The 110,268-nt window shown below is 70.4% G+C and carries 111 protein-coding genes and 1 pseudogene (2 of these 112 only partly in view); 66 read left to right on the plus strand and 46 right to left on the minus strand.

The genetic code is table 11. From position 1 onward, the window contains the following. Positions 1–70, plus strand: partial view of an MFS transporter gene (locus ACZ3H8_RS20795; protein WP_467403868.1) — the 3' portion only. Its footprint begins 1,205 nt before the window's first position; only the last 70 of its 1,275 coding nucleotides appear in the window; its start codon lies off the left edge, out of view; the stop codon is at positions 68–70. A gap of 159 nt (positions 71–229) precedes the next feature. Beyond that, a pseudogene (locus tag ACZ3H8_RS20800) lies at positions 230–367 on the plus strand (IS5/IS1182 family transposase); the annotation flags it as partial. 166 nt (positions 368–533) lie between these two features. On the opposite strand, the gene ACZ3H8_RS20805 reads toward ACZ3H8_RS20800, so the two are convergent. The 4 genes from ACZ3H8_RS20805 to ACZ3H8_RS20820 form a co-directional block, all read right to left on the minus strand. Then, positions 534–782 carry a hypothetical protein gene (locus ACZ3H8_RS20805; protein WP_467403871.1) on the minus strand — a complete coding sequence of 83 codons (249 nt, stop codon included), beginning with the start codon at positions 780–782 and terminating at the stop codon, positions 534–536. 152 nt (positions 783–934) lie between these two features. After that, on the minus strand, positions 935–1,723 hold the full coding sequence (locus ACZ3H8_RS20810; RefSeq protein WP_467404092.1) for an SDR family NAD(P)-dependent oxidoreductase: 789 nt from the start codon (positions 1,721–1,723) through the stop codon (positions 935–937). A 5-nt stretch (positions 1,724–1,728) separates the two neighbouring features. Further along, a complete protein-coding gene (locus ACZ3H8_RS20815) occupies positions 1,729–2,742 on the minus strand; it encodes an NADP-dependent oxidoreductase (RefSeq protein WP_467403874.1) in 1,014 nt (337 codons plus the stop codon). Positions 2,743–2,906: 164 nt separating this feature from the next. Then, complete coding sequence (locus ACZ3H8_RS20820) at positions 2,907–3,509, minus strand: TetR/AcrR family transcriptional regulator (protein ID WP_398993004.1); 603 nt, start codon at positions 3,507–3,509, stop codon at positions 2,907–2,909. Positions 3,510–3,593: 84 nt separating this feature from the next. Between ACZ3H8_RS20820 and ACZ3H8_RS20825 the strand changes: the two genes are divergently transcribed. Continuing rightward, positions 3,594–4,286, plus strand: coding sequence for an NAD(P)-dependent oxidoreductase (locus ACZ3H8_RS20825; RefSeq protein WP_467403876.1), 693 nt, complete (start codon positions 3,594–3,596; stop codon positions 4,284–4,286). Between the two features lie 54 nt (positions 4,287–4,340). Beyond that, the gene (locus ACZ3H8_RS20830) at positions 4,341–4,802 is read left to right on the plus strand and encodes a pyridoxamine 5'-phosphate oxidase family protein (RefSeq protein WP_467403879.1); all 462 of its coding nucleotides are present in this window, start codon (positions 4,341–4,343) and stop codon (positions 4,800–4,802) included. Between the two features lie 409 nt (positions 4,803–5,211). On the opposite strand, the gene ACZ3H8_RS20835 is transcribed toward ACZ3H8_RS20830, so the two are convergent. Then, positions 5,212–6,081 (minus strand): SDR family oxidoreductase, encoded by an 870-nt coding sequence (locus tag ACZ3H8_RS20835; RefSeq protein ID WP_467403882.1) that lies wholly within the window; start codon positions 6,079–6,081, stop codon positions 5,212–5,214. An 83-nt stretch (positions 6,082–6,164) separates the two neighbouring features. Between ACZ3H8_RS20835 and ACZ3H8_RS20840 the strand changes: the two genes are divergently transcribed. From ACZ3H8_RS20840 to ACZ3H8_RS20865, 6 genes are all read left to right on the plus strand, one after another. Further along, entirely contained in the window at positions 6,165–6,626 is a 462-nt protein-coding gene (locus ACZ3H8_RS20840) for a MarR family winged helix-turn-helix transcriptional regulator (RefSeq protein WP_398992889.1), read from the plus strand. Positions 6,627–6,786: 160 nt separating this feature from the next. Further along, positions 6,787–7,131 (plus strand): VOC family protein, encoded by a 345-nt coding sequence (locus ACZ3H8_RS20845; RefSeq protein ID WP_467403884.1) that lies wholly within the window; start codon positions 6,787–6,789, stop codon positions 7,129–7,131. Between the two features lie 105 nt (positions 7,132–7,236). Then, positions 7,237–7,695: a pyridoxamine 5'-phosphate oxidase family protein gene (locus ACZ3H8_RS20850; protein WP_467403885.1), complete on the plus strand. Its 459-nt coding sequence runs from the start codon at positions 7,237–7,239 to the stop codon at positions 7,693–7,695. A 272-nt stretch (positions 7,696–7,967) separates the two neighbouring features. Then, positions 7,968–10,871: an AfsR/SARP family transcriptional regulator gene (locus ACZ3H8_RS20855; protein ID WP_467403887.1), complete on the plus strand. Its 2,904-nt coding sequence runs from the start codon at positions 7,968–7,970 to the stop codon at positions 10,869–10,871. 112 nt (positions 10,872–10,983) lie between these two features. Next, complete coding sequence (locus tag ACZ3H8_RS20860; RefSeq protein ID WP_467403889.1) at positions 10,984–11,493, plus strand: SigE family RNA polymerase sigma factor; 510 nt, start codon at positions 10,984–10,986, stop codon at positions 11,491–11,493. A gap of 73 nt (positions 11,494–11,566) precedes the next feature. Further along, on the plus strand, positions 11,567–13,285 hold the full coding sequence (locus ACZ3H8_RS20865; protein WP_467403891.1) for a hypothetical protein: 1,719 nt from the start codon (positions 11,567–11,569) through the stop codon (positions 13,283–13,285). A gap of 1 nt (position 13,286) precedes the next feature. Here ACZ3H8_RS20865 and ACZ3H8_RS20870 read toward each other — a convergent pair whose 3' ends face one another. Beyond that, positions 13,287–14,972, minus strand: a complete 1,686-nt coding sequence (locus ACZ3H8_RS20870) for a bifunctional 3'-5' exonuclease/DNA polymerase (RefSeq protein ID WP_467403894.1) — start codon at positions 14,970–14,972, stop codon at positions 13,287–13,289. 53 nt (positions 14,973–15,025) lie between these two features. Continuing rightward, entirely contained in the window at positions 15,026–15,574 is a 549-nt protein-coding gene (locus ACZ3H8_RS20875) for a helix-turn-helix transcriptional regulator (protein ID WP_467403896.1), read from the minus strand. 215 nt (positions 15,575–15,789) lie between these two features. On the opposite strand from ACZ3H8_RS20875, the gene ACZ3H8_RS20880 reads away from it, so the two are divergent. Further along, entirely contained in the window at positions 15,790–16,440 is a 651-nt protein-coding gene (locus tag ACZ3H8_RS20880; protein ID WP_467403898.1) for a lipoprotein, read from the plus strand. A 71-nt stretch (positions 16,441–16,511) separates the two neighbouring features. On the opposite strand, the gene ACZ3H8_RS20885 is transcribed toward ACZ3H8_RS20880, so the two are convergent. Further along, positions 16,512–18,623, minus strand: coding sequence for an ABC transporter permease (locus ACZ3H8_RS20885; RefSeq protein WP_467403901.1), 2,112 nt, complete (start codon positions 18,621–18,623; stop codon positions 16,512–16,514). After that, positions 18,617–19,378 carry an ABC transporter ATP-binding protein gene (locus ACZ3H8_RS20890; protein WP_467403903.1) on the minus strand — a complete coding sequence of 254 codons (762 nt, stop codon included), beginning with the start codon at positions 19,376–19,378 and terminating at the stop codon, positions 18,617–18,619. Before ACZ3H8_RS20890 ends, ACZ3H8_RS20885 begins: the two co-directional genes overlap by 7 nt. A 93-nt stretch (positions 19,379–19,471) precedes the next feature. On the opposite strand from ACZ3H8_RS20890, the gene ACZ3H8_RS20895 reads away from it, so the two are divergent. Beyond that, on the plus strand, positions 19,472–20,593 hold the full coding sequence (locus ACZ3H8_RS20895; protein WP_467403906.1) for a DUF2786 domain-containing protein: 1,122 nt from the start codon (positions 19,472–19,474) through the stop codon (positions 20,591–20,593). A gap of 205 nt (positions 20,594–20,798) precedes the next feature. Here the strand turns inward: ACZ3H8_RS20895 and ACZ3H8_RS20900 are convergent, their stop codons facing one another. From ACZ3H8_RS20900 to rpmB, 4 genes are all read right to left on the minus strand, one after another. After that, positions 20,799–21,473 (minus strand): hypothetical protein, encoded by a 675-nt coding sequence (locus tag ACZ3H8_RS20900; RefSeq protein WP_467403908.1) that lies wholly within the window; start codon positions 21,471–21,473, stop codon positions 20,799–20,801. Between the two features lie 247 nt (positions 21,474–21,720). Next, positions 21,721–22,191 (minus strand): hypothetical protein, encoded by a 471-nt coding sequence (locus ACZ3H8_RS20905; RefSeq protein WP_467403909.1) that lies wholly within the window; start codon positions 22,189–22,191, stop codon positions 21,721–21,723. A gap of 38 nt (positions 22,192–22,229) precedes the next feature. Beyond that, entirely contained in the window at positions 22,230–22,535 is a 306-nt protein-coding gene (gene rpsN, locus ACZ3H8_RS20910; protein ID WP_467403912.1) for a 30S ribosomal protein S14, read from the minus strand. Then, on the minus strand, positions 22,535–22,771 hold the full coding sequence (gene rpmB, locus ACZ3H8_RS20915; protein ID WP_467403914.1) for a 50S ribosomal protein L28: 237 nt from the start codon (positions 22,769–22,771) through the stop codon (positions 22,535–22,537). The genes rpsN and rpmB overlap by 1 nt, the downstream gene beginning before the upstream one ends. 102 nt (positions 22,772–22,873) lie before the next feature. On the opposite strand from rpmB, the gene rpmG reads away from it, so the two are divergent. The 5 genes from rpmG (at position 22,874) to ACZ3H8_RS20940 (ending at position 25,178) form a co-directional block, all read left to right on the plus strand. Continuing rightward, on the plus strand, positions 22,874–23,038 hold the full coding sequence (gene rpmG, locus ACZ3H8_RS20920; RefSeq protein WP_467403916.1) for a 50S ribosomal protein L33: 165 nt from the start codon (positions 22,874–22,876) through the stop codon (positions 23,036–23,038). 8 nt (positions 23,039–23,046) lie between these two features. Beyond that, the gene (locus ACZ3H8_RS20925; protein ID WP_467403919.1) at positions 23,047–23,295 is read left to right on the plus strand and encodes a type B 50S ribosomal protein L31; all 249 of its coding nucleotides are present in this window, start codon (positions 23,047–23,049) and stop codon (positions 23,293–23,295) included. After that, complete coding sequence (locus ACZ3H8_RS20930) at positions 23,292–24,428, plus strand: CobW family GTP-binding protein (protein WP_467403920.1); 1,137 nt, start codon at positions 23,292–23,294, stop codon at positions 24,426–24,428. The genes ACZ3H8_RS20925 and ACZ3H8_RS20930 overlap by 4 nt, the downstream gene beginning before the upstream one ends. Further along, on the plus strand, positions 24,428–24,670 hold the full coding sequence (gene rpsR, locus ACZ3H8_RS20935) for a 30S ribosomal protein S18 (RefSeq protein ID WP_398992923.1): 243 nt from the start codon (positions 24,428–24,430) through the stop codon (positions 24,668–24,670). The genes ACZ3H8_RS20930 and rpsR overlap by 1 nt, the downstream gene beginning before the upstream one ends. Positions 24,671–24,944: 274 nt before the next feature. Next, a complete protein-coding gene (locus ACZ3H8_RS20940) occupies positions 24,945–25,178 on the plus strand; it encodes a DUF397 domain-containing protein (protein WP_307661922.1) in 234 nt (77 codons plus the stop codon). A gap of 100 nt (positions 25,179–25,278) precedes the next feature. Here ACZ3H8_RS20940 and ACZ3H8_RS20945 read toward each other — a convergent pair whose 3' ends face one another. Then, positions 25,279–25,797: an ATP-binding protein gene (locus tag ACZ3H8_RS20945; protein WP_307661921.1), complete on the minus strand. Its 519-nt coding sequence runs from the start codon at positions 25,795–25,797 to the stop codon at positions 25,279–25,281. A gap of 344 nt (positions 25,798–26,141) precedes the next feature. Between ACZ3H8_RS20945 and ACZ3H8_RS20950 the strand changes: the two genes are divergently transcribed. The 6 genes from ACZ3H8_RS20950 to ACZ3H8_RS20975 all read left to right on the plus strand — a co-directional run bounded on the left by ACZ3H8_RS20950 (position 26,142) and on the right by ACZ3H8_RS20975 (position 31,712). Further along, complete coding sequence (locus ACZ3H8_RS20950) at positions 26,142–27,005, plus strand: helix-turn-helix domain-containing protein (protein ID WP_467403923.1); 864 nt, start codon at positions 26,142–26,144, stop codon at positions 27,003–27,005. A 59-nt stretch (positions 27,006–27,064) separates the two neighbouring features. Continuing rightward, the gene (locus tag ACZ3H8_RS20955; protein ID WP_307661919.1) at positions 27,065–28,522 is read left to right on the plus strand and encodes an aldehyde dehydrogenase family protein; all 1,458 of its coding nucleotides are present in this window, start codon (positions 27,065–27,067) and stop codon (positions 28,520–28,522) included. Between the two features lie 102 nt (positions 28,523–28,624). Continuing rightward, the gene (locus ACZ3H8_RS20960) at positions 28,625–29,176 is read left to right on the plus strand and encodes a DinB family protein (RefSeq protein WP_467403925.1); all 552 of its coding nucleotides are present in this window, start codon (positions 28,625–28,627) and stop codon (positions 29,174–29,176) included. A 93-nt stretch (positions 29,177–29,269) separates the two neighbouring features. After that, entirely contained in the window at positions 29,270–29,911 is a 642-nt protein-coding gene (locus ACZ3H8_RS20965) for a PadR family transcriptional regulator (RefSeq protein ID WP_356228404.1), read from the plus strand. Positions 29,912–30,006: 95 nt separating this feature from the next. Beyond that, on the plus strand, positions 30,007–30,936 hold the full coding sequence (locus tag ACZ3H8_RS20970; RefSeq protein ID WP_467403928.1) for an ATP-binding cassette domain-containing protein: 930 nt from the start codon (positions 30,007–30,009) through the stop codon (positions 30,934–30,936). Further along, entirely contained in the window at positions 30,933–31,712 is a 780-nt protein-coding gene (locus ACZ3H8_RS20975) for an ABC transporter permease (protein WP_467403930.1), read from the plus strand. The genes ACZ3H8_RS20970 and ACZ3H8_RS20975 overlap by 4 nt, the downstream gene beginning before the upstream one ends. Before the next feature lie 19 nt (positions 31,713–31,731). Here ACZ3H8_RS20975 and ACZ3H8_RS20980 read toward each other — a convergent pair whose 3' ends face one another. Continuing rightward, positions 31,732–33,159, minus strand: a complete 1,428-nt coding sequence (locus tag ACZ3H8_RS20980; protein ID WP_467403933.1) for a glutamate decarboxylase — start codon at positions 33,157–33,159, stop codon at positions 31,732–31,734. Positions 33,160–33,285: 126 nt separating this feature from the next. Between ACZ3H8_RS20980 and ACZ3H8_RS20985 the strand changes: the two genes are divergently transcribed. After that, positions 33,286–34,044: a MerR family transcriptional regulator gene (locus ACZ3H8_RS20985; protein WP_467403935.1), complete on the plus strand. Its 759-nt coding sequence runs from the start codon at positions 33,286–33,288 to the stop codon at positions 34,042–34,044. A gap of 114 nt (positions 34,045–34,158) precedes the next feature. On the opposite strand, the gene ACZ3H8_RS20990 is transcribed toward ACZ3H8_RS20985, so the two are convergent. Then, positions 34,159–34,524, minus strand: a complete 366-nt coding sequence (locus tag ACZ3H8_RS20990) for a YbjQ family protein (protein ID WP_356228411.1) — start codon at positions 34,522–34,524, stop codon at positions 34,159–34,161. 207 nt (positions 34,525–34,731) lie between these two features. Between ACZ3H8_RS20990 and ACZ3H8_RS20995 the strand changes: the two genes are divergently transcribed. Then, entirely contained in the window at positions 34,732–35,427 is a 696-nt protein-coding gene (locus tag ACZ3H8_RS20995) for a DedA family protein (RefSeq protein ID WP_467403938.1), read from the plus strand. Positions 35,428–35,452: 25 nt separating this feature from the next. Here the strand turns inward: ACZ3H8_RS20995 and ACZ3H8_RS21000 are convergent, their stop codons facing one another. Both ACZ3H8_RS21000 and ACZ3H8_RS21005 read right to left on the minus strand, forming a co-directional pair. After that, positions 35,453–37,102 carry a threonine/serine exporter family protein gene (locus tag ACZ3H8_RS21000; RefSeq protein ID WP_467403940.1) on the minus strand — a complete coding sequence of 550 codons (1,650 nt, stop codon included), beginning with the start codon at positions 37,100–37,102 and terminating at the stop codon, positions 35,453–35,455. Positions 37,103–37,258: 156 nt separating this feature from the next. Continuing rightward, a complete protein-coding gene (locus ACZ3H8_RS21005) occupies positions 37,259–37,753 on the minus strand; it encodes an inorganic diphosphatase (RefSeq protein ID WP_108151010.1) in 495 nt (164 codons plus the stop codon). Positions 37,754–37,840: 87 nt separating this feature from the next. On the opposite strand from ACZ3H8_RS21005, the gene dacB (ACZ3H8_RS21010) reads away from it, so the two are divergent. From dacB (ACZ3H8_RS21010) to folE, 6 genes are all read left to right on the plus strand, one after another. Continuing rightward, a complete protein-coding gene (gene dacB, locus ACZ3H8_RS21010; RefSeq protein ID WP_467403943.1) occupies positions 37,841–39,271 on the plus strand; it encodes a D-alanyl-D-alanine carboxypeptidase/D-alanyl-D-alanine endopeptidase in 1,431 nt (476 codons plus the stop codon). A gap of 67 nt (positions 39,272–39,338) precedes the next feature. Then, complete coding sequence (locus ACZ3H8_RS21015; RefSeq protein WP_467403945.1) at positions 39,339–40,469, plus strand: zinc-dependent metalloprotease; 1,131 nt, start codon at positions 39,339–39,341, stop codon at positions 40,467–40,469. Positions 40,470–40,656: 187 nt separating this feature from the next. Continuing rightward, positions 40,657–41,763 carry a tRNA lysidine(34) synthetase TilS gene (gene tilS / locus ACZ3H8_RS21020; protein WP_467403947.1) on the plus strand — a complete coding sequence of 369 codons (1,107 nt, stop codon included), beginning with the start codon at positions 40,657–40,659 and terminating at the stop codon, positions 41,761–41,763. Between the two features lie 39 nt (positions 41,764–41,802). Then, positions 41,803–42,342: a hypoxanthine phosphoribosyltransferase gene (gene hpt / locus ACZ3H8_RS21025; protein WP_307665870.1), complete on the plus strand. Its 540-nt coding sequence runs from the start codon at positions 41,803–41,805 to the stop codon at positions 42,340–42,342. Positions 42,343–42,503: 161 nt separating this feature from the next. Beyond that, the gene (gene ftsH / locus ACZ3H8_RS21030; RefSeq protein ID WP_467403949.1) at positions 42,504–44,525 is read left to right on the plus strand and encodes an ATP-dependent zinc metalloprotease FtsH; all 2,022 of its coding nucleotides are present in this window, start codon (positions 42,504–42,506) and stop codon (positions 44,523–44,525) included. A gap of 122 nt (positions 44,526–44,647) precedes the next feature. Then, positions 44,648–45,253 carry a GTP cyclohydrolase I FolE gene (gene folE, locus ACZ3H8_RS21035; protein ID WP_467403952.1) on the plus strand — a complete coding sequence of 202 codons (606 nt, stop codon included), beginning with the start codon at positions 44,648–44,650 and terminating at the stop codon, positions 45,251–45,253. A 990-nt stretch (positions 45,254–46,243) separates the two neighbouring features. Here the strand turns inward: folE and ACZ3H8_RS21040 are convergent. The 6 genes from ACZ3H8_RS21040 to ACZ3H8_RS21065 all read right to left on the minus strand — a co-directional run bounded on the left by ACZ3H8_RS21040 (position 46,244) and on the right by ACZ3H8_RS21065 (position 51,734). Further along, entirely contained in the window at positions 46,244–46,726 is a 483-nt protein-coding gene (locus tag ACZ3H8_RS21040) for a DUF3180 domain-containing protein (RefSeq protein WP_467403953.1), read from the minus strand. A 46-nt stretch (positions 46,727–46,772) separates the two neighbouring features. Then, the gene (gene folK / locus ACZ3H8_RS21045) at positions 46,773–47,384 is read right to left on the minus strand and encodes a 2-amino-4-hydroxy-6-hydroxymethyldihydropteridine diphosphokinase (RefSeq protein WP_467403955.1); all 612 of its coding nucleotides are present in this window, start codon (positions 47,382–47,384) and stop codon (positions 46,773–46,775) included. Further along, complete coding sequence (gene folB / locus ACZ3H8_RS21050) at positions 47,381–47,740, minus strand: dihydroneopterin aldolase (RefSeq protein WP_307661902.1); 360 nt, start codon at positions 47,738–47,740, stop codon at positions 47,381–47,383. The genes folK and folB overlap by 4 nt, the downstream gene beginning before the upstream one ends. 193 nt (positions 47,741–47,933) lie before the next feature. Continuing rightward, a complete protein-coding gene (locus tag ACZ3H8_RS21055) occupies positions 47,934–48,380 on the minus strand; it encodes a nuclear transport factor 2 family protein (protein ID WP_467403958.1) in 447 nt (148 codons plus the stop codon). Further along, on the minus strand, positions 48,377–49,234 hold the full coding sequence (gene folP / locus ACZ3H8_RS21060) for a dihydropteroate synthase (RefSeq protein ID WP_467403961.1): 858 nt from the start codon (positions 49,232–49,234) through the stop codon (positions 48,377–48,379). Before folP ends, ACZ3H8_RS21055 begins: the two co-directional genes overlap by 4 nt. Positions 49,235–49,901: 667 nt before the next feature. Beyond that, positions 49,902–51,734, minus strand: coding sequence for a phosphatidylglycerol lysyltransferase domain-containing protein (locus ACZ3H8_RS21065; RefSeq protein ID WP_467403964.1), 1,833 nt, complete (start codon positions 51,732–51,734; stop codon positions 49,902–49,904). Between the two features lie 147 nt (positions 51,735–51,881). Here ACZ3H8_RS21065 and ACZ3H8_RS21070 point away from each other — a divergent pair, with 147 nt between their 5' ends. Further along, positions 51,882–52,994: an alpha/beta hydrolase gene (locus ACZ3H8_RS21070; RefSeq protein ID WP_467403965.1), complete on the plus strand. Its 1,113-nt coding sequence runs from the start codon at positions 51,882–51,884 to the stop codon at positions 52,992–52,994. A 29-nt stretch (positions 52,995–53,023) separates the two neighbouring features. Here the strand turns inward: ACZ3H8_RS21070 and ACZ3H8_RS21075 are convergent, their stop codons facing one another. Continuing rightward, positions 53,024–54,181, minus strand: coding sequence for an ABC transporter ATP-binding protein (locus ACZ3H8_RS21075; protein ID WP_467403967.1), 1,158 nt, complete (start codon positions 54,179–54,181; stop codon positions 53,024–53,026). A 132-nt stretch (positions 54,182–54,313) separates the two neighbouring features. On the opposite strand from ACZ3H8_RS21075, the gene ACZ3H8_RS21080 reads away from it, so the two are divergent. From ACZ3H8_RS21080 to ACZ3H8_RS21095, 4 genes are all read left to right on the plus strand, one after another. Next, positions 54,314–55,054 (plus strand): ABC transporter permease, encoded by a 741-nt coding sequence (locus ACZ3H8_RS21080; RefSeq protein ID WP_467403969.1) that lies wholly within the window; start codon positions 54,314–54,316, stop codon positions 55,052–55,054. Then, complete coding sequence (locus tag ACZ3H8_RS21085) at positions 55,054–55,722, plus strand: ABC transporter permease (protein ID WP_307661895.1); 669 nt, start codon at positions 55,054–55,056, stop codon at positions 55,720–55,722. Before ACZ3H8_RS21080 ends, ACZ3H8_RS21085 begins: the two co-directional genes overlap by 1 nt. 22 nt (positions 55,723–55,744) lie before the next feature. Further along, positions 55,745–56,716, plus strand: a complete 972-nt coding sequence (locus ACZ3H8_RS21090; protein ID WP_467403971.1) for an ABC transporter substrate-binding protein — start codon at positions 55,745–55,747, stop codon at positions 56,714–56,716. Positions 56,717–56,801: 85 nt separating this feature from the next. Beyond that, positions 56,802–57,812 carry a hypothetical protein gene (locus ACZ3H8_RS21095; protein WP_467403974.1) on the plus strand — a complete coding sequence of 337 codons (1,011 nt, stop codon included), beginning with the start codon at positions 56,802–56,804 and terminating at the stop codon, positions 57,810–57,812. A gap of 56 nt (positions 57,813–57,868) precedes the next feature. Here the strand turns inward: ACZ3H8_RS21095 and ACZ3H8_RS21100 are convergent, their stop codons facing one another. Then, positions 57,869–59,011, minus strand: a complete 1,143-nt coding sequence (locus tag ACZ3H8_RS21100) for an NADH-quinone oxidoreductase subunit D (RefSeq protein ID WP_467403975.1) — start codon at positions 59,009–59,011, stop codon at positions 57,869–57,871. A gap of 57 nt (positions 59,012–59,068) precedes the next feature. Then, complete coding sequence (locus ACZ3H8_RS21105; RefSeq protein ID WP_467404095.1) at positions 59,069–60,067, minus strand: SAM-dependent methyltransferase; 999 nt, start codon at positions 60,065–60,067, stop codon at positions 59,069–59,071. A 99-nt stretch (positions 60,068–60,166) separates the two neighbouring features. Between ACZ3H8_RS21105 and ACZ3H8_RS21110 the strand changes: the two genes are divergently transcribed. Together ACZ3H8_RS21110 and ACZ3H8_RS21115 are read left to right on the plus strand one after the other, a co-directional pair. Next, entirely contained in the window at positions 60,167–61,369 is a 1,203-nt protein-coding gene (locus ACZ3H8_RS21110; RefSeq protein ID WP_467403976.1) for a sensor histidine kinase, read from the plus strand. Positions 61,370–61,389: 20 nt separating this feature from the next. After that, the gene (locus ACZ3H8_RS21115; protein ID WP_398992980.1) at positions 61,390–62,061 is read left to right on the plus strand and encodes a response regulator; all 672 of its coding nucleotides are present in this window, start codon (positions 61,390–61,392) and stop codon (positions 62,059–62,061) included. Here ACZ3H8_RS21115 and ACZ3H8_RS21120 read toward each other — a convergent pair whose 3' ends face one another. After that, the gene (locus tag ACZ3H8_RS21120; RefSeq protein WP_467403980.1) at positions 62,062–62,406 is read right to left on the minus strand and encodes an ArsR/SmtB family transcription factor; all 345 of its coding nucleotides are present in this window, start codon (positions 62,404–62,406) and stop codon (positions 62,062–62,064) included. 102 nt (positions 62,407–62,508) lie between these two features. On the opposite strand from ACZ3H8_RS21120, the gene ACZ3H8_RS21125 reads away from it, so the two are divergent. Then, complete coding sequence (locus tag ACZ3H8_RS21125; RefSeq protein ID WP_467403982.1) at positions 62,509–63,486, plus strand: quinone oxidoreductase family protein; 978 nt, start codon at positions 62,509–62,511, stop codon at positions 63,484–63,486. Here the strand turns inward: ACZ3H8_RS21125 and ACZ3H8_RS21130 are convergent. Beyond that, positions 63,483–64,589 carry a DUF5937 family protein gene (locus ACZ3H8_RS21130; RefSeq protein WP_467403984.1) on the minus strand — a complete coding sequence of 369 codons (1,107 nt, stop codon included), beginning with the start codon at positions 64,587–64,589 and terminating at the stop codon, positions 63,483–63,485. The two genes, ACZ3H8_RS21125 and ACZ3H8_RS21130, sit on opposite strands and share 4 nt — an antisense overlap. 98 nt (positions 64,590–64,687) lie before the next feature. On the opposite strand from ACZ3H8_RS21130, the gene ACZ3H8_RS21135 reads away from it, so the two are divergent. Continuing rightward, complete coding sequence (locus tag ACZ3H8_RS21135) at positions 64,688–64,912, plus strand: hypothetical protein (RefSeq protein WP_467403985.1); 225 nt, start codon at positions 64,688–64,690, stop codon at positions 64,910–64,912. 171 nt (positions 64,913–65,083) lie between these two features. Here the strand turns inward: ACZ3H8_RS21135 and ACZ3H8_RS21140 are convergent, their stop codons facing one another. Then, entirely contained in the window at positions 65,084–66,241 is a 1,158-nt protein-coding gene (locus tag ACZ3H8_RS21140; RefSeq protein WP_467403987.1) for a threonine aldolase family protein, read from the minus strand. A gap of 141 nt (positions 66,242–66,382) precedes the next feature. Between ACZ3H8_RS21140 and ACZ3H8_RS21145 the strand changes: the two genes are divergently transcribed. The 10 genes from ACZ3H8_RS21145 to ACZ3H8_RS21190 all read left to right on the plus strand — a co-directional run bounded on the left by ACZ3H8_RS21145 (position 66,383) and on the right by ACZ3H8_RS21190 (position 74,737). Then, entirely contained in the window at positions 66,383–67,303 is a 921-nt protein-coding gene (locus tag ACZ3H8_RS21145; RefSeq protein ID WP_467403990.1) for a Rossmann-like and DUF2520 domain-containing protein, read from the plus strand. Further along, entirely contained in the window at positions 67,300–68,433 is a 1,134-nt protein-coding gene (gene panC / locus ACZ3H8_RS21150; protein WP_467403992.1) for a pantoate--beta-alanine ligase, read from the plus strand. The genes ACZ3H8_RS21145 and panC overlap by 4 nt, the downstream gene beginning before the upstream one ends. Then, positions 68,430–70,127, plus strand: a complete 1,698-nt coding sequence (locus tag ACZ3H8_RS21155) for an L-aspartate oxidase (protein WP_467403995.1) — start codon at positions 68,430–68,432, stop codon at positions 70,125–70,127. Before panC ends, ACZ3H8_RS21155 begins: the two co-directional genes overlap by 4 nt. A gap of 2 nt (positions 70,128–70,129) precedes the next feature. Then, on the plus strand, positions 70,130–71,143 hold the full coding sequence (nadC, locus tag ACZ3H8_RS21160; protein ID WP_467403997.1) for a carboxylating nicotinate-nucleotide diphosphorylase: 1,014 nt from the start codon (positions 70,130–70,132) through the stop codon (positions 71,141–71,143). After that, positions 71,143–71,940, plus strand: a complete 798-nt coding sequence (locus ACZ3H8_RS21165; protein ID WP_215098503.1) for a type III pantothenate kinase — start codon at positions 71,143–71,145, stop codon at positions 71,938–71,940. Before nadC ends, ACZ3H8_RS21165 begins: the two co-directional genes overlap by 1 nt. A gap of 440 nt (positions 71,941–72,380) precedes the next feature. Beyond that, positions 72,381–72,971, plus strand: a complete 591-nt coding sequence (locus ACZ3H8_RS21170; protein WP_467404096.1) for a hypothetical protein — start codon at positions 72,381–72,383, stop codon at positions 72,969–72,971. 14 nt (positions 72,972–72,985) lie between these two features. Continuing rightward, a complete protein-coding gene (locus ACZ3H8_RS21175) occupies positions 72,986–73,159 on the plus strand; it encodes a hypothetical protein (protein WP_467404001.1) in 174 nt (57 codons plus the stop codon). Positions 73,160–73,259: 100 nt separating this feature from the next. Further along, positions 73,260–73,727, plus strand: coding sequence for a BlaI/MecI/CopY family transcriptional regulator (locus ACZ3H8_RS21180; RefSeq protein WP_467404003.1), 468 nt, complete (start codon positions 73,260–73,262; stop codon positions 73,725–73,727). A gap of 9 nt (positions 73,728–73,736) precedes the next feature. Then, entirely contained in the window at positions 73,737–74,258 is a 522-nt protein-coding gene (locus tag ACZ3H8_RS21185) for an amino-acid N-acetyltransferase (protein ID WP_467404006.1), read from the plus strand. Positions 74,259–74,401: 143 nt separating this feature from the next. Continuing rightward, positions 74,402–74,737: a histone-like nucleoid-structuring protein Lsr2 gene (locus ACZ3H8_RS21190; protein WP_307661879.1), complete on the plus strand. Its 336-nt coding sequence runs from the start codon at positions 74,402–74,404 to the stop codon at positions 74,735–74,737. On the opposite strand, the gene ACZ3H8_RS21195 is transcribed toward ACZ3H8_RS21190, so the two are convergent. Further along, complete coding sequence (locus tag ACZ3H8_RS21195; protein ID WP_467404008.1) at positions 74,716–75,294, minus strand: SCO3374 family protein; 579 nt, start codon at positions 75,292–75,294, stop codon at positions 74,716–74,718. The two genes, ACZ3H8_RS21190 and ACZ3H8_RS21195, sit on opposite strands and share 22 nt — an antisense overlap. A 431-nt stretch (positions 75,295–75,725) precedes the next feature. Between ACZ3H8_RS21195 and ACZ3H8_RS21200 the strand changes: the two genes are divergently transcribed. Next, a complete protein-coding gene (locus ACZ3H8_RS21200; protein ID WP_467404010.1) occupies positions 75,726–78,251 on the plus strand; it encodes an ATP-dependent Clp protease ATP-binding subunit in 2,526 nt (841 codons plus the stop codon). Between the two features lie 77 nt (positions 78,252–78,328). On the opposite strand, the gene ACZ3H8_RS21205 is transcribed toward ACZ3H8_RS21200, so the two are convergent. Genes ACZ3H8_RS21205 through dacB (ACZ3H8_RS21215) form a run of 3 tightly spaced genes read right to left on the minus strand, consistent with a single transcriptional unit; the run spans position 78,329 to position 83,271 of the window. Further along, positions 78,329–81,268, minus strand: a complete 2,940-nt coding sequence (locus tag ACZ3H8_RS21205) for an NACHT domain-containing protein (protein ID WP_467404012.1) — start codon at positions 81,266–81,268, stop codon at positions 78,329–78,331. 17 nt (positions 81,269–81,285) lie between these two features. After that, positions 81,286–81,615, minus strand: coding sequence for a trypco2 family protein (locus tag ACZ3H8_RS21210; RefSeq protein WP_467404014.1), 330 nt, complete (start codon positions 81,613–81,615; stop codon positions 81,286–81,288). A 42-nt stretch (positions 81,616–81,657) separates the two neighbouring features. After that, positions 81,658–83,271, minus strand: coding sequence for a D-alanyl-D-alanine carboxypeptidase/D-alanyl-D-alanine endopeptidase (dacB, locus tag ACZ3H8_RS21215; RefSeq protein ID WP_467404016.1), 1,614 nt, complete (start codon positions 83,269–83,271; stop codon positions 81,658–81,660). Positions 83,272–83,807: 536 nt separating this feature from the next. Here dacB (ACZ3H8_RS21215) and ACZ3H8_RS21220 point away from each other — a divergent pair. Next, the gene (locus ACZ3H8_RS21220; RefSeq protein WP_467404018.1) at positions 83,808–84,551 is read left to right on the plus strand and encodes a M23 family metallopeptidase; all 744 of its coding nucleotides are present in this window, start codon (positions 83,808–83,810) and stop codon (positions 84,549–84,551) included. A gap of 53 nt (positions 84,552–84,604) precedes the next feature. Here the strand turns inward: ACZ3H8_RS21220 and ACZ3H8_RS21225 are convergent, their stop codons facing one another. Next, positions 84,605–85,162, minus strand: a complete 558-nt coding sequence (locus tag ACZ3H8_RS21225; RefSeq protein WP_467404020.1) for a TetR/AcrR family transcriptional regulator — start codon at positions 85,160–85,162, stop codon at positions 84,605–84,607. Positions 85,163–85,267: 105 nt separating this feature from the next. On the opposite strand from ACZ3H8_RS21225, the gene ACZ3H8_RS21230 reads away from it, so the two are divergent. From ACZ3H8_RS21230 to ACZ3H8_RS21240, 3 genes are all read left to right on the plus strand, one after another. Continuing rightward, positions 85,268–86,914 carry an MDR family MFS transporter gene (locus ACZ3H8_RS21230; protein WP_467404022.1) on the plus strand — a complete coding sequence of 549 codons (1,647 nt, stop codon included), beginning with the start codon at positions 85,268–85,270 and terminating at the stop codon, positions 86,912–86,914. 159 nt (positions 86,915–87,073) lie between these two features. Continuing rightward, on the plus strand, positions 87,074–87,469 hold the full coding sequence (locus tag ACZ3H8_RS21235) for a helix-turn-helix transcriptional regulator (protein WP_467404099.1): 396 nt from the start codon (positions 87,074–87,076) through the stop codon (positions 87,467–87,469). Positions 87,470–87,529: 60 nt separating this feature from the next. Next, the gene (locus tag ACZ3H8_RS21240) at positions 87,530–87,976 is read left to right on the plus strand and encodes a VOC family protein (protein ID WP_307661872.1); all 447 of its coding nucleotides are present in this window, start codon (positions 87,530–87,532) and stop codon (positions 87,974–87,976) included. A gap of 19 nt (positions 87,977–87,995) precedes the next feature. Here ACZ3H8_RS21240 and cseC read toward each other — a convergent pair whose 3' ends face one another. The 5 genes from cseC to ACZ3H8_RS21265 all read right to left on the minus strand — a co-directional run bounded on the left by cseC (position 87,996) and on the right by ACZ3H8_RS21265 (position 92,356). Then, positions 87,996–89,318 (minus strand): two-component system sensor histidine kinase CseC, encoded by a 1,323-nt coding sequence (cseC, locus tag ACZ3H8_RS21245; RefSeq protein ID WP_467404023.1) that lies wholly within the window; start codon positions 89,316–89,318, stop codon positions 87,996–87,998. Continuing rightward, positions 89,315–90,022, minus strand: coding sequence for a two-component system response regulator CseB (gene cseB / locus ACZ3H8_RS21250; RefSeq protein ID WP_467404026.1), 708 nt, complete (start codon positions 90,020–90,022; stop codon positions 89,315–89,317). Before cseB ends, cseC begins: the two co-directional genes overlap by 4 nt. 11 nt (positions 90,023–90,033) lie before the next feature. Further along, positions 90,034–90,705, minus strand: coding sequence for a hypothetical protein (locus ACZ3H8_RS21255; protein ID WP_467404028.1), 672 nt, complete (start codon positions 90,703–90,705; stop codon positions 90,034–90,036). Next, positions 90,693–91,265, minus strand: coding sequence for a SigE family RNA polymerase sigma factor (locus ACZ3H8_RS21260; protein WP_398994009.1), 573 nt, complete (start codon positions 91,263–91,265; stop codon positions 90,693–90,695). The genes ACZ3H8_RS21255 and ACZ3H8_RS21260 overlap by 13 nt, the downstream gene beginning before the upstream one ends. Positions 91,266–91,447: 182 nt before the next feature. After that, complete coding sequence (locus ACZ3H8_RS21265) at positions 91,448–92,356, minus strand: A/G-specific adenine glycosylase (protein ID WP_398994011.1); 909 nt, start codon at positions 92,354–92,356, stop codon at positions 91,448–91,450. A gap of 355 nt (positions 92,357–92,711) precedes the next feature. Here ACZ3H8_RS21265 and ACZ3H8_RS21270 point away from each other — a divergent pair, with 355 nt between their 5' ends. Next, positions 92,712–93,524, plus strand: coding sequence for a hypothetical protein (locus tag ACZ3H8_RS21270; RefSeq protein ID WP_467404031.1), 813 nt, complete (start codon positions 92,712–92,714; stop codon positions 93,522–93,524). Positions 93,525–93,543: 19 nt separating this feature from the next. On the opposite strand, the gene disA is transcribed toward ACZ3H8_RS21270, so the two are convergent. The 3 genes from disA to ACZ3H8_RS21285 are packed head-to-tail and all read right to left on the minus strand — an operon-like array spanning position 93,544 to position 96,791. Then, positions 93,544–94,668, minus strand: coding sequence for a DNA integrity scanning diadenylate cyclase DisA (disA, locus tag ACZ3H8_RS21275; RefSeq protein ID WP_467404034.1), 1,125 nt, complete (start codon positions 94,666–94,668; stop codon positions 93,544–93,546). 44 nt (positions 94,669–94,712) lie between these two features. Further along, on the minus strand, positions 94,713–96,155 hold the full coding sequence (radA, locus tag ACZ3H8_RS21280) for a DNA repair protein RadA (RefSeq protein ID WP_467404037.1): 1,443 nt from the start codon (positions 96,153–96,155) through the stop codon (positions 94,713–94,715). A gap of 54 nt (positions 96,156–96,209) precedes the next feature. After that, positions 96,210–96,791, minus strand: a complete 582-nt coding sequence (locus ACZ3H8_RS21285) for a dihydrofolate reductase family protein (protein ID WP_467404040.1) — start codon at positions 96,789–96,791, stop codon at positions 96,210–96,212. Positions 96,792–96,965: 174 nt separating this feature from the next. On the opposite strand from ACZ3H8_RS21285, the gene ACZ3H8_RS21290 reads away from it, so the two are divergent. After that, positions 96,966–98,627, plus strand: a complete 1,662-nt coding sequence (locus ACZ3H8_RS21290) for a BACON domain-containing protein (RefSeq protein WP_467404042.1) — start codon at positions 96,966–96,968, stop codon at positions 98,625–98,627. Positions 98,628–99,542: 915 nt separating this feature from the next. Here ACZ3H8_RS21290 and ACZ3H8_RS21295 read toward each other — a convergent pair. After that, complete coding sequence (locus ACZ3H8_RS21295; RefSeq protein ID WP_467404044.1) at positions 99,543–100,355, minus strand: DUF3109 family protein; 813 nt, start codon at positions 100,353–100,355, stop codon at positions 99,543–99,545. A gap of 40 nt (positions 100,356–100,395) precedes the next feature. Here ACZ3H8_RS21295 and ACZ3H8_RS21300 point away from each other — a divergent pair, with 40 nt between their 5' ends. The 4 genes from ACZ3H8_RS21300 (at position 100,396) to ilvD (ending at position 104,757) form a co-directional block, all read left to right on the plus strand. Beyond that, positions 100,396–101,325: a Ppx/GppA family phosphatase gene (locus tag ACZ3H8_RS21300; protein ID WP_467404046.1), complete on the plus strand. Its 930-nt coding sequence runs from the start codon at positions 100,396–100,398 to the stop codon at positions 101,323–101,325. A gap of 23 nt (positions 101,326–101,348) precedes the next feature. Then, positions 101,349–102,179, plus strand: coding sequence for a sugar phosphate isomerase/epimerase family protein (locus ACZ3H8_RS21305; RefSeq protein ID WP_398994027.1), 831 nt, complete (start codon positions 101,349–101,351; stop codon positions 102,177–102,179). Continuing rightward, on the plus strand, positions 102,176–102,790 hold the full coding sequence (locus tag ACZ3H8_RS21310; protein ID WP_307661858.1) for a TetR/AcrR family transcriptional regulator: 615 nt from the start codon (positions 102,176–102,178) through the stop codon (positions 102,788–102,790). The genes ACZ3H8_RS21305 and ACZ3H8_RS21310 overlap by 4 nt, the downstream gene beginning before the upstream one ends. A 116-nt stretch (positions 102,791–102,906) precedes the next feature. Then, the gene (ilvD, locus tag ACZ3H8_RS21315) at positions 102,907–104,757 is read left to right on the plus strand and encodes a dihydroxy-acid dehydratase (protein ID WP_307661857.1); all 1,851 of its coding nucleotides are present in this window, start codon (positions 102,907–102,909) and stop codon (positions 104,755–104,757) included. Positions 104,758–104,788: 31 nt separating this feature from the next. On the opposite strand, the gene ACZ3H8_RS21320 is transcribed toward ilvD, so the two are convergent. Then, complete coding sequence (locus ACZ3H8_RS21320; RefSeq protein WP_467404050.1) at positions 104,789–106,912, minus strand: protein kinase domain-containing protein; 2,124 nt, start codon at positions 106,910–106,912, stop codon at positions 104,789–104,791. Positions 106,913–107,054: 142 nt separating this feature from the next. On the opposite strand from ACZ3H8_RS21320, the gene ACZ3H8_RS21325 reads away from it, so the two are divergent. Together ACZ3H8_RS21325 and ACZ3H8_RS21330 are read left to right on the plus strand one after the other, a co-directional pair. After that, a complete protein-coding gene (locus tag ACZ3H8_RS21325) occupies positions 107,055–107,348 on the plus strand; it encodes a peptidase (RefSeq protein ID WP_467404052.1) in 294 nt (97 codons plus the stop codon). A gap of 35 nt (positions 107,349–107,383) precedes the next feature. After that, positions 107,384–107,905, plus strand: a complete 522-nt coding sequence (locus ACZ3H8_RS21330; protein WP_467404055.1) for a hypothetical protein — start codon at positions 107,384–107,386, stop codon at positions 107,903–107,905. Between the two features lie 125 nt (positions 107,906–108,030). On the opposite strand, the gene ACZ3H8_RS21335 is transcribed toward ACZ3H8_RS21330, so the two are convergent. Continuing rightward, a complete protein-coding gene (locus tag ACZ3H8_RS21335) occupies positions 108,031–108,492 on the minus strand; it encodes a hypothetical protein (RefSeq protein ID WP_467404056.1) in 462 nt (153 codons plus the stop codon). A 140-nt stretch (positions 108,493–108,632) separates the two neighbouring features. On the opposite strand from ACZ3H8_RS21335, the gene ACZ3H8_RS21340 reads away from it, so the two are divergent. The 3 genes from ACZ3H8_RS21340 to ACZ3H8_RS21350 form a co-directional block, all read left to right on the plus strand. Continuing rightward, on the plus strand, positions 108,633–109,427 hold the full coding sequence (locus ACZ3H8_RS21340; RefSeq protein WP_467404058.1) for an ABC transporter ATP-binding protein: 795 nt from the start codon (positions 108,633–108,635) through the stop codon (positions 109,425–109,427). Beyond that, entirely contained in the window at positions 109,424–110,161 is a 738-nt protein-coding gene (locus tag ACZ3H8_RS21345) for an ABC transporter permease (protein ID WP_467404061.1), read from the plus strand. The genes ACZ3H8_RS21340 and ACZ3H8_RS21345 overlap by 4 nt, the downstream gene beginning before the upstream one ends. A gap of 93 nt (positions 110,162–110,254) precedes the next feature. After that, positions 110,255–110,268, plus strand: partial view of a hypothetical protein gene (locus tag ACZ3H8_RS21350; RefSeq protein WP_467404063.1) — the 5' end (the start) only. It continues 208 nt past the right edge of the window; only the first 14 of its 222 coding nucleotides appear in the window; the start codon lies at positions 110,255–110,257; its stop codon lies beyond the right edge, outside the window.

The raw sequence follows: 110,268 nt of genomic DNA on the forward strand, positions 1-110,268 counted from the left end.
TCTGGCAGCCGGTCCGGTGGTGCGGTCGGCCGAGCGGAACCGGCCATACCCCGAGGCGGAAGCCGGTTGACATCAAGCGACCTGTCCGGGTTAGTGCTGATTCATTCTTGTTGCCGATTCACCCACTTCCGTCACCTTGTCTCGTAATGCGTAGGTCTCGGGTTCGAATCCCGAAGGCGGCTCACCTTGTGACCAGCGGTTTCCTTCAGGAAGCCGCTGGTCTTTTTTAGTCCGCGCTCGCGCTGAGTACGCCTTCGCGCGTATTCAGAACTACAAGATCCCGCGTGATTGCCGACAGCGCGGCGACGGTCTTCACCACGCGGTCCGCGCCGTTGGCCACATGCGCAACCTCGTCCTGGCCGCATGATCAGAACACTCGAAACCGGGCCCTGACTTGAAGATCACAGTCTTCTGCAATGCGCTTTAGCGCAGCGGCAGTTGCTCGTACGTGAGGGCGAACACTTCCTTCCACGGCGGACCAGCTGCACAGTGTCAGCCGCTCCGCCAACGTGTCAGCTGCCTCCGCCGCCGTCTCAGTCCCCGCATATGCCCCCGCAGGACGAGGAGGAGCTGCCACACGACGAACCGCCGTCGGACGAACCGCCGGCGCACGAGAACGGGCTGCTGCCCCCGCCGGCCGACCAACTGCCGCCGTCACCTCCGCTACGCGAAGCGCCGCTGCCCGGCTCGACGTCGCCGCCGGCGGCAACGACCACCGACACGATGAGCACGAGCACTGCGAGCGCCACGAAGATCCCGATCACTGCTACGAAGTACTCCACCGTCCTCACGACCCCCTGTCCGAAGCATCCCCTGAAGGATGCCCCCGGCCCCCGAGGGCCAAAGCGGACTTGAGCAACCCCAGAGGTGCCGCGCAGGATGGCCGCTCGCCGCGAGGTACGGACCGCGGCGACCGCGGCGCTGAAGGATCAGCTCAGCCCTTGGCGGCCTCGTCGATGCGTCGGCGGAGGCGCCGCATCCCGCGGAGCCACCGTTCGGTGTCGGTCGCCCGGAAGCCGTAGTGGTCCCGTACTTCCGGGTGGGGAAGGATGAGGAACCGCCCGTCCGCGAGCCCCTCCATGACCTCGTCGGCCACTTGCTCGGGTTCGAGGACCGCTCCGGCGAGCACTGCCTTGGCGGCCGCGTCGGTTCTCTCGTACATCTCGGTGCGAACGCCCAGCGGGCACAGGACCTGGACCGTCAGGCCCTTGTCGCCGTGGGTGGCCGAGAGCCACTCGGCGAAGGCCAGCGCGCCGTGCTTGGACACCGAGTACGACGCCGATTCGAGGTGGGTGAGCAGGCCTGCTGCGGAGACCGTGGCCAGGAAGTGGCCGCGTCCCCGTTCCAGCCACGGCCCGATCAGGTGACGGGCCGCCCGCACATGACCCATGACGTTCACCTGCCAGACCTGGTCCCACACCTCCTCCGGGGTGTGCTCCCCGCCGCCGGGCTCGATGCCCGCATTCGCGCAGAACAGGTCGATCTCGCCGAGGTGGGCGCGCGCCGCCGCCACCAGGGCGGCCACGCTCTCCTCCGCGCCTGCGTCGCCCGGCACGGCGAGCCCGCCGACCTCGGCAGCGACCCGGGCGGCTGCCGCGCCGTCCAGATCGTTGACCACGAGCCGGGCACCCTCGGCGGCGAACCGGCGGGCGAGCGCCGCACCGATGCCCGACCCGGCCCCAGTGACGACCACACCCGCGTCCTTGAGGTCCATGGCTGCCATCTGTTTCACTCGTCCCCGACCTTGAGCACCAGCTTGCCGAGGTTCTCACCGCGGAACAGCCGCAGCAGGGTCTCGGGGAATGCCGCGACCCCGCCGGAAACCACGTCCTCCATCGACCGCAGCCGGCCCGCCGCCAGCCACTCGGCCAGCTGTGTGGTGGCCTCGGCGTACCGGTCGGCGTAGTCGAAGACGACCATTCCGGTCATGGAGGCGCGGTTGACGAGCAGCGACATGTAGTTGCTCGGTCCCTTGACCGGCTCGGTGTTGTTGTACTGGGAGATCGCGCCGCAGATGACGATCCGGGCGCCGCGCGCCAGCCTGGTCAGCACCGCGTCCAGGATGTCACCGCCGACGTTGTCGAAGTAGACGTCCACACCCTCCGGGGCGTGCTCGCGCAGGGCCTTGCGCACATCCTCGGTCTGGTAGTCGATCGCGGCGTCGAAGCCGAACTCCTCCACCACCAAACGGCACTTGCGCTCTCCGCCTGCGATGCCGATGACCCGGCAGCCGAGGATCTTGGCGACCTGCCCGACCACATTCCCGACCGCGCCCGCCGCTCCGGAAACCACGACGGTCTGCCCCGGCTTCGGGAGTCCGATGTCGAGCAGACCGAAGTAGGCCGTCATGCCCGACATGCCGAGAGTGCCGAGATACACCGGCAGTGGCGCCAGCGCCGGATCGACCTTCGTGACCCCGCGCCCGTCCGACACGCAGTACTCCTGCACACCGAACGAGCCCGACACGTGGTCCCCTACCGCGAAGTCGGGGTGCCGGGAGGCGATGACCCGGCCTACCGCTCCGGCGCGCATCACTTCGCCGATTTCGACGGGCCGGATGTACGACTTGCCCGCGTTCATCCAGCCACGCATCGCCGGGTCGATCGACAGGTAGAGCACCTGCACCAGCAGCTCGCCGTCTCCCGGCTCGGCGACCGGCTCCTCGACGTACTCCCAGTCGGTGGACCGGGGCTGCCCCACGGGGCGTGCGGCCAGGTGCAATTGATGGTTGGTGCGGCTCATCTCTGCAGCTCCTCGACTTGCATACCGACTGGTAGGTACGGGCCTCGTGAGGCTAGGTCCTGCCGAACCAGGACGCAAGTGGTCCCACCAGCGGCCGCGCGTGGTGCGCATCACATCGCGGCCGCGGTGGGGCATTTCAGTGATCTTGCGATTCCCTGTGGTCGCTAGCGGCGGGCCGCCGGGGTGTGCCGGGTGCGGCCGAAGAGAGCTGCGCGCAATGGCGGGCCGAACACGCGGTGGACATCGGCGGCGGTCAGCCCCGCGGCTGGGGGCAGTGGATTCAGGTATCTGGTGAAGATCAGACCGGCGATCACGCCGACGGCGGCGGTGGCGCGCTCGGTCGCGTCCGGGCCGCCCAGAAATTCAGCAATTCCGCCGAGCAGCTCGCGTTCGAGGTACTCGCGGAACACGTCCATCACGTTCTCGTCCTGCAGCGCCATCCGGTGGGGTATCTGCAGCGGTTCGCTGTGGTCCCACGCGTCGGTGACCGCGACCAGCAGCCGCTCAGGCAGGCCGGCCCGTTCGCCGGCCAGGGCTGTGGACAGGGCGAGTGATTCGCCGCACGGCAGCGTCACCGACTCGCCGAACAGGCCCTGCTTGTTCCCGAAGTGGTAGCTGATCAGGGCCGAGTCGACCCCGGCCGCGGCCGCGACCGCGCGCACGGTCGTGCCACGGTAGCCACGTTCCAGGAACAGGCCGCGGGCGGCCTCGACGATGTGGGCTTTCGTGGCCGGATTGCCGCGGGGCCGACCGCGAGTTTTATTCATCAAGGTTGAAATCTTGCGGCGCCGATCGTCAGTGTCAAGGCACCCCAAGCCCGGACCTCCCGGGGCGGGGTGAAGGAGAACGCCATGCGTATCGTCGTCTTCGGCGCGGGTGGCCCGACCGGCCGCCAGGTGATCGAGCAGGCCCTGGCCGCGGGACACGAGGTCTCCGCGGTGACCCGCCGCCCGGAACTGCTCCCGCCGCAAGAGGGGTTGACCGTAGTCGGAGCCGACGTCACCGACGCCGAAGCGGTCGACAAAGTGGTCGTCGGCAGCGAGGCGGTCCTGTCCGCCCTCGGGGTTCCCTTCAGCCGCAAACCGATCACCACGTACTCGCAAGGGGCGACCAACATCGTCGCCGCCATGCAGCACAACGCCGTGCGGCGGCTGGTGGTGGTCAGCTCCAGCGTCGCCGATCCCGCGTGGCGCCCCACCGGGGAGTTCTTCTTCAACCGGGTGATGGACCCGTACTTCAACAGGGTCGCGGGCCGGACCCTGCACGAGGACATGCGCCGGATGGAATCGGTGGTCAGGGCAAGCGATCTCGACTGGACGATCGCCCGGCCGTGCGGGCTGTTCGACAACCCGACGGTGACGGACTACGAACTCGCCGAGAACAGCGCCGACGGTTTGTTCACGGCTCGCGCCGATCTCGCCGCGAGCATGCTGCGGCAGCTTGAGGACAACCGCTTCGTCCGGAAGGCGATGGGAGTGATCACGACGGAGGTCAGGCCCAGCATCGTCAAGCTGATGTGGAACGAGGGCGTCAAGAAGAAGTAGCCGCCTCGGTTGGCGCGGACCCGGCAACCTCGTTCGCACACAGGGAAGTTCACGATGCCACTCGCTCTTCCGCATTGGGGCGCGGCCTTCCTGGCCGATCGCCTTCCCGGCACGCTCGCCACCCTCCGTCCCGATGGCACACCTCACGTGGTCGCGGTTCGCTTCACCTGGGACCCCGAGGCAGGGCACGCCCGCGTCATGACGCGCGGATCCACCCGCAAGGTCCACAACCTGCTCAACAATCCGCGCGCCGCCCTGTTCCAGATGACAGGCTCGCGCTGGATCACCCTCGAAGGATCCGCGACGGTGTCCGACGATCCTCGGCGCTTAGCTCGGGGCGTACGGGACTACGCCAGGCGGTACGGGGTGCTGCCGCCCAATCCGCCGGGGCGCGTGGTGATCGAGATTGAGGTGGACCGGGTGATGGCCTGTCCGGCGTCGGACCGTCTCGGCACGGTCACAGGACGAACCCGGTGTTCTTCGTCTCTGGGATCCCCTGGCGCCCAAGCCAAGTGAGCAGGCAGCATCCCGTCAGCGGAAGGAGGCGGGTGAGATGCTCACGAATGAACAGCTCGACCGGTTTGTCGCGGACGGCTTCGTTCATCTCCCGGTGCGTTCCCCTGCGAGCTCGCTGCCGAATGCCGGGCGCTGCTGTGGGAGCGCACCGGCTTGCTTGGACCCCTCCGACTCGGCGACGTGGACCAGGCCAGTGGTGAGGATCCGGACCTGTACGGACGGGCTGTCCGGGCAGCCAACACCCCGGTGCTGCATGCGGCGTTCGACCAGTTGGTGGGTGCCGGCCGCTGGATGCCCCGCTCCAGTCTCGGTACGTTTCCGATTCGCTTCCCCCACCCTGACGATCCCGGCGACACGGGTTGGCACATCGAGGGCAGCTGGTGTTGCTCGTCGGCCGACGCGACGGCGGTCAGTCGAGGTACGTACTGGTCAGCCCGAGGACCCTCGAGCCGTCGAGATCGGCGAGCTTGGTGCCGGTGAAGGTGCGGGCCCAGTCGGAGGTCTGGATGCGGAAGGCGGGCTGTTCGGCGGTGAGGGCTTCGAGGACGGATTCAGCCGCCTGTGCCGGGGTCTGCGCGGAGTCGGCGAACATGGTCCGGGTGCGGGTGGCGTACGCCTGGAGGGGCGCCGCGTAAGGGCCGGCGGCGGCGATCAGGGCTGCCGGGTCGATCCCGAGGTTGCTGACGAACTCGGTCGCCACGGCGCCGGGTTCGACGACGGAGACGGTCATTCCGGCCTTGGCGGCCACCGGTGCGAGGCTCTCCATGAAGCCCTCGACGGCGAACTTGGCCGCGCAGTAGGCCTCGTTGAAGGGCTGGCCGACGACGCCGCCGACGGATGTGACGGTGATCAGGCGGCCGCCGGCCGCGCGCAGGTGGGGCAGGGCGGCCTTGGTGACCTGGACGACGCCGAAGAAGTTGACCTCCATGACGCGCCGTACATCCTCGACGGTCTCGTTCTCGATCGTGCCGACGTGGCCGGCGCCCGCGTTGTTGACGACCGCGTCGAGGTGGCCGTAGTCGGCGACGACACCCTCGATGGCGGCGGTGACGGAGGACGGGTCGGTGACGTCGAGCTGCCGGATGTCCAACTCGACCCCGGCGGTCTCGGCGGCCTTGCGCAGGGCATCGGCGCGGGCGGGGTCGCGCAGCGTGGCGACCGTGCGCCAGCCCGCCTCGGCGGCGGCGGCGGCGACGGCGGCGGCGAGGCCGATGCCGGAGGAGGTGCCGGTGATCAGGACGACCTTGGGGGACATGGTGGACCTCTCGTTGAAAGGCATGGGGCGGACGGCATCAACCATCCAGTGCGTGTGCACACACATTATCTTTGTGTGTGCACACACGCAACCTCTATGCTCGTTCCATGGCGACTCGCAAGCTCAATCAGGGGGAGATGCCCCTGCCCGACCATGCCTTTTACGGTCTCGTGTGGGCGGGAACCGTGCTCACCGAGCGCGTGGGCCGTGCCCTGACCAAGGCCCACGACCTGCCGCTGTCCTGGTTCGAGGTGATGCTGTGGCTGGCCTCCCAGGACGAGCCGGTCTCCGCCTCGTCCCTCGGCAACAGCACCATGCTCAGCCGTAGCCAGGTCTCGCGCGTGCTCGATGCGCTCCAGGAGCGCGGACTGGTCTCACGCACGCCCTCCACGCGCGACGCGCGCGCGGTCGAGGTCGCGCTCACCGCTGAGGGCCGGCACCGCTTCGAGGAGGCCGACGCCACGCGGCGTGCGTGCCTGGCGCCGGTCTTCACCGACGTCCTCGACGAGGCGGACCTCAGGGCCCTGGACGCGGTCTGGCGCAAGCTCAAGCAGCACAAGGACGCATGAGGCCGACGCGGTCCTGGCAGGTCTGGGGATCTGGACCACCACGCCCCCGCCCGCGGTCACACTCCTCCGTCGCGGCGTGTCATACCTCTGACGGACCGAACTGACGGACCGAACACCGTCCACGTGACGAGCAGCATGACCACCACCTGAGGAGTGCGCCATGACCGAAGGCATCAAGACGATCATCTACCCCGTGAAGGACCTTGCGAGCGCGAAAGCCCTGTTCACCAGGCTGCTGGGCGTCGAGCCCAGCATGGACGAGCCGTACTACGTCGGCTTCCGGGTCGCGGGCCAGGACGTCGGTCTCGATCCCCACGGCCACAGCAGGGGCATGACCGGCCCCGTCGCCTACTGGAACGTGGACGACATCAAGAGCAGCGTGAAGGCACTTCTCGACGCCGGGGCGGATGAGGTGGAAGGCGTCAAGGACGTCGGCGGCGGCAAGCTGACCGCCCTGGTGAAGGACGCGGACGGCAACGTCATCGGCCTCATTCAGCCTGCTTGAGGGTACGAGTCACCTCAGCGGCGCGGGCGGCGCGGTCACCAGGGCAGCATGCGGTGACCGCGCCGCCCGTCCGCGACGACGTCGACGCCAAGGAGGCCGCTTCGGATGACCCCGCCCGCCCGGACCCCGGAACAACGCAAGCAGGACGCACTGATTCGGCTCGAGCAGGACGTCGACGCCTGGGTGGCGACGGCCGACCCGGAGAGCGGGACGCCTTATCTGGTGCCGTTGTCCTTCCTGTGGGACGGCGTCACGCTGCTGGTGGCCACGCAGTCCTCCAGCCCGACCAGCCGCAATCTGCAGGCCACCGGAAAGGTCCGCCTCGGCATCGGCCCGACTCGCGATCTCGTACTCGTCGAGGGAACCGTGCTCGCACTGGAAGCCGCCGAGCTGAAGGACGAGGTCGGCGACGCATTCGCGGCCAAGACGGGGTTCGATCCGCGTGAACTGACCAGCCGCTACCTCTACTTCCGGATTCATCCGCAGCGGATCCAGGCCTGGCGCGAGGCCAATGAGATCGAGGGCCGCGAGCTGATGAGCGGTGGGCACTGGGTCGTCGCCTGACACACGGATCACGCCAACGGCCATCCGCCCGGACGGGGTTCGACCGCGTCGTCCGGGCGGAGACACCTCTGATGCGTCCCCGGGAGCACCGGGACAGGCCCGCTGGAAGGAACTGCGGATCCGGCCGCGCGGCGACACTCCCCCGAGTGTGGCTTCCACGCCGAGCACCGGCCGGCCGGATCCGATGCATCGATCCAAACAGTCGTCGCCAACAGATCGCTAACATATGGCCAACGCTCATGGCGCGGGATTGGCTGAGACTGGTCGGGAGGATGCGGATGCGGTTCGGGCTGCTTGGCCCTCCTGCCGTGCACGACGCCTCTGGCGAGCCGCGCCCCCTGAACAGCGCCAAAGCCCGCGCCCTGCTCACCGCGCTGCTGCTGCGGCCGAATCGCGTCGTCCCCGTGGACGAACTCAAGGCCGCCCTCTGGGGCGACGAGCCGCCCGCATCCGCCCATGCATCCCTGCACAATCACGTGACCCGGCTGCGCCGGCTGCTCGCCGAGGACGACCGGCTCCGGGCCGCCCCGCCCGGGTATCTGCTGCGGGTCGAGCCGGGCGAGCTGGACACCGAGGTGTTCGAGACGCAGGTGCGCACCGCCCGTGCCGCGCAGGCGCGGGGCGACTGGGCCGCCGTCGCCGACGCCGCCCGACTCGGACTCGCGCTGTGGCGCGGCAGTCCGCTGGCCGGGCTGTACGACCCCGACGAGGGCGCGCCCGCGCTCGTACAACGGCTGCGGGAATCGCGGCTGCTGATGCTGGAGTGGCGGTACGACGCCGAGCTGCAGCTCGGCCGTCATGACGGGGTCGGGCCCGAACTCGCGGCGCTCGTAGCGGAGTTCCCGCTGCGGGAGGCATTCCACCGGCAGCTGATGCTGGTCCTGCACCGTACGGGCAGGCAGGCGGAGGCACTCGCCGCCTACCAGTCGCTGCGCCGCACGCTCGTCGAGGAGCTGGGCGTCGATCCCGGGCCGGCGGTGCAGGAGGCCTACCAGGAGGTGCTCCGTGCGCCGACAGCCGCAGCCGCACGGCCAGCCGGAGCATCAGCCTCAGGGCCAGCCGCAGCCTCAGCCGAGTCGCGGCCGCCCCGGCCCGCCCAACTGCCGCCCGCACCCGCCCACTTCATCGGCCGCGAGGACCTGGTCGCCGAGCTGCGCGCCGCCCTCGCCCTCGACGGCGGCGACGGTGTCAGCCGCCCCGTCGTCGTCTCCGGGATGGCCGGAGTCGGCAAGTCCGCCCTCGCCGTGCGAGTCGCCCACGCGCTGCGGGACGACTTCCCCGACGGGCAGCTGTACGTCAATCTGCGCGGCGCCACCCCCGGCGTGCCCCCGCTCGACCCCGGCCACGCACTCTGCGCCCTGCTGCGCGACCTCGGCGTCGACCCGCGGCAGGTGCCCGGTGAGGTGGACGCGGCCGCGGCCCTGCTCCGGTCCACCCTCGCGCCGACCCGGACCCTCCTCGTACTCGACGACGCCGCGTCCGCCGCGCAGGTGCGGCCGTTGCTGCCCGCCGGGCCCGGCTGCGCGGTCGTCGTCACCAGCCGCTCCCCGCTGACCGCGCTCGACGGCGCGGCCCGCTTCCCGCTCGCGCCGCTGTCTGCCGCGGACAGCGGGTTGCTGCTGCGGGCCGTCTCGGGGCGCGGCTTCGAAGAGGGCCTGGAGCGGCTCGTCGAACGGTGCGGCCGGCTGCCCCTCGCTCTGCGCGTCGTCGCCGCCCGCCTCGCCGCCCGCCGCGCGCTCACCGCCGACGTACTCGCCGGGCTGCTCGACGCTCAGGCGGGCCGGCTCGACCAACTCGACTACGACGACCTGAGCGTGCGCGGCTCGCTCGCCGTCGCGCACGACGGCCTCGACCCGGACGCCGCTCTCGCGCTGCGCCGGCTCGGCGCGGTCGACCTGCCCGAGTACGGAGCGCCCGCCGTCGCCCGGCTGATGGACACCGACGAGCGGCGCGCCGCGGCCGCCCTCGACCGGCTCGTCGATGTGGCGCTGCTGGAGGAGGTCTCGTACGGACGGTTCGTGCCGCACGACCTCGTACGGGACTTCGCCCGGGAACTCGCCGAGCGGGACGACGGCCGACAGCAGGCCGCCGAGCGCGTCCTCGTCTGGTACGCCGAGGCCACCCGCCAGATCGGCATCACGCTGCTCGCGCCCGGTCAGGAGGCGGGACTGCGGCTGCCCGGCCCGATCGGCGAGGCCGTGCCTTTCGAATCCGCCGAACAGGCCCTGGCCTGGGGCGATCTGGAACTGCCCAATCTTCTCGCGCTGATCGAGCGGTACGCGTCTGAGTCGGCGACGGCGCTGCTGCTCGTACGGGCGGGTTTCACATATCTCCAGCGGCGCGGCAGGCTCCAGGAGCTGGCCGTGATGGGCGAGTTGGCACTGGACGCGGCACGCAAGCTGGGCGACACCGCGGCCGAGGCGCACGCCCTCACCGACCTCGCGGGCATGAACTTCCTCAGCGGCAGGGCCGAACGAGCCCTCACCCTGAACGAGTCGGCCGTCACGATCTGGCGCACCCTCGGCGACGATCGCCGCGTCCAGCGCGGCCTCGGCAACCGCGGGATGCTGCTGGAGGGACTCGGCCGGTACGAGGAGGCGGCCGAGGCGCTGGAGTCCGCCCTCGCGTGCGCCCGCCGGCTCGGCGACGCGCACGGCGAGGCCATCATCCTCAGCCACCTGGGCAATCTCCTCGAGCACACCGACGCCCGCGCCGCGATCGCGTGCCACGAACGCAGCCTGGCCGCGGGTGTACGGCTGAAAAGCGAGATCCTGCGGCTCACCGCCCACTGCAACATCGGCTACGCCCACCTCACCCTCGGCGAACCCTCCGAAGCGGCCCGGCACTTCGACGAAAGCCTCGCCCTGATCGGCGACGACGGCGACTGGCACACCCAGTCCCAGGCCCGCATCGGCCGGGTCCGCGCCCTGCGCGAACTGGGCCGGGCCGAGGAAGCCCACCGCGAATGCGCGCTGCTGCTGGAGCGCGCGGGGTCCCGCGCCGACACCCAGATGCAGGCTCTCGCCCGCCACCAGCGCGGACTGCTCGTGCACGCCGAGGGCGACGAGGACGAGGCGCGCGAGCTGTGGGAGTCGGCGTTGAGCGCGCTGGAGGCGCTCGACGGCAAGCATGCGGCGCTCATGGCGGAGCTGCGGGAGCTGCTGGGCCGGCCATGACCCTCTGAATTCCCTGTGAAACATTCCGTCTCGGTCACCGCGTCAATGAGGTGACGGGCAAGAAGCCCCCGAGCGACAAGCAAGCTGGACAACGGGGATGAACGGGGAGGGCATGAGACAGTCCCGCGCGGACGAATTCATGGAATTCGCAGCCGGCCGCACAGGCCATCTCTTTCGCTCCGCATGCCTGCTCACCAGCGGCGACACCCATCTCGCCGAGGATCTGGTGCAGGAGACGCTGAGCCGGATGTATGTGGTGTGGGGCCGGATCTCGAGGGTGGACAACCCTGCCGCGTACTCCCAGACGGTGCTGGTGCGCGCTTTCCTCAGCCACCGCCGGCGCCGCTCGGCCACCGAGCGTCCACTGGCCGAGGTGCCCGACGAGACCGCGACGCCCGGCGGCGAACCGGAGGTGCGGATCTCGCTCCTGCAGGCGCTGGGGGAACTGGCGCCGAAGGACCGGGCCGTGGTGGTGCTGCGGTACTGGGAGGACCGCAGCATCGAGGAGACCGCCGAGGCGATGCACACGAGTACGGCTGCCGTACGGACCAGGTCGTCGAGGGCGCTTGGCAAACTCCGCGACGCGCTGGGCTCCAGCCTCGCCGAGTTCGTCGCCCGCTGACCTGCCTCCTGACCCGGGCCCTGACCGGCCCCCGAGCACTTTCCCCGGACTTTCCGAGAACTGGTGGTTCCCCATGTCTTTCGAGGACGAACTCGGCGAGGCGCTGCGCCGAATCGGCAACACCTTCGACAGCGACCAGCAGACCCTGCTGACGGCGGGTGTGGAGCGCGGCCGCCGCACCGTGCGCCGCAGGCGCGTCCTCGCGGTCACCGCGAGCGTGGTGGCACTGGGCGTGATGGGCTCGGGGGCATACGCGGGCGGGCTGCTGGGCGACGGCAGCGGCGAGACGAAGGTCGCGAAGGAAGCGCCCACGGTGGACAGCGGGCGGGTCTTCGAGATCTGGAAGAAACTGGCCCCCGCGGGGACGTTCAGCCAGGAGAAAGTGCTGCCGCTGAAGCCCGGGCAGTACGCGCATGTCTCGTTCGTCTACGACGACGGGAAGGGCGCGGGGCTGGTCGAGTTCACGATGGGCAAGGCCGATCTGCGGGCGGGTGCCGAGGGCTGCGAACCGGCCGACAGGAAGTGCCGGGCTGGGTCGCAATCGGACGGCGCCCGGAGCCTGTACGTCGAGAGCCACGAAGCTCCGTACACCACCCTTGACACCAAGTCCGTGCGGCGGCAGATCATCACACCCGAGGGCTTTTTCGTCGAAGCCACCGTCTGGAACACCCCCGATCCCCGGCAGGCCACCGGCACCCGGAAGGTGCCGGTCCTCAAGTACGACCTGCACCGGCTCAACGCGAACGAGTGGCGGAACGAGCTGAAGAAGTTCCCTGTGCCCGATCCGCTGGGAGGCGAGCCGCCTCTCGACCCGGCGTTCGTCACCCCGTCGGGGAAGATCTCGGGAACCGAGCTGACCAGCACGTTCAAGGGGCTGCTCCCGAAGGGTTCGTTCAGCGAGGAGAAGGGCCGGGGCACGGGTGATCAGCTGGGCCCGGCGGCGTCATTCGTGTACGACGACGGCAAGGGCAGGGCGGGCCTCACCGCCGAGCTGTACCGCGTCGATCCACATGGCTACTCGACCCGGCAGTACACCAGTTGCCGCCAGGTGCCCCATTGCACCGTCACCACCTCGGCGGACGGCTCCAAGGTGCGGATCTACCAGGTGGAGTACGGAAAGGGCGGCGGGTTCCGCAAGTTCTGGACGGCCACCTATCTCTCCCCGCAGGGACACATGGTCGAGATCTCCGAATGGAACACGCCCGACCGGGAGGTCGCCAAGGCAACCCGGGACACGCCGCCCCTCACCGTCGAGCAGCTGCGGGCCGTGGCGTCGTCCAAGAAATGGCAGCCCGCCCTTGACGAACTGCCCGCCGCCCCTAAGGAGTTGGTCGGCGGCGCCACCCGGCCGACCGGGCACGAGGCCGACGAATACGTCAGCCAACTGATGCATCTGCGCCAGGCGGCGAAGTCCGGCAACCCGCACGTCAAGGGCTGCGACAGCACGTGCTGGTCCCGGCTCACCCTGAACAAGGACGGCCTGGGCGCCGGATCCCTCGAGGTCAGCTTCGACGAGAGCAGGACGAACAAGACTGGTGACACGCTGCTCGACCTCCGCCAGGAGCGGGTGGAGAGGGGCGGCAAGGGTGTGGTCCGCTGGATCGTCACGGCCAGTCTGCCGGGAGGTAAGCAGGTGACCCTCACCGCCTACAACGCGCCCACCCCGGACGCCGACGCGACGCGCAACAGCCCGCCGGTCAATGTGCCGCTCCTCAAGAAGATCGCTCTGGCTCCCCAGTGGAACGACGAGGCCTACCTCAAGGCGATGGAGAAGCCGTTCCCCACCTGGTGACTCACTTCGCGTCGGCGTAGCACTCCACCACCGCCGTCGTGAACGGAAACCGCACCGGCGTCTCACCGAAAGCGATCCGCCCGGCCAGCTCCCCGGCCGCGCGGATCGCCTTCGCCACGTCCTGCGCCTCCTCGGCCGGGCAGTGCACAATCACTTCGTCGTGCTGGAAGAAGACCAGCTCCGCGCGCATCCCCGCGGTGGCCTGCCGCAGCGCCGCCAGCATCAGCAGCGCCCAGTCCGCCGCGCTGCCCTGGACCACGAAGTTACGGGTGAAGCGGCCCCGCGCCCGCGCGTTCGACGACGCGTAGCCGGGGGTGAATTCGGTATCCGGGGACGGGAGTTCCTCGCTCTCCTGGGGGATCCCCGCCTCCTCGTCGTCGCCCGACCCGACCGCCCTCGGGCTGGTGCGGCCCAGCCAGGTGCGTACGAGCCGGCCTTCCTCGCCCGCGCGGGCCGCGTCGTCCACGTACGCCACGGCCAGCGGGAATCTGCGTCGCAGCATGGCCAGGTTCTTCAGGCCGTCGCCCGACGTCTGGCCGTAGATCGCGCCCAGCAGCGCGAATTTCGCGTGGTCGCGGTCGCCGGAGAAGGCCCGGTCGGACAGCGCGGAGTACAGGTCGCCGTCGTGGCCCGCGACCTCCATCAGGCCCCGGTCACGGGAGATCGCGGCGAGCACCCGGGGCTCCATCTGGTCGGCGTCCGCGACCACGAGCCGCCAGCCCTCGTCCGCGACCACCGCGCGCCGGATCACCTTCGGGATCTGAAGTGCCCCGCCGCCATTGGTCGTCCAGCGGCCGGAGACCGTGCCGCCGGGCAGATACTCGGGGCGGAACCGCCCGTCCCGCACCCAGTCCTGGAGCCAGCTCCAGCCGTGCGCCGTCCAGATGCGGTACAGCTTCTTGTACTGGATCAGCGGCTTCACCGCCGGATGGTCGAGCTCCTCCAGCTCCCAGCGGCGCGTCGACCTCACCTTGATCCCGGCCTGCGTGAAGGCTTTCACCACGTCCGCGGGCAGATCGGGGCGCACGCGGCGCCCGAACGCCGCCGACACCTCGTCCGCCAGTTCCGCCAGACGGCGCGGCTCGCCTCCGCCCGCGTACCGCTCACCCAGCAGCTCGTGCAGCACGTCCCGGTGGACGTCCGCCCGCCACGGCAGCCCCGCCCGGTTCATCTCCGCGGCCACCAGCATCCCCGCCGACTCGGCGGCCGTCAGCAGCCGCATCCGCCCGGGGTGCTCGGCCGCCTCGTGTCTTCGCTGCTGGTGGGCGTAGACCTCGAGCAGCGCCTCGAGCGGTACGGGCACGGGCTGCGGCTCGAACAGCGAGGACTGCGAGCCCGGTTCGGCCGCGCGCTGCGGCGGATCGGGTGGTACGGGACCGTTCCTCAGCCGGCCCAAGGCGGCCGCCGCCGACCGGGGCTCGCCGAGCCGGCCCTCGTGGCCGAGCAGCAGCAGCTCCGCGTCCTCGATGTCGTAGCACCGCTCGACGCGCACCCCGGCCGCCAGCAGACGGGGATAGATCTCGGCGGTGGAGCGCCAGACCCACCGGCCGACCTCCGGCCGGGACCGGACGGCCTCGACCAGATCGGGCTCCAGCTGGACGGGCCCGGTGGGCAGGCCGTCGGGGCCGAGGGGGACGAGCCGCGCCCCGTCGCCCTCCGCCGCTGCCAGAGCCCAACGATCGCTCATGGGTGCGAGTGTGGCAGCCGCCACTGACAACCGCCGGGTCTGACGGGCACCCCCTACGCCACGGCGTGGAACAGCGCCGACGCCTCGCCCCGCGACGCGACCCCCAGCTTGGTGAGGATGTTCGCGACGTGGAACTTCACGGTCGACTCGCTGATGTGCAGCTCCTGCGCGATCACCCGGTTGCGGTGCCCGCGGGCCAGATGTGCCAGCACCTCCAGCTCCCGCGCCCCCAGCGAGCCGAGCGGATCGGTGGGCATGGGCTGGGGTGTCCCCAGCGGGAACGTTGCCGTGATCGTCGTGCCCCAGCCCGGCACCGCGTCCACGTCCAGCCGCCCGCCCAGCGCGTCGAGCCGCTCCCCGACCCGGTGCGCGCCGAGCGCGCAGGAGGTGAGCTCGCCGGGGCCGTCGTCCCGTACCGTCACGCGCAGCTCGGTCTCGGTCAGATGCCAGCCGACATGGATCCGGCCGAGCCGGTCCTGTTCGAGGACGGTCAGCAGCAGGGCCCGTGCGACCGCGCGCGCCGCGTGCGCCACATCGGCGGCCAGCGGCCGGGCGGTGTCCGGCGCACCCAGCTCAAGACGGACCGGGCTGTAGCGCAGCATCGGCCGCAGCGAGTCCGCGAGCCGGGCGAGGGGAAGCTGGTGGTCACTCCGTAGCGGGCGTTCTTCGTGACCACCGGTCCCACTCCGTGACCACCGGTCCCCCGTCCTTCCACGTCCGTCGGCCTCTCTAGGATCGAGCAAGTTTGTTCGAGCTGAACCTGGGGTGGGGAATCGTGGTACGAGGACGAGGACGAGGTCGAGGTCTGAGACGCGGCGTGGGCGCGGGGCTGGTCCCGGCGGCGCTCGTGATGGGGGTGCTGAGCGGCTGTTCGTCGGAGCCGAAGCCGGACCGGCCGACCGGCGCTGCGAAGAGCACGGCGAAAGACGGGGCGAAAGACGGGGCGAAGGGCACGGCGAAGACTGAGACGCCGGCCGCGGCCAAGGGCGGCACGGTCGGGGGCGCGGGTTCGCCGTGCGCCCTGCCCGTCTCGTTCGACCTCGCGTCGGGCTGGAAGCCGCAGGCCGTCAAGGACGACCCCGAGTTCGGGCTGGCCCGGCAGGGCCCCGTCACCCTCGTCTGCGAGATTGACGCCAAGCCCGCCGGGAACATCGGCTTCCTGCGTGTCTGGACCGGCGGCCGCAGCGGCGACGACCCGCGCCGGGCGCTCGAAGCGTTCGTCGCGGAGGAGGCGAAGAGCCGGGACAAGGTCGCATACACGCAGACCAAGGCGGGGGAGTACGCCGCGGCCGAGGTGACCTACCTCAACACCAATGAGTTCCTGGACGAGCCCAAGAAGGAACGGGCGCTCGCCTTCACAACCCCGCGCGGCGTGGTCGTCCTTCATCTCGGGGGAATGGACTCCGAGGAGCACGAGGAGATGCTGCCGGCGTACGAGCTGGCCAAGAAGAGCGTCCGCAGCGCCTGACGGCGGGGGGCTCCCGTCAGGGCTGTGGCGGATCGCCCTGGTCGCGGGGCTGCCGGTGGCGGCCCCGCTGATCAGATGCGGGTCACCCGCCGGGCCGGCGGCAGCGCGGCCACCACCGCGACGACCGCGCAGGCGCCCGCCGCTGACCCGGCTGTCCCCCACGGGACGGTCACCGTCACGGGCGCGGACAGGGCGGCCAGCGCGGTACCGAGTCCCATGAGATTGACGGCGGTTACGGCCAGCCCGAGCAGCGTGCCGATCGCGACCGCGAGCAGCGTCTCGCCCGCGACGACCCGCAGGATCTGGGCGCGGGTCGCGCCCGCCAGCCGCAGCGAGGTCAGCTCTCCCGCCCGTGCCGATGTGGCCATGAGCAGGGTCCCCGCCAGCGCGATCGCCGTGTAGACGAGGGCGATGCCGAGGACGACCAGCAGGCCTAGGCGGGTCTGCGGGCTGGTCCGGGGATGGGTGGCCGCCGCCCACGCGTCCGTCGTCCTGACCGTGCCGCCGGTGGTGGCCCGTAGCGCGTCAGTGGCGGCATCCCGGTCCGCTCCTTCCGCGAGCTGCACGTCGATACGGTCGACCTTCGCCACGGGCGCGTTGGCTGCGGTGATGAACGCGCCGTTACTTCCCGTTCCGATGGCGAGTACGGCGGCGATACGCAGCGAGGCCGGGCGGCCGTCGCCGAGCCAGACGTCCACCGTCTCGCCCACCGTGTGCTTCTCCCACTCCTCGTTGACGACGATCGAACGGTCGTCGAGGTCGCGCAGATCGCCCGCGACGAGGGGCAGCCTGGCGAGGCTCGCGAAGGCGGCCGGGTCGGAGACGGCGCGGGCGTCGGACCGGATGAGGGCGGTGCCTTCCTCCCGTACGAAAACGGCGGTGGACGCGGAGGCGGAGAGCGTCGCCCCGGGGAGCTCGCCCGGCTCCACCGGCTTCAACTCATCGCCGGTGACCACGAGTTGGGCGGCGGTCTGGGTACGCGCCTCGGCCGCCTTCGCCTCCGTCACTGTCGCGGCGGAGCCGAGCAGCGAACCGGCCAGCGCGACCGTGACCAGGACGGGCGCGGCGACGGCAGCGGTCCGGCGTACGGCTGCCGCCGTGTTCTCCCGTACGAGCATCCCGGTGACCCCCGGCAGGGGCAGCAGCCCGGCCGTACGGCGTACGAGCAGCGGAGCGAGGAGGGCGACAGCGGTGATCAGGACCATCGGCTGCGTCGTGTACGTCTTGCGTTTCAGCAGGCCGGAGGGGTCCATGGCGAGCGTCCAGACCAGCAGCCCGGCACCGGTTGCGAACAGCGCGAGTCCGGCCAGCCGCCGCCCGAGCGGCATCGCGCCCGTGTCCACGTCCGCCTCGCGCAACGCCTCGACGGGGCCGATGCGGCCCGCCCGGCGCGATGCCGCCCACACTCCGGCGAGCGCGACCAACAGCCCGGTCCAGAAGGCGGCATGGAACGGCCAGGCGGCCTCGCGGATCGTGAACCACTCCGGCGCCACCTCCCCGTCGACCAGCAGCCGGGCGAGCCTCGGTGCACCCCACGCACCGAGCGCGCAGCCCACCGCCGAGGCGAGCGTGCCGACGACGAGAGCCTCGGTCAGGAGCAGCCTGCGGATCTGGCCGGGGGTCGCGCCCGCCGTGCGCAGCAGCCCGAACTCCCTTCTGCGCAGCGCCACCGCGAAGGCGAACGTCGACGCGACGACGAAGACGGAGACGAAGGCGGACACGCCACCGGCCGTGCCGAGCAGGGAGTTCACGGCGACGAGGGCCTCGGCGTCGCGCTCGGGGTCCGGGTCGGCGCGGCGGCGGTCGTCCCCGGTGAGCACCTGGGCGCGGTCGCCGACGACCTTGCGTACGGCCGCGGCCGGGGCGTCGACGCCGACCGCGTCCCGACCGCCCCGTTGCACCACCGGGCCGAGGGCGCGAAGTCGGCGCACGAGTTCGGTATCCACAGGGTGTGGATGGGGCAGGGGCAGGTGGCGCCGGGACTCGACGGCGAGGGTGTCCGTCCCCATCACCACAACCGGCGAGGACGCGAACCGTTCGGGCGCGCGCTTCGGGGCGTCGAAAGTCGAGGCGAGGCCGAGCCCCATCGCGGCGATCAGCCCGACGCCGAGCGCGAGCGCGACGAAGCTCGCGGCGAAGGTGGCCCAGCGGGCGCGCAGCGCGGCGAACGCGACGGTCAGCACGGCACGGCCTCCAGACCATCGAGTCCATCCAGTCCATCGAGACCATCCAGCCGCGCCAGCTGGGCCGCTACCCGCTCGGCACTCGGCGCGGCCAGCTCGCCGCCGACCCGCCCGTCGACCAGGAACACGACCCGGTCCGCGTACGCCGCCGCCACCGGATCATGGGTGACCATCACGATCGTCTGCCCCTCCCGGTCCACCAACTCCCGCAGCATGACCAGCACTTCACGGCTGGTCCCGGTGTCCAGTGCCCCGGTCGGCTCGTCGCCGAAGAGCACGGCGGGCCGCGTGATCAGCGCCCGCGCGATCGCCACCCGCTGTTGCTGCCCGCCGGACAGTTCCCCGGGCCGGTGCCGCGCCCGCCCTTCGAGCCCCACCCGGGCGAGCGCCTCCCGTATCTCCGTACGCGCCGGCCGTCGGCCCGCCAGCCGCAGTGGCAGGGCCACGTTCTGCGCGGCACTCAGCGAGGGGACCAGATTGAACGCCTGGAAGACGAATCCGATCCGCTCCCGCCGCAGCAGGGTGAGCCGCCGCTCGCTGAGCCCGCCCAGCGCGATCCCGTCGATCTCGACGCTCCCGGACGTGGGCCGGTCGAGCCCGGCCGCGCACTGGAGCAGCGTCGATTTACCGGACCCGGAGGGCCCCATGACCGCGGTGAAGGAGCCGGCGCGGAGGTCGAGGTCGACGCCGTCGAGGGCGGTGACGTCGCCGTAGGCCTTGCGGACGGCTCGGAGCCGTACGGGGTTGGTGTCCATGCCTCCAGGCTTCCGTTTCCCGGGGCGGTGATCACGACCACTGGGGGGCGTCCTGGCGGTAGGGCCTGCCCTACCCCGTGGGATCATCTGGGCGTGAGCACGGTCGGTACGGTGGAGAAGGCCCTCGCCGTCGCGCTGTACGCCGACGGGGACGAAGGGCTGGACACCGGCGCGTCCCTGCTTGCCGCCGATCCGTCCGCCGACGCGGTACTGCGGCTGCGCGGCGAGGAGCTCGTACGCAGTGCCTGGGAGCGCGGCTGGCAGCCGGCCGACGTCGTACGCATGGTCCGGCGCGACCTGGACGAGACGCATGAACGGCTGGTCGCCGAGCTGATCGTGGGGGAGAGCGGGCGGTACGCACATCTCGCCCCACGCTGGCGGGCCCAGCTCGACGAGCTGAAGCAGGCCCCTTACGCCGCGGACCGCTTCTCGTACGCCACCGCCGTGCTGGAGCTGTACCGGCTGCTGGTCCGGCTCCCGGCGATCGAACCGGTCGGCCAGGCCCCCGGCGCACCCTTCTCCGCCGAGCCCGCCCCGCACGAGCCGCGCATGCTGACCCGCATCCGCGCCCTGCTCGCCAAGGCGGAGGCGACCGGCTACCCCGAGGAGGCGGAGGCGCTCACCGCGAAGGCCCAGGAACTGATGGCCCGCCACAGTCTCGACGAGGCCCTGCTCGCCGCCCGGACCCACCGCCCCGACGCACCCGCGGCCTGCCGTATCGGCGTGGACGCCCCGTACGAAACGGCAAAGGCGATCCTCCTCGACGCGGTCGCCTCCGCGAACCGCTGCCGGGCGGTGTGGAACAGCGCCTTCGGCTTCTCGACGGTCGTCGGCTTCGACGGCGACCTAGAGGCGGTAGAGCTGCTGTACACCTCGCTGCTGGTCCAGGGGACGACGGCGATGACCCGGGCGGAGGCCGGCCAGCGCGCGGGCGGCCGCAAGCGTACGAAGACCTTCCGCCAGTCGTTCCTGATGGCGTACGCCCACCGGCTGGGCGAGCGGCTCGCGGCGGTGGCGGACGAAGTGGTGACCGCGGACCTGCTGCCGGTGCTGGCATCGCGGGACGTGGCCGTGACGGACCGCGCGGAGGAGATGTTCCCGCAGACGACGACCACGCGGGTCCGCGGCGTGACGGACGAAGCGGGCTGGACCCACGGCAGGGCGGCGGCGGACAGCGCGCAGGTGTCGAAGACGCACCCCCGCATCACTCCTTGACGAAGTCCGAGTATCGGCTGTGCTGATGTGCGGTACTTCGTGTGGTCACGAACGCGGTGTCGGAGCAGTCTCTGCACTCCTGGACGCGGTCGCCCTGCGCTGGGGTGTGGTTCGGGGGGCGGACAGCAAGACGGTGTGGTGCGAGCTGGAGGATGCGTAGTTCAGTGGCGGCCCCCTGCCCCGGGACAGAGCAGGGGGCCGTGCGTCAGCGCTCCTGGACGAACGCCTTGCCCTCGTGGGCGTCAGCGGAGCAGGACTTCTTCTCCGTAGCGGTCATCTTGCGGCTCTTGACGACCACCGCGTTGCTCTTGCCGTCCGTGCCGTTCGCGGCCGGTCCGGTGATGGTGTCCTGCCAGAACCAGTAGTAGTGGCCCCACTTGGGGCTGTCGTAGTGGGTCTGCCAGGTGCCGGAGACCATCTGCATCACCTGGGCGCGGGAGATCCAGCCCACTTCACCGGGCTTGACCGTCATGCCCAGGGAGCTGCTCTCCGAGTGCGTGCTCGACCAGCTGTGGTTGTAGCTTGCCGTCACGCTCAGGTCCACAATGCCCGCGATCTTGCCGCCCGCGGTGACCGAGACGCCGACCGAGTCGGTGGAGCCCACGGTGTCGTTCCAGGTCATGGACTGAGTGGCGTCCGAGGTACTGCAGTTGAACAGCGAGTCGGATACCTGGCGGAACTGACCCAGGTACGCCTGGCCGAGCTGCGGCGAATTGAAGGTGCACTTGCCCTCGCCCGAGGCGCAGTCCGCCGTGAGCTGCTGCCGTGTCGGCTGCTCCTCGGCGAACGCGGACGGGGTGGCGGCCGCGGCCATCCCGCATGCGGCCACAGTCGTGGCCAGTAACCGGCCGCCGTACCGTATGACGCGGTTGTCCGTCATTATGATGCCTTTCGCATGTGCTGGGGGTCGGTGAAGCCGCCTGAGGGATACGGGACTTGAGGCGCCCCCGATGCCCGCGGGAGATCACCGCCTGGTGCGCAAGTGATTGTCCTGACAACGGGCCCGCCGCGCCAGGGTGGTCCCGGCCGCCCGTCCGGATCGCGATCGGCACAACGACGACGGGCCGCGAACCCGTGCAGGGTCCGCGGCCCGTAACCGGCCTCGTACGTCAGAGACGGCAGGAGCGTCAGGGAGTCGGGATGCCGGTCGGCAGTCCCGTCGGAAGCTTGCCCGGGTCGGTCTTGGTGAGCGTGTCCTTCGCGCCGGCGTCCCACGAGACAACCAGCGTCGTGCCGTCGTTGGACTCGATCGAGCCCATGGTGCGGTCGGTGTTTCCGTCGGCGCACTTCAGGGACAGCATCGGCTTGCCATGGTCGGTCACCTGGCCCGTGCAGACGTGCCCGTCTGCAACGACCGCCGCGATCTTGCCCGAGACGGACAGCGCGACGGTCTTGCCGTCGGTGACACCGGCCCAGGCGCCCTCGATGCTCCCACTCGCGGCCCCGCCGTCGCCGTCGTCGCCGCCGCCCGTCTCCGTCGGCTTGGCCGACGTCTTGTCCTTGCCGGAGTCGTCGTTGTCGCCGCTGCTGCAGCCGGTCAGCGCCAGAGCGGCGACAAGACCCGCCGCGGCGACTGACATCCGTACGCGCTTGTGCACTTATCGGTCCCCCTTGTCGGTTTCAAGACCGCGCCAAGCTACCAGGAGGCCTTACGGACTCCCGGGAGGAATCCGGCGTGTGCCTGCTCACGCAGCCGCACCCGCGAAATGCCGAACTTCCGCAGATGTCCGCGCGGCCTGCCGTCCACGCTGTCCCGGTTCCGCACCCGCGTCGCGCTCGCGTCGCGCGGCTGACGCCGCAACTCGGCCTGCGCGGCGGCCCGTTCGTCCGCACTCGTGCCCGGGCGGCGGATGATCTCCTTCAACTCCGCCCGCCGCTCGGCATATCGCTCGACGACATCCTTGCGCCGCTCATTGCGGGCGATCTTGCTTTTCTTTGCCATCAGACCTTCACCCCGCGGGCACGGATGCGGGCCACGGCGGCCTCGATCCCGATCGTGTCGATGGCCTTGACAGCGCGGGCGCTCAGCGTGAGCCGGACATGGCGGCCCTCACTCGGCAGCCAGTAGCGCTTGCGCTGGATGTTGGGGTCGAAGCGGCGCGACGTGCGCCGGTGCGAGTGGGAGATGTTGTTGCCGAAGCCCGGCTGGGCGCCGGTCAGCTGGCAGTGGGCGGACACAGGTGATTCACCTCTCGTTGACGGAGTCCATGACGGAGTCCATGACGGAGTCCATGACGGAGTCCATTTGGTAATGGAAACCATTTCCATATACTAGCCCCCATGGCCCGCAACGAACTCCGCCCCATCGTCAAGCTCCGCTCCACCGCAGGCACCGGCTACACCTACGTGACCCGCAAGAACCGCCGTAACAACCCCGACCGCATGACGCTGCGCAAGTACGACCCGATGGTCGGCAAGCACGTCGACTTCCGAGAGGAGCGCTGAGCAGCGCGATGAAGCCCGGTATCCACCCCCTGTACGGCCCCGTCGTCTTCCGCGACAAAGTGGCCGATTTCGCCATCCTCACCCGGTCCACCGCCACCAGCGAGAAGACGGTCGAGTGGGAGGACGGCAACACCTACCCCGTCATCGACGTCGAGATCTCCTCCGCGAGCCACCCCTTCTATACGGGGACCGCGCGGGTGCTCGACACGGCCGGGCGAGTGGAGCGCTTCGAGCGGCGGTACGGAGGACGAGCGTGAGGCTCCCCGTCGCGCTCGTCGCCGGGCTGCACTCCGACGCCCGCAAGGCCGCCGTGGACCGGCTGCTGGCCACGGTGCCCGGCAGCGTCGCGCTCCACCACGACCTGTCGACCGCCGCGCAGGGGACGGTCGTACGGAGCGTCCGCGACGCGCACGGGCTGCAGACCACCGGCGAGACGCCCCTGGTCAACGACTGCGCCTGCTGTGCGCTGCGCGAGGACCTGGTGCCCGAGCTGGAACGGCTCGCGGACGGCGGCACGACCCGGCTCGCGATCGTCGAGCTGTGGGACTCGGTCGAACCGAAGGCGATGGCCGAGGTCGTCGCGGCGCACGGCGGCGAACGCCTCGCCGTCACCTCGGTGATGACCGCCGTCGACCCGGCCCTGCTGCTGCCCTACCTCGGCAACGGCGACGACCTGATCGACGTGGGGCTCGCGGCCGCCACCAGCGACCGGCGCACGGTCGCCGACACCTGGGCGCGCCAGTTGGAGTACGCGCCTGTGCTCGCCGTCGTCGACAGCGAGGAGGCCGACGACGAGGACCGCGCGCTGCTCGCCCAGCTGCACCCGACCGCCCGCCAAGTCGAGGTCGGCGGAGCCGAATTGGCCGCCGCCGCGCTGGCCGGCTTCGACGTGGAGGCGGCCGCGGCCGCCCAGCACCCGGCCTGTGCGCTGCTGCCGCAGGAGGCGGACGACTGCGGGGTCGGTACGTACGTCTGGCACCGCAGCCGTCCCTTCCACCCGGAGCGGCTCTACCACGCGCTGGAGGACCTGACCTGCGCGGCCGCTCGCAGTCGCGGCCGCTTCTGGCTCGCGGACCGCCCGGACACCCTGCTGGCCTGGGACGCGGCGGGCGGCGCGCTCTGCGTGGAGAACGCGGGCCCCTGGCTCGCCTCGTTGCCGGACGCCGCCTGGGACCTGGTCCCGCCGGTCCGCCGGGCCGCGGCCGCCCTGGACTGGCACCCCGAGCACGGGGACTGCTGTCAGCATCTGGTCTTCACCTCACCGGGACTGGACCGCCACGGCCTGGAACAGCTCCTCGAATCCTGCCTGTTGACCGATGCCGAGTACGCCGCGGGCCGCGAGGCCTGGAAGCGGCTGCCGCCCGCCTTCGACTCCCTCCTGGAGGTCTGATGTCCCCCCGCCGCACCGACCCGCGCAAGCCCGTCAAGTCCCGCCCCAACCCGCTGGACCAGGCGAAGATCACGTACATCGACTACAAGGACACGGACCTGCTGCGGAAGTTCATTTCCGACCGCGGCAAGATCCGCAGCCGCCGGGTGACCCGGGTGAGCGCCCAGCAGCAGCGTCTGCTGGCCCGTGCGATCAAGAACGCCCGTGAGATGGCGCTGCTGCCGTACTCCTCCGGAAAGTGATGTGCAGGAGATTTCGCCCGGGCCGGCCCCCCGGATCACCTCAGGGTGCTCCGGGGGGCTGGACTTTTACCTGGACCGTGGAGCCAGAACGGCGTGGAACACGTCTCTTCCTTGGGCGCGAGAGATTCGATCACACGCTGGAGAAGCTGTAACCGAGGGAACACCCCACGTGCACGTGCATCTGCCCGTGCAGCCGTTCATGCATTGGCATATGAAACACAGCTATGATCCGGGACAGTTGACACCTGCACCTTGTACCCCGGGAGCGTTTCTCGTGCACCACGCGTACAACGGCATGGCGGCCACGGAGCTTCACGGGGTCGTCTGGCAGAAGAGCAGACACAGCAACTCCCAGGGATCCTGCGTGGAGTTCGCCAAACTGCCGGGCGGAGACGTGGCGATGCGCAATTCACGGCATCCCGACGGCCCCGCCCTGGTCTACACGCCCGCCGAGATAGAAGCGTTGCTGCTGGGCGTCAAGGACGGGGAGTTCGACCACCTGGTCTAGGCGTCCGGGTTCGTGGATGCTGTGGGCCAGGGGGCGTTGGTGGTTGCTGTCCGGTGGGTGGCTTCGCGAGCTGGCCGCCAGGCTGCTCGACCCCGACGGCCTAGCCCAGCCGGAACAGTGCCCAGACGACCTTGCCGTGCAGCGACCCGGCCAGCGGGTGCCAGCCCCAGCTGTCGCTGAAGGAGTCCACCAGAAACAGACCGCGGCCCGACTCGGCACCCCCGCTCGGGTCCGGAAAAGGGGCGTCCTCGCTGTCGCCGGACGCCCCTGGACTGTCGTGGCTGGGATCGCGCACCGCGCATACCAGCCGACTCGTCCAGCGCATCAAATGCAGCCGCACGGGCGGATCCTGGGACTCCCGGATCTCCCGCGGGGTGTCGGCGGGCAGCGCGTGCCGCAGTGCGTTGGTGACAAGTTCGGAAACGACCAGCGCGACATCGTCGAAACGGTCGTTGAGCTCCCACTGCCCGAGCGTCGCCTTGGTGAACTGCCGTGCTCCGCGCACCGCTTCATAGCGGGCGGGCAGGGCGCACGAGGCTGAGCTGGAAACCGCTGCGGGATCGATTGGGGGCAGCCCCTGCCGTAACGGCTCGAGCATGGTCGATCCATTCGGTCCCATGCGAGGCACTCCCAGGAATCGCGGCTGTGACGCTACAACACGAACGAGCGCGCAGGTGCGCGAGGACCATGGTTCCCAATGCGTAGAGCAGATGCAAGGGCAGATGCACGTGCACGTGCCCGACCTGTCCGCCCCGGTGCCGGTTCTTACTCATTTCTTCCGCAGATCTCTTTCACCCCCTTCCCAAGGCCGTCTCATTTCCGTAATCGAATGAGTACGGGCTGAAGCGTTTTGGTGGCAGAATCCCGGTCTCGGGGTTCGGAGGCACTCCGCGAGACAGGCATCGACACACATCGGCACACACATCGACGTAGCGAGACCTAGCGATGGGGAGGGTTGGAGTCGTGACCGCAGGCGAGTCTTCCGGTTCCGTGGTGCGGCGCATCCTGTTGGGCTCCCAACTGAGGCGGCTGCGCGAGTCGCGCGGCATCACCCGCGAGGCGGCTGGTTACTCCATCCGCGCATCCGAATCCAAGATCAGCCGCATGGAGTTGGGACGGGTGAGCTTCAAGGCGAGGGACGTCGAGGATCTGCTGACGCTCTATGGAGTCGCCGACGAATCCGAGCGCGAATCCCTCCTCGGCCTTGCCAAGGAGGCCAATGTCGCCGGGTGGTGGCACAGCTTCGGCGACGTGCTGCCCGGCTGGTTCCAGACATATGTCGGCCTGGAGGGCGCCGCCTCGCTCATCCGAATCTACGAAGTGCAGTTCGTGCACGGCCTGCTGCAGACCGAGTCGTACGCGCACGCGGTCGTCACCCGCGGCATCCCCGATGCCCCGCGCGCCGAGATCGACCGCCGGGTCGCGCTCCGCCTCGAGCGCCAGAAGGTCCTCGTCTCCGAGCGCGCGCCCCGCTTCCACGCCATCCTCGACGAGGCAGCCCTGCGCCGCCCATACGGCGACCGGGCGGTGATGCAGGGCCAGTTGAGGCATCTGATCGAGATCTCCGAGCAGTCGAACATCACCCTGCAGGTGATGCCCTTCAGCTTCGGCGGGCACGCGGGCGAGAGCGGCTCCTTCACCATGCTGCGCTTTCCCGAGTCGGACCTCTCCGACATCGTCTATCTGGAGCAGCTCACCAGCGCCCTCTACCTGGACAAGCGCGAGGAGGTCGCTCAGTACGAACGAGTGATGGAGCGTCTTCAGCAGGACAGCCCGGATCCGGCCGAGAGCCGGGATCTTCTCCGTGGTCTACTCCAACTGATCTGAAACACAAGTACGATGACGTGAAGTCAGGCATCTGCTTCTGCAGTAAGGAATCGGATCACATGTCCTTCTTCACCGAGCTGGCCCACCAGTACATCGATGGCGAGTGGAGGCCGGGAAGCGGCTCCTGGGACATCATCGATTTCAACCCGTACGACGGGGAGAAGCTGGCCTCGATCCCGGTCGCCACCGCCGCGGAGGTGGACCAGGCCTACCGTGCCGCGGAGCGCGCGCAGGAAGCCTGGGCTGCGACCAATCCGTACGCCCGCCGGCTGGTCTTCGAGCGCGCCCTGCGGATCATCGAGGACCGCGAGCAGGAGATCACCGAGACGATCATCGCGGAGCTGGGCGGCACGCATCTCAAGGCGGCCTTCGAACTGCACCTCGCCAAGGAGTTCCTGCGCGAGGCGGTGCAGCTCTCCCTGCGGCCCGAGGGCCGGATCCTCCCCTCGCCGGTCGACGGCAAGGAGAACCGTGTCTACCGCCTGCCGGTCGGCGTCGTGGGCGTCATCAGCCCCTTCAACTTCCCCTTCCTGCTGTCGATCAAGTCGGTGGCCCCGGCGCTGGCGCTGGGCAACGCGGTGGTCCTCAAGCCGCACCAGAACACCCCGATCTGCGGCGGGTCCCTGGTGGCCAAGGTCTTCGAGGACGCGGGCCTGCCCGCCGGACTGCTGAACGTCGTCATCACCGACATAGCCGAGATAGGCGACGCGCTGCTGGAGCACCCGGTGCCGAAGGCCATCTCCTTCACCGGCTCCGACAAGGTGGGCAAGCATGTCGCCACCGTCTGCGCGGCCAACTTCAAGCGCGCCATTCTCGAACTGGGCGGCAACAGCGCGCTGATCGTGCTGGAGGACGCGGACATCGACTACGCGGTGGACGCGGCGGTCTTCAGCCGTTACGTGCACCAGGGCCAGGTCTGCATGGCCGCCAACCGCGTCCTGGTGGACCGGAGCGTGGAGAAGGAGTTCACCGAGAAGTTCGTCGCCAAGGTCAAGACCTTGAAGGTCGGCGACCCGGCGGACCCGCAGACCCACATCGGCCCGCTCATCAACTCCTCGCAGGCCGACGCGGTCACGGCACTGGTCGACCAGACCGTCGAGGCCGGCGCGACCGCGCTGCTGCACGGGACGTCCGAGGGCAATCTCGTGGGCCCGTCGGTGCTGACCGGTCTCGAGGCCGACTCGCCGGTCCTGCAGCAGGAGATCTTTGGCCCGGTGGCGCTGATCGTGCCGTTCGACGGGGAGGACGAGGCGGTCAGGATCGCCAATGACACTCCGTACGGACTGAGCGGCGCGGTGCACACCGGTGACATCGAGCGGGGTGTACGGATCGCCCAGCGGATCAACACCGGAATGATCCACATCAACGACAGCACCGTCCACGACGAGCCGATCGTCCCCTTCGGCGGCGAGAAGCACTCCGGCAGTGGGCGGCTGAACGGCGAGTCGATGATCGAGGCGTTCACCACTCAGAAGTGGATCTCGGTGCAGCACGGTCGCTCGCAGTTCCCCTTCTGAGGCCTTCGCGACGCCGGACCCTTGCGGACAGAAGCTGACCGCAAGGGTCCGTAGCTTGGTTGTTGTCAGGACGGCACAGCCAAGCTCGGAAGGGCGGACATCATGGTCACTCACGTTCCCGCAGAGGCCCACGGAGACGAGCGTGGTGCGCTCCTCTCCTTCGTCGAGGCGCAGCGTGGCGCGATCCGCCGCTCGGTTCTCGGACTGACCGAGGAGCAGGCGGCGAGCCGCCCGAGCGCCAGCGAGCTCTCGCTGTCCGGACTGCTCAAGCATGTCGCGGAGATGGAGCTGAACTGGCTGCGGATGGCGCAGCAGAAGCCGAACGAGAAGGCGCGCAACGAGGAGACCTGGGGCGACAGCTTCCGGCTGGTCGGCGAGGAGACGATCCCGGGGACGCTGGCCTTCTGGGACTCGGTCGCCAAGGAGACCGACGAGTTCATCCACTCCGTGCCCAGCCTGGACGACACCTTCCCGCTGCCCGACGCGCCCTGGTTCCCCAAGGACGGCGCGGTGTCGATGCGTTGGCTGATGCTGCATCTGGTGGAGGAGATCGGCCGGCACGCGGGCCACGCGGACATCATCCGCGAGTCGCTGGACGGCAAGGGTTCGTTCGAGCTGGTGGCGCTGGAGAGTGGTCAGAGCTGGGGCGAGTAGCGGGCCGGGCAGACGGCCTCTCGCCGGGCCGGTCCGTGTACCTCCCTGTCTCTCCGCGTACCCTAGTCAAAGTTGAATAGGAAGGGTACGCGGATGTCAGCGATCCGGCTGCTGGTCCTTGGAGCCGTACGCCAGCACGGGCGGGCGCACGGCTACCAGGTCCGCAACGATCTGGAGTACTGGGGCGCCCACGAGTGGTCCAACGCCAAGCCCGGCTCGATCTACCACGCGCTGAAGCAGATGGCGAAGCAAGGTCTGCTGCACGCCCATGAGATCGCGCCGTCGACGGCCGGCGGTCCGCCGCGCACCGAGTACGAGATCACCGAGAAGGGCACCGAGGAGTTCTTCAGACTGCTCCGGGAGTCCCTGACGGTCTACGACCAGAAGCTGGACGTCCTCTCGGCTGCGATCGGCTTCATCGTCGAACTGAAGCGGGACGAGGCCGTGGCGCTGCTGAAGGAGCGGGTGCGCGGCCTGGAGGAGTGGCGAGCCGCGGTGACGGAGTACTACACCCCCGAGGAAGGTCCCCAGTCGCTCGGGCACATCGGCGAGATCATGAATCTGTGGGTCGGCTCCGCGGACTCCGGAGCCGAGTGGACGCGGGGCCTGATCCGGCGGATCGAGGAGGGTGCGTACACCTTCTCGGGGGAGGGTGATCCCTTTGTGGGGGTGCTCGCCGAGGGCGAGGAGAACCCGTATGCCACGGGTGTGCCGCATGAGGGAGATCAGAGCTAATCAAGTTTGACCAATTGTGGATTGGGGGATACCTTGCGGCGGTAGTCAAGTTTGACTACTAGCTTTGCGGGTGCTTGAGGTGCTGGAGGAGACACATGACGGACGCGATCGTCGTCGAGGGCGCGCGAAAGCGGTACGGGGAGAAACGGGCTCTGGACGGACTGGATCTGGCGGTGGCCCGCGGCACGGTGCACGGGGTGCTCGGGCCCAACGGCGCGGGCAAGACCACCGCCGTACGCATCATGGCGACGCTGCTGCGGCACGACGAGGGCGTGGTGCGGGTGGCAGGCCACGATGTGCGGACCGAGGCGGTCGAAGTGCGGCGGCGCATCGGGCTGCTCGGGCAGCACGCGGCGGTCGACGAGGAGCTCGGCGGCCGGCAGAACCTGGAGATGTTCGGGAGGCTGTATCACCTGGGCGCTCGGCGGGCGGGCACACGGGCGGACGAGCTCCTGGAGCGGTTCGGGCTCGCGGACGTGGGCCGAAAGGCGGTCAAGCAGTACAGCGGCGGGATGCGCAGGCGGCTCGACCTGGCGGCGTCGCTGATCACCGAGCCGGAGGTGCTGTTCCTGGACGAGCCGACGACCGGGCTCGACCCGCGCGGGCGGGCCGAGGTGTGGAGCGCGGTGCGCTCACTGGTCGGCGGGGGCACGACCGTACTGCTGACCACGCAGTATCTGGAGGAGGCTGATCAGCTGGCCGACCGGATCTCGGTGATCGACGCCGGGCGGGTGATCGCGGACGGCACGGCGGACCAGCTGAAGGCGAAGCTCGGCGGCGACCGGATCGACATCGTCCTGCATGACGCGGGACAACTGGCGTGCGCTGCCTCGCTGTTGCCGGGCGAGGCAACCGTGGATGAGGACCGGAGACTGGTCAGCGCGCCGGTGAACGACCGGATGGCGGCCCTGACCGAGGCCGTGCGCGCCCTGGAGGCGGCCGGTATCGAGGCGGAGGACATAGCCGTCCGACGCCCCACGCTCGACGAGGTGTTCCTGCACCTCACTCAGGAGGTGTCCGCATGACCGCATGGGCTCTCACCGACTCCTGGACCATGACCCGGCGCGAACTCGCCCACTGGGCGCGGCAGCCGGTGCAGGTCGTCGTCGGCCTGGTCTTCCCGGTGATGCTGCTGCTGATGTTCGGCTATCTGGTCGGCGGCGGACGGGGCGTCGAAGGGACGTACGTCGGCTTTCTGGTCCCCGGCATGCTCGCGCTGACCATGGCGTTCGGCCTGGATTCGACGATGCTGGCCGTCACCCAGGACCTGGGCAAGGGGGTCATCGACCGGTTCCGCTCCATGCCGATGGCGAGTTCCGCGGTGCTGGTCGGGCGGAGCGTGGCGGACATGCTCCAGTCGGCGCTCAGCCTGCTCGTGATGATCGGCGTGGGGTACGCGATCGGCTGGCGCTGGCACGGCGGGTTCGGGTCGTTCCTGGGGGCGGTGGGGCTGCTGCTTCTGCTGCGGTTCGCGATGCTGTGGATCGGGATCCATCTGGCGATGGTCGCGGGCAAGCCGGAAATGGTGCAGGCCGTGCAGATCCTGGTGTGGCCGATCGGCTTCCTCTCCAACGCCTTCGCGACGCCGGAATCGATGCCGGGCTGGCTGGGCGCGGCCGTCGAGTGGAACCCGATGTCGGCGACGGCCACGGCGGTACGGGACCTGTCCGGCATCCCGGGCGTGGCTGAAGGCTCCTGGGCGGCGGAGCATGCCCAGCTGATGGCGGCGGTGTGGCCGGTGGCGCTGGTGGCGGTGTTCTTCCCGCTGGCGGTGCGGCGGTTCCGGCGGCTCAGCCACTGAGTACGGGGCGGGGCGGCCGTCAGTGGTGGAAGGCGGTCGCCGCCGCCGTGTCCTTGCTCAACGGGTAGGGCTGGCGGCGCAGTTCGGGCAGCAGCCGGTTCAGATCATCCATCAGCAGCTCCGCGAGATCGGAGGAGAAGCCGTTGCGGCAGACCACGCGGAGTACGGAGAGATCCTCGCGGTTGGCCGGGAAGGTGTACGCGGGCACCAGCCAGCCGTGCTCGCGCAGCCGCCGCGAGACGTCGAAGACGTCGAAGTTCTGCACGCCTGGCGCGGTGGTGACGGCGAACACGGGCAACTCGTCGCCGCGGGTGAGGAGTTGGAAGTCGTCCAGGGCCTCGAACCGGCCGGCGAGCCCGCGGGCGACGTCCCGGGCGGTCTGCTGGACGGCCTGGTAGCCCTCCCGGCCCAGCCGCAGAAACGTGTAGTACTGCGCGACGACCTGGGCGCCCGGGCGCGAGAAGTTCAGGGCGAAGGTCGGCATGTCGCCGCCCAGATAGTTGACCCGGAAGACCAGTTCATCGGGCAGTTCGGCGCCCGAGCGCCACAGCGCCCAGCCGACGCCGGGATAGACCAGGCCGTATTTGTGTCCGGAGGTGTTGATCGAGGAGACCCGCGGCAGCCGGAAGTCCCAGACGAGGTCCTCGTCGATGAAGGGCGCGACCATCGCGCCGGACGCCCCGTCGACATGGACGGGGATGTCCAGGCCGGTGCGCTCCTGGAGGGCGTCCAGGGCGGCGCAGACCTCGGCGACGGGTTCGTAGGACCCGTCGAAGGTCGAGCCGAGCACGGCCACTACGCCGATGGTGTTCTCGTCGCAGAGATCGGCCGCCGCCCGCGGATCGAGATGGAAGCGGTCGCCCTCCATGGGCACAAGCCGCGCCTCGACCTCCCAGAACGTACAGAACTTGTCCCAGCAGACCTGGACGTTGACGCCCATCACGATGTTCGGGCGGGCGGTCGCGGGATAGCGGTCGGCGTTGCGCTTCGCCCAGCGGCGCTTGAGTGCCAGGCCGGCGAGCATGCAGGCCTCGCTGGAGCCGGTGGTCGAGCACCCGACCGCAGCGGCCGGGTCCGGGGCGTTCCAGAGGTCGGCGAGCATGGCCACACAGCGCCGCTCCAGCTCGGCGGTGCGCGGGTACTCGTCCTTGTCGATCATGTTCTTGTCCTGGCACTCCGACATCAGCACCCCAGCCTGTGGCTCCATCCAGGTGGTGACGAAGGTGGCGAGGTTGAGCCGGGAGTTGCCGTCGAGCATCAGCTCGTCATGGACCAGGCGGTATGCCGTCGAGGGCGGCAGCGGGCCGTCGGGAAGCCGGTGGGTGGGCGGGGCGGAGGTCATTCCGCTGACCGGGTCGGCCGCGCCGTAGAAAGGGTTGAGGGCGAGCATGCGCGCTTCCTGCTCCTCCTCGGGGGCACCGCTGCCCGAGCCCTGGTGGAGTGGCATCGTCCGCACCGCCTTCCTTGCTCCCGGCTGTAGGCGTTCAGGTCTCAGGCTCATACGGGCTTGCACCTCACGCAACGTGAGGCAGCAGTCTGAGACGCGTACCGAGAAACGAAGGAGCGGAAAGCGATGAGCTACTTGGTGGGACAGGTCGCCTCATTTGCCGGAGTGACGGTGCGCACGCTGCACCACTACGACGAGATCGGACTGCTCTCGCCGAGCGGCCGCAGCCACGCGGGCCACCGGCGTTACGACGACGCCGACCTCGACCGGCTGCAGCAGATCCTGTTCTACCGGGAGCTCGGCTTTCCGCTCGACGAGGTCGCGGCACTTCTCGACGACCCGGACGCGGACCCGCAGGAGCACCTGCGCAGGCAGCACGAGCTGCTGACGGTCCGGATCGAGAAGCTGCAGAAGATGGCCGAGGCCGTCGAACACGCCATGGAGGCACGGAAGATGGGCATCAACCTCACCCCCGAGGAGAAGTTCGAGGTCTTCGGGGAGTACGACCCGGACCGGTTCGACGAGGAGTCGCGCCGGCGCTGGGGCGACACGGAGCCGTACCGGGAGTCACAGCGCCGGGTCGCCACCTACACCAAGGAGGACTGGCTGCGGATCAAGGCCGAGGGCGCCGGGAACACCAACGCCTTCGTCGCCCTCATGGACGCCGGAGTGGCCCCGGACTCGGAGTCGGCGATGGACCTGGCCGAGCAGCACCGGCAGCAGATCAGCCGGAACTTCTACGACTGCACGTACGAGATCCACACCGGGCTCGCCGAGATGTACGTCGCGGACGAGCGCTTCAGCTCCACGTTCGAGCAGATCAAGCCCGGCCTGGCCGGCTATCTGCGCGACGCGATCCTCGCGAACGCGGTGCGGGGCAGCTGATCACGTCCTGGCGCGGGCGCGGGCGCGGGCGTCGGGTCCGGGGTGCGGGCCCTGCGGGCGCCAGGTCCGGTCCGGGCCGGACGTGCGTGGCCCCGGCCCGGACTCGCGTCCGGCTCAGCTCCGGGCCACGACCACCGCCGTGCCGTACGCGCAGACCTCCGTGCCCACGTCCGCCGCCTCCGACACGTCGAAGCGGAACATCAGCACGGCGTTGGCCCCGCGCGAGCGCGCCTGCTCAACCAGGCGCTCCATCGCCTGGTTGCGGGTCTCCACCAGGGTCTTGGTCAGCCCCTTCAGCTCGCCGCCGATCATCGACTTGAGGCCCGCGCCGATCTGGCTGCCCAGATGCCGTGAGCGCACGGTGAGCCCGAAGACCTCTCCGATGACCTCCTGCACCTGAAATCCGGCCACGTCGTTCGTGGTGACGACCAGTACGTCGGGCTGCGGGCCCTGTCCGCCGCCGTAATCCTCGATGCCCATCTGCGTCCACCTTCCGTACGGCTCCCATAAAGCTCTCTGAGGCTTGTGACGCACAGCTTTGTCCCAGTCCGAGCACAGTGCATCCTGGGCGGGCCGATGGAACGTGGAACGGCTGCGATGCGTTGATAGCTTTGGTCTGCCGACCGCGCCGAATGCCGACGGCCGAATCGACGTTCGACCGACTAACGACTCAGGAGCCCGGACCTCGTGACTACCCTTGCGCTCGGACCGAGCTGGCTGGACCCGGACTATCTGATCTCGACCTTCGGTCTGATCGGGGTCCTGGTCATCGTCTTCGCCGAATCCGGCCTGCTCATCGGCTTCTTCCTGCCGGGTGACTCGCTGCTGTTCACCACCGGCCTGCTGGTGACCACCGGAGCGCTGGACGGAGTCCCGCTGTGGGCGGTGTGCGCCCTGATCGTCCTCGCCGCCGTCATCGGCGACCAGGTCGGCTATCTCTTCGGCCGCAAGGTCGGCCCGTCGCTCTTCAAGCGCCCCGACTCCAGGCTCTTCAAGCAGGAGAACGTTGAGAAGGCGCACGAGTTCTTCGAGAAGTACGGCCCCAAGTCGCTGGTGCTCGCCCGCTTTGTCCCCATCGTGCGTACGTTCACGCCGATCATCGCCGGTGTGAGCCGGATGAACTACCGCTCGTTCATCACCTTCAACATCATCGGCGGCACCCTGTGGGGTGCGGGCGTCACCCTGCTCGGCGCCGCGCTCGGCAAGGTCGAGTTCGTCCACAAGAACATCGAAGCGATCCTGATCCTCATCGTGCTGATCTCGGTGGTGCCGATCGCGATCGAGTTCCTGCGGGCCCGTTCCCGGGGCAAGAAGGAAGCCGCCGCGGCAGGACCGGCCGACGAGGTGCCGCCGTCCCAGCGCGGCCGCCACGCCAAGCGCTGAATCTGCACGTCTGTACCCGCGAGAACTAGAAGCCGCGCGTCCGCTTGGCCGCGCGGCGTTCGGCCCGCCCCTCGGCCGGCACCTGCAGGAACAGCCGGGAGATTTCGCCTCCCAGGTTCACCCCGATCGCGATGGCCAGCGCCAGGGCGGCGGCCTTGGACAGTGAGGCGAGGCCTGCGTTCAGGTCGTTCCTGGCGATCTCCAGCAGTCCGAAGTACGTCGCGCTACCGGGCAGCAGTGGCCCGATGGCAGCGGTGACGTATGGCAGCGCGGAGGCGAACCGATACCGCGAGAGCAGCTGCCCGAACAGGCCCACCAGACCGGCCGCCGCAGCCGTGGCCGCGACCGGCGGAATGCCGGCGGTGTCCGCGAGCGCGCCGTACACCACCCAGGCCACCCCGCCGTTGAGCGTCACCAGCAGCACGGTGTTGCGCTCCTGCTGCAGCAGTACGGCGAAGCACAGTGACAGCGCCATCGCCGCCAGCGTCTGGACGACCGGCCGCTCGACGCTGTGGATGGCCGTCTCCGGGTTGAGGCTGGCGCCCAGCGCGATGCCCAGATAGAGCACGCTCAGTACGCCGATGACGATGCCGACGACGAGATAGCCGACTTCGAGCAGCCGGGCGGCAGCGGTGATGTAGAAGCCGGTCAGACCGTCCTGTACGCCGGCGACCAGGGCCCGCCCCGGGATCAGCGCGAACAGCCCACCGGTGATCACCGCGGAGGCGCGTACATCCAGCGGCGACAGCGTCAGCGCGACGCCCATCGCCGCCGATGGCATGGCCGCCGCGACGAACTGGTAGAACTCCGGCAGCCCGCGGCCCGCGCACAGCCAGGCCAGCCGGTCGCCGAGCATCGCGCTGATCGCCGCCGCCACGAACACCAGCACCCCGCCGCCGACCAGCACGGACGCCGCACCCGCAAGCAGGCCGCCGGCCGCGGTGAGCGCCCAGCCGGGGTAGGGGTGGCGGTTGCGGCGAATCTCGGCGAGACGCCGGTAGGCCTCCTCCAGCGAGACGTCGACGTCCTCGGAGCTGATGTCGTGGACGAGGCGGTAGACGGCGGCCAGCCGGGTGTAGTCGGTACCTCGGCGCCGTACGGTCCGGTTCGCCGTCACCGGGTCGTCGACCAGCGACGGCTGGTAGGTGATCGACAGCAGGGTGAAGGTGACGGTCGGCTCGCAGCGATCGAGGCCGTACGAAACCGTGATGGCGAACATGGCCGCCTCGACGTCCTCCGCGCCCTCGCCGCCCGCGAGCAGCAGCTCGCCGATACGCAGCGTCAGGTCCAGCACACGCGGCACGGCGGGACCGGCCTCGTCCTGCCGCTGCGCGTGCTCCGGCACCGGCCGCTCGCCGACCGGGATGCGCAGCATCGCCCGCATCCGGTCCTGCCAGGGGGCGTGCTTGGTCAGCCGGATCACCGGCATGCCGTGCGCGGGGGTGAAGGCGGGCGGCGACTTCTTGGCGCTGTAGGTGCTGGGCGGTGCGAACGCGGAACCCTCCTGCTCGGGGGGCACTTCGGGGGCGAGCCCGGCCGGAACCGCGAACTCCGAGGACGGATGGTCCTCCTCGGGTGCCTCCGGTTGTCCCACCCCAGCCGGTGGGGTGAAGGCGCTGTGCGCCTCGTCGGACTGAGGCTTCCGGTCTTCCGGACCCTCCGGCTCCGCCACCACGTGCTGCCCTCGCTCCCGATCGTGTCGCCGTGTCAGCCCAGTATGGGCACGCCCACGCGATCACACACACCCCGCCCGTCGGCCACCGGTCCAGGACGCACGACGGGCGGCGCACCCCGTGGGGTGCGCCGCCCGTACGAGAAGCTCAGCGCGAGGTCAGTGCGCGCCGCCCTGCGCCTCCAGGCGCTTGTAGGACGCCTCGATCTCCGCCTCCGCCTCGGTGCGGCCGACCCAGTTCGCGCCCTCGACCGACTTGCCGGGCTCCAGGTCCTTGTAGACCTCGAAGAAGTGCTGGATCTCCAGGCGGTCGAACTCCGACACATGGTGGATGTCCCGCAGGTGCTCCACACGCGGGTCGGAGGCAGGCACGCAGAGCAGCTTGTCGTCGCCGCCCGCCTCGTCCGTCATCCGGAACATGCCGATCGCGCGGCACTTGATGAGGCAGCCGGGGAACGTCGGCTCGTCAAGGATGACCAGGGCGTCCAGCGGGTCGCCGTCCTCGCCGAGGGTGTTCTCGACGAAGCCGTAGTCGGCCGGGTAGCTGGTCGAGGTGAAGAGTCGACGGTCCAGGCGGATCCGACCGGTCTCGTGGTCCACCTCGTACTTGTTCCGCGAACCCTTCGGGATCTCGATGGTGACGTCGAACTCCACGGGTGGCTCCTCCATGATCAACACATACGTCTGGTGATTAAGTGTCCCTCACGCAGATGTGTGATCGCGAAAGGGGGCTGGTGCGAGGTGCCAGAGGTCAGGACGTGGCAGCTCGCCGCGGGCGCCGCCGTGGTCGGCCTCGCCCTCGCCGCCGGGGCTGTGGCCGCGGCCGGTCCATGGGACTCGGGCCAGCGTAAGGCCGAGAGGGACTGGGCCGCTGCCCGGAGCATCCCAGGTGGCACACATCACCAGACGCCCAGGCCGAAGCGCCCGGCGCCCGCGCCCAGTGCGCCCGGCGTGCTCGCTGCCCTGGGCGCCCCCACGACCGCGGCGCAGGCCCCGCGGACCACCCCCGCCGACCTCGCCAGGGTGCTCGCCCCGCTGCTCGGCGACCCCGGCCTCGGCACGGTCCGCACGGCCTCTGTCATCGATGTCGCGACGGGCAGGCAGCTGTACGGAAAGGGGGCCGCGGACCCCATGACCCCGGCCTCCACCATCAAGATCGCCACGTCGGCTGCGGCCCTGTCGGCGCTCGGTCCGGACCACCGCATCCCCACCACGGTCGTCGCGTCCGAGGACGCGAAGGAGCTCACGCTGGTCGGCGGCGGCGACGCGACCCTCGACACCGCCGGCCTGCGCACCCTCGCCGACCGCACGGCGCGTGCCCTGCGCGAGCGCGGGGTGAGAACGGTCCGCCTGGCGTACGACACCTCGCTCTACAAGGGCCCCGGGCTGCACCCCATCGGTCCCAACATGAACATCGCCCCGGTCAGCGCGCTGATGGTCGGCGAAGGGCGGCTCGGGGAGACCTCCCAGGCCGCGGGCTCTGGGGGAGAGGGGCCCACCGGCGCCGCGCACCGCAGCGGCGACCCGGCGGGCGACGCCGCCCGCGCCTTCGGGCGGCTGCTGGCAGAGCGGGGCGTCGACAGCTCGGCGACGCCCGCCCCCGGCCGGCCCGCCGCCGGAGCCAAGCCCGTCGCCAAGGTGCTCTCCGCCCCCCTCTCGGCCCTGGTCGAGCGGACCCTGACGCACAGTGACAACGACATCGCAGAGGCCCTCGCCCGCCAGACCGCCCTGGCGACCGGCGAGGAGGCGAGTTTCGCGGGCGCAGAGCGCGCCGTCACCAAGCAACTGACCCGGCTGGAGCTCCCGTTGACCGGCGCCCGCTTCGCCGACGGCAGCGGACTCAGCCGCCAGGACAAACTCTCCGCCGGCCTGCTGACCGCGCTGCTGGCCCGCGCCGCCGACCCGGCCCACCCCGAGCTGCGCCCGGTCCTCACCGGCCTGCCGGTCGCGGGCTTCAGCGGGACCCTTCAGACCCGGTACAACGAGACCTCACCGGGCACCGGACTGGTGCGCGCCAAGACCGGCACGCTGACAGGTGTGAACACCCTGGCCGGCACGGTCGTCGCCCCGGACGGCCGTCTCCTCGCCTTCGCTTTCCTGGCCGGGAACACCCCGTCCAGAGACGACGCACAGCCCGCCCTGGACCGGCTGGCCGCCGCGCTGGCATCGTGACGTTCCCGGCGAACCGGCCGGTACCAACGACTCACCGACGGACGAGCCGACAACGTACGGTTGACGCATGACGAGCATCGGTGGTGCCGAGATGGTCGACTGGAACCTCGCTGTGGCGACCGCGACCCGCTTCGTGCGGCCCGGGCCCGACGTGAGCAGGGACGAGGCGCGCGCCGTCGTCGCCGAGCTGCGACGGCATGCCAGGGCGTCCGAGGAACATGTGCGGGGCTTCACCCGGATGATCCCGGAAGGCCATGAACCACTGGACACCCCAGTCTTGGTAGTGGACCGGGCCGGGTGGGTCAGGGCGAACGTCGCGGGCTTTCGCGAGCTGCTCAAGCCGCTGCTGGACAAGATGCAGGAGCGCCGCCCCGGCGGCCCCGGCGGCGCGGTGCTCGGCGCGGTCGGCGGCAAGGTCACCGGCGTGGAGCTGGGGATGCTGCTGTCGTTCCTGGCTTCGCGGGTCCTCGGGCAGTACGAGACCTTCGCCCCGCCCACCCGTGAGCTGCCCGCAGGAGAGAAGGGCGGCGGACGGCTGCTGCTCGTCGCCCCGAACATTGTGCACGTGGAGCGCGAACTCGAAGTCGACCCGCACGACTTCAGGCTCTGGGTCTGCCTCCACGAGGAGACACACCGCACCCAGTTCACCGGCGTGCCGTGGCTGCGCGACCACCTCGAGGGCGAGATCCAGTCATTTCTCGGCGAGACCGACGTCGATCCGATGACAGTCCTGGAGCGCTTCAGGGAGGCCGCCCAGTCGCTGTCCGGCGCGCGCCCCGAGGGCGAGGAGGACGAGAGCGGCCGCTCCATCGTCGAATTGGTGCAGACTCCCGTCCAGCGCGAGATCCTCAGTCGGCTGACGGCCGTCATGTCGTTGCTCGAGGGCCACGCGGACTATGTGATGGACGGTGTCGGGCCCGATGTCGTGCCCTCCGTCGCCGAGATCCGGGAGAAGTTCCAGCAGCGCAGGGCGCGTGGCGCCAGCCGTCTCGACCAGGCGCTGCGCAAGCTGCTCGGACTCGACGCCAAGCTGCGTCAGTACCGCGACGGCGAGCGTTTCGTGCGCTCCGTCGTGGAGGAGGTCGGTATGGATGGATTCAACCGGGTCTGGACGTCCCCGAACACCCTCCCCACCAAGGCGGAGATCGCCAAACCGGCGGACTGGGTCGCGAGGGTGCACCGTAAAGCAGAGTCGTGAGCGGGCGGCGGTCGACGGCAGAAGAACGCCCCCGTAATCACCCATCCGAGGGACCGTAGGCAATGGGTAGGCGTGCAATGCTCGGGTATCGGCTCGGTTCTGTCACCATCGACGCACTCTGAGTGACTGATCCTCCCGTCCCCACTCCGACCGAGGCACCCCCCAACTTTCACGAAGGGCACCGGACATGGGTCCCCATCCTGCGGTCGCGGCGATACGCCTGGCGGTCCGCCGCGTACTCCACGACGTACTCACCGAACACTCCCAGCGCGTCGCGCGCTCGGTCAGCCACGCGACCTCTGCGTACCCCGCCTACTCCGCGTCCCCCTCGTGCTCCGCGTCCTCAGCGACGAAAACCGCGAGCCACACCTCCGCAGGCGAGCAGCCGCTCGTCCTCGTGGCGTGCTCCGGCGGCGCCGACTCCATGGCACTCGCCTCCGCCCTCGCCTTCGAAGCCCGCAAACTCTCCGTCCGGGCCGGCGGCATCACCGTCGACCACGGCCTCCAGGACGGCTCCGACCTCCGCGCCGCCGAGGTCGCCGCCCGGCTCACCGCGATGCAGCTCGACCCCGTCGAAGCCATCTCGGTACGGGTCGGCCGCGACGGCGGACCGGAGGCCGCGGCCCGTGATGCCCGCTACGCCGCCCTCGACGATGCCGCGGAGCGCTACGGCGCCGCCGCCGTGCTGCTCGGCCACACCCGCGACGACCAAGCCGAAACCGTCCTGCTGGGCCTCGCCCGCGGCTCCGGCATCCGCTCGCTGTCCGGAATGGCGGCCATCTCGGGGGCCGCCGGCCGATACCGCCGCCCCTTCCTCCAGCTCGACCGGCAGACCGCCCGCAAGGCCTGCATGGTCCAGTCGCTGCCCGTCTGGGACGACCCGCACAACGCCGACCCGGCCTACACCCGCTCACGGTTGCGTCACGAAGGCCTGCCCGCCCTGGAGAAGGCGCTCGGCAAAGGCGTCGTCGAGGCCCTGGCCCGTACCGCCCAACTCTCCCGCGACGATGCCGACGCCCTGGACACCTGGGCCGCCGACGCGGACGCCGCCGTACGGGACGACGCAGGTCAGCTCCAGTGCGCGAAGCTGTACGCGCTGCCCCCCGCCGTGCGCCGCCGGGTGCTGCGCCGGGCCGTCATCGAGGCCGGTGCGCCCGCCGGTTCACTCTTCGCCCGGCACGTCGAGGAAGTCGACCGCCTGATCACGAGCTGGCGCGGCCAGGGAGCCATCAATCTGCCCGGCCGCGTCGAGGTGCGACGGCAGGGTGGCAGACTGGTCATTCGGCAAGGCTGACGCAGCACGACGAAAGTGGCCCGGGTGAACGAGAAGGACATGGGCACCGACCTCCAGTCGGTGCTCATCACCAAGGAAGAGATCGACGCGAAGCTGGGCGAGCTGGCCGCGAAGATCGACGCAGAGTACGCGGGTAAGGACCTGCTCATCGTCGGTGTCCTCAAGGGCGCCGTGATGGTGATGGCGGATCTGGCGCGTGCGCTGTCCACACCCGTCACCATGGACTGGATGGCGGTGTCGTCCTACGGCGCGGGCACCCAGTCGTCTGGCGTGGTCCGGATCCTCAAGGACCTGGACACCGACATCAAGGGCAAGCACGTCCTGATCGTCGAGGACATCATCGACTCCGGCCTCACGCTCTCGTGGCTGCTGTCGAACCTCGGCTCGCGCGAGCCGGCCTCCCTCGAGGTCTGCACCCTGCTGCGTAAGCCGGATGCCGCGAAGGTCGCGATCGATGTGAAGTGGATCGGCTTCGACATTCCCAATGAGTTCGTCATCGGGTATGGCCTGGATTACGCCGAGAAGTACCGCAATCTGCCGTTCGTCGGCACGCTCGCACCGCACGTATACGGCGGCTGAAGCCCCCGCAGAGGCACGGGAACCCTGGCCTCCTTCCCGCCGTTGGAGCAAGGGAAGGCGGTCGCGGGTGACAATGCTGGGGTACCGTCCGAAGAACAGTCTTTTCTCACAGCAGCATTTACCTACGGGCAGGAGGGACGGGGCGAATTCGCTCCGTATGGATGGACGTGAAGCGATACTTCCGTGGGCCGGTCATGTGGATCGTGCTGGCCGTCCTCGCCGTGGTCGTGTTGATGCAGGTCGTCGGCTCGTCCGGCGGCTACAAGACGGTGGACACCGGCGAGGTCGTCCAGGCGATCGACAAGAACCAGGTCGATCAGGTCAAGCTGACCACAGGCGACGAACAGATCATCAAGGTTGATCTGAAGGGCGACCAGAAGGTCAAGGGCAGCGACAAGATCCAGGCAAGCTACATCGGCACCCAGGGTGCCGATCTGGCCGAGAAGCTGCAGACGAAGTTCGAGGCCGGCGACATCGAGAAGGGTTACACCGTCTCGCCGTCGAAGCAGAGCCCGTTCGTTTCGGTGCTGCTCTCGCTGCTGCCCTTCGTTCTGATCGTCGTGGTCTTCCTCTTCCTCATGAATCAGATGCAGGGCGGCGGCTCCCGAGTCATGAACTTCGGGAAATCCAAGGCCAAGCTGATCACCAAGGACACCCCGAAGACGACCTTCTCCGATGTGGCGGGGGCCGACGAGGCGGTCGAGGAGCTCCACGAGATCAAGGAGTTCCTGCAGGAGCCGGCCAAGTTCCAGGCGGTCGGCGCCAAGATCCCGAAGGGTGTGCTGCTGTACGGCCCGCCCGGCACGGGCAAGACGCTGCTCGCTCGCGCTGTCGCGGGCGAGGCGGGCGTCCCGTTCTACTCGATCTCCGGCTCCGACTTCGTCGAGATGTTCGTCGGCGTCGGCGCCTCCCGAGTGCGCGACCTCTTCGAGCAGGCCAAGGCGAACGCCCCGGCGATCGTCTTCGTCGACGAGATCGACGCCGTCGGCCGGCACCGCGGTGCGGGTCTCGGCGGCGGCCACGACGAGCGTGAGCAGACGCTGAACCAGCTGCTCGTCGAGATGGACGGCTTCGACGTGAAGGGCGGCGTCATCCTGATCGCCGCCACCAACCGGCCGGACATCCTCGACCCGGCGCTGCTGCGCCCGGGCCGGTTCGACCGGCAGATCGCCGTCGATCGTCCGGACATGATGGGCCGTCTCGAGATCCTCAAGGTCCACCAGAAGGGCAAGCCGGTCGCCCCGGACGTCGACCTGGGCGCTGTCGCCCGGCGTACGCCCGGCTTCACCGGCGCGGACCTGTCGAACGTGCTGAACGAAGCGGCGCTCCTGACGGCGCGCAGCGACAAGAAGCTGATCGACAACCACTCCCTGGACGAGGCGATCGACCGCGTCGTGGCCGGCCCGCAGAAGCGGACCCGGATCATGTCGGACAAGGAAAAGAAGATCACCGCGTACCACGAGGGCGGTCACGCCCTGGTCGCGGCGGCCTCGCCGAACTCCGACCCGGTCCACAAGATCACGATCCTGTCCCGTGGGCGGGCGCTCGGTTACACCATGGTCCTGCCGGACGAGGACAGATACTCCACCACGCGTAATGAGATGCTCGACCAGCTGGCGTACATGCTGGGCGGCCGCGCGGCGGAGGAGCTCGTCTTCCACGACCCGACCACCGGTGCGGCCAACGACATCGAGAAGGCCACGGCCACGGCCCGCTCGATGGTCACGCAGTACGGCATGACCGAGCGGCTCGGCGCGATCAAGTTCGGTGGCGACAACTCGGAGCCGTTCCTGGGCCGTGAGATGGCTCACCAGCGGGACTACTCCGAAGAGGTCGCGGCGCTGGTCGACGAAGAGGTCAAGAAGCTCATCGAGACCGCGCACAACGAGGCCTGGGAGATCCTCGTCGAGAACCGCGACGTTCTCGACAACCTGGTCCTCCAGCTGCTGGAGAAGGAGACCCTCGGCAAGGAGCAGATCGCCGAGATCTTCGCGCCCATCGTGAAGCGCCCGGCTCGCCCGGCGTGGACCGGCTCCTCGCGGCGTACGCCGTCGACGCGGCCGCCGGTGCTCTCGCCGAAGGAGCTGGCGCTGACCAATGGCGCCGTCGGGTCCAACGGCGCGGTGCCTACGGACGCCGCCCCGGCGATCGAGGCGGTCCCGGAGGAGCGTCCGGAGAGCTGACCCGTCCGGCGCTGTGGCCACACAGGGCCCGGAATGGATGCCGCGTCCCCCAGGTGTTTTAGCCTGGGGGACGCGGCATTCCCGTATGCCCGCACGTTAGAGGTAACAGGAACGAGGCACAGATGACCGACCCGGTGACGCTGGACGGCGAGGGCACGATCGGCGAGTTCGACGAGAAGCGGGCCGAGAACGCTGTACGCGAGCTCCTCATCGCGGTCGGGGAGGACCCGGACCGCGAGGGCCTGCGGGAGACGCCGACGCGTGTGGCGCGCGCGTACAGGGAGATATTCGCTGGGCTGTGGCAGCAGCCGAAGGACGTCCTGACGACGACGTTCGACCTCGGTCACGACGAGATGGTCCTGGTGAAGGACATCGAGGTCATGAGCTCCTGTGAGCATCATCTCGTGCCGTTCCACGGGGTCGCGCATGTCGGGTACATCCCGTCGTCGGACGGGAAGATCACGGGGCTGTCGAAGCTGGCCCGCCTCGTGGACGTCTTCGCGCGGCGGCCGCAGGTGCAGGAGCGGCTGACCACGCAGATAGCGGACTCGCTGATGGAGATCCTGGAGCCGCGCGGCGTGATCGTGGTCGTCGAGTGCGAGCACATGTGCATGACGATGCGGGGGGTGCGGAAGCCGGGGGCGAAGACGATTACTTCGGCGGTGCGGGGGCAATTGCGGGATTCGGCGACGCGCAACGAGGCGATGAGCCTGATCATGGCGCGCTGAGCCCTCGCCCCTTCGGGGCTGCCTCAATGGGCGGCTCCGGCGTGGGGGCGGTGCCACGGCCCCCTGGCGGAGGGGCACGCGGGGCGCGGGCGCGGACTTCCTCCCCGTCCGCCCCTTCCCGGCTGTGTCAATGTGCGGCTCCGCAGCGTGGGGGGGCATGCTCCGGCCCCTGGCGGAGGGGTACGCGGGTGCGGGCACGGACTTTCCCCCACCCCGCCCCTTCCCGGAAACTGGGGGCAGGCCCCCAGCCCCCTGCGGGGGGAGGAGGGGCGCCCCCACACCTCCGACGCTCCGGCGGCTTCGCCGCGGAGCCCAGGAAGGCGGGGCTGACGCCCTACGCCCCTGCCACGCGGCGGCTTCGCGACGCCCAGGTTTGACGGCCCCGCACCCGCGCTGCTCCGGCGGCTACGCCGCCGAGCCCAGGAAAGCAGGGCTGACGCCCCGCACCCTGCCACGCGGCAGCTTCGCGCCGCCCAGGAAGGTGGGCCCGCACCCCCGGCCGCTCCGGCGGCTTCGCTGCGGAGCCCAGGAAAGCGGGCTAGCCTCCCGGCTGCTCCGGCTGCTCCGGCTGCTCCGGCGGCTTCGCCGCGGAGCACGCGAAGGCGGGGCTGGCGTCCCCGCGTCCCGCCGGGCGGCGGCTACCGGCCCGCCCCGCGGCGGGCCGGTACCGGGTGCCTGCTGGTGGGGAGGGGCCGTGCAGGGTCGTCCCCGCAGGGGATCGGCGGCCGGACGCGGTGATCAACACGAACCCCTTCATGCCGCCGACCCCGAGGAGTCGAGCCCGGAGGGGCCCCGGAACCCGCACCCCGCCGCGCCGGGCAACCCCGCGACCCGCACCCCGGAACCCGCACCCCGCCGCGCCGGGCAACCCCGCGACCCGCACCCCGGAACCCGCACCCCGCGGCGCCGGGCAACCCCGCGACCCGCACCGCGGTCGCCGCGGCGCCGGGCAACCCCCACCGCCGCCGCACCGGCAACCCGCCACACGCGCTACGCGCGGGCCGCGCTCTCGCCCTGGTCGTCGTCCTCCGGGAGTTTGCAGACCCGCTCGAGGAAGAACGCCGCCGCGATCACGCCGATCCCCGCCAGCACCGACAAGCCCGCATAGATCGCCTGGTCCCGGCGGGCCGGGATGTCCAGGGAGCTCAGTAGGTACACGCCCGTGCCGCCGTACATGCCCGCCACCAGCGCCGCCACCAGCGCGCTCGCCTGGCCGAAGACCACCGCGCGCGCCGCCATCAGCGGCTCGACGCCCTTCGCGCCCGGGCGTCGTTCGCGCTGGGCCCGCAGGCGGGCGCGGAGCGACAGCGCGGTCGCGGTGAGGATGACGGCGATCACCGCCAGCACGATCGGCGCGGCCAGCGGCACGCTCGGCAGGGTGCCGAACGCCTCCCACAGGCGGGCGCCGCCCCAGGACAGCACCCCGGCCGCGGCGAAGAGACCGGCCAGTACACCGAGCCGTAGTTGCTTCACCGAGAGTGCCGCCCTTCACTGTCCGCCGTACGCAAGAGCCTAACGACTAGTCGGGCAGACGGAGTTCCAGGTCGGCGCGGGGAACCACGGCCGCCCGCCCGACGGCGGCCAGCAGCTGCGCCACCGGACCGTAACCCGGAATCTGCGCCTCCGGCTCGATGTCGTGCCACGGGGCGAGCACGAACGCGCGCTGGTGCGCCCGCGGGTGGGGCAGCGTGAGCGAGGGGTCGTCGGAGACCACTTCGGCGTACGCCACGATGTCGACGTCGATGGTGCGCGGACCCCAGCGCTCCTCGCGGACCCGGTCGAAGGCCTCTTCGATGGCCTGGCCGCGCTCCAGCAGGGAGGACGGCGGAAGAGTGGTCTTGATCACAACGACCGCGTTGAAGTACGAGGGCTGGCTGCCGGGCTCGACGCCCCACGGCTCCGTCTCGTACACCGGAGACACGGCCTTGACCCGCAGCCCGGGCGTGTCCTCGAGCGCGTCGATCGCGCCCTGGAGGGTCTCCAGGCGGTTGCCGAGGTTGGAGCCGAGGGCGATCACAGCCCGTTTCGGATTGGACAGGGTGACGTCCGCCGCGTCGACCTGCTCCACCACGGAGGCGGGCACCGGCTGCACGGTCGGGTCGCTCTGCGTCCCGTTGGAAAACACGGTCATACTCGGCTCCGGGTGATCGTGATGGTCACGTCGTCGAAAGGCACCGTGATCGGTGCGTCCGGCTTGTGCACGACCACCTCGACCTCTTCGACGCCGTCGTGCTTGAGGCACTGCTGGGCGATCCGCTCCGCCAGTGTCTCGATCAGGTCGACGGGCTCGCCCTCGACGACCGCGACGACCTCCTCCGCCACAATGCCGTAGTGCACGGTCTTCGCAAGGTCGTCGTCTGCCGCCGCGGGGCGGGTGTCGAGGCCGAGCACCAGGTCCACGATGAAGGTCTGGCCTTCCTCGCGCTCCCGGGGGAAAACGCCATGGTGCCCGCGGGCCTTGAGGCCGCGCAGCGCGACACGATCCACGCGAATCACTCCTGCTGTCGTTGGTCTTGCGGGCACGCGGCCACGTGCGGGCGGCCCGTGTCCACCATCGAATCTACCTGCGAGCGCTGACAGCACTCGCCCACGGGTGCTGTGGACACGGGCCCCCGCGAGGCTGGTAGCCGCCCCTACCCGGAGGCCCGGAATTCCAACCTCCATAAGGCCGCTTACCCACTTACGAGGGGGTCTCGTCGTCCTCTTCTTCGTCGCTTTCCGCCAGTACGGGTGATCCGTGATGTGACCAGATCTTCCATCCGTCGGATGTGCGACGGAACACATTGGTGGCGACGACGAGCTGTCCGACGAGGGGGCCGAGTTCGCCGCTCTCCTCGGCGGGGCCGCCGCTGAGGATGTTCTCCGTACAGGTCACCAGGGCGGTGTCACCGGCGAGACTCACCTTGACGTCGGTGAGGAAGAACTGGATGTACTCGGTGTTCGCCATGATCAGGGCGTACGAGCGGAGCACTTCGCCGCGGCCGGAGAGCACGGGCCAGCCGGGGTGGATGCACGAGATGCCCTCGTCCAGCCAGAGGCCGGAGAGCTCTTCGAAGTCACCGCGCTCCATCGCCTCGTAGAACGTGGTGTTGGCTGCTTCGACCAGCTCTACCTCGGTACGGCTCACCGGGCGGCCTCGACGGCCCGGGCGACGCGGACGGCGTCGGCCGTGGCGCGTACTTCGTGGACCCGGACGGCCCAAGCGCCCTCGTGCGCCGCGATGGCGGAGACCGCGGCGGTGGCGGCGTCCCGCTCCCTGGCGGGCGGCGGGGCGCCCTCCTTGGCCAGTACGTGGCCGAGGAACCGCTTGCGGGAGGCGGCGACGAGCACGGGGCGGCCGAGCGCCCGGAGTTCGGCGAGATGGGCGACGAGGGCGAGGTCGTGCTCGGCCTGCTTGGCGAAGCCGAGGCCGGGGTCGATGACGAGGCGCTCGGGGGCGATGCCGCCGGCGATGACGGCGTCCATGCGGTCGCGCAGCTCGGCGACTACTTCGGCGACGACGTCGGTGTAGAGGGCGCGGCTGTTCATGTCGTGGCTGAAGCCGCGCCAGTGCATGACGACGAAGGGGACGCCGGTGGCGGCGACGGCGGGGACCATGCGGGGGTCGGCGAGGCCGCCGCTGACGTCGTTGACGAGGACGGCGCCGGCGGCGACGGCCTTTTCGGCGACGGAGGCGCGCATGGTGTCGACGGAGACGGTGACGCCCTCGGCGGCGAGGCCGCGTACGACGGGGATCACGCGCCGCAGCTCCTCGTCCTCGTCGACGCGGCTGGCGCCGGGCCTGGTGGACTCGCCGCCGACGTCGACGAGATCGGCGCCCTCGGTGACGAGGTCGAGGCCGCGCTTGACGGCGGCGGTGGTGTCGAACCAGCGGCCGCCGTCGGAGAAGGAATCGGGCGTCACATTGACGACCCCCATGACCGCACAGCGACCCCACTGCGGCAGCCCGCTGGCTGTGCCTCGTCCGCGCAACGTACTCATACGCCCAGCCTAGGCCCGCGAGCGGGGCCACCAGTCACGCCGGTGGGCTCGGGCGGGGTTTGCTCCCCACCCGCCCGCCCATGAGATGCGGGGGTACGGGGTACCCCCACGCGCCCGCCGGGCGCGGCAGCTTCGCGCCGCGGGGATGGGGGCGGGCCCCTCCGGCGGCGGGATACCCCCGGCCCCGTGGGGCGCGGCGGCTTCGCGCCCCACGGCGGGGGCCACAGGGGCGGGAAGCCCGTCAGGCCGGACCGCCCCGCGGCCGGCAGCCGGGCGGGGCCGACTGTGCCGCGGCGAGCAGTCGGGCAGGACTGCCGGGGCGGACCGTGCCGCAGTCGGCAGTCGGGCCGTGCACGGCCGTGGCGGGCAGCCAGGTCGGGCCGTCCGCGCCGCTCCGGCGGCAGCTTCGCGCCGCGGGGCTGAAGGTGCCCCCCCGGGCGGGAAGCGGGCCACGGCCTGCCACCCGCGGCCCGGGGCGGCGGGGTGCCCCGGCTCGCAGTCGGGCCGGACCGTGCCGCAGTCGGCAGTCGGGCCGTGCACGGCCGTGGCGGGCAGCCAGGCCGGGCCGTCCGCGCCGCTGCGGCGGCAGCTTCGTGCCGCCGGGTTGAAGGCGTGCCCTCCGGGCGGCAAGGAACCCCCCGGCCCCCGCCGGCCCAGGCAGCCCTTCCTACGCCGCGCGGATCTCGTGTTCCGGCTGCGGCGGCGTGATGTGGGCGCACGGGCGCGGTTGGCGCGTCGGGCGGCGGCGGGGGAAGAGGCGGGGGAGCGCGACGTTCACGAAGCCCTCTGCCTGCATCGCGGCGAAGCCGATGCGCGGGAGGTCGCGGGTGTTGCGGAAGACCACGAAGCGCGGCTCCCAGCGGGGCTGGAACTTCGCGTTGAACTTGTACAGCGACTCGATCTGGAACCACCGGGACAGGAACACCAGCAGGCCGCGCCACATCCGCAGGACCGGCCCAGCGCCGATCTTCTCGCCGCGGGCGAGTGCCGAGCGGAACATCGCGAAGTTGAGCGAGACCCGCTCGATCTTCAGCGCCGGCGACGCCTGCAGCGAGGCGACGATCAGCAGTTCGTTCATGCCCGGGTCGGCCGAGCGGTCGCGCCGCATCAGTTCCAGGGACATGCCGTCCGTACCCCACGGGACGAAGTGGATGATCGCCTTCAGGTCGCCGTAGGGGGACTCCGCGTCCTCCTTGTGCGCCGTGGCGATCACCGCGTCGCCGTCCGCCGGGTCGCCTATCCGGCCCAGCGCCATCGAGAAGCCCCGCTCCGTGTCGGTGCCGCGCCAGTCCGCCGCGGCCAGCCGGATCTGCTCCAGCTCCTCGTCGGAGATGTCACGAGCGCGCCGCACCCGGGTCTCGTAGCCATTGCGCTCGATGCGCTTCACCATCTGGCGTACGTTGCGCATCGCGCGCCCGGTGAGGGAGAAATCCGCGACATCCACCACCGCCTCGTCACCGAGTTCCAGCGCGTCCAGCCCCGTCTCCCGGGTCCAGACCTCGCCGCCGGTCTCCGAACAGCCCATCACCGCCGGGGTCCAGGAGTGCCCCTTCGCCTCGTCCATGAAGCGCTCGATCGCGCCCGGCCACGCCTCGACGTCGCCTATCGGGTCACCGCTGGCGAGCATCACGCCGGAGACGACGCGGTAGCAGACCGCCGCCTTGCCGCTGGGTGAGAAGACGACGCCCTTGTCGCGGCGGAGCGCGAAGTGACCCAGCGAGTCGCGGCTGCCGTGCCTGGCCAGCAGGTCGCGCAGGCGGCGCTCGTCGTCCTCGGTGAGGCGCGCGGCCGGGTGCTCCGGCCGGAAGGCGAAGTAGATCGTGGTGACGGCGGTCAGCAGGCCGAGCGCGCCGAGGGAGTAGCCGACGGTCCAGGAGACCCTGCCGGCGTAGTCGACGGGGCCTTCGAAGCCGAAGAGCCCGTACAGGACGTGCTCCAGGCGGTCCGTCAGACTCGGGCTGCCGACCACCTTGCCCGGGTGAGCGCTGACGATGACCAGTCCAAGGCCCAGCGAACCGGCGCCCATGAGGACGAAGTTGGCGAGCGCCTTCCACCGGCTGCGTGGATCGGGCAGCGCCGCGAACTCACTCCTGTGGCGCACCAGCAGTGTCAGAAGCGCCAGCGAGAGCAGTACGCCGATGACCGAGTGCCGGTAGACGAACTGCCCCACGGCCCCGGCGGGCAGCAGAATCACCGCGGCCCGCCAGGCCCGGCGCTTGTGGCGCTTGAGCCCGTGGGCGAGCAGCAGCAGCAGTACGCCCGCGCTGAGCGAGAGCGCCGCGGCGAAAGGCCCTGTCGCCCCCGGCAGCACCTCGGCGAGGGAGTGCATGCGGCTGTGCCGGAAGCGGGGAAAGACCCCGGCGGCGATGTCGATCAGGCCGACGAGTGTGCAGGCCGTGCCGACCAGCGAAGGGACCACTTCCGGGCGGGGGCCGCGCAGCACGCGACGTACCCAACCCGGAACCAATCCTGATTTGTCCTCATCTACCGTTACAGACATCGTTTCCCGTGGCTCCGCGAGAGATCCTGTGTCCGTGAGCCGCAGAACAGTGAGCTCCGGACGATTTGCGCTCTCTAGGACGGGACTTCCGGGGGGCGGGTTCACTCATTCACAGGAAATTCTCAAGGAAGAAAGCTCACGCGACTCATGGGTCTGACCAGTAACAAAGTTCTGGCCTTGGCCATCCTCGTGGCCGTGCTGCTGTTCGCAGCCACGATCTGGCTCTGGCCGCGGCTCGCCCGCCGCGGCTGGCGCGCCGTCTCCGGGAGGATCGGGCTGCTGCTGGTGACTCAGCTCGCGCTCTTCGCCGCGGTCGGCCTCGCGGCCAACAACTCCTTCCTCTTCTACGGCTCTTGGTCCGACCTCTTCGGTCAGAAGCAGGACCTCGGCGTGGTCGTGGACCATTCGGCCGGCGGAAAGCGGATCAAGGTCGTCGAGAAGCAGAAGCTGGATGTGCCGGGCGGCTCGCGGCCCGCGACGGGCGGTCAGATTCAGAAGATCGTCATCGCGGGTGAGAAGTCGAAGATAGACAGCCCGGGGTATGTCTATCTGCCGCCGGAGTATTTCCAGGCGAAATACGCGAAGAGTACATTTCCGGCTGCTCTCGTGCTGACCGGATACCCGGGGACCGCGGAGAATCTGCTCAAGGGGCTGAAGTACCCCAGGACGGCGTATCAGCAGGCCAAGGCCGGCAAGATGCAGCCGATGATCCTGGTTATGCTGCGACCGACCGTCGCGCCGCCGCGGGACACCGAATGCGTGGACATACCGGGCGGTCCGAAGACCGAGACCTTCTTCGCCAAGGATCTGCCGAAGGCGGTCTCGGAGACCTACCGGGTCGGGACCAAGCCCCAGAACTGGGGCTTCATCGGGAATTCGACCGGCGGTTACTGCGCCCTGAAGATCGCGCTGCACCACCCGGAGCAGTTCGCGGCGAGCGCGGGCCTCTCCGCGTACTACAAGGCCGCCGACGACCCCACCACCGGTGATCTCTTCCACGGCAACAAGAAGGAGAAGAACCGGGCCAACCTGCTGTGGAGCCTTGACCACCTGCCGCAGGGGAAGTCGTCCTTCCTGGTGACCACTTCCAAGGAGGGCGAGGGAAACCTCAAGCCGACCCTGCAATTCATCGACAAGGTGAAGTCGCCCGCGCGCGTCTCGTCGATCACGCTCGACAGCGGCGGGCACAACTTCAACACCTGGCGGCGCGAGATCCCGCCGGCCCTGGAGTGGATCAGCGGCAGGCTCAGCGCTTCGTGAACTGCGCTTCGTGAACTGTGCTTCGTGAACTACGTAGCCGACTTGACCGTTTCGATCGTCTCCAGTGCGACCGCGGTACGGGGGATGTCCTGTGCGTCCGCGTCGATCGAGCGGCGCAGCGCCTCGTGCAGCCGGGCCGGTGTGAGGACACCGAGGAAGCGCCCGGTCTCCTCCTTGTCGATCACCGCGATCCAGCCCGCGTCGTGCTGGAGCATGGTGGCGAAGGCCTGCTTGAGGGAGGCGCCGACGGGCAGCCAGGCCTCCATCCGGCGGGCGTGTTCGCGCACGGAGCCGGGCTGCCGCGCCTGCTCGGCGGAGATCCAGCCGTGCAGATTGTCCTCGTTGTCCAGCACGACGGCCCAGCGGGAGCCGAGCTCACGGGGCAGCGGGTCGTCGAGATGGACGACGGGCGGCTGCTCCAGATCGCCCTCCTCGATGGGCGTGACGGACAGCCGCTTGAGGCCGCGGTCCGCGCCGACGAAGTCCGCGACGTACGGCGTCGCGGGGGCGCCGAGGACCGCGGCCGGGGCGTCGAACTGCTCGATCCGCCCCTGTCCGTAGACGGCGATACGGTCGCCGAGGCGGACGGCCTCCTCGATGTCGTGGGTGACGAAGAGCACGGTCTTCTTGACCTGGGACTGGAGCCTGAGGAACTCGTTCTGCAGATGCTCGCGCACCACCGGGTCGACCGCGCCGAACGGCTCGTCCATCAGCAGCACGGGCGGGTCGGCCGCCAGCGCCCGGGCCACGCCGACGCGCTGGCGCTGGCCGCCGGAGAGCTGCTCGGGATAGCGGTCGCCGTACGTCTTGGGGTCAAGGCCCACCAGGTCGAGGAGCTCGGCGGCGCGCTCACGGCCCTTGCCGCGCTGCCAGCCGAGGAGATGGGGGACGGTCGCGGTGTTCTCCAGGACCGTTTTGTGCGGGAAAAGGCCGACCTGTTGGATCACATAGCCGATACGGCGGCGCAGCTGGACGGGGTCGATGGCGGATATGTCGGCCCCGTCGAGGAATATCCGGCCGCTGCTCGGCTCGATCAGGCGGTTGACCATCTTCATGGTCGTGGTCTTGCCGCAGCCGGACGGTCCGACGAGCGTGACCAGTTCGCCCTCGGCGACCTCGAACGACAGGTCGTCGACCGCTGTCGTCCCGTCCGGGTACCGCTTGGTGACGTGCTCGAAACGGATCATGGTTCCCCATTGTGACGGGTGTTGTGTGAAAGCCATGTTGCTGCAATGTGGCGGCCCTCGGCGATTGTCAGTGCTCAGAGATATGGTCGCCAGGCATACATACGTTCGGCACTGCTGGGGAGGTGGGGATGGGTGAGTACGCAGTTTGTGGCGCAAAGCTGCCTGGCGGCCAATGACTGGATCTGCGGGGAGTACGTCCGCACCCGCAGCCAGGAGCTGACCGAAGCGACTGTCCAGCATGTCTGGATCACGGTGGTGTCTGTCCTGATCGGCCTTGCCGTGGCCTTTCCGCTGGCGCTGCTCGCCCGCGCCGAGCCGCGGTTCGCGGGCCCGGTGCTGGGGCTCACGACCCTGCTCTACACAATTCCGTCGCTGGCGATGTTCTCGCTGCTGCTGCCGGTCTTCGGCCTTTCTGCGGCGCTGGTGGTGACCGGCCTGGTGCTCTATTCGCTCACCATTCTCGTACGGAACATCATGGCGGGCCTCGACGCGGTGCCCGACGAGGCGCGGGAAGCCGCGCGCGGCATGGGGTACGGAGCGGGGCGGCTGCTCTGGGAGGTCGAACTGCCGCTCGCGCTGCCCGCGTTGATGGCGGGCCTGCGGATAGCGACCGTCTCGACGATCGCGCTGACGACCGTCGGCGCGCTGGTCGGCAAGGGCGGTCTGGGCAATCTCATCGACGACGGGGTGCAGACCACCTTCAAGGCGCAGGTGCTGACCGCGTCCGTGCTCTGTGTGCTGCTCGCGGCGGTGGCGGATGTGCTGCTGCTCGGACTCCAGCGGCTGCTGACGCCCTGGACCCGAATACGCACGGTGAAGCCGCCCGTGAAGCCGTCGGTGGAGCGCACGGCGAAGGTGAAGGTGACAGGCTGATGGGGGTAGTGGCCGACGCGTGGACGTGGCTGACCACCGGCTCCAACTGGTCGGGGGAGAGCGGCGCCTGGCACCGTCTTGGCGAGCATGTGTACGTCAGCGGGATCGCCCTCGCGCTGGCCTGCGCGATCGCCCTGCCGGTCGCGCTGTGGCTGGGGCATCTGGGCAGGGGCGGCGCGCTCGCGGTCAATATCTCCAACGCCGGACGGGCGATCCCCGTCTTCGCGGTCCTCGCCCTCTTCATGCTCACGCCGCTGCGCAGCGCCGGCTATGTGCCGACGATCATCGCCCTGGTGCTGTTCGCGGTCCCGCCGCTGCTGACCAACGCCTATGTCGGCATGCGCGAGGTGGACCGGGCGGTGGTGGAGGCCGCGCGGGGGATGGGGATGTCGGGCGGCCAGCTCTTCCTGCGGGTCGAACTGCCCCTCGCCTACCCGCTGCTCATGACCGGGCTGCGGTCGGCTGCCGTCCAGGTGGTGGCCACGGCCACGATCGCCTCGATGGTCGGCCAGGGCGGCCTGGGCCGGATCATCACCGCGGGATTCAACACGTACAACACCCCGCAGGTGGTGGCGGGCGCGCTCCTCGCGGCGCTGCTCGCGCTGCTCGTGGAGGGGGCGCTGGTGGCGGCCGACCGGCTGCTGAGCCCTCTTCGTAAGACCGTGTGACAACACTTGGACGGAGAACCTGATGATCAAGACCTCGCGCATCGCGGGTGCGGTACTCGGTGTGGTGGCCCTGACGGGTTCTCTCGCCGCATGCGGCGGCGACAGCCTGGAGAAGGAGAAGGGCGGCTCGGCACCGGGCGGTGGGACGGGCAAGAAGGGCGCGCTCGTCGTCGGCGCCGCGTCCTTCACTGAGTCCAAGGTGCTCGCCGAGCTGTACGCGCAGATCCTGGCCGACGCCGGATACAAGACGTCGGTCACCACGGTGAAGAACCGTGAGCTGTACGAACCCTCCCTGGAGAAGGGCGAGATCGACGTCGTACCGGAATACGCCGCGACGATCGCCGAATTCCTCAACGCGAAGGTGAACGGGCCGAAGGCGCCCGACGAGAAGCCGGTGGCGTCCGGCGACGTCGACGCCACCGTCGCCGCTCTCACCAAGCTCGCCGAGCCGCGCGGACTGAAGGTGCTGCCGGCCGGCGCCGCCGTCGACCAGAACGCCTTCGCGGTGAGCAAGGAATTCGCCGAGAAGAACAACCTCAAGACTCTTTCCGATCTTGGCAAGTCGAAGCTCAAGGTGAAGATCGCGGCGGGCGACGAGTGCGAGGTGCGGCCGTTCTGCGCGCCCGGTCTGAAGAAGACGTACGGCATTGACGTCACGGGCATCGACCCCAAGGGAGTCGGCACCCCGCAGTCCAAGCAGGCGGTCAAGGACGGCGCCGACCAACTGGTGCTGACCACGACCACCGACGCGGTGCTGGACGGCCTGGTCTTCCTGGAGGACGACAAGAAGCTTCAGAACGCCGACAACGTCCTGCCGGTGGTCAATGCGAAGGACGCGGGATCGAAGGAGATTGCCGACGTCCTCGACAAGCTCACCAAGGTGCTGACCACCGAGGATCTCGCGGAGTTGAACCGCAAGGTGGACGCCGAGCGCGCGAAGCCCGAGGACGCGGCGAAGGCATATCTCGAGTCGAAGGGCCTGCTCAAGAAGTAGTGGCGGTGCGGCCCGGCGTTCTTTCAATGAGAGATTTGCCGGGCCGAGACCCCATTCGGCGTCTACGCACGGTAAATTTCAGGCCATGCCACGTGGACGCCACCGCCATTCCCCGCCCCTTCACAGGCTGCTGCCGCCTTCGGCGGTCGCCGGAGCGTCGGTGCTGTGCGCCGCCGGCGCGTGGTTTCTGGCGGAGCCAGTCGTGCTCCGCTCGCTGGTCACTGCCGCGACGGCCGCTGCCGTGACCGGCGCGGTCCTGATGCGAAGTTGGGACCGGGCCGCCGGGCGCCGGGTCGCTGAGCTCACGCGCGCCCGCGCGAGCGACCAGTGGAAGACCGAGGAGCGCATAGCCGAACTCGAGACGGACGTCGAGGAGTCGCGCGAGCTGCGCGCCAAGCTCGACGCGAAACTGCGGGCAAAGCGGGTCGAACTGGCCGCGCTGCGCAGTGAGCACGCCGCGCTGCTGCGGCGGTACGCGACCGCCGAGACCGAGCGGGCCGGCGTGCTCGAGGACCGCCGCCAGCTCGCGCTGGAAGCGGCATCCCCGGTCAAGGCGCTGCCCCCGGCGGGGACCACGCCCACCCCGGCGACGTATCTGCGCGCCAACAAGGCACTGGACGACCTGTCGCGCAACGCCGCCGCGCAGGAGGCGAAACGTACCGTCGAGGAGGCCCGAGCCCGCGATCTGGCGGAGCGGGGCCGTGAGGCGGACGAGCCGCAGGGGAAGCACGCGGCGGTCGCCGGGGGAGAGCAGCACACCCGCCCGTCGTCCGCCGTCCCCGCTCGTCGTCCCGTCCCGGCGGCGGCAGCGATCGTTCCGTACGGTCCGCAGCGCCGTCGGCCCAAGCGCCCCGAGGGCGGCTTCGACTTCTTCGGCACGGGTGGGGACGCCGCTCCCGGCCCCGGTGCGCAAAAGGCGATAGAGGCCGTGCAGATAGAGGCCGTGCAGAACGAGGACCTCGCGGACGTGGTGGGCGAGGAGCTGGCCGCGCAGCGTACGGCGGACTCGCGCGCGGTCGGCAAGGTCATCGACCTGACCGCGCACGACGAGACGGAGCAGCTGGACGTGGCGGAGCTGCGCGACGCGGTGAGCTGACGACGGACCTGGCCGACGGACCCGGCTGACGGCCCGAGTGCTGCTTCGTCCGAGTACTACTTGTCGATGTCGCCGACAACGAAGAACAGCGAGCCCAGGATCGCCACCATGTCCGCGACCAGCGTCCCCGGCAGCAGCACCGTCAGCGCCTGGATGTTGTTGTACGACGCCGAGCGGAGCTTCAGCCGGTAAGGGGTCTTCTCGCCCTTGGAGACCAGGTAGTAGCCGTTGATCCCGAGCGGATTCTCGGTCCAGGCGTAGGTGTGGCCCTCGGGCGCCTTCAGCACCTTCGGCAGCCGCTGGTTGATCGGCCCCGGCGCGAGCTCGGCGATCCGGTCCAGGCACGCGTCCGCCAGTTCCAGCGCGTTGTGGGTCTGGCCGAGCAGCACCTCGAAGCGGGCCAGGCAGTCGCCCTCCGCCCGCGTGACGACCTTGAGGGTGTCCTGCAGCTCCCCGTACGCCAGATACGGCTCGTCGCGCCGCAGATCGAAGTCGACGCCGGACGCGCGGGCGATGGGGCCGCTCACTCCGTACGCGTGCACCGCCTGCGCCGACAGGACGCCCACGCCGCGCGTACGGCCGCGGAAGATCTCATTGCCGAGGACCAGCCGGTCGTACACGTCCATCCGCGAGCGGAGGGCGGCGACGGCTTCGCGGGCCCGGCCGAGCCAGCCCGCCGGGAGATCCTCCTTGAGGCCGCCGACACGGTTGAACATGTAGTGCATCCGGCCGCCGGAGACCTCCTCCATGACGTGCTGGAGGTCCTCTCGTTCACGGAAGGCGTGGAAGATCGGGGTGATTCCGCCCAGTTCAAGGGGGTACGACCCCAAGAACATCAGGTGGTTGAGGACGCGGTTGAGCTCGGCGAGGAGCGTACGGGTCCAGACCGCGCGTTCCGGGACCTCCATGCCGAGCATCCGCTCGACGGCCATCACGACGCCGAGCTCGTTGGAGAAGGCGGAGAGCCAGTCGTGGCGGTTGGCCAGCATCACGATCTGGCGGTAGTCGCGCGCCTCGAAGAGCTTCTCGGCGCCGCGGTGCATATAGCCGATGACCGGCTCGGCGTGCTGGATGCGCTCTCCGTCGAGGACGAGGCGGAGGCGGAGGACGCCGTGGGTGGAGGGATGCTGGGGGCCGATGTTGAGCACCATGTCGGTGCTTTCCGCCGCGCCGCCGATGCCGACCGTGGTCTCCGTCATGGCGCCAGTATCCCCCGGCCGGGGGACGGCCGGGGCTCCGCCCCCAGACCTCGGTCCTCAAGCGCCGGACGGGTTTGAACGTTGCGCCGGGCCGCCCACTCGCTGCACCAGCCAGCCGAAATCACCCAGGCCGCCCCGCGCTCTCAGTTCCGCCGCCTCGCCCGCCGAGGCCAGCGCGCGGACGTACGCCGCGGGGTCGGACGTCGCCAGCGACAGCGGGGGCCGCCTGCCCGTGATGCCCAGGCGGGCGAGCGCATCCCGCTGGGGCAGCAGCTCCGCGCCCGGCAGCGCGCACGCGTCCAGCGCCACATGGGAGGTGATGTCGCAGCTGCCGTCCGGGACGGGAGGGACCTCGCGGCCCGCCCGGAAGCCGGTCAGTGTGCCGAAGAGCGGCCGGGCGTCCCGTACGTGCGCGTAGTCGGCCGCGACCGCAAGACCGGCCTCCAGCGTCTCCACCGCCGCCGACCACGCCTCGTCGCGCGGGCGGCCGATCTCCGCCCGCGTGCCCGGCTCCGTCAGCGGCCACCAGCGGGCCAGCCAGTCCGCGTCCGCGCCGGTGACGGGGGAGCCGAGGCGTTCCGTGCCGTCCGGGCGTACGAGGACGTAGCGCGCCACCCCGTCCGGATCCACCTCGGCGACGTCAACCGGGACGTTGTCCAGCCACTCATTGGCGAAGAGGAGGCCGCTCACCCCTGCGGGGGGCTCGGCGGTCCACTCGATACGGGGGTCGAGGCCGGCGGGACGGGCGGCACGTTCGACGGCGTACGCCCGGACCGGGAAGCCGGACGGGAGCACCGCCAGCACGCCCGTGAGGAGCTCCCCGCGGCCCGCGCCGAAGTCGACAAGAGCCACCTCGTCGAGATCTGCCCCTTCCGCCGCGGTGAGGAGGAGACGCGCGACCGCCGCGGCGAAGAGGGGCGAGGCGTGCACGGACGTACGGAAGTGCCCGGCCGGTCCCTCGGGCTTCAGATAGAAGCCGTCGGGCCCGTACAGCGCGGCCTCGGTCGCTTCCCGCCAGCCGCGCCACTTACACGTCTCACCCGTTACGTCATCCATCACGCGACCAAGTCTCCACCTTGGGGAGTACGCTTCCGCCGTCCGGATCGCTCCTCCGGTTGACCCTTGCACCTATCTGCTTTCCCTACGCTGGGTTACGTGCAGCGCCTCTATGACTTCATCCGCAGACACCCGACGGGCGTCGACACCTTCTGGGCTGTCGTGCTCTTCGGGTTCTCAATGCTGTGGGTGATCACAGCTGCCCCCGTCGGGGTCGAGCCCCGGACAGCGGCTGCTGTGATCGTTCTCCTGCTGAGTCTGGTCGTGGCCCTGCGCCGCCGTATGCCGGAGAGGATGCTGGTCCTCGCCGCCGTACTGGGCGTCGCCCAGCTCACGCTGGACGTCGAGGTCAACCCGGCCGACTTTGCGATGCTGGTGATCATCTACACCGTCGCCGCGCACGACGGCTCGCGCTGGGCGTCCCGGCTGGCGCTCGTCGGCGGGCTGTCCGCGGCGCCGTTGGCGCAGGTGCGCTGGCCGATGCCGGACTCCGGCGCCGGCGGCAAGATCTTCTTCACGATCGTCATGAGCGCGACCTTCGCCCTCGCCTGGGTGCTCGGCGACTCGATACGGACCCGGCGCGCGTACTTCGCCCAGCTCGAGGAGCGCGCCACCCGGCTGGAGAAGGAGCGCGAGGCGCAGTCGAAGGTCGCGGTCGCGGCCGAGCGCGCCAGGATCGCCCGCGAGCTGCACGACGTCGTCGCGCACAACGTCTCGGTGATGGTGGTGCAGGCAGACGGCGCCGCGTACGTCATGGACGCCGCGCCCGACCAGGCCAAGCAGGCGCTGGAGACCATCTCGACCACCGGCCGCCAGGCGCTCGCGGAGATGCGCAGGCTGCTCGGCGTGCTGCGCACCGGCGACGCCAAGGAGAGCGGTGAGTACGTCCCGCAGCCCGATGTGCGGCAGATCGAGGACCTGGTCGAGCAGGTGCGCTGCGCGGGTCTGACCGTGGACTTCAAGATCGAGGGCACACCGCGGCCCCTGCCGAGCGGCGTCGAGCTCACCGCGTACCGCATCGTCCAGGAGGCGCTGACCAACTCCCGTAAGCACGGCGGTCCGGAAGTCGGCGCCAGCGTACGGCTGGTCTACTTCGACGACGGGCTCGGCCTGCTGGTGGAGGACGACGGGCGCGGCGCGGCACACGAGATGTACGAGGACGGCGGCGCCGACGGCCGGGGCCACGGGCTCATCGGCATGCGCGAGCGCGTCGGTATGGTCGGCGGAACGCTGGACGCCGGGCCGCGGCCCGGCGGCGGCTTCCGGATCAGCGCACTGCTTCCCCTCAAGCCCGCCCACTAGAGACCGAGGACCCTGCTGACATGTCCATCCGTGTGATGCTCGTCGACGATCAGGTGCTGCTTCGCACCGGATTCCGCATGGTGCTCGCAGCCCAGCCGGACATGGAGGTCGTCGCCGAGGCGGGCGACGGCGCGGAGGCGATCGAGAACCTCCGCTCCACGGCCGTGGACGTGGTGCTGATGGACGTCCGTATGCCGAGGCTGGACGGCGTCGAGGCGACCCGCCGGATCTGCGCGGAGCCGGACGCGCCGAAGGTGCTGATACTGACCACCTTCGACCTGGACGAGTACGCCTTCTCCGGGCTGAAGGCGGGCGCCAGCGGCTTCATGCTCAAGGATGTGCCGCCCGGCGAACTGCTCGGCGCGATCCGCTCGGTGCACAGCGGCGACGCGGTCGTCGCGCCGTCCACGACGCGGCGGCTGCTCGACCGGTTCGCACCGTTGCTGCCGAGCAGCGGCAAGGAGCCGCGGCACAAGGAGGTCGAGAAGCTCACCGAGCGGGAGCGCGAGGTGATGCTGCTGGTCGCGCAGGGCCTGTCGAACGGCGAGATCGCGGGCCGTCTGGTGCTCTCGGAAGCCACGGTCAAGACGCATGTGGGCCGCATCCTCACCAAGCTGGGGCTGCGGGACCGGGTGCAGGTGGTTGTGCTGGCGTACGAGACGGGACTGGTGCGGGCGGGCGGGGCCGGCTGATCAGTCTTCCCGAAGGACGAAGTCCAGTCGGTCTTCCCGGAGGACGAGGTCCAGCAGCCCGGGGAAGCGCGCGTCGAACTCCGTACGCCGCAGCCGGTTGACCCGCTTCGGCCCTATGTCGCGCTGCTCGACGAGTCCGGCGGCACGCAGCACCGAGAAGTGGTGGCTGATGGCCGCCTTCCGTACGGGCACGTCGAAGGATCCGCAGCTGCGCGTCCAGTCCTCGGAGACGCCCAGTTCGCGGACGAGCTGCATGCGTACGGGGTCGGCAAGGGCGTCGAGCGCGGTCAGGAGCGGGACGTCGGCGGGGTGTGTGTGCTCGGGCGCGGGCCGGTGGCTGCTCATGTCGCGCGTAGTCCTCCTTGCTGAGTGTTCGATGGTGGTCATACACTCCGAGTGTTCGCTCTCCATTGAACACCCTATGCTTTCAAGACGGAGGAGTTCGGCATGCGCGCGATCCAGGCGACGGAGTACGGCGGCCCCGAGGTGCTGCGGCTGGTCGAGACGGATGCGCCGGAACCCGGGCCCGGCGAGGTGGCGATCGATGTCGCGTACGCCGGGGTGAACTTCGCGGAGATCAAGGCCAGGCGCAGCGGCTATGGGGCATCAAGTCTCCCCTTGCGTCCGGGACTTGAGGTCGCGGGCCGCGTCCGGGCGCTCGGTGCGGGCGTCACGGAGCCGACCATCGGCCAGGAGGTCGCCGCGTTCACGACCCGGGGCGGCTATGCCGAGGTCGCGCTCGCCCCCGCCGCCACGGTCTTCCCCATTCCGGCCGGGCTCGCGCTGCGCACCGCCGCCACGCTGCCGACCGTGCTGCCCACCGCGCACGCCCTGGTCCATGAGGTGGGGCGGCTGCGTGCGGGCGAGAGCGTGCTGGTGCGGGGCGCGGCGGGCGGAGTCGGCACGGTGGTGGGCCAGTTGGCGAAGCGGGTGAGCAAGGGCGCGGTCTACGGAGTGTTGTCGTCCGCCGCCAAGGCCGACTTCGCTCTCGAGCACGGCTACGACCAGGTCTTCGTCGGCGACGACTGGGCGCGGCAGCTGGCAGATGTCACCGGCGGGCGCGGGGTCGACCTGCTGCTCGACCCGATCGGCGGCGAGCAGCTGCGACAGAGCCTGGACTCGCTCGCGCCGTTCGGCCGGGCGGTGTCCTTCGGCAATTCAGGCGACGAGGTGCCTTGGCAGTTCGGCGCGGCCGAACTCGGGCCCGGTGCACGGTCGGTGGCTTTCTTCTCGATCCTGACGCTGGCGGCGACGGCGCCGGACGCGCTGCGCGCGCTGTCGGAGCGAGCGTTCCGGCTGGTCGCCGACGGGGAGGTGGAGCTTCCCGTGACCGCCGAACTGCCGCTCGCCGATGCGGCGGAGGCACACCGGCTGATCGAGAGCCGTACGACGACGGGCAAGCTGCTGCTCCGCGTCCAGGGTTAACGCAGCACGGTCTCCAGAAAATCACTCCCCAGCCGGGCGACGGCGGTGACGTCGAGCTGGTGCAGTACGTACCGGCCGCGCCGCCGCGTGGAGATCAGCCCGGCCTTCTTCAGCACGGCGAGATGGCGAGAGACCTCGGGCGCGGTGATCCCGTACGCGTCCGCCAGCTCGCTCGTCGTAAACGGGGCACGGGCGAGGTTGCGGCACAGGCGCATGCGCATGGGGTGGGCCAGCGCCTCCATCCGCAGCTTCAGCAGCTCGACGGGGGCGGGGCCCGGCAGTTCGGGCGAGCCGACCGGGTAGTGGATCACCGGCCGCCAGCCAGGCGCGTGCAGCACCATCAGGTGCGGCCAGCCGAAGCTGGACGGGACGAGCGAGAGCCCGGCGCCGACGGCGGGGTCGACGGCGGTGGTACGTCCGTCCGCGAGCTTGTCGGCGCTGATACGGGTGCGGTCCTCGTCGACCGCGAGCGCGGGCGAGACGGCGTGCAGCGCCTCGGCGAGGCCTTTGTGGCGCAGCAGCTCGCTCTTGTGGCGGGCGTCGGCGGCGAGTTGGGTGGAGACGCGGCGCCAGGTGTCGGCGAAGAAGGCATGGTCGCAGTCCTCGAACAGACGGCGTACCCAGGCGCGTACGGAAGCGGGGTCGTCCAGCAGCCGACGGGTGAAGTCGAGCTGCTTGGGGCCGCGGGTGGCGGCGAGTTCGAGGGCGCGCTCGCGGCGGACGGGTCCTCCCATGTCGTACGCACTGGAGCAGGTGAACTCCAGCGCGGCGGAGACGAACCGCTTCTCGTCCAGCCGGTCGAGCTGGTCCAGCTCTTCGGCGAGGGTGGTGCCGGTGCGTGCGCCGCCGCCGCCGATCGGGAGGCCCGCGAACGGCATGAAGACGTCCGAGAACGTCGACCGCCACAGAAAGTCGGCCTCGTGCAGCCGGTCGGCGAGGTCGGGCTTGAGCCCGGCGGCGGTGGCGGTGGCCCAGCCGTGCAGCCCGGGATGGTGCCCGGGCTCGGCGAGCGCGTGCAGCGCTACGCCCAGCTCGGCGAGCGGGGATATCTCGAAGACGATGCGTTCGGGGGCCAGGCCCGCGATGTCGATGGTCACGCTCACGCCTCCATGGTGCGGGTAAGGGGGGCGGGGCTCGCGCCATTTGACGGGGCTCGTCAATCGGCGGGACGGGGGGTGGGGGGCGGGCGCAACGTGAAGGCATGAACGCCATGCATCAGTACATGCTCGACAATTACCGCGCATCCCGGCTCGGCGGCCAGGCTCCGCCGCAGCCGGGCCTGCACGACTGGCAGGTGGTACGGGAGATCCGCGACTACCGCCGCTTCCAGGCGGTCGTGACGGGCTGCCGCCCCCACGGCCGCGTCCGCGAAGCGCTGACACGCCGGCTCCACCGCCGCCCACGAAGGCCGGCCGCCTGCCGCTGAGGGGCCTGGGCCGCGGGCGGGGGGTTTGCCACGCCCGTCCGCGCACCGGTGGGTCCCCCCGCGCCGCGAAGCCGGCGCTCTCGGGGGTGTGGGGGCGTCAGCCCCCACGTTCCCCTCCCCCCAGGGGGCTGGGGAGCATCCCCAGTCTCGGGAAGGGGCGGGGTGGGGGAGCTACCCCACCCGCCGCACAAACTCCGCCACCGCCTTCTTCACGTCCTCCCCCGTCCACTCCAGCCCCTCCGCCCCCACCGTCACCTCCGTGGCCGCGATCCCCGGCGGGCAGCCCTCCGTGAACCACCTGCGGAACAGCGTCACCCCCGTCTCCTCCGACTGGCCCAGCGCCGCCGCGTTCAGCGCATCCGCCTCCGACGCCAGCCAGACCTGGAACTGGTGCGTGTGCGGCTCTTCCGGGTGGATGCGGAACCACGGGACGCCCGCCTCCGCGAAGCCCTCCCGCAGCGCCGCCGCCACGACCTTCGCGTGGGCGACGTACGACGGGAGCCGTGGCAGCTCCCGTTCCAGGCCCAGCAGCGCCGACAGGGCCGCGGGGTACTGCTGGAAGATCTGGCCGCCGTAGCGGTGGCGCCAGGCAACGGCCTCGTCGACCAGCTCCGGCGGGCCCGCCAGCACCGCGCCCGAAATCGCGTCCAGGGACTTGTAGAAGGACACGTACACGCTGTCCGCCAGCGACGCGATCTCGTCCAGCGCGCGGCCGAAGTGCGGGGCGCACTCCCACAGGCGCGCGCCGTCGAAGTGCACCACTGCATCGCGTGAGCGCGCCGCCTCCACGACCGCCACCAGCTCGTCCCATGTCGGCAGGACGAAACCCGCGTCCCGCAGCGGCAGTTCCAGCATCAGCGCCCCGAAGGGCTCGTCGAAGTCGTGTACCTCGTCGGCCGTCGGCAGCCGCGGCGCGCTCGTCGGGTGGACCGTACGCAGCCCGCTCACCGCCCCGAACGCACCCCGCTCGTGCAGCTCAGGATGCGCCATCGGATGCAGCGCGACCGTCGCGTTCCCGGTACGCCCCGTCCAGCACCGCAGCGCCACCTGCTGCGCCATCGTCCCAGTTGGGAAGAACGCCGCGGCCGGGAAGCCGAGCAGCTGCGCCACCCGCCGCTCCAGTTCGGCTACGACCCCGTTGCCGTACACATCGGTCCACTCGTCGAGGTCGTAGACCGCCCCCGCGTCCACCGCAAGCGCCGTCAGCCGCTCCCCGACGCGGCGGTCCGCCGAGGCCCGCCACAGCACCCGGTGCGAGGCCCGCCACGCGGCGAGCCTGCGCCGCCGCTCGTCCTGCTCGCCCACTTCAGCCTCTTCAGCTTCAGCCATGCCCCCGATCATCGCCCACGCCACTGCCCGCGTCCTCGCCCACAGCCTGTGGACAACCGCAAGGGTGCGAGTGGCGCTGGCGTAGCATGACGAGAAATCGTCCGGTACCCCCCGCGGACTGGAACGGAAGGCCCCCGCCGCGTGAATGCCACAGCACCACAGGAACCGCTCGACCCGCGGGACCGTCCCGCACGCCTGACCGTCGGCGTCGTCGGAGCCGGCCGCGTCGGCCCGGCCCTCGCGGCGTCGCTTCAGCTGGCGGGACACCGGCCGGTCGCCGTCTCCGGCGTCTCGGACGCGTCCGTACGACGGGCGGCCGTGCTGCTCCCCGACGTACCCCTGGTGACCCCCGCAGAGGTCCTCGCCCGCGCCGAACTGGTGCTGCTGACCGTCCCGGACGACGCGCTGCCTGCGCTGGTCGACGGACTCGTGGAGACCGGTGCGGTACGCCCCGGTCAGCTGCTTGTGCACACCTCCGGGCGGTACGGCGCGAAGGTGCTGGACCCCGCCATGCGGGCCGGCGGGCTGCCGCTCGCGCTGCACCCGGTGATGACGTTCACGGGGACGAGCGTGGATGTCCAGCGGCTGGCGGGCTGCTCGTTCGGAGTGACGGCCCCCGAGGAACTGCGGCTGGCCGCCGAGGCGCTGGTCATCGAGATGGGCGGCGAGCCCGAGTGGATCGAGGAGGAGGCCCGCCCGCTCTACCACGCGGCTCTCGCCCTCGGCGCGAACTACCTGGTCACGCTGGTCGCGCAGGCGATGGAGCTGCTGCGTACGGCGGGGGTCGCCGCCCCTGACCGGATGCTCGGCCCGCTGCTCGGCGCGGCCCTCGACAACGCTCTGCGCTCCGGCGACACGGCCCTCACAGGACCCGTCGCCCGCGGCGATGCCGGCACCGTCGCCGCCCACGTCGCGGAGCTGCGCAGGCACGCCCCCGGCATGGTCGCCGGTTATCTGGCGATGGCCCGCACCACCGCCGACCGGGCTCTCGCGCACGGCATGCTCAAACCGGAGATGGCGGAGGATCTGCTGGGCGTCCTCGCGGACGGTGACCCCCGATGAGCCGCAGTTTCGAACTCGTACCGACGCGCGAGGCGCTTCAGTACGCACTCGACCACCGCGCCGCCCCCGGCCGCACCGCCGTCGTGATGACCATGGGCGCGCTCCACGAGGGTCATGCCTCCCTGATCCGCGCCGCCCGCGCGGAGGTCGGGCCCGAGGGCTTTGTGACGGTCACGGTCTTCGTCAACCCGCTGCAGTTCGGCGCGGGCGAGGACCTGGACCGTTATCCCCGTACCCTCGAAGCCGATCTCAAGACGGCCGAACAGGCGGGCGCGGACGTGGTGTTCGCACCGTCCGCCGACGAGGTCTACCCCGGCGGCGAGCCGCAGGTCAGGATCGCCGCGGGCCCGATGGCCGAGCGCCTTGAAGGGGCTTCGCGCCCCGGCCACTTCGACGGCATGCTCACCGTCGTCGCCAAGCTCCTCCACCTCACGCGCCCCGATGTCGCTCTCTTCGGCCAGAAGGACGCGCAGCAGCTCGCCCTGATCCGCCGTATGGTCCGCGATCTGAACTTCCCGGTCGAGATCGTCGGCGTGCCGACCGTCCGCGAGAGCGACGGCCTCGCGCTGTCCAGCCGCAATCGCTACCTGTCGGCGGCGGAGCGGCGCACCGCGCTCGCCCTGTCCAGCGCGCTGTTCGCGGCTCACGACCGGCTCGCCGCCCAGCAGGCGCTGCACGCCCGCGCCGAGGCCACCCCCGGCACGCACGCCCGCGCCGCCGCGCTCTCCGCGATCGGCGAGGCGCGCGCCGCTGCCGACGCCCACGCGGTGGCCCAGGCGGGACCGGGCGGCGCCGACGGCGTACGGGCCGCGGCCCGCGCCGTCCTCGACGAGGCGGCGCAGGCCGTGCCGCGCCTCGTCCTCGACTATCTGGCCCTGGTCGACCCGGCCACCTTCGCCGAGGTCCCCGACGACCACACCGGCGAGGCGATCCTTGCGGTGGCCGCGAAGGTCGGCGCGACGCGCCTGATCGACAACATCCCCCTGACCTTCGGGCCCCCGGTCTTCGAACCGCCGCTCCTCGAATCTCAGCCTGTCGAATCTCCGCTCGTCGAATCGCCGACGCCCGACTCCCCGACGCCCGACCATCCCCCGACCCTCGACCCCCCGACCTTCGGAGCCGCCAAGTGACCGGAATACGGCTGACCGCCCCCGCTCCCGGCTGGGCCATCGACGCCGACGTCGTCGTGGTCGGCTCCGGCGTCGCAGGCCTCACCGCCGCGCTGCGCTGCGCGGCCACCGGGCTGAGCACGGTCGTGGTCACCAAAGCCCGTCTGGACGACGGCTCCACGCGCTGGGCGCAGGGCGGCATCGCCGCGGCGCTCGGCGACGGCGACACCCCCGAGCAGCACCTGGACGACACCCTCGTCGCGGGCGCGGGCCTGTGCGACGAGGAGGCGGTACGCACCCTGGTCACCGAGGGCCCCGACGCCGTACGCCGGCTGATCGCCACCGGCGCGCACTTCGACACCTCCGAAGCCGGGGAGATCGAACTCACCCGCGAGGGCGGCCACCACCGCCGCCGTATCGCGCACGCGGGCGGCGACGCGACGGGCGCCGAGATCTCCCGCGCCCTGGTCGAGGCGGTCCGCGAGGCCGGTCTGCGCACCATTGAGAACGCCCTGGTCCTGGACCTGCTGACGGACGCCGAAGGCCGTACGGCAGGCATCACCCTCCATGTCATGGGCGAGGGCCAGCACGACGGCGTCGGCGCGGTCCACGCCCCCACCGTGGTGCTCGCCACCGGCGGCATGGGCCAGGTCTTCTCCGCCACCACCAACCCCGCCGTCTCCACCGGCGACGGCGTCGCGCTCGCGCTGCGCGCCGGAGCGGAGGTCTCCGACCTCGAATTCGTGCAGTTCCACCCGACGGTGCTCTTCCTCGGCGCGGACTCGGAGGGCCAGCAGCCGCTGGTCTCCGAGGCGGTACGAGGAGAAGGCGCCCATCTCGTGGACGCATCCGGCACCCGCTTCATGCTCGGACAGCACGAGCTGGCCGAGCTCGCCCCCCGCGACATCGTCGCCAAGGGCATCATGCGCCGCATGCAGGAACAGGGCGCGGCGCACATGTATCTGGACGCCCGCCACTTCGGCGCCGAGATGTGGGAGCAGCGCTTCCCCACGATCCTGGCGGCCTGCCGCGCCCACGGCATCGACCCGGTCACCGAGCCCGTCCCCGTCGCCCCGGCCGCCCACTACGCCTCCGGCGGCGTCCGCACGGACCTGCACGGCCGCACGACCGTGCCCGGGCTCTACGCCTGTGGCGAGGTGGCCTGCACGGGCGTCCACGGCGCGAACCGGCTGGCCTCCAACTCCCTTCTGGAGGGCCTGGTCTTCGCGGAGCGCATAGCCGCGGACATCGCCTCCCGCGCCCCGCTCCGGGCCGGTGCGGCCGCCGAGCCCGCCACCCCGTCCGTACTGCCGCTCATCGCCCTCGAGGCGCGCGCCGACATCCAGCGGATCATGTCGCAGGGCGCCGGTGTGCTCCGCTCGGCCACTAGCCTGGCCGACGCGGCGGCCGCGCTGGACGCGGTCCACCGCAACGCCGTGAATGACCAGGAGGGTTCGGGCAAGTCGGCCGAGCCCGGCGTCGAGTCGTGGGAGACGTCGAACCTCCTGTGTGTGGCCCGCGTGCTGACCACCGCGGCCCTTGAGCGCGAGGAGACCCGTGGCTGCCACTGGCGCGAGGACCGCCCCGAGCGCGACGACGCCGACTGGCGCCGCCATCTCGTCGTACGTCTCGCTCCCGACCGGAGCCTCGTCGTCCGCCGCACCGAGAACACCGCTTTCGCCCCGACCGTCCTCGACGCCCCCAGGGAGCCGTAACCGTGAGCACGCCCGAAGAACGTCCGCGTCCCGTGGACGTACCGCTGATCCAGATCGGCGCCCCCGCGACCGAGGCGGGCGGCTGCGGAGACGCCTGCGGCTGCGGAGACGACGAAGCGTACGAGTGCGGTCTCGACCCCGCCCTGGCCCGGCTGCTCGCCGACGCGGGCCTCGACCCGGTCCAGGTCGAGGACATCGCGCACCTCGCGCTCGGGGAGGACCTCGACGGCAGCGTGGATGTGACGACGGTGGCGACCGTCCCCGAGGACGCCGTCGCCACCGGCGACTTCACCGCCCGCGAGGCGGGCACGGTCGCGGGCCTGCGGGTCGCCGAGGCCGTCCTGTCGATCGTCTGCACCGAGTCGTTCGAGGTGGAGCGGCACGTCGAGGACGGCGACCGCGTCGAGGCGGGACAGAAGCTGCTGTCCGTCACCACCAACACCCGCGACCTGCTCACCGGCGAGCGCAGCGCGCTGAACCTCCTGTGCCGCCTGTCCGGCATCGCGACCGCGACCCGCGCCTGGGCCGACGTGCTCGAAGGCACCAAGGCCAGGGTCCGCGACACCCGCAAGACGACGCCCGGCCTGCGCGCCCTGGAGAAGTACGCGGTGCGCTGCGGCGGCGGCGTCAACCACCGTATGTCGCTGTCCGACGCCGCCCTGGTCAAGGACAACCACGTGGTGGCGGCGGGCGGCGTCGCCGAGGCGTTCAAGGCCGTACGGGAAGCCTTCCCCGACCTCGCCATCGAGGTCGAGGTGGACACCCTCCACCAGGTACGCGAAGTCCTCGACGCGGGCGCCGACCTGATCCTGCTGGACAACTTCACCCCGGCCGAGACCGAGGAAGCCGTCGCGATCGTCGCGAGCCGCGCCGCCCTGGAATCCTCCGGCCGCCTCACCCTCGAGAACGCCCGGGCCTACGCCGAGACGGGCGTCGACTACCTCGCGGTGGGCGCGCTCACGCACTCCTCACCGATCCTCGACATCGGCCTCGACCTGCGCGAGGCAGGCGTCTGATGCTGCTCACGATCGATGTCGGCAACACCCACACCGTCCTCGGCCTGTTCGACGGTGAGGAGATCGTCGAGCACTGGCGCATCTCCACCGATGCCCGCCGCACCGCCGACGAACTGGCCGTCCTGCTCCAGGGCTTGATGGGCATGCACCCGCTGCTCGGCGACGAGCTGGGCGACGGCATCGAGGGCATCGCCATCTGCTCCACCGTCCCCTCCGTCCTGCACGAGCTGCGCGAGGTGACCCGCCGCTACTACGGCGACGTGCCGGCGGTCCTCGTCGAGCCCGGCATCAAGACCGGCGTACCGATCCTGATGGACAACCCCAAGGAGGTCGGCGCGGACCGCATCATCAACGCGGTCGCCGCCGTCGACCTGTACGGCGGCCCGGCGATCGTCGTCGACTTCGGCACGGCGACGACCTTCGACGCGGTCAGCGCGCGCGGCGAGTACGCGGGCGGTGTGATCGCCCCGGGCATCGAGATCTCCGTCGAGGCGCTCGGCGTGAAGGGCGCCCAGCTCCGCAAGATCGAGCTGGCCCGCCCGCGCAGCGTGATCGGCAAGAACACCGTCGAGGCGATGCAGTCCGGCATTGTGTACGGCTTCGCGGGCCAGGTCGACGGCGTTGTACGGCGCATGAAGGTCGAGCTCGCGGACGACCCGGACGAGGTCACCGTGATCGCGACCGGCGGTCTGGCCCCGATGGTGCTGGGTGAGGCGTCGGCGATAGACGAGCACGAGCCGTGGCTGACCCTGATCGGCCTGCGCCTGGTCTACGAGCGGAACGTCTCCCGTATGTGACGTTTCCAGGGGGACGAGGAGCCCGGGCGCCGGGCCCGCACCCGTTGCTGCCTCCCGGTGGGGAGGGGCCGTGCAGGGTCGTCCCCGCAGGGGATCGGCGGCCGGACGCGGTGATCAATACGGACCCCTTGATGCCGCCGACCCCGAGGAGTCGAGCCCGGAGGGGCACCGGAACCCGCATCCCGCGGCACCGGGCACCCCGCACCCCGCGGCACCGGGCACCCAGCATCCCGCGGCACCGGGCACCCCCGCGACCCGCACCGCGGACCCCCGCACCGGGCACCCCCGCACCGGGCACCCCCGCGACCCGCGCCGCGGACCCCCGCACCCCGCGGCCCGGCCGCGCATCCGCCGCGCCCGGGCTTGCTCAATTAACCCGATTTTGTCCAAGTCGCACGTATCGTCGGCCCATGCCCACGCCATACGGATCCCGCGGCGGCATGGCCTTCAGCGCAGACGAGCTGCGTGTGCTCCGACGCGCCCTCGCCATCGCCCTCCATCCCGTCCCTCTCGCCGACGACGACGTCCAGGACGCTCTGCGTCTGGCCGATTCCGTGGACGAGGCGGTACGCGAGGCCGGCCGACTGCGTACGTTCCTCCTCGCCGACCTTGTCCGCTACCGCGAAGCGCTCCCCGGCTCCGCCGCGGGCTATCTGGAGCTCCTCCAGGACGCCCTGGCCACCGGCTACCACCCACGCCCCGAAGACCTGGCCGCGCTGCGCACGCTGCGCTCCAACCCCGTCGGAGCCGCCGTGCTGCACCGTTGCCAGACGCTCGCCGAGCAGTCCGTACGCGCCCGGCTGGCCGGCCCCGCCGTGCGGGCCGTGGCCACCGCCCCGGCCCCCCGCACCCGGCTCCTCGCACTCGTCGGCGGCCGCGCTGCCGAGGACCCCAAGCCGCAGCAGAAACCCCAGCAGAAACCCCAGCCCAAGCCGCCCGCGCCGAGCGAGAAGCCGGTGCCGAAGCCGTCCGAGGTCTTTCCGCCCCGCCGCCGGCCCGTGCCCCCGCCCGAACAGCTCGCGGCCGGATAGCTACTCTGGGAGCCATGGACTACGTATCCGCGCTCCTGCCCCCCGTGGTGATGGCCGTCTTCTTCACCGCTCTGGTCGTGACGATCGTCAAGAGCCAGGGCGGCCCGAACAAGGCCAAGGAGGACGCGATCGTGGACGCCGCCGTGGCTCGCGCGCAGTCCGCCAAGCAGGCCGGCCGCGACGACTGACCCCGTCGCACACCGAGGACGTACGGCCGATTTTTAGCCGTACGTCCTTTTTGTTACGTCAATAACCAGCCATTCCGACGTCTCCCACTATGGTGGTTATGTGCCCCGCCAATTGGGAGAGCTGGAAGACGCCGTCATGACACGCGTCTGGCAATGGAACCGGCCGGTCACCGTCCGGGAAGTCCTCGAAGACCTTCAGCAGGAACGGTCCATCGCCTACACCACCGTCATGACCGTAATGGACAATCTCCATCAGAAGGGCTGGGTCCGCCGAGAAGTCGACGGCCGCGCCTATCGATATACGGCGGTCTCCACCCGGGCCGCGTACTCGGCCGCACTGATGAACGAAGCCTGGTCCAAGAGTGACAACCCGGCGGCCGCACTTGTCGCCTTCTTCGGCATGATGTCGCCCGAGCAGCGTGAAGCGCTCCTTGCGGCGGTCCGACTCGTTCAGGGGGATGTTCAGAGCGAGGTTCCTGGCGGGGTTCCTGGTGGGGTTCCTGGCGGGGTTCAGGGTGAGGTTCCTGGCGACGAGGCCGCCGACGGCGGGACGTCCCCGGAGCGATAGCGTCGGGGCATGCCTTATGCCGCAGCAAATGCCATCACCGTCAGGCGGGCCAGGACCAGCGATGTGCCGTCGGTCCGCCGACTCGTCGACCCGTACGTGAGTGAAGGCATCCTGCTCGACAAAGCGACGGTCACTCTTTACGAAGCCATCCAGGAGTTCTGGGTCGCGGAACGCGACGAGGATGCCAGGGTGGTCGGCTGCGGCGCACTGCATGTGATGTGGGAAGACCTCGCCGAAGTGCGTACTCTCGCCGTCGATCCCGCCTTCAAGGGCACCGGCGTCGGACATCACGTACTGGACAAGCTGGTGCGGACGGCCCGCTGGCTGGGAGTGCGCAAGGTTTTCTGTCTCACCTTCGAAGTGGACTTCTTCAGCAAGCACGGCTTCGTGGAGATCGGTGAGACACCGGTCGACGGAGATGTCTACAGCGAGCTGCTGCGTTCCTATGACGAGGGCGTCGCGGAGTTCCTCGGGCTCGAACGAGTGAAGCCGAACACCTTGGGCAACAGCCGGATGCTTCTGCACCTGTGATCACTGCTTGAGGTGGATCCCTATGTCCGAATCGCGCACGTTTCCCGTGTTCTCGAGGTTCTGAACCTCTGCCAAGGGTTTGTGTTTTCCAGGGAAAAGCGGTTTCCTTTCCGCGTACTGCATTTTCGATGAAAGGAAATCCGGTGGCACAGAAGGTTCAGGTCCTTCTTGTCGATGACCTCGACGGTGGCGAGGCGGACGAGACGGTGACGTTCGCTCTGGATGGCAAGACCTACGAGATCGACCTCACCACCGCCAATGCGGACAAGCTCCGTGGTCTGCTCGAGCCGTACGCCAAGAGCGGCCGGCGTACCGGCGGCCGTGCCGCGTCCGGCCGTGGCAAGGGCCGTGCGGCTGCCGGCGGCAACAAGGACACCGCCGAAATCCGTGCCTGGGCCAAGGCAAACGGCTTCGAGGTCAACGACCGCGGCCGAGTCCCGGCAACGGTCCGCGAGGCTTACGAGAAGGCCAACGGCTGAGTATTCGCACGCGGCGTATTCGTACGCAGCAATCGGGCCCGGTGGCACTCAGTCGCCACCGTGTCCACAAGTCGTACGAGATCGGGGCTGATTCCCTCACCGGCTGCGGCACTGCGCCCGAAAGGGACCAGGGCCGGCAGCGTCGGCTCCACCTCGCGCCCCGGCACGGGGGGTCGCAGCCATACGGCGGCCCCCCGGGAGCCAGGGCGTCCCGGCGGCGGCGGGGCGGTCATCAGGCCGCCCGTGCCGATGGCGGTCAGATCGAGAGCGATCCCGCCCCACTCCAGCCACTCGAGCAGCCCAGGCAGCTCGTCGGCGCTGCCCGCGGCCACCAGGAGCCGCATTCTGTGCCCCATGAGGGCCACGGGCCCGGCGGTCTTCGTCCGGCGCAGCACAGCGGCGCCCGCGTCGGCGGGCAGCTCCAGCACATCGAAGCGCAACCCGGTCAGCAGCCGCACCGGCGACCCGTCGGCGGCGGCCCAGCCGAGCTCGTTCTCGTACCACCGTGCTACGCCGCCGTCTGACGGCGTGCGGGGGAGCGGGACGGTGAAGGGCATACCCGGGGAACTCCCGACCAGCGCCGGGGGTTACGCAGAGTGGAGTCGCGATTGCGTACGGTGCCCGACTTGGGGGCGTGTGGGCGCATTCGGGGGCGCAAGGTTGTTCGCCCGTAGCTGAGGGAACCGGTGCGAGCCGCATGGACTGTCAGTGGTTACGGGTAAGACATTCCTAGTGGGAAGGGGCGACACGCCTGCTTGGCCGTCTCACGTTCGCCATCGGCGTAGTGATGGTGAGGGTAACTGCCTGGCCTGCGGGAACATCGTCTCGCACCATCGGGTTGGAGCAGGTGTCGGCGTTCAGCGGTCAGGAGGCCATGGACGGGTGTCGGCAGTTGGAATGAGCGGTCCCCGCTTGCGGGACTAAGCTGCGGAAGGACAGGGAGGGGATCGTCCCCAATCTTTCTGACCGCTCTGAGGAGCGATTAACGATGTTCGAGAGGTTCACCGACCGCGCGCGGCGGGTTGTCGTCCTGGCTCAGGAAGAAGCCCGGATGCTCAACCACAACTACATCGGCACCGAGCACATCCTCCTGGGCCTTATCCACGAGGGTGAGGGTGTCGCCGCTAAGGCCCTGGAGAGCCTCGGGATTTCGCTCGAGGCGGTCCGCCAGCAGGTGGAGGAGATCATCGGCCAGGGGCAGCAGGCCCCGTCCGGGCACATCCCCTTCACCCCTCGTGCCAAGAAGGTCCTGGAGCTCTCGCTCCGGGAGGCCCTCCAGCTCGGCCACAACTACATCGGCACCGAGCACATCCTGCTCGGCCTGATCCGCGAGGGCGAGGGCGTCGCAGCCCAGGTCCTCGTGAAGCTGGGCGCCGATCTCAACCGGGTGCGGCAGCAGGTCATCCAGCTGCTCTCCGGCTACCAGGGCAAGGAAGCCGCCACGGCAGGCGGCCCGGCCGAGGGCACGCCCTCGACCTCGCTCGTCCTGGACCAGTTCGGCCGGAATCTCACCCAGGCCGCTCGTGAGTCCAAGCTCGACCCGGTCATCGGGCGCGAGAAGGAGATCGAGCGGGTCATGCAGGTGCTGTCCCGGCGTACGAAGAACAACCCGGTTCTCATCGGCGAGCCCGGCGTCGGCAAGACGGCGGTCGTCGAGGGCCTGGCGCAGGCCATCGTCAAGGGCGAGGTGCCCGAGACCCTCAAGGACAAGCATCTCTACACCCTGGACCTCGGCGCGCTGGTCGCCGGCTCCCGCTACCGCGGTGACTTCGAGGAGCGCCTGAAGAAGGTTCTCAAGGAGATCCGCACCCGCGGCGACATCATCCTGTTCATCGACGAGCTCCACACCCTGGTGGGTGCGGGCGCCGCCGAGGGCGCGATCGACGCGGCCTCGATCCTCAAGCCGATGCTGGCGCGGGGCGAGCTGCAGACCATCGGCGCCACGACGCTGGACGAGTACCGCAAGCACCTGGAGAAGGACGCCGCGCTGGAGCGCCGCTTCCAGCCCATCCAGGTCGCGGAGCCGTCGCTGCCGCACACCATCGAGATCCTCAAGGGCCTGCGGGACCGTTACGAGGCCCACCACCGCGTCTCCATCACGGACGAGGCGCTGGTCCAGGCCGCGACGCTGGCTGACAGGTACATCTCGGACCGCTTCCTCCCGGACAAGGCGATCGACCTGATCGACGAGGCCGGATCGCGGATGCGCATCCGCCGGATGACCGCGCCGCCGGACCTCCGCGAGTTCGACGAGAAGATCGCGGGCGTCCGCCGCGACAAGGAGTCGGCCATCGACTCCCAGGACTTCGAGAAGGCGGCCTCTCTCCGCGACAAGGAGAAGCAGTTGCTTGCCGCGAAGGCCAAGCGGGAGAAGGAATGGAAGGCCGGCGACATGGACGTCGTCGCCGAGGTCGACGGCGAGCTGATCGCCGAGGTCCTCGCCACGGCGACCGGCATTCCGGTCTTCAAGCTGACCGAGGAGGAGTCCTCGCGCCTGCTCCGTATGGAGGACGAGCTCCACAAGCGCGTCATCGGGCAGAAGGACGCCATCAAGGCGCTCTCGCAGGCCATTCGCCGTACGCGAGCGGGTCTGAAGGACCCGAAGCGCCCCGGCGGCTCGTTCATCTTCGCCGGTCCGTCCGGCGTCGGTAAGACCGAGCTCTCCAAGACCCTCGCCGAATTCCTCTTCGGCGACGAGGACGCGCTGATCTCCCTCGACATGTCGGAGTTCAGCGAGAAGCACACGGTTTCCCGGCTCTTCGGTTCCCCGCCCGGATACGTGGGTTACGAAGAGGGCGGCCAGCTCACCGAGAAGGTGCGCCGGAAGCCGTTCTCCGTCGTCCTCTTCGACGAGGTCGAGAAGGCCCACCCCGATATCTTCAATTCCCTTCTGCAGATCCTGGAGGACGGTCGGCTGACCGACTCCCAGGGCCGCGTCGTGGACTTCAAGAACACGGTCATCATCATGACGACCAACCTCGGGACCCGGGACATCTCGAAGGGCTTCAACCTGGGCTTCGCGGCGCAGGGCGACGTCAAGTCGAACTACGACCGGATGAAGGCCAAGGTCAACGAAGAGCTGAAGCAGCACTTCCGGCCCGAGTTCCTCAACCGTGTCGACGACACGGTGGTCTTCCACCAGCTCACCGAGGAAGACATCATCCAGATCGTCGACCTCATGATCGCCAAGGTGGACGAGCGCCTGAAGGACCGTGACATGGGCCTGGAGCTCAGCCCCACGGCCAAGTCGCTCCTCGCCAAGAAGGGCTACGACCCCGTTCTGGGCGCCCGGCCGCTGCGCCGGACGATCCAGCGCGAGATCGAGGACATCCTGTCGGAGAAGATCCTCTTCGGCGAGCTGCGCCCCGGTCACATCGTGGTCGTGGACACCGAGGGCGAGGGTGAGGAGAAGAAGTTCACCTTCCGCGGCGAGGAGAAGTCGGCGCTGCCGGACGTCCCGCCGATCGAGCAGGCGGCCGGCGGAGCCGGGCCGAACCTGTCGAAGGACGCGTAAGCGTTCTGAGTGTCTGAAGGGGCTGCCCCGGACCCGTACGGAAACGTACGGTCCGGGGCAGCCCCTTTTCGCCGTCGTCAGCGGTAGCCGATGATCTGTCGCTTGGGAAGCCCGGAGACGTTGAGCTTCAACCCCGCCACGGCCCGCAGCGGCGTCAGATTCAGCACTTCCTCCTCCATCGAGGGGTACGAGATGAAGACGGAGCGCAGCCGGGATATCCGGGCCATGGCCCCCACATCGACGGCGGAAACCCGCACGGCATCCAGGTCGACCACCTCCAGCGCGTCGAGCTCCGGGAGGAAGGCGAGGCTCTGCACGCCGGGGCAGCGCCTGATGGCCACCTGCTTGAGCTGCGAACCGCAGCAGCGCAGGAAGGCCAGGTCGGTGAGGAGCTTGTTGTCCGCGATACCGATGGTCTCGATGCTGTGGCCGTCGAGGTGGGCCTCGAGTTCGGCGGCGCTGATGTCACCCGTGATGTCGAGGTGCCGAGCGTGTGACAACACGGGGAGCTGTGCCAGCTGTTCGCGGTTGGTGATGAGCAGGGGCACGTCCGTCAGGTCGACGCGAGCCAGGACTTCGCGGGCGTACTCCTCGGCCGGATAGTTGGCCCAATTACGCGCCAGTGCCAAGGAGAAGTCGCCGGAGCCGTCGGCCTTTTCCGCGAAGCGCCGGGCGTAGGGGATGGCGTCGGCTCCGCCGATCTCGTTGATCAGATCGACCACCGGCCCTTCGTGCGTCCTGGGCCGGGGGGCGGGGCTCGGCAGAAGCGGCAGCACATACGGACCCAGCCGGGCCAGCAGGTGCAGCTCCAAGCCGTTGCGGGGCTCGACGACAGACCTGATCCCCGCCCGTACGCGCTCAAGGGTGTCCGAGTCCAGCCACGCCGCGTGTTGCGCACACAGCGCGGCCAGTACGTACAGCTCGGTGCGCAGCCTGCCTTCCCGCATCCCCCGCGAGGAACCGGCGGTCATCAACCCATTGACCAGCACGGTCAGTTCCCGGCGGGAACAATGGCCCGCGGCCAGCAGCAGGACATCCTGCCACTGCTGCTCATGGGCGTGCTTCAGCGCCTCCTGGATGTGGTCGCCTTCGACGAACTCCTTGGCCGCCAAGAAGTCCTGGAAGGTGCGGTGGGCGAACTGGAAGTCGTCGTCGCCGCGTTCCTGGAGGAGACCGCTGCGGTTGAGCAGATGATTAAGTACATCCTCGGGGGTGCCCTGCTCCCGTACCCGTGGCATCCCCGGCAGGGCGCGGTTCAGTTGGTGCAGGGCCTGTACCCGGGTGAATTCGGCCTGGCCGCCTCGCACCAGCCATACCGCGATCCGCTGGAGCAGCTGCAGATGCTCCTCCACATTCATCGAGATGCCTTCGGGCGCGTCGATCTTGCGGCGCTTGTCGCGGTTGCCGAGGAGCATCTGGAGCGCGGACTGGTAGAGCGCCCACCGGGTCTCCGGCAGGAAGCCCTGGCGCAGCCGGTGCAGGGCGCAGATGACCGCGCAGAGCAGCGGCGTACGGGCGAGATCGCTGAGTGCGCGGTTCTGCTCGAACTGCTGGGCCAGGTCCCGTTCCAGGTCGTCCAGGTTCTCGCCGTCGTCGCCGTCCAGACGGGCTGCCCTGTGCCATGCGGCGACGAAGGCATGGATGTCCGAGCCGGTCATCGGCAGCAGGCTGAGCTCCTCGAAGCCCTCCGACTTGAGCCAGTCCGGCTCGACCGCGAGCGGCCGTACGGTCACCACACACCGGGTGCCGGGGAATCGGGCGAGCAGCCCGGACAGCCACTCGTGGGCCTCTTCCCGGTCGTTCTTCGGCATCTCGTCCAGGCCGTCCAGCAGCAGCAGGGCGCGACCGGCCTTGAGCACCCGTCCCGCCCAGCCTTCGGGCGGATCGTCGGCCATCAGCTGGGCCACCGAGTGGAGCTGGGAAGGGGCGGGGAAGGTGCCGCCGCGGGCGCGCAGTGTACGCAGGGGAACGACGAACGGCACCAGGCCGTTCAGCTGATCGAGCCGTGGACCGAGCGTCCCCGCCGAGGCGTGCGCGGCAAGCCACCACATGAGTGTCGTCTTGCCGGCGCCCGCCTCGCCGCGCAGCAGGACGCGCGGGCGGTCGGCCAGCAGCTCGTCGATCCTCTTCGGCACGGAGGCCACGGCACCGCCCGCTTCGGGGGCTTCGGGGCCCACGGGGACTTGGGGCAGGGCGCCGGGTCTGTCATGACCCTCGCCCTTCCGGGGCTGGGCCTCCAAGCTCACATAGGCCGTGTCGAGGTCCCACTCGGAGTCCCGTTTGCGCAGCTCGTCGAGGCCGAAGATCCTCGTTCTGCGGTAGGCGGCGCCCACCGCCTCCGCATACTCCCGCTCAAAGCGGAGGTCGTTGATCGCCGGGCTGCTGAGCTCGGTCAGGCGCGGCGGCGGGAAACCGGTCGACTCACCGTACGCGTCAAGGAATCCTTGGCTCATCGCGAGCGTCTGCAGGGGAAGGCACTCGACGCGTTGGTGGCCACGGCCGCGAGGGACCTCCTGGACAATGCCGAGAAGCCCGTCGTCGGCGAAGACCGGCGCACCGGAGAGCCCCGCGAGCGGCGATGTACCGTCAGCGGGCTCGCTCGCGGGAGGCCGGTCGAACTCGAACACCATCGTTCGCCGGATCAGCCCGGCCATGGGGAGGATCGTCCCGGTGTACTGATCGAGGTCCAGCTTGCGGCCACCGTCGTACCGCTGGATGCGGGGGAAGCCGATGATCTCGCAGTGCGGCAGTGGCCGGTCGGTGGCCACGGTGCTCATGCGGGGCAGCTGCGGGTGTGCTTCCGGCTTTCGCGTGATGTGCAGCAGCGCTGCATCGAGGCCCTCGTCGGACCAGACCAGCCGGCAGGCCAGTTCGCCGGCGCGGCCGGGGATGGCCACCCGGGCCGTGTCGGCGGCGCCGATGACATGCGCGCACGTGAGCACTGTGCTGCGGCCGATCAGTACGCCGCTGCCCTGGTGTTCGGACAGGACCGCGACGACACTCCGTGACGGCGTCATGGATGACGAGCGGGCCATCAGTCAGCGCGCCCGGTGCCGAAGTCGTCGGTGCTGCCGCGGTGTTCGTTGCCGACTTTCCAGGACTCGCCCGTGGCCGCGTTCCGCGGCTTGAGGGTGAAGGCGATCTTGTGGGTGTGGCCGGTGGTACGGGCGGCGTCCGCGCCCGCCTCCACCACCCAGGCCTTCACCTTCGCGCCGCCCTTGACCTCCTTGCGGAGTTCGATCGTGAACTCCATCTGGATGTCCCCGACTTCGAAGGCGACCGGCTGGCCGGTGGCCCGGGTTGCCGCGTCGAGTAACTGGTCCCGTACCGACTGGATGGCGTCGGCGAGCTCGATGTCCGTCATGACCCGGACCGTACCTTCCGTACGGTCCGGGCCACCGGCGTTTCAGCAGAACTTCGGCTTCTGCCAGGAGCATTCGAGATCCGCCGCCGGATCCGAGCTGCGCGGAGCCCGCGGCGGTACGGCCGCGATCGTGCCTCCGGCCGTGTCGGACCTGGCCAGTGTGACCACGATCGCGTCCTCGATGCTCTTCACCGACGAGGCCAGGTAGTTGTTGAGCACGACGCTGTAGACGAGCTCGCGGCCGCCGGCGTCCGTGACGTACCCGGAGAGAGCCGAAGCGCCCGTCAATGAGCCGGTCTTGCCTCGGGCGTTGAGGGCCGCCGGGGTCGCGCACATCCGGGAGCGCAGGGTGCCGCCGATGGCGCGGTCCGGGTTGCAGGCCACCGGGAGGGACGCTGACCAGTCGGGGTACCAGGGGGCGTCCCGTACCGAGAGGAGCAGCGTGGCGAGCTGCTCGGCCGGGAAGAGGTTCATCCGGGTCAGGCCCGAGCCGTCGAGCTGGCGGATGGTGGAGGTCTGCACGCCCTCCTGCTTGAGGTAGCCGGTGATCGCCGACAGGCCCGCGTCCCAGGTGCCGCGGCCGGCCGTCTCGTAGCCGATCGTCTTGGTGAGCGCCTCGGCGTGCATGTTGTTGGACAGCTTCATGAACGGGAACATCAACTCCCGCAGTGGCATGGAGCTGTGCGAGGCGAGGAGCTTCGCGTCGGGCGGGGTGGGACGGCCGAGGCGGGGGCTGCCGGCGATGCGTACGCCATGGGCGGCGAGCGCGTCGGAGAAGACCGCGGCGGCGTAGCCGGTGGGCTCCCAGACGCTCACCCACTCCCTGGTGGCGCTCGCGCCGACCGGGATGTTCCCGCTGACGGTGATCGTGTTGGTGCCGTGCTGCCGCTCGACGGCGAGGGTGTCGGGCTGTCCGGCGGGGACGGTGGTGCCGCGGATGTCGATGCGTACGTAGTCGGTGGGCGGGGTGAGCTTCACGCGCGGCTTGTCGCCCGGCGCGGCGCCGGGGAGCGCCTCGACGACGACCGTGCCGGAGTCGTAGTCGGTGTCGGGCGCGACGGTGAGCGGGGAGATCTGCGCGGAGTAGTACGAGGACTCGTCGTCCCCGGCCCAGGAGCGGCCGAGGCGCTGGGTGTCGAAGCGGGTGTCGTCCGCGACGAGGCGGCCGGTGACGCGGGTGACGCCGGCGGCGGCCAGGTCGGCGGCGAGCCGGTCGTAGTCCTTGGCGAGCGTGGTCGGGTCGCCGCTGCCGCGCAGATAGAGGTCGCCGCGGAGGGTGGAGCCGTGGCGGCGGCCGGTGGACAGGACGTCGGTGCGGTAGCGGTAGTCGGGGCCCAGCAGCGCCATCGCGGCGGCGGAGGTGGCCAGCTTGGTGTTGGAGGCGGGCATGAGGCGGTCGGCGCCGTCCCGCTGATAGAGCCGCTCCCCGGTGGCGGCGTCGGCGATCACCACACTCGCGGCTCCGCCGTCCATGCGGGCGTTGGCGAGGATCTTGTCGATGGCGCCCTTGAGGCCGGTGTCGGAGGGGCCGGCCCCGGCGGGCGCGCTCCAGGTGAGCGTGCAGGCGAGTCCGATGACCACGGGCAGGATCCAGCCGCGGGGGCGCCGGTTCGAGCGAATCACGGGTCTACTCGTGGCACACACGGGTCTACTCATGGCATGGGAGCATCCCGGACGGGGGTCCGCGCGGGAAGAACGCGTGGGCCGTCCGGAGGGGGGCCGGACGAGTTCCGAAGGGGTCTCGGAGGGGTATCGGAGGGGTCTCTGAAGGGGCTCGCGGAGGGGCGGTTCTCGGTTGAACCCGTGACAAGGCACACAGGGGTTTCGGAGCCTACTAGCCGGAGTAGTGGGCTGGATCGGCTCTGATGCGGGACCTCGGGCCTGGGTCGGCCGGGACCTTGGGCCATCCGGTGTCCGATGGCAGGTGATCCGGGGTGGATGTCCTATTCGCACGGTTCGTGTGCGGTCCGCACGTGGAGCTAAACCTGTCCGCGTAGGGAGATTTTGACCGATTTGCGAAGTGGTCCCGAAGGGGGATCGAGGGGCGTCAAGGGTTGAATTCCGGGTGAGGCTACTACGACCCTATGTCGTAGATGGGTGGTTTTGGGCCTTGTGGGGGCTTGGGTTACCAAGGGATGGCCAAGCCCGGCGCAGAGGTGCCGGGTCCCTTTATGCCCCGGAGGTTCACTCCAATGTCGCAGCGCGCCACGTCCCACCTTCCCCGCCCGTCCGCTCTCCGTACCCGCGCCGCCGTGCTGGCCGCCGGCCTGGGAGCGTCGATGGTGCTCGGGGCCGGGGCTGCGTTCGCCGCTGGGACCAGTGCGCCGGTGGCTGCCGGGTCCGCCACTGCGGTGGACGCCTCGAGCGCCGTCGCCGCGCAGGCCCTGGCGCAGTCCAAGGCCGCCGCCGCGAAGGCCGCCGCTGCAGCGAAGACGGCAGCCGCCGTGAAGGCCGCAGCCGCGAAGTCGCAGGCTGCCAAGTCCAAGGCCGCCAAGCCCAAGGCCGCGAAGAACGCCGTGACCTGGGTCAAGCCCGTCACCGGCTACAAGCTGACCGCGAGCTTCAACCAGGGCGGCAACATGTGGTCGCACAAGCACTCCGGCCAGGACTTCGCCGTCCCCGTCGGCACCCCGGTCAAGGCCGCCTACAACGGTGTCGTCGTGAAGGCCGGCCCGAACGGCGGCGGCGACGGCCCCGCGTACGGCAACGCCATCGTGGTCAAGCACACCAATGGCAAGTACTCGCAGTACGCCCACCTGTCGAAGGTCAACGTCACCGTCGGCAACAGCGTAAAGGCGGGTCAGACCATCGCCCGGTCCGGCAACACCGGCAACTCGTCCGGTCCGCACCTGCACTTCGAGATCCGTACGACCCCGAACTACGGTTCCGCGCTCAACCCGATGGCCTACCTGCGCTCGGCCGGCGTCACCATCTGACGCTCGGGCGTCTGACACCGCGGAGCTGTGGCGGGTGTGCCTGCCGGTGACCGTCAGCCCGTGTGGTGAGCCCGGCTCACCAGATCGATGGCAACCTCGAGGACGGCCTGGCGCTTGTCCTCAGGGTCGGCCTCGATGTCCTTCAGTACGAACATTCCGGCGTGCATCGTGAAGAGCGCGCTGATGCAGCGGACCTGGTCGGCCAGGGGCGCCTCCGGCTCCCTGATGAGCTCGAGCATCACCATCATGCGGTCCTTGAAGGTCTCGCCGATGCTCAGATCGCGCATCGTGGCCTGGTTCTCCTGCATGAAGCGGAAGAGCGGGGCCGCGCCGACGAGCGCCTCGCTGTAGCGACGCAGGATCTCCTGCTTGGTCTCCAGCGTGTGCGGCTGGGTCTGCCCCCACTCGATCAGCTCGTCCATCGGCCTCGTCAGGTCCTGGAAGAGGCTGATCAGGATGTCTTCCTTGGTCTTGAAGTGGTAGTACAGCGCCGCCTTCGTGACATCGAGGGCCTCCGCGATCTCGCGCAGTGACGTCTTCTCGTAGCCCTGCTCGGCGAAGAGCTCCAGGGCCACGTCCTGAATGCGCTGGCGGGTGTTGCCTCTGGCCATGGGGCTCTCCTGAAAACTTACTTGACGCCCGGCTAGTTGCGCGTCTACCTTCCCCAGTGTAGTCAACTAGCCGGGCGGCAAGTAAGTGCCAGGGGAGCGGGAACGATGGTTGGTATAGCGAAAGACGAGGAACAGCCGAGCGCTGACGCGCAGCCGCGCGCAGGGGCCCGGCCCGGGGCGGAGGGGCCGCCCGGCGCCGAGGGGCGGCCGAGCACCGAGCCTCAGCCCCGCAGCGTGCGGGTGGTGATACTCGCGCTCATGATCGCCATGTTGCTGGCGATGCTCGACAACATGATCGTCGGCACCGCGATGCCGACCATCGTCGGCGAGCTGGGCGGCCTCGAGCATCTGTCCTGGGTGGTCACCGCGTACACCCTGGCCACCGCCGCCTCCACCCCGATCTGGGGCAAGCTCGGCGACATGTACGGCCGCAAGGGCGTCTTCCTCACCTCCATCGTGATCTTCCTGATCGGCTCGGTCCTGAGCGGCATGGCCCAGGACATGGGGCAGCTGATCGGCTTCCGCGCCATCCAGGGCCTGGGCGCGGGCGGGCTGATGGTCGGCGTCATGGCGATCATCGGGGACCTCGTGCCGCCGCGGGAGCGCGGTAAGTACCAGGGCATGATGGCCGCCGTCATGGCCGTCGCCATGATCGGCGGACCGCTGGTCGGCGGGACCATCACCGACCACCTCGGCTGGCGCTGGAGCTTCTACATCAACCTGCCGCTGGGCGCCGTCGCGCTCGCCATGGTCACCGCGGTGCTCCATCTGCCGAAGAAGGTGCGGACCAAGGCGCGCATCGACTACCTGGGCGCCGGGCTGCTGACACTGGGCATCACCTCGATCGTGCTGGTGACGACCTGGGGCGGTACGGAGTACGCCTGGGACTCCGCCGTGATCATGGAGCTCATCGCGATCGGCGTGGCCGCGCTCACCGGCTTCCTGTTCGCCGAGACCAGGGCGGCCGAGCCGATCATGCCGCTGCACATCTTCCGCAGCCGCAACTTCACGCTGATGTCGGTGATCGGCTTCATGGCCGGGTTCATGATGTTCGGCGCGGTGCTGTTCCTGCCGCTGTTCCAGCAGTCCGTCCAGGGCGCTTCGGCGACCAACTCCGGTCTGCTCCTGCTCCCGATGCTGATGTCGATGCTCGTCGTCTCGATGGTCGCGGGCCGGATCACCACCAGCACCGGCAAGTACCGGCTCTTCCCGATCATCGGCGGCGGGCTGATGGTGACGGGGCTGTTCCTGCTCGCGCAGATGGACACCGAGACCTCGCGGCTGACCTCCGGCATCTACATGGCGGTGCTCGGCGCCGGTATGGGCTTCCTGATGCAGATCACCATGCTGGTCGCGCAGAACAGCGTCGAGCAGAAGGACATGGGCGTCGCGTCTTCCGCGACCACCCTCTTCCGTACGCTCGGTGCCTCCTTCGGCGTCGCGATCATGGGCGCGCTGTTCACCGGCCGGGTGCAGGACGAGATGGCGGCGCGCGGCGGGTCCGCAGCCACCCAGCAGTCCGCGCAGCTGGACGCCGCGAGCCTGGCGAAGCTGCCGGACCCGGTCCGTGAGGCGTACGAGTTCGCTGTGGCCTCCGGGACGCACGTGGCCTTCCTGGTGGGTGCGGCGGTCGCGGTGATCGGCTTCGCGGCGGCCTTCTTCGTCAAGGAAGTGCCGCTGCGCGGGGCGGGACCGGCGCCGGCCGAGGCCGCGGCCGCCCCGACCGTGGACAAGGTGGCCGAACAGGTCTGACCTCGACAAACCCCTGGCCGACGGCCCCGGTGTGCACGCCTGTGTGCACGCCCGGGGCCGTTGTCAGTGGTGCGTGTCAGCATCGGGTGTGTGGAAAGCACCACCGCGGCGCCGGCGCGCCTCGCCCATCTGCGGCAGCTGCGCCTCGCCAAGGACGCCATGGACCGTGACTGGGCCGAGCCGCTCGACCTGGACGCGGTGGCCGCCCATGCCGGGTATTCGCGCTACCACTTCGTACGCGCCTTCAAGGCGGTGTACGGGCAGACGCCCGGCCAGTATCTGTCGCGCAGGCGGATAGACCGGGCCGAGGAGCTGCTGCGCTCGGCGGATCTGTCGGTCACCGAGATCTGCACGCTGGTCGGCTTCAGCAGCCTGGGCACGTTCTCGACCCGGTTCAAGAAGCAGACCGGGCTGACCCCGAGCGAGTACCGCGCCAGCCATGTGGGGCGGGGAGCCGCGCTGATACCGGGGTGCTACGCCCTGCTGTGGGCGGGCGGCTTCCCCGGCAAGGAGAAGCCTCTTTCCAAGCAGCGCAATTCTGAAGAAGCCGACTGACCGGGCCGCTGCCTACGGTGGCAAGGCAAGCCGGAACCACGCCTCACCGAGGAGCACCTCATGATCAAGGGTCTTGCCATTTCCACCGTCTGGGTCCTGGACCAGGACCGGGCGAAGGAGTTCTACACCGAGAGGCTCGGCCTGGAGGTCCGCACCGACATGACGATGGGCGAGGGCGGCATGCGCTGGCTGACGGTCGGCGCCAAGGACCAGCCCGATGTGGAGCTGACGCTCATGGTGCCCGGCGCGCCCGCGATGGACCCGGAATCCGCCGAGGCGATCAAGAAGCTCATCGCCAAGGGGGTCATGGGCGCCGGGGTGCTGACCACCGACGACGTCCACGGGGACTACGAGAAGCTCAAGGCACGCGGCGTGGAGTTCGTGCAGCCGCCGCAGGACCGTCCGTATGGCACGGAGGCGATCCTGCGCGACGACTCGGGCAACTGGTACTCGTTCACCCAGCGGCGCGAGGGCGGGCTCGATCTGGACAAGGACTGGTCCTGCTAGTCCGGGAGCAGGGCGCGCCCTAGTCCGGCAGCGGCATCATCGGGAAGCTGCCGGTGTTCGTCGGCGCGTGCTCGGGGAGCCAGAGCACCGCGATCGCACCGCCCGACTCGCCCAGCGGCGTCGCGATCCCCTCCGGCGCGGCATTGCGGAACGTCAGCCGCGCGCCGAGGACCCGCGCCTGGCCGGCCGCGATCGTCAGGCCCAGGCCATGGCCCGTCCCCGCGCGGTCGCTGGCGCCCGTGCGGAAGCGGCTCGGGCCTTCCCGCAGCAGCGCCTCGGGGAAGCCGGGGCCGTGGTCGCGGACCCGCACCACGCGGCCCTCGACCGTGACCTCGACCGGCGGCTTGCCGTACTTGGCGGCGTTGGTCAGCAGATTGAGCAGGATGCGCTCCAGCCGCCGCGGATCGGTGCTGACCCACGACTCGTGCACGACGCGGACGACCACATCGGGGTTCAGCACGGTGATCCGGCGGCTGACGAACTCACCGAGCGAGATCTCCTGGAGCTCGGCCCGCTCCGACGCGCTGTCGAGCCTGGCCACCTCCAGGACGTCCTCGACCAGCGTCCGCATGGCCTGCGCCCGGTCTCGTACGAGCTCGGTGGGGCGGCCGGGCGGCAGCAGCTCGGCGGCCGTGAGCAGCCCGGTGACCGGGGTGCGCAGCTCGTGCGCGATGTCGGCGGTGACCCGGCGCTCTGCCTCGATGCGCTCGTTCAGGGCGTCGGTCAGCGCGTCCACGGCGCGGGCCAGATCGTCGGTCTCGTCGCGTACGACACCGCCGATCGCGTCCCTGACCCGTACCTCCGTATTGCCCTGCGCGACGTTGCCGGCGGCCGCGGCGGCCTTGCGCAGCCGACGGGAGAGCTGCCCGCCGATCAGCACGCCGAGCGCGCAGCCGCCGAAGACCACGGAGACCGAGCCGATGATCAGCGCCCGGTCGAGGTCCTTCATGACGGTGGCGCTGCGGCCGGCGAACTGGGTGTGCAGGGAGAGCACGTCGCCGTTGGACAGCGGTACGGCGGCCCAGATGTCGGGCGTGCCGCCGTTGCCCTCGTCCACGTAGGTGCCGCGCCGCTTCTCGCGCATCAGCTTCTGGAGTGACCTGGGCAGGGCGGAGTCATTGATCTTGGTGTTGAAGCGCGGGTCCTTGTTCTTGGACGTCTCGTACCAGCGCTGCGCGAGCAGCACCCGGTCCATCTGCACATCGCGGGCGTTGTCCAGCATCGAGACGCGGGCGGCGTTGTGCACGACAAGGCTCAGCGCCATGGCGATCAGCGCGCCGACGCCCGCGATCGCGATGCTGATCTTCCAGCGGACTCCTGTGCGCAGTACGAGCCGCTTCATGCCTTGAGCTTGTAGCCGAAGCCGCGGACCGTTTCGATCCGGTCCTGTCCGATCTTGGTGCGCAGCCGCTGGACATGGACGTCCACGACCCGGGTGTCGCCGCCCCAGCCGTAGTCCCAGACCCGCTCAAGAAGCTTGTCGCGGGAGAGCACGGTCCCGGGCGTGGACGAGAACTCCAGCAGCAGCCGCATCTCGGTCGGCGTCAGCGCCACCGGCGCACCCCCCTTGCGCACCTCCATGCCCTCCGTGTCGATCTCCAGATCGCCGAAGGCCAGCAGCGGTCCCTGCGGATCCTGACCCGCCTGGGCCGCACCGCCGCCCGCCGCGCCGACCGCGTGGCCGAAGCGGCGCAGCACCGCGCGGATGCGGGCGACCAGCACCGCGCCGTCGAACGGCTTGGTGACGTAGTCGTCGGCGCCGGCCTCCAGGCCGAGCACCACGTCGATCGAGTCGGCGCGCGCCGACAGCATGATCACGGGCACGGTCGACTCGTCCCGGATACGGCGGCACAGGCTCACGCCGTCCAGACCCGGCACCATCACATCGAGCAGCGCGATGTCCGGCTGGTTGGCGCGGAAGGCATCCAGGCCCTGCAGCCCGTCGGGCATCGCGGTGACCACGAAGCCGTCCCGCTCCAGTGCGAGCTGGGTCGCCTCACGGATGACGTCGTCGTCCTCGACGAACAGGACATGGGTCTCTGCCATCCCCGCTGCTCTCAGTTCTCGTTCGGTACGGGCGGCTCGGTGGCGACAACCTCGCCCTCTCCGACCGTTCTGCTGAATTCGTTGCGTACCCAGTACTGCTGGACGAACTTCCCGCCCGACCAGTGGTACGTGGTCACTTCCTCGCCGGACGGCTCGGCGACCGGATCACCCTTGGCGTACACCTGCTTGGTCACCACCAAGTCGCCCCGGTCGATCGCGGAGTACACCGCGGGCTCCTCGGCGGCGAACACATTCTCGTACTTGTCGCCGGTCTCGCGGTACACATACGTGCCCATGCCCACCGCGTCGCCGCACGTCAGCACATTGACGACGACATCGGGCGAGGAGCCGCCGGTGAGGTTCCCGTAGGAGGTGTCCACCGGGTAGGAGTCCCGGGCGCACGGCCTGAGGTCGGCCTTGACCCGCTCGCTGACCTTCGGATCGCTCATGATCAGCTTCACCGCGCTGACGGCCTCGGTCTTCTGCGCGCCGCCGGTGGGGGACGCGTTGGACGAGGGGGTGGCCTTGGCGACCGCGTCGGTGTGCGCCGCGCCTTCGTCCTGAACCCCGGTGCCGCCCGTGGAGCACGCGACGGCGAACACGCCTACGGCGGCGAGCCCGGCCATCGCCGCGCCGCTCGCCGCCAGGCTCCTGTTGCCGCCTCTGCCAGTCAGGCCGCGCACCGCTCCTGCCCCCGTCCGTCGCACTCACCGTTACGCCGCACCTCGCCGCGCTCCAGGGCGCGGACGTCCAGGTCCCGGCTCTCCAGCTCCTGACGGAGCCGGGCCAGCGCCCGGTGCAGCGTGCTCTTCACCGTACCCGCCGACATACCCAGCGCGGCAGCGGTCTCCTCCGTGCTCATCTGCTCCCAGTGTCGCAGCACCACGACGCTGCGCTGCTTGGGTGCGAGCACCTTCAGGATGTCCATCAACAGGGCGCGGTCCGCGCGCTGCTCACTGCCGTCATCGACGCTCGCGTCGGGCAGCTGCTCGGTCGGAACCTCTTCCAGCTTGCGGGCGCGCCACCACTCCGTACGCGTATTTATCATCACGCGGCGGAGGTACGCGTCGGCCAGCGACTTGTCCGCGATGCCGTCCCAGCGACCGTAGGTGCGGACCAGAGCGGTCTGCAGCAGGTCCTGCGCGTCGATCGGGTCAGGGACGAGACGCCGGGCGCTGCGCAGCAGCGCCTCCTGCCGGTTGCGTACGTACTCTTCGAATTCGAGCACCTCGCCGTGCGCCATTCCAACCGCCTCCGTCCCCGTGAGCCCCGCGACAAGCACTGCCGTTCCCTTGTGTCAGCAAGAAGCTACGGAGGTGTTGTCACGGGCCTGTGCGGAGCAGCCGTCGGAGGGCGCACGGCCATCCATCGGTTGTGTAACAGCAGATGTTTCAGGTGCGGTTCGAGTGGGAAACGGCCGAGCGCTCAACTGTGAGGGAGTCGGTAGAAGCCGTTCTCCAGAGGTTCCACGAGCCCGTCGGCGACCAGTCCGTCCAGCGCCCGGGCCCGCTGGACCGGCTCGTGCCAGACCGCGTCCAGCGCCGACTGCGGCACCGGCGCCACCGTCTCGCGCAGCACGGCGAGGAGCCTGCCGCGCACCTGCCGGTCCGTTCCCGCGTACGTCTGGCCGCGGCGCGCGGGACCTTCGTACGCGGGCTTCCCGGCCAGCCGCCACGCACACCGCGCGGCGATCGGGCAGCGCGCGCAGTCCTCGTTCTTCGCCGTGCACACCAGCGCGCCCAGCTCCATGGAGGCCGCCGCCCAGCGCGCCGCGGTCGCCTCGTCGTCGGGCAGCAGCGCACGGGCCAGCTTGCGCTCGACGGCGGTCGTCGCGGTCGGCGGGTACTGGATGCCGGTCGCGGCGCGGGCCAGGACCCGGCGGACATTGGTGTCGAGGACGGCATGGCGCTGTCCGTACGCGAAGGAGGCCACCGCGGCCGCCGTGTACTCCCCGATGCCGGGCAGCGAGAGCAACTGCGCGTGGTCGCTGGGCACATCGCCGCCGTGCCGCTCCGTTATTGCCTGCGCGGCCCCGTGCAGGCGCAGCGCACGCCGCGGATAGCCGAGCCGGCCCCAGGCGCGGACCGCCTCGCCGGGCGCGTCGGCCGCCAGATCGGCCGGGCGCGGCCAGCGCGCCAGCCACTGCTGATACACGGGGAGCACCCGGTTGACGGGTGTCTGCTGCAGCATGAACTCGCTGACCATCACACCCCAGGCGCCGGCCTCGGGGCGGCGCCAGGGCAGATCGCGGGCGTGCTCGTCGAACCAGGCGATGACCGGCGTGTGGAGGGACGCCGCGTCGGCCGGGGCAGGGTCTGTGGTGATGTCAGTCATGGCACTCTGATCCTGGCACGACAAGGGGAGCGGACGCTGCATACGCTCCGGATACGCTCCGGGCGCCGCCGAAGCTTCAGTCCGGCCCGCCCGGTGAACCAGAACTCCACGCACGCGAATTCCCGCCGCGGGCCCGCCCGCCACCAGGTCACGACGAACACGGCTGATGCCGCAGCCCATGGTCACGGACCGTACCCGCCAGGCCCGTACGGTCACCCGGAGCGATCGGCAAGGGGTGGCCTTGACGAAAGTCGGGGTACGTGCGGCGCCGACCGTGATGATGATCGCCAGAACTCGCGAAGTCGGGCGGCGGATGGGACGAGAGTTGGCCGTGATCTCTCGTAGAGTTTGGGCCGTGGGATCTCTGCGCAATCCGATCGGGCCGCTACCCTCCTCCATCTACTGGCGACGGAGGGCAGTCGCGGCGTCTTTGATCGCGCTGCTCGCGCTGCTGACCGTATGGGCCGTCAGTTCCGGTGGCGGCAACGGCAACGGCGACCGGGACGACGGCAGCGCCAACGGCTCCGGTCCCGCGCCCTCCATCACTCCGGGGCCCTCCCAGTCCGGACCCGCGATCAGTGAACAGCCGGGCGGGCGCGACGAGTCGGGCGACTCCGGCGAGAGCGACGGCGGCGCCGACAGCGGCGGTACGGACGCGGGCGGCGACGGCGGCACGGGCGGTGACGGCGGCAAGAACGGCGACAACGGGGCGGGTGGCGCGGCCAGTGGCGGCGCGGGCGGCCAGCAGGTCCCGGCCGGTTCGACCCTCCCCGACTGCTCCCCGGGCGCACTGAAACTGACCTTGCGCACCGTCAAAGTCTCGTACGAGCCGGGGGAGAAGCCCACGTTCCAGCTGGTCGCGTCCAACTCGTCGGCGACGACCTGCAAGGCGGACTTCGGTCCCAAGGTGGCGGTGCTGACGGTCACCGACGACGAGGACGACGACGTGTGGTCCTCGAAGGACTGCCCGCGCACGGCCGGCGGTCTGCTGCTGCGGGTTCAAGCGGGGGCGACGATCACGCACACGGTGGAGTGGGACCGCAGGCGGAGCGCGCCGCAGTGCGCGACGCCGCCCGCGGGGGCGGTCGCCGCCGGTACGTATCTGGTGGAGGCGAAGTTCCCGGGGGTGACGGTGCTGCCGGCGTCGTTCCGCCTGGAGAAGGAGTAACCGGCCGGGGCCGTCAGGCTTACACGTACCGCTCGAGAATCGACGACTCCGCGAGCCGCGAGAGGCCCTCCCGCACACTGCGGGCCCGCGCCTCGCCCACGCCGTCGACCGTCTGCAGATCGTCGACGCTTGCCGCGAGCAGCTTCTGCAGGCCGCCGAAGTGCTCGACGAGCCGCTCGATGATCGCCCCCGGCAGCCGCGGCACCTTCGCCAGCAGCCGGTAACCGCGCGGCGACACCGCTGAGTCGAGCGTCTCGGGCGAACCGCTGTAGCCCAACGCTCTTGCCACTATGGGCAGTTCGAGCAGCTCGGTGTGGGTGAGGTCGTTCAGCTCGGTGAGTGCCTCGTCGACCGTACGGGACCGCTTCGCCGTCGGCTGCGGCACATAGTCGCGTACGACCAGCTCGCGCTCCGGCTCCACGCCCGCAATCAACTCGTCCAGCTGCAGGGAGAGGAGACGGCCGTCGGTGCCCAACTCCACCACGTACTCAGCGATCTCCGTGGCGATCCGGCGCACCATCTCCAGGCGCTGCGCCACCGCCGTGACGTCCCGGACCGTCACCAGGTCCTCGATCTCCAGCGCGGAGAGCGTGCCCGCGACCTCGTCGAGGCGGAGCTTGTAGCGCTCCAGTGTCGCGAGCGCCTGGTTGGCGCGGGACAGGATCGCGGCCGACTCCTCGAGGACCCGGCGCTCCCCGTCCACGTACAGCGCGATAAGCCGCATCGACTGCGACACGGAGACGACCGGGAAGCCGCACTGCCGGGAGACCCGGTCCGCCGTGCGGTGGCGGGTGCCCGTCTCCTCGGTGGGGATGGACGCGTCCGGGACCAGCTGCACACCGGCCCGGTGGATCTTGGTGATGTCCTTGTCGAGGATGAGCGCGCCGTCGAGCTTGCACAGCTCACGCAGCCGGGTCGCGGTGAACTCCACGTCCAGCACGAAACCGCCGGTGCACATCGACTCGACGGTCTTGTCCATGCCGAGGACGATCAAGCCTCCGGTGTTGCCGCGGAGGATCCGCTCCAGGCCGTCGCGCAAGGCCTGACCGGGCGCGACCGCGCTCAGGGCGGCGCGGATCAGCGCTTCGTTGCCGGAGCCTCCGCCGGACTTTCCGGGTGCTGCTGCCCGGTCGTTGGCTGCCACTGCACTCCTTCGGCTCGTACGGATGGGCGAGACCAGGGCAAAGTCTACCGGCGCGTGTCGTCGTCCTGTGGGGCGTCCGTCCGTCCTTTGCGCGGAGCAGTCACCGAGCCCCCCTGACGCCCCCGCGGGAGCACCCTCAGCGCGTCTCCCATATCGGCCACTTCTGTGACCTTCATGCCGGCCGGGACCTTGCCGGGGTCGGACGGGACGAGGGCGTGCGTGAAGCCGAGCCGGTGTGCCTCTGCGAGCCTGCGCTGGACGCCGGTGACCCGTCTGACCTCGCCCGCGAGGCCGACTTCGCCGATCGCGACCAGGTTCTTGGGCAGCGGGGTGTCGCTGGCGGCCGAAGCCAGGGCGAGCGCGATCGCCAGGTCGGCCGCGGGCTCGGAGAGCTTCACGCCACCGACGGTCGCGCTGTAAATGTCGCGTTTGCCCAGTGCGGTGATCCGGCCGCGCTGCTCGAGGACGGCCAGCATCATCGAGACCCGGGAGGTCTCCAGCCCTGATGTGGTGCGCCGGGGCGAGGGGATCTGCGAGTCGACGGTCAGCGCCTGCACCTCGGCGACGAGCGGACGGCGGCCTTCGAGGGTGACCGTCAGACAGGTGCCGGGGACGGGGGCGTCCCGGCGCGTGAGGAACAGGCCGGATGGGTCCGCGAGGCCGGTGATGCCCTCGTCGTGCAGCTCGAAGCAGCCGACCTCGTCCGTCGCGCCGTAGCGGTTCTTGATGCCTCGTACGAGACGCAGACGCGCGTGCCGGTCGCCCTCGAAGGAGAGCACGACGTCCACCAGGTGCTCAAGCAGCCGCGGTCCGGCGATCGCGCCGTCCTTGGTGACATGGCCGACAAGGAGCGTGGACATGCCGCGCTCCTTGGAGGCGCGGATCAGCGCGCCGGCGACCTCGCGGACCTGGGCCATGCCACCGGGCGCACCGTCGATCTCGGGGGATGCGACGGTCTGTACGGAGTCGAGGACCAGCAGCGACGGCTTGACCGCGTCCAAGTGACCGAGGACTGCGGAGAGATCGGTCTCGGCGGCGAGATAGAGGTGGTCGTGCAGCGCGTTGATCCGGTCGGCGCGCAGGCGCACCTGGCTCGCGGACTCCTCGCCCGTGACATACAGCGTGCGGTGGTCGTCGCTCGCGGCCTTCGCGGCGACGTCGAGCAGCAGCGTGGACTTGCCGACGCCCGGCTCGCCCGCGAGCAGCACGACAGCCCCCGGCACCAAGCCGCCGCCGAGGACACGGTCCAGCTCGTCCACGCCGGTGGGGCGGGCGGTCGCCTGCCGGCCGTCGACCTGGCCGATGGGGAGGGCCGCGGTGGAGACGCGGCCGGCGGCGGTCGTGCGGACAGCCGGTGCGCCGTACTCCTCGACCGTCCCCCAGGCCTGGCACTCGGGGCAGCGGCCGAGCCACTTGGCGGTCGTCCAGCCGCAGTCGGTGCAGCGGTAAGACGGCCGGTCCTTCGCGGATTTCGTACGGGCAGCCATGCGCAAACCGTAGCGGGGCCCACTGACAACGCCGTCGCCACCGCCCCCTGCGGGCTACTTCACGACCTCGAAGCGCAGGTGGGTGATGTCCGACGACTCCAGCGACCAGGTCCGCCGCAGCTCGACGGGCCCGCCGACATGGTCGAACAGCCGCTTTCCCGCGCCGAGCAGAACCGGGACGAGCATGATGTGGATCTCGTCCAGCAGACCCGCGTTCAGCGCCTGCTGCGCGGCGGTTGCACCGTGCACGCCGACGTGCTTGCCGCCGGCGGCCGCCTTCGCCCGCGCGATCGCCGACGCGATGCCGTCCGTGACGAAGGTGAACACGGCCGGCGCGACCACGTCCGCCGGGTCCGGCGGACGGTGGGTGAGGACGAAGCAGGGGATCTTGCCGGCCGGACCGCCGTCGCCCCAGCCGCCGTCGCCCTCGCACACGTCGTAGGAGTGCCGGCCCATCACGATCGCTCCGAGGTTCTCCACCATCGCGGCAAGGACCTTGGCGTCGGTCTCGTTCATCTCCTCAACCCACCGGTGCAGGCGGCGTCCGCCCACGCCCAGCGGCTCCTCGCGGGTGTCTTCCGGCGCGGTGATGAAGCCGTCCAGTGACATCGACATACCTGAGATCACTTTGCTCATGAAGGGTTGACCGTCCTTGGCCTCGGAACTCATCGGAGCCCGGCGTACGCCGGTGGCCCGCTAGGGGTGGAATTAACGATTCCTGTCCCTCTTCGAGCGATCTGTTCACCCGAAAGGATTAAAAGTGTTCAAGGGGTACGAAGGGGATGTGCTCCAGCGCCTACGGTCACGGGCGTGACGAGCAGCAGGCTGGAACCTCCCACGCACACCACCGGCGCACACCGGGCGAACCGGCGCGTGTCCCGTCCGTCCGCGCAACAGCCGCTCGCGCGCTACGAGCCGTACCTCGACGGCCTGTTCACGTACTGCCTCTCCGTGCTCTGCGACCACGAGGCGGCGACCGCGCTCCTCGGCGATGTACTCGCCATCGCCGAGCGGCAGTACGGGCGTTGCCCGGCGGGCGAGGCCGAGCGGAAGGCATGGCTGTACGCGCTCGCGCGGTGGGCCTGTCTGCGCCGGCTGACCGAGCAGCGGCGCAAGCGGCAGGGGACGCACACCGGACGCCCCGCGCGGCTCGCCGCCTCGGGGGAGGCCGCGCCCCCGGTCTCGGAGGAGGCCGCCGAGCGCCGCCACCGTGAACTGGCGCTGCTGGCCTGGCCGGAGGCGGCCGGGACGACACCCGAACAGCGCGAGGCCCTGGAGCTCGCCGTCCGGCACGGGCTCGGCTCGCGCGAAGTCGGCGCCGTCCTCGGCCTGGACGCGAGGGCCGCGCGCGAGCTGCTGGCCGCCGCGGCCTGCGAGGTCGAGCGCACCTGGGCCGCGCTCGCCGTTGTCGAGACCGGCAACTGCCCGGCCGTCGCCCGGCTCACCGGCGACCACCAGGTGCTGCTCTCCGCCACGCTGCGCCAGGAGCTCGTCCGGCACGTCGCCGACTGCCCCCGCTGCCGCCGCACCGCGGAGCGCGCGGGGACGGGCGGGCCGTGGCCGGGATCGGCCGTCACCCCGGCCGCGCTGCCGCTGGCCGAGGCACCGCGGGCCGCCTCGTACGCCGCGATGCTGCGCGTACCCCGCGCCCGGGCCGCGGCACCCCGCTTCGGCCCCGGCGGGTTCCCGCTCGACCCGAAGGACCATGCGGCCCGGCGGGACCGGCTGCGGGCGCGCGCCGTGACGACCACGGTCGTGGCGACCGTCGTCGCGGCGCCGGTGCTCGCGCTGTGGGCGGCGTACCGGGGCGCGCCGCTGACGGGGGAGGGGCGCGACGGGTCCTCGGTCTCCGCGAGCGCGGCGGACGGGCCGAGCGGCATCGACGGCGAGCCGTACGACCACTACGAGAACGCGGGCAACGCGCAGGCGGAACCGGACCCGAGGTTCACGGCGGGCTCGCGCTCGCCGGACGTCTCGGTCGAGGTCATCAGCGCGGGCACCCCCCTCTCGCCGTCCCGCTCCGGCGTTTCGGGCCCGGGCCGCCTCACGGTCGAGGCGGAGCCCGCCGGCGACACGACGCGGATCACGATCACGGCCTCGGGCTCCTCGGTGACGTGGTCGGCGTGGACGGACGCTCCCTGGCTGTACATGAGCCACTCCTCGGGCACGCTCAGCCCGGGCGAGTCGGTCACGATCTACGTCACGGTGGACCACGACCGGGAGCCGACGGGGCCGTGGACGGCGCGGGTGGGCGTGGACCCGTCGGGCGCGGTGGTGGAGATCGACGGCTACGGCTCGACGAGACCGCCGACACCCTCGGACCCGGCCCCGACGCCGACCCCGACGGACCCGCCGCCCACGCCGACGGACCCGAGCCCGACGCCCTCGGATCCGTCACCGCTCCCGACGCAGGAAGCGCCACCGTCGGACCCACCGCCGTCGGACCCGCCCGCATCCCCGCCACCGAGCTGAGCGACGGGCGGGCCCCAGCCGCCTACGGTGGAGGGGTACGCGGGGTGCGGGCGGGGTCTTTTCCCCCACCCCGCCCCTTCCCGAAACCGGGGGCAAGCCCCCAGCCCCCTGCGGGGGAGGGAAGAGGTACTTGGGGGCTGACGCCCCCACACCCCCGTGCCACTCCGGCGGCTTCGCCGCGGAGCCCAGGAAGGCGGGGCTTGGCGCCCTACGCCCCTGCCACGCGGCAGCTTCGCGCCGCCCAGGAAGGCGGACCCGCATCCCCGGCCGCTCGGGCGGCTTCGCCGCGGAGCCCAGGAAGACGGGGCTAGCCCCTGGCCGCTCTGGCGGCTTCGCCGCGGAGCCCGAGGGAAACGGGGCGGGGCTGATGGACCCGCATCCCCGGCCGCTCGGGTGGCTTCGCCGCGGTGCCCACAAGGCGGGGGGTGAGGCGTCCACCCCTCGGGCGGGCCCGTACCGGGGGTACCTCCCGGTGGGGAGGGGCCGTGCAGGGTCGTCCCCGCAGGGGATCGGCGGCCGGACCCGGTGATCAACACGAACCCCTTCACGCCGCCGACCCCGAGGAGTCGAGCCCGGAGGGGCCCCGGAACCCGCACCCCACGACACCGGACAACCCCACGACCCGCACCGCGGAACCCCGCACCCCGCGGCACCGGGCAACCCCGCGACCCGCACCGCGGAACCCCGCAGCCCACGACACCGGACAACCCCACGACCCGCACCGCGGAACCCCGCACCCCGCGGCACCGGGCAACCCCGCGACCCGCACCGCGGAACCCCGCAGCCCACGACACCGGACAACCCCCACGACCCGCACCGCGGACCCCGCAGCCCGCGGCACCGGGCAACCCCGCGACCCGCACCACACCCGCAGCCCGCACCGCGGACCCGCGGACGCCGCACCCCCCGTAGGTGCTACTTCGGGTCCGCCGGGTGTGGGGCCACCAAAGGGAGCTGCGACGACAGGCGGGCCTCGCACAGGTCCGCCAGGACGTCGTACGCCTCCTTGCCCATCAGCTCCGTCAGCTCCGGGCGGTACGTCACATACACCGGCTCCCCCGCCCCGTGCGCCGACGTCGCCGACGTGCACCACCAGTGCAGGTCATGGCCGCCGGGGCCCCAGCCACGGCGGTCGTACTCCCCGATCGAGACCTGCAGCACCTTCGTGTCGTCGGGGCGCTCGATCCAGTCGTACGTACGCCGCACAGGCAGCTGCCAGCACACGTCCGGCTTCGTCTCCAGCGGCTCCTTGCCCTCCCGCAGCGCCAGGATGTGCAGCGAGCAGCCCGCCCCGCCCTCGAATCCCGGGCGGTTCTGGAAGATGCAGGACCCCTCCCAGCGGCGTGTCTGGCGTTCCCCGTCGTCGTCGGTCTGGACCCAGCCCGTATCCGTACCCACGTCGTGGAACTGCCACAGCTCCGGCGTCAGCCGCGCGACATTCTCCGCGACCCGCTTCTCGTCGTCCTTGTCGGAGAAGTGCGCGCCCAGCGTGCAGCACCCGTCGTCCGCGCGGCCCGCCTGGATGCCCTGGCAGCCGCTTCCGAAGATGCAGGTCCAGCGCGAGGTCAGCCAGGTCAGATCGCAGCGGAAGACCTGTTCGTCGTCGCCGGGGTCCGGGAACTCGACCCACGCTCGCGCGAAGTCCAGGCCCTTCTCGTCGTGCTTGGAGGGCTTGATCTGCTTCGGGGGCTTGGCTTTGCCCTGCTTCGCCTTTTTCGTCTTTGGCACAGGGCAAGCGTATGCGCGTGACAGCAGTAGCGTTCGGTTCATGAGACTCGGAGTCCTCGACGTCGGTTCGAACACAGTGCACCTGCTGGTGGTGGACGCCCACCCGGGCGCCCGCCCGCTGCCCGCCCATTCGCACAAGGCGGAGTTGCGACTCGCCGAACTCCTCGACGGGGACGGGGCGATCGGACCCGACGGCGTCGCCCGGCTGATCGAGGTGGTCGGCGACGCGGTGCAGGCCGCCGAGGACCAGGGCTGCGAGCAGGTGCTGCCCTTCGCGACCTCCGCGGTTCGGGAGGCCAGCAACGCCGACGGGGTGCTGGCCCGGGTCAAGGCCGAGACCGGGGTTGATCTGCAGGTGCTGACCGGCGAGGAGGAGGCCCGGCTGACCTTCCTCGCGGCCCGCCGCTGGTTCGGCTGGTCGGCCGGGAAGCTGCTGGTCCTGGACATCGGCGGCGGCTCGCTGGAGATCGCGTACGGGATCGACGAGGACCCGTACGTGGCGGTGTCGCTGCCGCTCGGCGCGGGCCGGCTGACGGCCCTGCTGCCCGGCGACCCGCCCGACCCGAAGGACGTGAAGGCGCTGCGCCGCCATATCCGGGCCGAGATCGCCCGTTCGGTCGGCGAGTTCAGCCGGTTCGGGAAGCCGGACCACATAGTGGCAACGTCCAAGACCTTCAGGCAGCTGGCCCGTATCGCGGGTGCCGCGCGCTCCGCCGATGGCCTTTACGTGCAGCGTGAACTGAGTCGTAAGTCACTGGAGGAGTGGATGCCGAAGCTCGCCGCCATGACGGTCGAGCAGCGCGGCACCCTCCCCGGCGTCTCCGAGGGCCGGGCCCGTCAGCTGCTGGCAGGAGCGCTGGTCGCGGAGGGTGCGATGGACCTGTTCGGGGCGCCGGTGCTCGAAATCTGTCCATGGGCGCTGCGCGAAGGCGTCATTCTGCGGCGCCTGGACCATCTCCCGGCCTCCTAGCGGCGGCCCGTACCCTGTCTCCCGTGGCAGAACCAGTGGTGCGTATCCCGGATGCGAAGGTTGTCCTGTCAACGGCTTCCGTCTATCCGGAGTCGACGGCGACGGCCTTCGAGATTGCCGCGCGCCTTGGCTACGACGGCGTCGAGGTCATGGTCTGGACCGATCCCGTCAGCCAGGACATCGAGGCTCTGCGCCGTCTGTCCGACTACCACCAGGTGCCGATCCACGCCGTGCACGCGCCCTGTCTGCTGATCACCCAGCGGGTCTGGTCCACCGACCCCTGGGTGAAGCTGCAGCGGGCGCAGACGGCGGCCGAGAAGCTGGGCGCCTCGACGGTCGTCGTGCACCCGCCGTTCCGCTGGCAGCGGCAGTACGCCCGGGACTTCGTCACCGGGATATGGCGGATGGCGCACGAGACGGATGTCCGGTTCGCCGTCGAGAACATGTACCCGTGGCGCTACCGGGACCGCGAGATGCTCGCGTACGCCCCCGACTGGGACGTCACCAAAGAGGACTACCGGCATTTCACGATCGACCTCTCGCACACCGCGACGTCCCGTACCGACACGATGGCCATGATCGACCGGATGGGCGACCGGCTCGGCCATGTACACCTCGCCGACGGCAAGGGGTCCGCGAAGGACGAGCACCTGGTCCCGGGGCGCGGCAATCAGCCGTGCGCCGAGCTGCTCGAGCGGCTGGCCCGTACCGGCTTCGACGGCCATGTCGTCATCGAGGTCAACACCCGGCGCGCGATGTCCGCCGCCGAACGCGAGGCCGACCTCGCCGAGGCGCTCGCCTTCACCCGGCTGCATCTGGCGTCGGCCGCTTCTTCCGGGGTGCGCGGCTCATGACCGGCGCTGCGGCTCCGCGGCGGCGCGGCCGTCCGGCCCGTACCGGAGCGGGCGAGGGCCCCGGCGCCCGCGAGCGGATCCTGGAAGCGGCCCGTACGGAATTCGCCGAGCGCGGCTACGACAAGACGACCGTCCGTGGCATCGCCAAGGCGGCGGACGTCGACCCCGCACTCGTCCACCACTACTTCGGTACGAAGGACGAGGTCTTCGCCGCCGCCATCGAGGTCTCCTTCGAGCCGACGCTGGTCATCCCGGAGATCCTGGGGCAGGGCGCGGACGGCATCGGCGAGCGGCTCGCCCGCTACTTCATCGGGGTGTGGGAAAACCCGGCGACCCGGGCCCCGCTGCTGGCGATCATCCGTTCCGCGCTCACCCACGAGGCGGCGGCGAAGGTGCTGCGCAGCTTCGTACTGCGCAGGCTGCTCGAGCGGATCGCGGGCGATCTCGACGTACCGGACCCGAAATTCCGCGCGGAGCTGGCCGCTTCACACATGATCGGCATCGCGATTCTGCGCTATGTGATCAGGGTGGAGCCGCTGGCCTCGGCGGACCCGGAGGAGATCATCGCGATGGTGGCGCCCACGCTGCAGCGGTATCTGACCGAGGCATGAGCGGCAGCTGACCGAAGCGTGAGCCTCGCGTCCCGTATAACGGACAGACTGTCCAGATCTTGGAGTCGCGGCGTAGGCTCGATGGGAGTCCTACCCGTCTGAAGGAGCGAGCGACGATGCCCGAGCTGAGGTCCCGCACTGTCACCCACGGCCGCAATATGGCGGGCGCCCGCGCCCTTATGCGGGCGTCGGGCGTAGCGGGCGCAGACATCGGCAAGCCGATCGTCGCGGTCGCCAACTCCTTCACCGAGTTCGTGCCCGGGCACACGCACCTCGCCCCGGTCGGCCGGATCGTCTCCGACGCGATCCTGGCCGCGGGCGCCGTGCCCCGTGAGTTCAACACGATCGCCGTCGACGACGGCATCGCGATGGGCCACGCCGGCATGCTCTACTCCCTGCCGTCCCGCGACCTGATCGCGGACAGCGTCGAGTACATGGTCGAGGCGCACTGCGCGGACGCCCTGATCTGCATCTCCAACTGCGACAAGATCACCCCCGGCATGCTGATGGCCGCGCTGCGCCTCAACATCCCGGTGATCTTCGTCTCCGGCGGCCCGATGGAGGCCGGCCAGGCGACCCTCGTGGACGGCACGGTCCGCAAGCTCGACCTGATCAACGCCATCGTGGACGCGGTCGACGAGAACGTGTCGGACGAGGACGTCCTCCGTATCGAGGAGAACGCCTGTCCCACCTGCGGGTCCTGTTCCGGCATGTTCACCGCCAACTCGATGAACTGCCTCGCCGAGGCCATCGGCCTGGCCCTCCCCGGCAACGGCTCGGTGCTCGCCACCCACACCGCCCGCAAGGCGCTCTACGAGAACGCCGGCCGCACGATCGTCGAGATCACCAAGCGCTACTACGAGCAGGGCGACGAGTCCGTCCTGCCGCGCAACATCGCCACCCGCGAGGCCTTCGAGAACGCCATGGCGCTCGACATCGCCATGGGTGGCTCCACCAACACGATCCTGCATCTGCTCGCCGCCGCCCAGGAGGCCGAGCTCGACTACGACCTGACCGACATCGACGCCGTCTCGCGCCGCGTCCCGTGTCTCGCCAAGGTCGCGCCGAACGTCGCCCCCGGCGGCACGTACTACATGGAGGACGTGCACCGCGCGGGCGGCATCCCGGCGATCCTGGGCGAGCTCTACCGCGGCGGGCTCCTCAACGAGGACGTCCACACCGTCCACTCCCCGTCCCTCGCCGACTGGCTCAAGACCTGGGACGTGCGCGGCGGTTCCCCGTCCGCCGAGGCCGTCGAGGTGTGGCACGCGGCCCCCGGCTGCGTCCGCTCCGCGACTGCATTCTCCCAGTCCGAGCGCTGGGAGTCCCTCGACGTCGACGCCGAGAACGGCTGCATCCGGTCCGTCGAGCACGCGTACTCCAAGGACGGCGGACTCGCCGTGCTGAAGGGCAACCTCGCCGTCGACGGCGCTGTCGTGAAGACCGCCGGCGTGGACGAGTCGATCTGGACCTTCGAGGGACCTGCCGTCGTCTGCGAGTCGCAGGACGAGGCCGTCGACAAGATCCTCCGAAAGGAGATCAAGGAGGGCGATGTCGTCGTCATCCGCTACGAGGGCCCGCGTGGCGGCCCCGGCATGCAGGAGATGCTCTACCCGACGTCGTTCCTGAAGGGCCGCGGGCTCGGCAAGGCCTGCGCGCTGGTGACTGACGGCCGCTTCTCCGGCGGCACATCGGGCCTGTCGATCGGGCACGCCTCGCCGGAGGCGGCGAGCGGTGGAACCATCGCGCTCGTCGAGGACGGCGACCGCATCCGTATCGACATCCCGAACCGGTCGATGGAACTCCTCGTCCCCGAGGCGGAGTTGGCGACCCGCCGCGAGGCGCTGGGCGGCGTCTACGCGCCGAAGGACCGCGAACGGAAGGTCTCGGCGGCGCTGCGCGCGTACGCGGCCATGGCGACGAGCGCCGACAAGGGCGCGGTCCGGGACGTGTCCCGGCTGGGCTGATCCCGGTCGTACAGCCGGTCGTGCAGCAGGCTCACCACTTGGTGGGGTCCCGGGCGTCCAGTGCGAAGACGGAGCCGTCCGGGGCGGTGCCGAAGACCTTGTCACCGGCGGCGACGGGTGCGGGCAGCATCGATGCGAAGGTGTAACGCCCGTCGTCCATACGGGGTTTGGTCTGGCCGATGAGCACACCGCGTACGGCGTCCACGGCCAGCAACCGCCCGTCTCCGGCCGTCACATACACCGCGCGGGCGTCGGCGGCGGGGCGTGAGAGATGGGTGACGGCGGTCTCCAGCCGCCACAGCTGGGCGGGTTTCGTCCCGCCGGTGTCGAGGGCGAGGAGCGAGCCGCCCGATCCGCTCAGGTAGACGGTGTCCCCGGCCGCGGTCGCCTGCGCCTGGTCGACGGGCGTGGGCAGCGGGATACGGCGTACTGCGGGTGGCTTGCCCGCGGTGTCGAGTCGTACGACAGCGTCCGTGAAGCCGTCGGTGTTGGTGGAGAGCAGATACAGGAAGCCGCCCGCCGACCGCGCCGGGCTCAGCGTTCCCTTGACCCGCTTCTCCCAGAGCAGGTCGCCGTCGGCCGGATCGACCGCGCTGACCAGCGTCGACGTACCGTCAGCGGAGGGTGTGACGGCGAGCGCGGGTACGTCGCCGCCCGCGGACGCGACCCACTGGCTGCCCCTTCCGCCGCGCTGCCGGGTCCAGCGTTCCTCGCCCGTCGCGGCGTCGGCGGCCCGCACCAGCCCGCCGTCCGTCACCAGCAGCACCACGTCACCGGCGGGCCGGACCGTGGAGTACCGGGAGATGTCCATGTCCCAGCGCACCGCGCCGGACTCCGGGTCGAGCGCCTCGAGCCGGTCCCCGCCGGGTGTGACCACCTGCAGCAGCCCGCCGGCGAGTACGGGCGTCATGCCCTCGTCGCTCTGCGCCGTGCTGTCGCCCGCCTTCGCCGACCAGAGGGTCTTGCCGTCGGCGGGGTTGAGGCGGGCCGCCTTGATGCCGGGCGCCGTGCAGTAGAGCCCGGAGCCGGCCGACGCGCAGACCGGCGTCCTGTTCTCGTCGTCCCCGCCGCGCAGGGGCACGCTCCAGGGGCGGAAGGTCTGCTCGGCGCGGGGCACCGCGGGTGCGGGAGCCGCGGTGTTGCCGTCGCCCACGGTACGTACGACCACGATCCCCGCCGTGACCAGCGCCGCCAGCGCCGCGCACGCCCAGCGGATCCTCCGCCGGGTCAGGGGGCGGCGTCCCGCAGCGGGCACCAGGGGCGCGCTCTCGCGCGGGTCCGGGGTGCGCTGCGCCGGTATGTAGGCCTGAGTGTCGTACGACGAGGAGGGCGAGGACCCGCGCAGCGCGACCATCAACTCGTACGGCGTCGGCCGTTCCGCCGGGTCCTTCGCCAGACAGCGCCGGAACAGCGGCACGAGATCCGCCGGCACACCCGCCAAGTCCGGTTCGTTGTGCACCACTTGGTACGCCACGATGTACGGGCTGTCCGAGTCGAATGGCCCGCGCCCGGTCGCGGCGTGCACCAGCACGGCCCCCATTGCGAACACATCAGCGGCGGGCCCGACCTCGCGCGGACGCTGGAACTGCTCAGGCGCCATGAACGGCGGCGTCCCGATCAGCTTGCCCGTCTCCGTACGCAGATCGCTGTCCGCGGGACGGGAGATGCCGAAGTCGATGACCTTCGGCCCGTCGGGAGCGAGCAGTACATTGCTCGGCTTGAGATCGCGGTGCACCACGCCGGCGCGATGGATGTCACGCAGCGCCTCGGCGAGACCCGCGCCCGCCTTGCGCAGTTCCTCCGAGCCCAGCGGCCCGTTCCGCTTCACCCGCTCGGCGAGCGTCGGGCCCTCGATGAACAGCGTGGCCATCCAGGGCCGTTCCGCCTCCGGGTCGGCGTCGACGACGGGCGCGGTGAAGGCGCCGCTGACCTTGCGGGCGGCCTCGACCTCCTGCCGGAAGCGGGCTCTGAACTCCGGATCCGATGCGTGTTCGGCATGGATGACCTTGACCGCGAGGCGCAACCCGGAGGCGGAAGTGGCCAGGTGGACGACGCCCATGCCGCCGTTGCCGAGGCATGCCTCAAGACGGTACTGCCCGGCATATTCCGGATGCTCCGCTTCCGGGAACCGCCCGGTGCTGCGCAGCGGTGGCATCTCCCACCCCCGTGTTGTTCGTGCGCAAGCGCGACGCACGGAGCCTAGTCGATGATGCGTGCGATGCAGGTGTGGGTTGCTAGCCTGCGCGGCGTACGGAAGAGAACGTACAGATCAAGCCACATCGACGGGGGAGAGTTTCATGGCTGTTGAAGAAGTGCAGTCCGAAAGTTTCGACGAGGCCACGGCCGAGCGCTATCCGGTCGCGCCGGGAGTGGCGCTGAACGTACGCAGCGGCCCAGGCACCAACTACCGGCTCATCAAGGTGCTGCCGGTCGGCTCTCGGGTGCCGATCAACTGCCAGAAGCCGGGTGAGTGGATCAGGGGTCCGTACGGCACCACCAACCTCTGGGACAACATCGCCAATGGGCAGTTCGTCTCGGACGCGTATGTGAACACCGGTAGCGACGGCTATGTGACGATCCGCTGCTCCTGACGGAGTGGCCGTGACGCCCGGGGATAATCGACCCCGTGAGCGAGCAGAGTAAGCAGAGCGCGACGAACGCCGGCGGCGGTCCGCAGCCCGAGCCCATCCGTTTCTTCGGCACGACCTGGATCGGCCACGACGGGGGCTACGGGCTGCGCCGCGCCGGCGTCGCCGCCGGTGCCCTCGCCGCCGCCGTAGCCGGCTGTCTCGTGCTGCGCTTCGCCTACCAGGGTCTGGCGATCGCCGACGTCGGCGGCTTCGTCAACATGCTGGTCGTCGTGATGTTCGCGATCTGCAGCGCCGTTGCCTTCCGCAAGACCTGGGAGGGCTTCACCCGCCGCCCCACCGGTTCCGCGACCGAGGATTCGCTGCGCAGCCTCAAGGCGATCGGCTTCGTCGGCTCGCTCCTCGCCTACTTCTTCCGCTCGCTCACCGAGGCACCGGGCGAGAAGTTGCGCCGTGGGGAGTACGAGGCGGCCCGCAGCCAGTACGAGAAGCGCCGCGGCGTCCGAACCGGCAACCCCGCCGCCCGCAAGGGCAAGGGCGGCAAGTCCAAGCGCAAGTAGCCACGGCCTGATCCGGTTCGTACGCTCCGACGCTCACCCGGCACCCGCACGCCCGGCACCCGCACGCCCCGCACCGCGCCCGCGTCCTGACGGGCCGCGCGCGGCGGTCCGGCTGATCCCGGGCCTCAGCGCGGCCTGCGCGAGAACCGCCCGACCAGGCCGACGACGCCCATCACGAGCGCGCCCCGCCACAGGCCCTCCCACAGGCTGCCGAAGAACCCCTGCGTGGTGAGCGCCTGCTGGACCACCACATCGGCGGCGACCATCACCGCGCCCGGCACGGCCGCGACCCGCCATGGGTGGGCCGCGGCCCAGCGCCGTATCCGGCGGTCGGACGGACTCCCCGTGCCCGGCTTGTCGCCGAGCACCGCGCCCGCCCCGCCGACCATGAAGAACAGCATCAGCGCGACCGACAGCGCGCCGGCCAGCACGCCGAGGCCGATTCCGTCGCCGATCGTGCCGAGCGCGAGTGCGACGCCGCCGCCCAGCCCGCCGACCGCCGCGGCGGCGCGCCACGGCCCGAGCGTCACCGACGCGACGGCCAGCCGCCGCTGCTCGGCCTTCGAGATCTCACTGTTGTGGCTCATATGTCCACCGTCCGCCGTCCGTGCCCCCAACGCCATGGGGGATGCCCCTGACACGCCCCCCATCTCTCGACGCGCCTCCCATCTCTTTATGCCTCACCGCTCTCTTGACGTGGCAAGGCCGCAAGGACATTATTCATCACATGATGAATTCGTCTGGAGTTGCCGTCCTGGCCCGCGGCCTCACAGTCGTACGAGGCGAGCGCACCGTCCTGCGCGGCATCGACTTCACCGTGCCGCCCGGCCGGATCACCGGCCTCCTCGGCCCCTCCGGCTGCGGCAAGTCGACCCTGATGCGCGCCGTGGTCGGCACGCAGGCCAAAGTCACCGGAACCCTCGACATCCTCGGCAGTCCCGCGGGCGACGCCACCCTGCGCTCCCGTATCGGCTACGTCACCCAGGACCCGGCTGTCTACGACGACCTGACGGTCCGCCAGAACCTGGACTACTTCGCCTCCGTCCTGCAGCCCGGCCGCCGCCACCGCGACACCCGCCGCGACTACGTCACCCGTGCCATCGCCGACGTAGACCTCGTCTCGCACGCCGACTCCCTCGCCGGCCGGCTCTCCGGCGGCCAGCGCAGCCGCGTCTCCCTCGCCGTCGCCCTGCTCGGCACACCCGAACTGCTCGTCCTCGACGAACCGACCGTCGGCCTCGACCCCGTCCTGCGCCGCGATCTGTGGAATCTCTTCCACCGCCTCGCCGACGAGCGCGGCGCGACGATCCTCGTCTCCTCGCACGTCATGGACGAGGCGGAGCGCTGCCACCGCCTGCTCCTGATGCGGGAGGGCAAGATCCTCGCCGAGGACACCCCCGACGACCTCCGCTTCCGCACCCGCTCCCAGACCGTCGAAGCCGCCTTCCTCCACCTGGTCGACGAGGCCAACGCCCGACAGGCCGATCCTCAGCCCAGGGCCATTCAGGAGAACGCCCGATGAACGCCGCCCGCACCCTCGCCACCGCCGCCCGCGTCCTGCACCAGCTCCGCCACGACCCGCGCTCCATCGCACTGATGGTCTTCGTGCCGTGCGTGATGCTCTTCCTGCTGCGCTACGTGTTCGACGGCAGCGAGCGGACCTTCGACTCCATCGGCGCCTCACTCCTCGGCATCTTCCCGCTGATCACGATGTTCCTGGTGGCCTCCATCGCCACCCTGCGCGAACGCACTTCAGGCACCCTGGAACGCCTGCTCGCCATGCCCCTGGGCAAGGGCGATCTGATCGCCGGCTACGCCCTGGCCTTCGGCCTCGTCGCCATCGCCCAGTCCCTCCTCGCCACCGGCCTCGCGCTGTGGGCACTGGGCCTGGACGTCATCGGCTCGCCCTGGCTGCTGCTCCTCGTCGCGCTCCTTGACGCTCTGCTCGGCACGGCACTGGGACTTTTCGTCTCGGCCTTCGCCGCCTCCGAGTTCCAGGCGGTCCAGTTCATGCCGGCTGTGCTCTTCCCGCAGCTGCTGCTCTGCGGCCTGTTCACGGCGCGCGAGAAGATGCAGCCCGTCCTCGAGGGGATCTCGAACGTCCTGCCCATGTCGTACGCCGTCGACGCCATGACCGAAGTCCAGCGCTACCCGGACGCCACCGGCGACTTCACCCGCGACGTCCTGATCGTCGCGGCCTGCGCGGTCCTGGTCCTGGCCCTGGGCGCGGCGACGCTACGCCGCCGCACCGCCTAGTTCAGCGTGATGGTGTCCCCGACCTTGAGCCGGCCGTAGAGCCACTCGGCATCGGTGGCGCTCGCCCCGATGATGCTCTTGAAGGCCCACGAGATGACCGTCGCCAA

The sequence above is a fragment of the Streptomyces sp. NPDC002868 genome (assembly GCF_055563295.1).

What these genes read in the sequence shown, in the direction of transcription:
- ACZ3H8_RS21320 (WP_467404050.1), bottom strand. Translation starts at nt 106,912, where the DNA reads ATGCCACCGCTGCGCAGCACCGGGCGGTTCCCGGAAGCGGAGCATCCG.
- ACZ3H8_RS21195 (WP_467404008.1), bottom strand. Translation starts at nt 75,294, where the DNA reads ATGCCCTTCACCGTCCCGCTCCCCCGCACGCCGTCAGACGGCGGCGTA.
- ACZ3H8_RS21260 (WP_398994009.1), bottom strand. Translation starts at nt 91,265, where the DNA reads ATGGCGCACGGCGAGGTGCTCGAATTCGAAGAGTACGTACGCAACCGG.
- ACZ3H8_RS21090 (WP_467403971.1), top strand. Translation starts at nt 55,745, where the DNA reads ATGATCAAGACCTCGCGCATCGCGGGTGCGGTACTCGGTGTGGTGGCC.
- ACZ3H8_RS20970 (WP_467403928.1), top strand. Translation starts at nt 30,007, where the DNA reads ATGACGGACGCGATCGTCGTCGAGGGCGCGCGAAAGCGGTACGGGGAG.
- ACZ3H8_RS20980 (WP_467403933.1), bottom strand. Translation starts at nt 33,159, where the DNA reads ATGCCACTCCACCAGGGCTCGGGCAGCGGTGCCCCCGAGGAGGAGCAG.
- ACZ3H8_RS20815 (WP_467403874.1), bottom strand. Translation starts at nt 2,742, where the DNA reads ATGAGCCGCACCAACCATCAATTGCACCTGGCCGCACGCCCCGTGGGG.
- tilS (WP_467403947.1), top strand. Translation starts at nt 40,657, where the DNA reads ATGGGTCCCCATCCTGCGGTCGCGGCGATACGCCTGGCGGTCCGCCGC.
- ACZ3H8_RS21265 (WP_398994011.1), bottom strand. Translation starts at nt 92,356, where the DNA reads ATGACTGACATCACCACAGACCCTGCCCCGGCCGACGCGGCGTCCCTC.
- ACZ3H8_RS21210 (WP_467404014.1), bottom strand. Translation starts at nt 81,615, where the DNA reads ATGACGGACATCGAGCTCGCCGACGCCATCCAGTCGGTACGGGACCAG.
- ACZ3H8_RS21340 (WP_467404058.1), top strand. Translation starts at nt 108,633, where the DNA reads ATGATGAATTCGTCTGGAGTTGCCGTCCTGGCCCGCGGCCTCACAGTC.
- ACZ3H8_RS21100 (WP_467403975.1), bottom strand. Translation starts at nt 59,011, where the DNA reads ATGACGGAGACCACGGTCGGCATCGGCGGCGCGGCGGAAAGCACCGAC.
- ACZ3H8_RS21140 (WP_467403987.1), bottom strand. Translation starts at nt 66,241, where the DNA reads ATGGCTGAAGCTGAAGAGGCTGAAGTGGGCGAGCAGGACGAGCGGCGG.
- ACZ3H8_RS21075 (WP_467403967.1), bottom strand. Translation starts at nt 54,181, where the DNA reads ATGATCCGTTTCGAGCACGTCACCAAGCGGTACCCGGACGGGACGACA.
- rpsN (WP_467403912.1), bottom strand. Translation starts at nt 22,535, where the DNA reads ATGGCAAAGAAAAGCAAGATCGCCCGCAATGAGCGGCGCAAGGATGTC.
- ACZ3H8_RS21095 (WP_467403974.1), top strand. Translation starts at nt 56,802, where the DNA reads ATGCCACGTGGACGCCACCGCCATTCCCCGCCCCTTCACAGGCTGCTG.
- rpmG (WP_467403916.1), top strand. Translation starts at nt 22,874, where the DNA reads ATGGCCCGCAACGAACTCCGCCCCATCGTCAAGCTCCGCTCCACCGCA.
- ACZ3H8_RS21170 (WP_467404096.1), top strand. Translation starts at nt 72,381, where the DNA reads ATGGCCTTCAGCGCAGACGAGCTGCGTGTGCTCCGACGCGCCCTCGCC.
- ACZ3H8_RS21235 (WP_467404099.1), top strand. Translation starts at nt 87,074, where the DNA reads ATGGACCGTGACTGGGCCGAGCCGCTCGACCTGGACGCGGTGGCCGCC.
- ACZ3H8_RS21345 (WP_467404061.1), top strand. Translation starts at nt 109,424, where the DNA reads ATGAACGCCGCCCGCACCCTCGCCACCGCCGCCCGCGTCCTGCACCAG.
- dacB (WP_467404016.1), bottom strand. Translation starts at nt 83,271, where the DNA reads ATGAGTAGACCCGTGTGTGCCACGAGTAGACCCGTGATTCGCTCGAAC.
- ilvD (WP_307661857.1), top strand. Translation starts at nt 102,907, where the DNA reads ATGCCCGAGCTGAGGTCCCGCACTGTCACCCACGGCCGCAATATGGCG.
- ACZ3H8_RS20975 (WP_467403930.1), top strand. Translation starts at nt 30,933, where the DNA reads ATGACCGCATGGGCTCTCACCGACTCCTGGACCATGACCCGGCGCGAA.
- ACZ3H8_RS21200 (WP_467404010.1), top strand. Translation starts at nt 75,726, where the DNA reads ATGTTCGAGAGGTTCACCGACCGCGCGCGGCGGGTTGTCGTCCTGGCT.
- ACZ3H8_RS20985 (WP_467403935.1), top strand. Translation starts at nt 33,286, where the DNA reads ATGAGCTACTTGGTGGGACAGGTCGCCTCATTTGCCGGAGTGACGGTG.
- ACZ3H8_RS21175 (WP_467404001.1), top strand. Translation starts at nt 72,986, where the DNA reads ATGGACTACGTATCCGCGCTCCTGCCCCCCGTGGTGATGGCCGTCTTC.
- folP (WP_467403961.1), bottom strand. Translation starts at nt 49,234, where the DNA reads ATGAGTACGTTGCGCGGACGAGGCACAGCCAGCGGGCTGCCGCAGTGG.
- ACZ3H8_RS21335 (WP_467404056.1), bottom strand. Translation starts at nt 108,492, where the DNA reads ATGAGCCACAACAGTGAGATCTCGAAGGCCGAGCAGCGGCGGCTGGCC.
- ftsH (WP_467403949.1), top strand. Translation starts at nt 42,504, where the DNA reads ATGGACGTGAAGCGATACTTCCGTGGGCCGGTCATGTGGATCGTGCTG.
- ACZ3H8_RS20925 (WP_467403919.1), top strand. Translation starts at nt 23,047, where the DNA reads ATGAAGCCCGGTATCCACCCCCTGTACGGCCCCGTCGTCTTCCGCGAC.
- ACZ3H8_RS20960 (WP_467403925.1), top strand. Translation starts at nt 28,625, where the DNA reads ATGGTCACTCACGTTCCCGCAGAGGCCCACGGAGACGAGCGTGGTGCG.
- ACZ3H8_RS21230 (WP_467404022.1), top strand. Translation starts at nt 85,268, where the DNA reads ATGGTTGGTATAGCGAAAGACGAGGAACAGCCGAGCGCTGACGCGCAG.
- ACZ3H8_RS20820 (WP_398993004.1), bottom strand. Translation starts at nt 3,509, where the DNA reads ATGAATAAAACTCGCGGTCGGCCCCGCGGCAATCCGGCCACGAAAGCC.
- ACZ3H8_RS20965 (WP_356228404.1), top strand. Translation starts at nt 29,270, where the DNA reads ATGTCAGCGATCCGGCTGCTGGTCCTTGGAGCCGTACGCCAGCACGGG.
- ACZ3H8_RS21185 (WP_467404006.1), top strand. Translation starts at nt 73,737, where the DNA reads ATGCCTTATGCCGCAGCAAATGCCATCACCGTCAGGCGGGCCAGGACC.
- ACZ3H8_RS21205 (WP_467404012.1), bottom strand. Translation starts at nt 81,268, where the DNA reads ATGACGCCGTCACGGAGTGTCGTCGCGGTCCTGTCCGAACACCAGGGC.
- ACZ3H8_RS20860 (WP_467403889.1), top strand. Translation starts at nt 10,984, where the DNA reads ATGAGACAGTCCCGCGCGGACGAATTCATGGAATTCGCAGCCGGCCGC.
- ACZ3H8_RS21325 (WP_467404052.1), top strand. Translation starts at nt 107,055, where the DNA reads ATGGCTGTTGAAGAAGTGCAGTCCGAAAGTTTCGACGAGGCCACGGCC.
- ACZ3H8_RS21220 (WP_467404018.1), top strand. Translation starts at nt 83,808, where the DNA reads ATGTCGCAGCGCGCCACGTCCCACCTTCCCCGCCCGTCCGCTCTCCGT.
- ACZ3H8_RS20825 (WP_467403876.1), top strand. Translation starts at nt 3,594, where the DNA reads ATGCGTATCGTCGTCTTCGGCGCGGGTGGCCCGACCGGCCGCCAGGTG.
- ACZ3H8_RS21070 (WP_467403965.1), top strand. Translation starts at nt 51,882, where the DNA reads ATGGGTCTGACCAGTAACAAAGTTCTGGCCTTGGCCATCCTCGTGGCC.
- ACZ3H8_RS20840 (WP_398992889.1), top strand. Translation starts at nt 6,165, where the DNA reads ATGGCGACTCGCAAGCTCAATCAGGGGGAGATGCCCCTGCCCGACCAT.
- ACZ3H8_RS20830 (WP_467403879.1), top strand. Translation starts at nt 4,341, where the DNA reads ATGCCACTCGCTCTTCCGCATTGGGGCGCGGCCTTCCTGGCCGATCGC.
- ACZ3H8_RS20875 (WP_467403896.1), bottom strand. Translation starts at nt 15,574, where the DNA reads ATGCTGCGCTACAGCCCGGTCCGTCTTGAGCTGGGTGCGCCGGACACC.
- ACZ3H8_RS21105 (WP_467404095.1), bottom strand. Translation starts at nt 60,067, where the DNA reads ATGGATGACGTAACGGGTGAGACGTGTAAGTGGCGCGGCTGGCGGGAA.
- hpt (WP_307665870.1), top strand. Translation starts at nt 41,803, where the DNA reads ATGGGCACCGACCTCCAGTCGGTGCTCATCACCAAGGAAGAGATCGAC.
- ACZ3H8_RS20850 (WP_467403885.1), top strand. Translation starts at nt 7,237, where the DNA reads ATGACCCCGCCCGCCCGGACCCCGGAACAACGCAAGCAGGACGCACTG.
- folE (WP_467403952.1), top strand. Translation starts at nt 44,648, where the DNA reads ATGACCGACCCGGTGACGCTGGACGGCGAGGGCACGATCGGCGAGTTC.
- folK (WP_467403955.1), bottom strand. Translation starts at nt 47,384, where the DNA reads ATGACCGTGTTTTCCAACGGGACGCAGAGCGACCCGACCGTGCAGCCG.
- ACZ3H8_RS21120 (WP_467403980.1), bottom strand. Translation starts at nt 62,406, where the DNA reads ATGAGCAGCCACCGGCCCGCGCCCGAGCACACACACCCCGCCGACGTC.
- ACZ3H8_RS20835 (WP_467403882.1), bottom strand. Translation starts at nt 6,081, where the DNA reads ATGCCTTTCAACGAGAGGTCCACCATGTCCCCCAAGGTCGTCCTGATC.
- ACZ3H8_RS21125 (WP_467403982.1), top strand. Translation starts at nt 62,509, where the DNA reads ATGCGCGCGATCCAGGCGACGGAGTACGGCGGCCCCGAGGTGCTGCGG.
- ACZ3H8_RS20945 (WP_307661921.1), bottom strand. Translation starts at nt 25,797, where the DNA reads ATGGGACCGAATGGATCGACCATGCTCGAGCCGTTACGGCAGGGGCTG.
- ACZ3H8_RS20890 (WP_467403903.1), bottom strand. Translation starts at nt 19,378, where the DNA reads ATGGACACCAACCCCGTACGGCTCCGAGCCGTCCGCAAGGCCTACGGC.
- ACZ3H8_RS21300 (WP_467404046.1), top strand. Translation starts at nt 100,396, where the DNA reads ATGAGACTCGGAGTCCTCGACGTCGGTTCGAACACAGTGCACCTGCTG.
- ACZ3H8_RS21085 (WP_307661895.1), top strand. Translation starts at nt 55,054, where the DNA reads ATGGGGGTAGTGGCCGACGCGTGGACGTGGCTGACCACCGGCTCCAAC.
- ACZ3H8_RS21165 (WP_215098503.1), top strand. Translation starts at nt 71,143, where the DNA reads ATGCTGCTCACGATCGATGTCGGCAACACCCACACCGTCCTCGGCCTG.
- ACZ3H8_RS20810 (WP_467404092.1), bottom strand. Translation starts at nt 1,723, where the DNA reads ATGGCAGCCATGGACCTCAAGGACGCGGGTGTGGTCGTCACTGGGGCC.
- cseC (WP_467404023.1), bottom strand. Translation starts at nt 89,318, where the DNA reads ATGAAGCGGCTCGTACTGCGCACAGGAGTCCGCTGGAAGATCAGCATC.
- panC (WP_467403992.1), top strand. Translation starts at nt 67,300, where the DNA reads ATGAGCCGCAGTTTCGAACTCGTACCGACGCGCGAGGCGCTTCAGTAC.
- cseB (WP_467404026.1), bottom strand. Translation starts at nt 90,022, where the DNA reads ATGGCAGAGACCCATGTCCTGTTCGTCGAGGACGACGACGTCATCCGT.
- ACZ3H8_RS20870 (WP_467403894.1), bottom strand. Translation starts at nt 14,972, where the DNA reads ATGAGCGATCGTTGGGCTCTGGCAGCGGCGGAGGGCGACGGGGCGCGG.
- ACZ3H8_RS21310 (WP_307661858.1), top strand. Translation starts at nt 102,176, where the DNA reads ATGACCGGCGCTGCGGCTCCGCGGCGGCGCGGCCGTCCGGCCCGTACC.
- ACZ3H8_RS20865 (WP_467403891.1), top strand. Translation starts at nt 11,567, where the DNA reads ATGTCTTTCGAGGACGAACTCGGCGAGGCGCTGCGCCGAATCGGCAAC.
- ACZ3H8_RS20990 (WP_356228411.1), bottom strand. Translation starts at nt 34,524, where the DNA reads ATGGGCATCGAGGATTACGGCGGCGGACAGGGCCCGCAGCCCGACGTA.
- ACZ3H8_RS21115 (WP_398992980.1), top strand. Translation starts at nt 61,390, where the DNA reads ATGTCCATCCGTGTGATGCTCGTCGACGATCAGGTGCTGCTTCGCACC.
- rpsR (WP_398992923.1), top strand. Translation starts at nt 24,428, where the DNA reads ATGTCCCCCCGCCGCACCGACCCGCGCAAGCCCGTCAAGTCCCGCCCC.
- ACZ3H8_RS21225 (WP_467404020.1), bottom strand. Translation starts at nt 85,162, where the DNA reads ATGGCCAGAGGCAACACCCGCCAGCGCATTCAGGACGTGGCCCTGGAG.
- ACZ3H8_RS21240 (WP_307661872.1), top strand. Translation starts at nt 87,530, where the DNA reads ATGATCAAGGGTCTTGCCATTTCCACCGTCTGGGTCCTGGACCAGGAC.
- ACZ3H8_RS20845 (WP_467403884.1), top strand. Translation starts at nt 6,787, where the DNA reads ATGACCGAAGGCATCAAGACGATCATCTACCCCGTGAAGGACCTTGCG.
- ACZ3H8_RS20955 (WP_307661919.1), top strand. Translation starts at nt 27,065, where the DNA reads ATGTCCTTCTTCACCGAGCTGGCCCACCAGTACATCGATGGCGAGTGG.
- ACZ3H8_RS20900 (WP_467403908.1), bottom strand. Translation starts at nt 21,473, where the DNA reads ATGACGGACAACCGCGTCATACGGTACGGCGGCCGGTTACTGGCCACG.
- ACZ3H8_RS21285 (WP_467404040.1), bottom strand. Translation starts at nt 96,791, where the DNA reads ATGAGCAAAGTGATCTCAGGTATGTCGATGTCACTGGACGGCTTCATC.
- ACZ3H8_RS20855 (WP_467403887.1), top strand. Translation starts at nt 7,968, where the DNA reads ATGCGGATGCGGTTCGGGCTGCTTGGCCCTCCTGCCGTGCACGACGCC.
- ACZ3H8_RS21135 (WP_467403985.1), top strand. Translation starts at nt 64,688, where the DNA reads ATGAACGCCATGCATCAGTACATGCTCGACAATTACCGCGCATCCCGG.
- radA (WP_467404037.1), bottom strand. Translation starts at nt 96,155, where the DNA reads ATGGCTGCCCGTACGAAATCCGCGAAGGACCGGCCGTCTTACCGCTGC.
- ACZ3H8_RS21015 (WP_467403945.1), top strand. Translation starts at nt 39,339, where the DNA reads ATGACGAGCATCGGTGGTGCCGAGATGGTCGACTGGAACCTCGCTGTG.
- ACZ3H8_RS21065 (WP_467403964.1), bottom strand. Translation starts at nt 51,734, where the DNA reads ATGTCTGTAACGGTAGATGAGGACAAATCAGGATTGGTTCCGGGTTGG.